Source organism: Chitinophaga sp. 01L420, from assembly GCF_056399985.1.
Genome location: NZ_JBFTSK010000006.1, coordinates 288,358 through 403,700, shown reverse-complemented (window position 1 = coordinate 403,700; position 115,343 = coordinate 288,358). Strand labels below are relative to the sequence as shown.

General features: G+C 44.8%; 93 protein-coding genes (2 of these 93 only partly in view). 49 read left to right on the top strand and 44 right to left on the bottom strand.

All coding sequences use genetic code 11. The features are described 5' to 3' along the window. Positions 1-394, top strand: the final stretch of a protein-coding gene (locus AC1DP6_RS09040) for an ATP-binding protein (RefSeq protein ID WP_477054536.1). The gene continues 1,541 nt to the left of window position 1, outside the view; 394 of the gene's 1,935 nt are visible here — the last part of the coding sequence; its start codon lies off the left edge, out of view; its stop codon occupies positions 392-394. After that, entirely contained in the window at positions 391-2,310 is a 1,920-nt protein-coding gene (locus AC1DP6_RS09035) for a sensor histidine kinase (protein WP_477054535.1), read from the top strand. Before AC1DP6_RS09040 ends, AC1DP6_RS09035 begins: the two co-directional genes overlap by 4 nt. Before the next feature lie 87 nt (positions 2,311-2,397). Here AC1DP6_RS09035 and AC1DP6_RS09030 read toward each other — a convergent pair whose 3' ends face one another. Then, on the bottom strand, positions 2,398-3,411 hold the full coding sequence (locus AC1DP6_RS09030; protein ID WP_441573651.1) for a beta-ketoacyl-ACP synthase III: 1,014 nt from the start codon (positions 3,409-3,411) through the stop codon (positions 2,398-2,400). 191 nt (positions 3,412-3,602) lie between these two features. Here AC1DP6_RS09030 and ruvA point away from each other — a divergent pair, with 191 nt between their 5' ends. The 5 genes from ruvA to AC1DP6_RS09005 all read left to right on the top strand — a co-directional run bounded on the left by ruvA (position 3,603) and on the right by AC1DP6_RS09005 (position 15,554). Beyond that, complete coding sequence (gene ruvA, locus AC1DP6_RS09025; RefSeq protein ID WP_441573652.1) at positions 3,603-4,190, top strand: Holliday junction branch migration protein RuvA; 588 nt, start codon at positions 3,603-3,605, stop codon at positions 4,188-4,190. 36 nt (positions 4,191-4,226) lie between these two features. Then, on the top strand, positions 4,227-11,495 hold the full coding sequence (gene sov, locus AC1DP6_RS09020) for a T9SS outer membrane translocon Sov/SprA (protein ID WP_477054534.1): 7,269 nt from the start codon (positions 4,227-4,229) through the stop codon (positions 11,493-11,495). Between the two features lie 152 nt (positions 11,496-11,647). Further along, positions 11,648-11,989, top strand: coding sequence for a hypothetical protein (locus tag AC1DP6_RS09015; RefSeq protein WP_477054533.1), 342 nt, complete (start codon positions 11,648-11,650; stop codon positions 11,987-11,989). A 63-nt stretch (positions 11,990-12,052) separates the two neighbouring features. Further along, a complete protein-coding gene (locus tag AC1DP6_RS09010) occupies positions 12,053-14,335 on the top strand; it encodes a TonB-dependent receptor domain-containing protein (RefSeq protein ID WP_477054532.1) in 2,283 nt (760 codons plus the stop codon). Between the two features lie 4 nt (positions 14,336-14,339). Continuing rightward, the gene (locus AC1DP6_RS09005) at positions 14,340-15,554 is read left to right on the top strand and encodes a sialidase family protein (RefSeq protein ID WP_477054531.1); all 1,215 of its coding nucleotides are present in this window, start codon (positions 14,340-14,342) and stop codon (positions 15,552-15,554) included. A 104-nt stretch (positions 15,555-15,658) separates the two neighbouring features. On the opposite strand, the gene AC1DP6_RS09000 is transcribed toward AC1DP6_RS09005, so the two are convergent. The 8 genes from AC1DP6_RS09000 to AC1DP6_RS08965 all read right to left on the bottom strand — a co-directional run bounded on the left by AC1DP6_RS09000 (position 15,659) and on the right by AC1DP6_RS08965 (position 26,117). Beyond that, positions 15,659-15,820: a hypothetical protein gene (locus AC1DP6_RS09000; protein WP_477054530.1), complete on the bottom strand. Its 162-nt coding sequence runs from the start codon at positions 15,818-15,820 to the stop codon at positions 15,659-15,661. Positions 15,821-15,968: 148 nt separating this feature from the next. Continuing rightward, complete coding sequence (locus tag AC1DP6_RS08995; RefSeq protein ID WP_441573658.1) at positions 15,969-16,724, bottom strand: SDR family NAD(P)-dependent oxidoreductase; 756 nt, start codon at positions 16,722-16,724, stop codon at positions 15,969-15,971. Between the two features lie 32 nt (positions 16,725-16,756). Next, positions 16,757-18,685 carry a gliding motility-associated C-terminal domain-containing protein gene (locus AC1DP6_RS08990; protein ID WP_477054529.1) on the bottom strand — a complete coding sequence of 643 codons (1,929 nt, stop codon included), beginning with the start codon at positions 18,683-18,685 and terminating at the stop codon, positions 16,757-16,759. A gap of 64 nt (positions 18,686-18,749) precedes the next feature. Next, a complete protein-coding gene (locus AC1DP6_RS08985; protein WP_477054528.1) occupies positions 18,750-21,368 on the bottom strand; it encodes a PKD domain-containing protein in 2,619 nt (872 codons plus the stop codon). 18 nt (positions 21,369-21,386) lie between these two features. Beyond that, entirely contained in the window at positions 21,387-22,178 is a 792-nt protein-coding gene (locus tag AC1DP6_RS08980) for an alpha/beta fold hydrolase (RefSeq protein WP_477054527.1), read from the bottom strand. After that, complete coding sequence (gene lnt / locus AC1DP6_RS08975; RefSeq protein WP_477054526.1) at positions 22,159-23,769, bottom strand: apolipoprotein N-acyltransferase; 1,611 nt, start codon at positions 23,767-23,769, stop codon at positions 22,159-22,161. Before lnt ends, AC1DP6_RS08980 begins: the two co-directional genes overlap by 20 nt. 110 nt (positions 23,770-23,879) lie before the next feature. Then, positions 23,880-25,352, bottom strand: a complete 1,473-nt coding sequence (guaB, locus tag AC1DP6_RS08970; protein WP_477054525.1) for an IMP dehydrogenase — start codon at positions 25,350-25,352, stop codon at positions 23,880-23,882. Positions 25,353-25,475: 123 nt separating this feature from the next. Continuing rightward, a complete protein-coding gene (locus AC1DP6_RS08965) occupies positions 25,476-26,117 on the bottom strand; it encodes a DNA-processing protein DprA (protein ID WP_477054524.1) in 642 nt (213 codons plus the stop codon). Between the two features lie 133 nt (positions 26,118-26,250). Here AC1DP6_RS08965 and AC1DP6_RS08960 point away from each other — a divergent pair, with 133 nt between their 5' ends. Then, positions 26,251-27,057 carry a 5'-nucleotidase, lipoprotein e(P4) family gene (locus AC1DP6_RS08960; RefSeq protein ID WP_477054523.1) on the top strand — a complete coding sequence of 269 codons (807 nt, stop codon included), beginning with the start codon at positions 26,251-26,253 and terminating at the stop codon, positions 27,055-27,057. A gap of 83 nt (positions 27,058-27,140) precedes the next feature. Here the strand turns inward: AC1DP6_RS08960 and AC1DP6_RS08955 are convergent, their stop codons facing one another. The 5 genes from AC1DP6_RS08955 to pckA form a co-directional block, all read right to left on the bottom strand. Beyond that, positions 27,141-27,602, bottom strand: a complete 462-nt coding sequence (locus AC1DP6_RS08955) for a DUF1569 domain-containing protein (protein WP_477054522.1) — start codon at positions 27,600-27,602, stop codon at positions 27,141-27,143. A 21-nt stretch (positions 27,603-27,623) separates the two neighbouring features. Then, positions 27,624-29,516 carry an OmpA family protein gene (locus tag AC1DP6_RS08950; RefSeq protein WP_477054521.1) on the bottom strand — a complete coding sequence of 631 codons (1,893 nt, stop codon included), beginning with the start codon at positions 29,514-29,516 and terminating at the stop codon, positions 27,624-27,626. Positions 29,517-29,661: 145 nt separating this feature from the next. Next, a complete protein-coding gene (locus AC1DP6_RS08945; protein WP_477054520.1) occupies positions 29,662-30,288 on the bottom strand; it encodes a 7-carboxy-7-deazaguanine synthase QueE in 627 nt (208 codons plus the stop codon). 112 nt (positions 30,289-30,400) lie between these two features. After that, on the bottom strand, positions 30,401-31,288 hold the full coding sequence (folD, locus tag AC1DP6_RS08940) for a bifunctional methylenetetrahydrofolate dehydrogenase/methenyltetrahydrofolate cyclohydrolase FolD (protein ID WP_477054519.1): 888 nt from the start codon (positions 31,286-31,288) through the stop codon (positions 30,401-30,403). Between the two features lie 228 nt (positions 31,289-31,516). Next, positions 31,517-33,118, bottom strand: coding sequence for a phosphoenolpyruvate carboxykinase (ATP) (gene pckA / locus AC1DP6_RS08935; protein ID WP_477054518.1), 1,602 nt, complete (start codon positions 33,116-33,118; stop codon positions 31,517-31,519). Between the two features lie 324 nt (positions 33,119-33,442). Between pckA and AC1DP6_RS08930 the strand changes: the two genes are divergently transcribed. The 6 genes from AC1DP6_RS08930 to AC1DP6_RS08905 all read left to right on the top strand — a co-directional run bounded on the left by AC1DP6_RS08930 (position 33,443) and on the right by AC1DP6_RS08905 (position 39,890). Continuing rightward, complete coding sequence (locus AC1DP6_RS08930; RefSeq protein WP_477054517.1) at positions 33,443-34,732, top strand: aminopeptidase P N-terminal domain-containing protein; 1,290 nt, start codon at positions 33,443-33,445, stop codon at positions 34,730-34,732. A gap of 142 nt (positions 34,733-34,874) precedes the next feature. Further along, entirely contained in the window at positions 34,875-35,639 is a 765-nt protein-coding gene (locus AC1DP6_RS08925) for a CDP-alcohol phosphatidyltransferase family protein (RefSeq protein WP_477054516.1), read from the top strand. Positions 35,640-35,753: 114 nt separating this feature from the next. Continuing rightward, positions 35,754-35,999 (top strand): phosphoribosylformylglycinamidine synthase subunit PurS, encoded by a 246-nt coding sequence (gene purS, locus AC1DP6_RS08920; RefSeq protein ID WP_142683702.1) that lies wholly within the window; start codon positions 35,754-35,756, stop codon positions 35,997-35,999. A 102-nt stretch (positions 36,000-36,101) separates the two neighbouring features. Beyond that, positions 36,102-36,770, top strand: coding sequence for a 16S rRNA (cytidine(1402)-2'-O)-methyltransferase (rsmI, locus tag AC1DP6_RS08915; RefSeq protein ID WP_477054515.1), 669 nt, complete (start codon positions 36,102-36,104; stop codon positions 36,768-36,770). A 78-nt stretch (positions 36,771-36,848) separates the two neighbouring features. Beyond that, complete coding sequence (locus AC1DP6_RS08910) at positions 36,849-37,934, top strand: winged helix DNA-binding domain-containing protein (RefSeq protein ID WP_477054514.1); 1,086 nt, start codon at positions 36,849-36,851, stop codon at positions 37,932-37,934. A 66-nt stretch (positions 37,935-38,000) separates the two neighbouring features. Further along, positions 38,001-39,890, top strand: coding sequence for a M1 family metallopeptidase (locus AC1DP6_RS08905; RefSeq protein ID WP_477054513.1), 1,890 nt, complete (start codon positions 38,001-38,003; stop codon positions 39,888-39,890). A 53-nt stretch (positions 39,891-39,943) separates the two neighbouring features. On the opposite strand, the gene AC1DP6_RS08900 is transcribed toward AC1DP6_RS08905, so the two are convergent. The 5 genes from AC1DP6_RS08900 to AC1DP6_RS08880 all read right to left on the bottom strand — a co-directional run bounded on the left by AC1DP6_RS08900 (position 39,944) and on the right by AC1DP6_RS08880 (position 43,002). Further along, complete coding sequence (locus AC1DP6_RS08900) at positions 39,944-40,936, bottom strand: patatin-like phospholipase family protein (protein ID WP_477054512.1); 993 nt, start codon at positions 40,934-40,936, stop codon at positions 39,944-39,946. A gap of 36 nt (positions 40,937-40,972) precedes the next feature. Then, a complete protein-coding gene (locus AC1DP6_RS08895; RefSeq protein ID WP_477054511.1) occupies positions 40,973-41,539 on the bottom strand; it encodes a DinB family protein in 567 nt (188 codons plus the stop codon). 194 nt (positions 41,540-41,733) lie between these two features. Beyond that, positions 41,734-41,943, bottom strand: coding sequence for a hypothetical protein (locus AC1DP6_RS08890; RefSeq protein ID WP_441573678.1), 210 nt, complete (start codon positions 41,941-41,943; stop codon positions 41,734-41,736). A gap of 12 nt (positions 41,944-41,955) precedes the next feature. Continuing rightward, on the bottom strand, positions 41,956-42,396 hold the full coding sequence (locus AC1DP6_RS08885) for a hypothetical protein (protein WP_477054510.1): 441 nt from the start codon (positions 42,394-42,396) through the stop codon (positions 41,956-41,958). An 18-nt stretch (positions 42,397-42,414) separates the two neighbouring features. Then, positions 42,415-43,002 carry an RNA polymerase sigma factor gene (locus AC1DP6_RS08880; protein ID WP_441573680.1) on the bottom strand — a complete coding sequence of 196 codons (588 nt, stop codon included), beginning with the start codon at positions 43,000-43,002 and terminating at the stop codon, positions 42,415-42,417. Between the two features lie 89 nt (positions 43,003-43,091). On the opposite strand from AC1DP6_RS08880, the gene AC1DP6_RS08875 reads away from it, so the two are divergent. After that, entirely contained in the window at positions 43,092-43,973 is an 882-nt protein-coding gene (locus tag AC1DP6_RS08875) for a cation diffusion facilitator family transporter (protein WP_477054509.1), read from the top strand. Here the strand turns inward: AC1DP6_RS08875 and rsmG are convergent. Next, positions 43,970-44,599 carry a 16S rRNA (guanine(527)-N(7))-methyltransferase RsmG gene (gene rsmG, locus AC1DP6_RS08870; protein WP_477054508.1) on the bottom strand — a complete coding sequence of 210 codons (630 nt, stop codon included), beginning with the start codon at positions 44,597-44,599 and terminating at the stop codon, positions 43,970-43,972. The genes AC1DP6_RS08875 and rsmG overlap by 4 nt on opposite strands. A 252-nt stretch (positions 44,600-44,851) precedes the next feature. Between rsmG and AC1DP6_RS08865 the strand changes: the two genes are divergently transcribed. Continuing rightward, entirely contained in the window at positions 44,852-45,031 is a 180-nt protein-coding gene (locus AC1DP6_RS08865; protein WP_477054507.1) for a hypothetical protein, read from the top strand. Between the two features lie 82 nt (positions 45,032-45,113). On the opposite strand, the gene AC1DP6_RS08860 is transcribed toward AC1DP6_RS08865, so the two are convergent. Next, entirely contained in the window at positions 45,114-46,253 is a 1,140-nt protein-coding gene (locus AC1DP6_RS08860; protein ID WP_477054506.1) for a glycosyltransferase, read from the bottom strand. 144 nt (positions 46,254-46,397) lie between these two features. Between AC1DP6_RS08860 and tgt the strand changes: the two genes are divergently transcribed. The 15 genes from tgt (at position 46,398) to AC1DP6_RS08785 (ending at position 67,499) form a co-directional block, all read left to right on the top strand. After that, on the top strand, positions 46,398-47,528 hold the full coding sequence (gene tgt / locus AC1DP6_RS08855) for a tRNA guanosine(34) transglycosylase Tgt (RefSeq protein WP_477054505.1): 1,131 nt from the start codon (positions 46,398-46,400) through the stop codon (positions 47,526-47,528). A 38-nt stretch (positions 47,529-47,566) separates the two neighbouring features. After that, positions 47,567-48,646, top strand: a complete 1,080-nt coding sequence (locus tag AC1DP6_RS08850; protein ID WP_477054504.1) for an LptF/LptG family permease — start codon at positions 47,567-47,569, stop codon at positions 48,644-48,646. 366 nt (positions 48,647-49,012) lie between these two features. Next, the gene (locus AC1DP6_RS08845) at positions 49,013-50,338 is read left to right on the top strand and encodes a citrate (Si)-synthase, eukaryotic (RefSeq protein WP_477054503.1); all 1,326 of its coding nucleotides are present in this window, start codon (positions 49,013-49,015) and stop codon (positions 50,336-50,338) included. A gap of 58 nt (positions 50,339-50,396) precedes the next feature. Continuing rightward, complete coding sequence (gene recG / locus AC1DP6_RS08840) at positions 50,397-52,538, top strand: ATP-dependent DNA helicase RecG (protein ID WP_477054562.1); 2,142 nt, start codon at positions 50,397-50,399, stop codon at positions 52,536-52,538. A 195-nt stretch (positions 52,539-52,733) separates the two neighbouring features. Beyond that, a complete protein-coding gene (locus AC1DP6_RS08835) occupies positions 52,734-56,432 on the top strand; it encodes a DUF7948 domain-containing protein (protein WP_477054502.1) in 3,699 nt (1,232 codons plus the stop codon). Between the two features lie 6 nt (positions 56,433-56,438). Beyond that, positions 56,439-57,461 carry a PorP/SprF family type IX secretion system membrane protein gene (locus AC1DP6_RS08830; RefSeq protein WP_441573688.1) on the top strand — a complete coding sequence of 341 codons (1,023 nt, stop codon included), beginning with the start codon at positions 56,439-56,441 and terminating at the stop codon, positions 57,459-57,461. Between the two features lie 47 nt (positions 57,462-57,508). Continuing rightward, positions 57,509-58,918: an FAD-binding oxidoreductase gene (locus AC1DP6_RS08825; protein ID WP_477023000.1), complete on the top strand. Its 1,410-nt coding sequence runs from the start codon at positions 57,509-57,511 to the stop codon at positions 58,916-58,918. 41 nt (positions 58,919-58,959) lie between these two features. Continuing rightward, positions 58,960-59,553, top strand: coding sequence for a hypothetical protein (locus AC1DP6_RS08820; RefSeq protein WP_477022999.1), 594 nt, complete (start codon positions 58,960-58,962; stop codon positions 59,551-59,553). A gap of 198 nt (positions 59,554-59,751) precedes the next feature. After that, positions 59,752-60,429, top strand: a complete 678-nt coding sequence (locus AC1DP6_RS08815; RefSeq protein ID WP_477022998.1) for a phosphonatase-like hydrolase — start codon at positions 59,752-59,754, stop codon at positions 60,427-60,429. Positions 60,430-60,449: 20 nt separating this feature from the next. Next, positions 60,450-61,577, top strand: coding sequence for a TIGR03364 family FAD-dependent oxidoreductase (locus AC1DP6_RS08810; protein WP_477054501.1), 1,128 nt, complete (start codon positions 60,450-60,452; stop codon positions 61,575-61,577). A gap of 469 nt (positions 61,578-62,046) precedes the next feature. Then, positions 62,047-62,745 carry an LOG family protein gene (locus AC1DP6_RS08805; protein ID WP_441573693.1) on the top strand — a complete coding sequence of 233 codons (699 nt, stop codon included), beginning with the start codon at positions 62,047-62,049 and terminating at the stop codon, positions 62,743-62,745. Between the two features lie 250 nt (positions 62,746-62,995). Further along, positions 62,996-63,637, top strand: a complete 642-nt coding sequence (locus tag AC1DP6_RS08800; protein WP_477054500.1) for an O-methyltransferase — start codon at positions 62,996-62,998, stop codon at positions 63,635-63,637. 24 nt (positions 63,638-63,661) lie between these two features. Further along, on the top strand, positions 63,662-65,110 hold the full coding sequence (locus AC1DP6_RS08795) for a glucosaminidase domain-containing protein (RefSeq protein ID WP_477054499.1): 1,449 nt from the start codon (positions 63,662-63,664) through the stop codon (positions 65,108-65,110). Between the two features lie 52 nt (positions 65,111-65,162). Beyond that, complete coding sequence (hpt, locus tag AC1DP6_RS08790) at positions 65,163-65,708, top strand: hypoxanthine phosphoribosyltransferase (protein ID WP_477054498.1); 546 nt, start codon at positions 65,163-65,165, stop codon at positions 65,706-65,708. A gap of 45 nt (positions 65,709-65,753) precedes the next feature. Beyond that, on the top strand, positions 65,754-67,499 hold the full coding sequence (locus AC1DP6_RS08785; protein ID WP_477054497.1) for a YfbK domain-containing protein: 1,746 nt from the start codon (positions 65,754-65,756) through the stop codon (positions 67,497-67,499). A gap of 4 nt (positions 67,500-67,503) precedes the next feature. On the opposite strand, the gene AC1DP6_RS08780 is transcribed toward AC1DP6_RS08785, so the two are convergent. The 3 genes from AC1DP6_RS08780 to AC1DP6_RS08770 form a co-directional block, all read right to left on the bottom strand. Then, on the bottom strand, positions 67,504-68,445 hold the full coding sequence (locus AC1DP6_RS08780; protein WP_477054496.1) for a class I SAM-dependent methyltransferase: 942 nt from the start codon (positions 68,443-68,445) through the stop codon (positions 67,504-67,506). 70 nt (positions 68,446-68,515) lie between these two features. Next, positions 68,516-69,688 carry a molecular chaperone DnaJ gene (gene dnaJ, locus AC1DP6_RS08775; RefSeq protein ID WP_477054495.1) on the bottom strand — a complete coding sequence of 391 codons (1,173 nt, stop codon included), beginning with the start codon at positions 69,686-69,688 and terminating at the stop codon, positions 68,516-68,518. A 110-nt stretch (positions 69,689-69,798) separates the two neighbouring features. Then, entirely contained in the window at positions 69,799-70,374 is a 576-nt protein-coding gene (locus tag AC1DP6_RS08770) for a nucleotide exchange factor GrpE (protein ID WP_477054494.1), read from the bottom strand. Between the two features lie 128 nt (positions 70,375-70,502). On the opposite strand from AC1DP6_RS08770, the gene AC1DP6_RS08765 reads away from it, so the two are divergent. Then, entirely contained in the window at positions 70,503-71,675 is a 1,173-nt protein-coding gene (locus AC1DP6_RS08765; RefSeq protein WP_441573701.1) for a class I SAM-dependent rRNA methyltransferase, read from the top strand. A gap of 83 nt (positions 71,676-71,758) precedes the next feature. Here AC1DP6_RS08765 and AC1DP6_RS08760 read toward each other — a convergent pair whose 3' ends face one another. The 4 genes from AC1DP6_RS08760 to AC1DP6_RS08745 all read right to left on the bottom strand — a co-directional run bounded on the left by AC1DP6_RS08760 (position 71,759) and on the right by AC1DP6_RS08745 (position 81,248). Further along, positions 71,759-72,013 (bottom strand): T9SS type A sorting domain-containing protein, encoded by a 255-nt coding sequence (locus tag AC1DP6_RS08760; protein ID WP_441573702.1) that lies wholly within the window; start codon positions 72,011-72,013, stop codon positions 71,759-71,761. A 298-nt stretch (positions 72,014-72,311) separates the two neighbouring features. Then, positions 72,312-73,343 carry a PorP/SprF family type IX secretion system membrane protein gene (locus AC1DP6_RS08755; protein ID WP_477054493.1) on the bottom strand — a complete coding sequence of 344 codons (1,032 nt, stop codon included), beginning with the start codon at positions 73,341-73,343 and terminating at the stop codon, positions 72,312-72,314. Positions 73,344-73,361: 18 nt separating this feature from the next. Beyond that, a complete protein-coding gene (locus AC1DP6_RS08750; protein WP_477054492.1) occupies positions 73,362-76,214 on the bottom strand; it encodes a PKD domain-containing protein in 2,853 nt (950 codons plus the stop codon). Between the two features lie 159 nt (positions 76,215-76,373). Continuing rightward, positions 76,374-81,248, bottom strand: a complete 4,875-nt coding sequence (locus tag AC1DP6_RS08745) for a PKD domain-containing protein (RefSeq protein ID WP_477054491.1) — start codon at positions 81,246-81,248, stop codon at positions 76,374-76,376. A 128-nt stretch (positions 81,249-81,376) separates the two neighbouring features. On the opposite strand from AC1DP6_RS08745, the gene AC1DP6_RS08740 reads away from it, so the two are divergent. Beyond that, positions 81,377-81,976, top strand: a complete 600-nt coding sequence (locus tag AC1DP6_RS08740; protein ID WP_477054490.1) for a methyltransferase — start codon at positions 81,377-81,379, stop codon at positions 81,974-81,976. Continuing rightward, on the top strand, positions 81,958-82,650 hold the full coding sequence (locus AC1DP6_RS08735; RefSeq protein ID WP_477054489.1) for a rhodanese-like domain-containing protein: 693 nt from the start codon (positions 81,958-81,960) through the stop codon (positions 82,648-82,650). Before AC1DP6_RS08740 ends, AC1DP6_RS08735 begins: the two co-directional genes overlap by 19 nt. A 75-nt stretch (positions 82,651-82,725) precedes the next feature. Here the strand turns inward: AC1DP6_RS08735 and AC1DP6_RS08730 are convergent, their stop codons facing one another. Further along, positions 82,726-84,237 (bottom strand): carboxypeptidase M32, encoded by a 1,512-nt coding sequence (locus AC1DP6_RS08730; RefSeq protein ID WP_477054488.1) that lies wholly within the window; start codon positions 84,235-84,237, stop codon positions 82,726-82,728. A gap of 60 nt (positions 84,238-84,297) precedes the next feature. Between AC1DP6_RS08730 and AC1DP6_RS08725 the strand changes: the two genes are divergently transcribed. From AC1DP6_RS08725 to AC1DP6_RS08705, 5 genes are all read left to right on the top strand, one after another. Then, the gene (locus AC1DP6_RS08725; protein ID WP_477054487.1) at positions 84,298-85,392 is read left to right on the top strand and encodes a Nif3-like dinuclear metal center hexameric protein; all 1,095 of its coding nucleotides are present in this window, start codon (positions 84,298-84,300) and stop codon (positions 85,390-85,392) included. A 3-nt stretch (positions 85,393-85,395) separates the two neighbouring features. Continuing rightward, positions 85,396-86,148, top strand: a complete 753-nt coding sequence (locus tag AC1DP6_RS08720; RefSeq protein WP_079469314.1) for a zinc ribbon domain-containing protein — start codon at positions 85,396-85,398, stop codon at positions 86,146-86,148. A gap of 282 nt (positions 86,149-86,430) precedes the next feature. Continuing rightward, on the top strand, positions 86,431-87,918 hold the full coding sequence (locus AC1DP6_RS08715) for a tetratricopeptide repeat protein (protein ID WP_477054486.1): 1,488 nt from the start codon (positions 86,431-86,433) through the stop codon (positions 87,916-87,918). A 32-nt stretch (positions 87,919-87,950) separates the two neighbouring features. Beyond that, entirely contained in the window at positions 87,951-89,609 is a 1,659-nt protein-coding gene (recN, locus tag AC1DP6_RS08710) for a DNA repair protein RecN (protein ID WP_477054485.1), read from the top strand. Between the two features lie 222 nt (positions 89,610-89,831). Next, entirely contained in the window at positions 89,832-90,644 is an 813-nt protein-coding gene (locus tag AC1DP6_RS08705; protein WP_133806347.1) for an enoyl-ACP reductase FabI, read from the top strand. A 202-nt stretch (positions 90,645-90,846) separates the two neighbouring features. On the opposite strand, the gene AC1DP6_RS08700 is transcribed toward AC1DP6_RS08705, so the two are convergent. After that, entirely contained in the window at positions 90,847-91,068 is a 222-nt protein-coding gene (locus tag AC1DP6_RS08700) for a DUF2795 domain-containing protein (protein WP_012794455.1), read from the bottom strand. 100 nt (positions 91,069-91,168) lie between these two features. On the opposite strand from AC1DP6_RS08700, the gene AC1DP6_RS08695 reads away from it, so the two are divergent. Beyond that, on the top strand, positions 91,169-91,819 hold the full coding sequence (locus tag AC1DP6_RS08695) for an ABC transporter ATP-binding protein (RefSeq protein ID WP_477022980.1): 651 nt from the start codon (positions 91,169-91,171) through the stop codon (positions 91,817-91,819). 12 nt (positions 91,820-91,831) lie between these two features. On the opposite strand, the gene AC1DP6_RS08690 is transcribed toward AC1DP6_RS08695, so the two are convergent. From AC1DP6_RS08690 to AC1DP6_RS08680, 3 genes are all read right to left on the bottom strand, one after another. Beyond that, the gene (locus AC1DP6_RS08690) at positions 91,832-92,734 is read right to left on the bottom strand and encodes a histone deacetylase family protein (protein WP_477054484.1); all 903 of its coding nucleotides are present in this window, start codon (positions 92,732-92,734) and stop codon (positions 91,832-91,834) included. Between the two features lie 83 nt (positions 92,735-92,817). Next, on the bottom strand, positions 92,818-93,465 hold the full coding sequence (gene pdeM / locus AC1DP6_RS08685) for a ligase-associated DNA damage response endonuclease PdeM (protein ID WP_477054483.1): 648 nt from the start codon (positions 93,463-93,465) through the stop codon (positions 92,818-92,820). Positions 93,466-93,506: 41 nt separating this feature from the next. Beyond that, the gene (locus tag AC1DP6_RS08680; protein WP_477054482.1) at positions 93,507-95,957 is read right to left on the bottom strand and encodes a ligase-associated DNA damage response DEXH box helicase; all 2,451 of its coding nucleotides are present in this window, start codon (positions 95,955-95,957) and stop codon (positions 93,507-93,509) included. Positions 95,958-96,009: 52 nt separating this feature from the next. Here AC1DP6_RS08680 and AC1DP6_RS08675 point away from each other — a divergent pair, with 52 nt between their 5' ends. Continuing rightward, positions 96,010-97,335 carry an NCS2 family permease gene (locus tag AC1DP6_RS08675; RefSeq protein WP_477054481.1) on the top strand — a complete coding sequence of 442 codons (1,326 nt, stop codon included), beginning with the start codon at positions 96,010-96,012 and terminating at the stop codon, positions 97,333-97,335. Here the strand turns inward: AC1DP6_RS08675 and AC1DP6_RS08670 are convergent, their stop codons facing one another. The 4 genes from AC1DP6_RS08670 to AC1DP6_RS08655 all read right to left on the bottom strand — a co-directional run bounded on the left by AC1DP6_RS08670 (position 97,336) and on the right by AC1DP6_RS08655 (position 100,382). Further along, positions 97,336-98,367, bottom strand: coding sequence for a S66 peptidase family protein (locus AC1DP6_RS08670; RefSeq protein WP_477054480.1), 1,032 nt, complete (start codon positions 98,365-98,367; stop codon positions 97,336-97,338). A 28-nt stretch (positions 98,368-98,395) separates the two neighbouring features. After that, complete coding sequence (locus AC1DP6_RS08665; RefSeq protein WP_477054479.1) at positions 98,396-98,794, bottom strand: ester cyclase; 399 nt, start codon at positions 98,792-98,794, stop codon at positions 98,396-98,398. Between the two features lie 62 nt (positions 98,795-98,856). Beyond that, the gene (locus AC1DP6_RS08660; RefSeq protein ID WP_477054478.1) at positions 98,857-99,714 is read right to left on the bottom strand and encodes a helix-turn-helix domain-containing protein; all 858 of its coding nucleotides are present in this window, start codon (positions 99,712-99,714) and stop codon (positions 98,857-98,859) included. A 98-nt stretch (positions 99,715-99,812) separates the two neighbouring features. Continuing rightward, a complete protein-coding gene (locus tag AC1DP6_RS08655) occupies positions 99,813-100,382 on the bottom strand; it encodes a porin family protein (protein WP_477054477.1) in 570 nt (189 codons plus the stop codon). 198 nt (positions 100,383-100,580) lie between these two features. On the opposite strand from AC1DP6_RS08655, the gene AC1DP6_RS08650 reads away from it, so the two are divergent. Then, the gene (locus AC1DP6_RS08650; RefSeq protein ID WP_477054476.1) at positions 100,581-101,165 is read left to right on the top strand and encodes a hypothetical protein; all 585 of its coding nucleotides are present in this window, start codon (positions 100,581-100,583) and stop codon (positions 101,163-101,165) included. A gap of 19 nt (positions 101,166-101,184) precedes the next feature. On the opposite strand, the gene AC1DP6_RS08645 is transcribed toward AC1DP6_RS08650, so the two are convergent. The 3 genes from AC1DP6_RS08645 to AC1DP6_RS08635 all read right to left on the bottom strand — a co-directional run bounded on the left by AC1DP6_RS08645 (position 101,185) and on the right by AC1DP6_RS08635 (position 103,210). Then, positions 101,185-101,913, bottom strand: coding sequence for a hypothetical protein (locus AC1DP6_RS08645; protein WP_477054475.1), 729 nt, complete (start codon positions 101,911-101,913; stop codon positions 101,185-101,187). Positions 101,914-102,076: 163 nt separating this feature from the next. After that, positions 102,077-102,685: a hypothetical protein gene (locus AC1DP6_RS08640; protein WP_477054474.1), complete on the bottom strand. Its 609-nt coding sequence runs from the start codon at positions 102,683-102,685 to the stop codon at positions 102,077-102,079. A gap of 30 nt (positions 102,686-102,715) precedes the next feature. Next, a complete protein-coding gene (locus tag AC1DP6_RS08635; protein ID WP_441573724.1) occupies positions 102,716-103,210 on the bottom strand; it encodes an Lrp/AsnC family transcriptional regulator in 495 nt (164 codons plus the stop codon). A 144-nt stretch (positions 103,211-103,354) separates the two neighbouring features. On the opposite strand from AC1DP6_RS08635, the gene AC1DP6_RS08630 reads away from it, so the two are divergent. After that, positions 103,355-104,707 (top strand): MFS transporter, encoded by a 1,353-nt coding sequence (locus tag AC1DP6_RS08630; RefSeq protein ID WP_477054473.1) that lies wholly within the window; start codon positions 103,355-103,357, stop codon positions 104,705-104,707. Here the strand turns inward: AC1DP6_RS08630 and AC1DP6_RS08625 are convergent. The 4 genes from AC1DP6_RS08625 to guaA all read right to left on the bottom strand — a co-directional run bounded on the left by AC1DP6_RS08625 (position 104,675) and on the right by guaA (position 110,440). Further along, positions 104,675-106,279, bottom strand: coding sequence for an ATP-dependent DNA ligase (locus AC1DP6_RS08625; RefSeq protein ID WP_477054472.1), 1,605 nt, complete (start codon positions 106,277-106,279; stop codon positions 104,675-104,677). The genes AC1DP6_RS08630 and AC1DP6_RS08625 overlap by 33 nt on opposite strands. Before the next feature lie 3 nt (positions 106,280-106,282). Continuing rightward, entirely contained in the window at positions 106,283-107,323 is a 1,041-nt protein-coding gene (locus AC1DP6_RS08620) for a ligase-associated DNA damage response exonuclease (protein WP_477054471.1), read from the bottom strand. A 41-nt stretch (positions 107,324-107,364) separates the two neighbouring features. Next, on the bottom strand, positions 107,365-108,675 hold the full coding sequence (locus AC1DP6_RS08615) for an ABC transporter substrate-binding protein (RefSeq protein ID WP_477054470.1): 1,311 nt from the start codon (positions 108,673-108,675) through the stop codon (positions 107,365-107,367). A 145-nt stretch (positions 108,676-108,820) separates the two neighbouring features. Continuing rightward, positions 108,821-110,440: a glutamine-hydrolyzing GMP synthase gene (gene guaA, locus AC1DP6_RS08610; RefSeq protein ID WP_477054469.1), complete on the bottom strand. Its 1,620-nt coding sequence runs from the start codon at positions 110,438-110,440 to the stop codon at positions 108,821-108,823. Positions 110,441-110,451: 11 nt separating this feature from the next. Between guaA and AC1DP6_RS08605 the strand changes: the two genes are divergently transcribed. From AC1DP6_RS08605 to AC1DP6_RS08580, 6 genes are all read left to right on the top strand, one after another. Next, positions 110,452-111,189: a head GIN domain-containing protein gene (locus AC1DP6_RS08605; RefSeq protein WP_477054468.1), complete on the top strand. Its 738-nt coding sequence runs from the start codon at positions 110,452-110,454 to the stop codon at positions 111,187-111,189. Positions 111,190-111,512: 323 nt separating this feature from the next. Then, positions 111,513-112,433, top strand: a complete 921-nt coding sequence (locus AC1DP6_RS08600; protein WP_477054467.1) for a hypothetical protein — start codon at positions 111,513-111,515, stop codon at positions 112,431-112,433. Between the two features lie 182 nt (positions 112,434-112,615). Beyond that, a complete protein-coding gene (gene darB, locus AC1DP6_RS08595) occupies positions 112,616-113,752 on the top strand; it encodes a dialkylresorcinol biosynthesis protein DarB (RefSeq protein WP_477054466.1) in 1,137 nt (378 codons plus the stop codon). A 23-nt stretch (positions 113,753-113,775) separates the two neighbouring features. Further along, positions 113,776-114,174, top strand: coding sequence for a flexirubin biosynthesis protein DarG (gene DarG, locus AC1DP6_RS08590; RefSeq protein WP_477054465.1), 399 nt, complete (start codon positions 113,776-113,778; stop codon positions 114,172-114,174). 115 nt (positions 114,175-114,289) lie between these two features. After that, complete coding sequence (gene darH, locus AC1DP6_RS08585; RefSeq protein ID WP_477054464.1) at positions 114,290-115,294, top strand: BtrH-related acyltransferase DarH; 1,005 nt, start codon at positions 114,290-114,292, stop codon at positions 115,292-115,294. A gap of 18 nt (positions 115,295-115,312) precedes the next feature. Next, positions 115,313-115,343, top strand: the 5' end (the start) of a protein-coding gene (locus tag AC1DP6_RS08580; protein WP_477054463.1) for an ABC transporter ATP-binding protein. The gene runs 719 nt beyond the window's last position; the window shows 31 of its 750 coding nt (coding positions 1-31); it begins with the start codon at positions 115,313-115,315; the stop codon falls past the right edge of the window.

The following is a 115,343-nucleotide window of genomic DNA, read 5'->3' as shown; positions in this document are numbered from 1 at the left end:
AATAACAAATATCCCAGAAGGAACAACTGTGTTGGCCGATTTTGAAATGCTGCAGTTCATTCACCGGAATTTTTTACACAATGCCATTAAATTTTCGCCTGAAAATGGTGTAATAACGATAAAGGCTATACGGAATAATGGATGGCTGACAGTTTCCTTTACAGATGAGGGTTCGGGCATTGATGCGGTGGTATTGCCATTGTTATTTACCTGGAACAGCAAAGCCTATGAACAGGAGCGATCCGGCAAAGGCGCGGGGCTGGCGTTGATCATCTGTAAAGACTTTATGGATAAAATGGACGGGGACATTAATGCACAAAATAATGAGCAGCAAGGGAGTACTTTTTATTACCGGCTCCCGGAATCGTTGAAAAGCGCACCAAGCGAGAAATGAGAAAAACCTCTACTGAAGCATGTTATAAACATAAATTAGCTGCCTTATGGTTAGCTGTTGTATGGCTGTGCGCAGTATACAACGCAAACGCGCAAAGTCCGCAACTACCTGAATTGTTGCAGGAACTGAAAACGACGAAGGACAGCAGTCACTATGTAAATACGTTGGGCAAGCTGGGGGCGTTGTACATGATGATCAACATCGACAGTAGCTTTTTGTATGCTATCAGAACATATGAAGTATCTGACAGACTGCATGATAAAAAAGGTTTGGCTGATGCCTATGATGTGTTGAGTTTTTGCTTTGCGCTGAGAACAGATTTCAACATTGCCGGCATCTATGCGTACAGGGCATTACAGTTACATAAATCATTGTCTGACAGTGCGCGTATCTGCAAAACCCTCAGTAATCTGTATCTCTATTACAGGAATATGGGCAGACCGGTAGATGCCAACAATTATTTTTATGAAGCCTTTAAGATGGCCAGCCGGCTACCGCCCTCAGCAGATTCGATATACAGCATACTGTTGGTAAATTATGCGATGCGGTTTTATAATGATACTACCCGTAAGGACTCCGTACAATGGGCGTTTCGAACCGCACGGTGTATTTCGGAAAAATACCCCCGTAGCCGCCTGCCACTATATATTGACGCCTATGAGGCAGATACCCTGGTAATACAAGGACGTGGAAAAGAGGCGGAAGTAAGGATGAATCAATTGGCTGCCGAAGCATTGAAACGAGGATTGTTATACGTAGCGATGGATATATATAATCGCATGGAAAACTACCACGGGATGGGATATACGATAGACTCCACCCATTACCGGGAGTTATCTTATGAACTGGCTAAACAAGCAGGCTGTATAGAATTAAATCTTGCTACCATTGCCGGTTTATATGACTACTACCGGTTGGCAAATGATACGGACAAAGTGAATTATTATAGCGGTGAAATCATGCGGATGGCCGCTCAACATCGCTATCAGCCGGACCGGGATGTGGTGAATTATATCGATTATTTTTTAAAAGAACAGGCCTTACGGCAGCTATCCAAAAGCAACCTGCAGCAGCAGCAGGAACTGGAAAAGGGGAGAATAAAAAAACTGAACAGCCAGTTTGTGATAGCCGGGTTATTTATTATTGTGATCCTGTTATTCATATTGCTTTTCAGCCGTTATCAGCAATACAGTGCATCGCAGGAGCAGGAACGGAAACTGTCAGATAGTTATGCCGACATTTCGCTGAAGCGTGTAGCACTGCGGGCCAATGATGAGTTTAAGAATAAGCTGATTACGATTATCGCCAATGATTTCAGGGCGCCGCTGTACTACATTTCAAATGTAGCGGGGCGGTTAAAAGATCATGAAGAAGACCCAGTGACCATGACTGCGCTGATAAAGAAGATAGCAGATGTTTCCGGCAGTACATTGTGTGTTTTTGACAATATCCTGAAGTGGATACGCCTGCAGTTAGCGGGATTTGCGTATCACCCTGTCCCGTGCCGGTTGTATGATGCGATACAGACAGTACTGAAACCTGTATATGCCGCTATTACGGAAAAATCTTTGGTGGTGGTGAACCTGGTGCCGGAGGACTTTACCTTACCCGCAGACGGGGAAATGCTTCGCATGGTGCACCAGCACTTATTGCGGCTATCTGTACATTATGCCCAGCCGGGAAGTTTGCTCATTATTTCTGCCTGGAGAAATGAAGGACTGATATATAGCCGCATCATTGCAGATACCGGGGCAGATGCGGCTGTCATTATAAAAACCTTATCGGACTGGCAACAGGATGTGTACGCACTGAGTTATGCTATTACAAAAGACTTTATTGATAAAATGAATGGTGGCTTACAGGTAACGGAGAGTGAGGGGAAATACCTGGTATTTACGGGGATATTTACGGGATAATATAAATCCCGGATGCCCGTACTGCGTTTCTGGAAAATTTCTTTCTGAAACAAAGTATGGGCATCCGGAAATCAAAAGATGCTATTTTTATTTTTTTCCGTATTGATCGCCATCGTATGCCCAACGGATATAGTTGGCACCCCAGGTAAATCCGCCGCCAAAGGCCGCCATCATGATGTTGTCGCCTTTTTTGAGGAATTTTTCATAGTCCCACAGGCACAAAGGAATAGTACCCGCAGTGGTGTTGCCATAGCGGTGAATATTCATCATTACCTTTTCATCGGGAACGTTGATATACTGGGAAGTGGCTCCAATGATACGTTTGTTGGCCTGATGAGGTACCAGCCATGCGATATCTTCGGAGGTCAGGTTATTACGTTCCATGATATCTTTTGCTGCACCCGCCATGTTAGACACCGCATATTTAAACACCATTTTGCCTTCCTGGTATACGAAGTGTTCACGGCTGTTTACTGTTTCAACAGTTGCGGGTTTAACAGAGCCTCCGGCCTTCATGTGAAGGTATTCACGGCCATGGCCATCACTTTTCAGGATGCTGTCAATTAAGCCATATCCTTCGGTGTTGGCTTCCAGCAGTACGCCGCCGGCGCCATCGCCAAAAATGATGCAGGTAGTCCTGTCGGTATAGTCAATGATGGAACTCATTTTATCAGCACCAATTACCATTACTTTTTTGTAACGGCCACTTTCAATAAAGCGGGCACCGGTATCCAATGCGTATAAAAAGCCTGAGCAAGCAGCACTGATATCAAAGCCGAAAGCATTTTTAGCACCGATTTTATCGGTTACTACGTTGGCTGTAGCTGGGAAGGTCATGTCCGGGGTAACAGTGGCCACAATTAACAGATCAATTTCTTCCGGAGAAATGCCTCTCTTGTTGCAAATTTCAAGAGCTACCGGTACACACAGATCAGATGTCCCTTTCCCTTCTCCCTTCAATATCCTCCTCTCTGAAATGCCCGTCCGGGTTATTATCCAGTCGTTTGTTGTATCTACTAATTTTTCTAATTCCTGGTTGGTTAGCACGTAATCGGGAACATACCCACCCACCGCTGTAATAGCGGCCGTTATTTTATTCATATAAACTAAATATGTGTTTAAAACGAGGCGTAAAAATACGATATAAACGTATATTTCCTAAAAAAGTCGAATATGACGAACTTTAACGATTGACAATCCGTTAAAAGTTAGCATCTTTGCCCCGGTTTACCCGAAATACATTATTAATCAATTTCCGAAAGTTTAATTAAATTACTGAACCTTTACCTTGTATGATTGCTTATCTGAATGGAAAATTGGCGTATAAGTCACCAGCTCTTGTTCATCTGGATGTGAACGGAATCGGTTATGAAGTACAGATTAGCCTCAATACATATTCCAGGATACAGAATATGGAAAGTTGCAAACTGTTAACCTTCCTCCAGATTAAAGAAGATGCGCATACGCTGTACGGTTTTTTTGAAGAGGCAGAAAGGAGTCTTTTTCTCCTGCTGATAAGTGTTTCAGGTGTAGGGGCCAATACCGCCCGAATGATGTTGTCGTCTTTACAACCAGAAGATATACAACGTGCTATCATGATGGAAAATGAGCGGATGCTCGAAAGCGTGAAGGGGATCGGCGCTAAAACAGCCAAAAGAATAATACTCGAACTGAAAGATAAAATAACGAAGCACAAGGATACCGGAACACATTTATCTGCTACTGTAAACAATACAATGCACGAAGATGCGTTAAATGCTCTGATAACTCTAGGCATAGCCCGGAACATGGCAGAATCGGCAATTCAGAGAGTTATGAAAAATGAGCCACTATTGCAAAACTTGGAAGAGCTCATAAAGAAAGCCCTGAAAAGTTTATAATAAATACATAAAATCCTCTATAAAAACCTATTTTTCTTGGCAAGAAAAACATACTATGGTGCTTTTGCCGTGATAGCAATTGTATCCTTTATCATTGTTGACACTGCCGCTAGGGATCGTTCTGGGAATCTGAAATTATCAAGAAGGAGCTGGAAGCCGGATACCACCATTACAGGTCAAACCAAAATCGATACTACCGGAAAAAAAGATACCTTGAAATACCCCCTTCAGGACAGACGCGGCCCCAATATAACGGATCCGGGGTCCAGAAGTGGTATTGATCTGAAGGATCCCGCAAATATCAACAAAACAGTAGAATACGATCCCGTTACGAAGCAATATACGGTTACCGAAAAAATCGGTAGTCAGTATTATCGTAACCCTACCTACATGAGCTTTGACGAGTTCTATAAACTGCAGTCCCACCAGAGTGAACAGGATTACTGGCAAAAAAGAGCCAGCGCCCTCGGTAACCTGAACCAACGCAGCAATGGTCCCGCACTGTATAATGGCAATAACCTCTTTGACCGCATCTTTGGCGGCAGTAAAGTAGATATACGCCCCCAGGGTAGCCTGGACCTCACCTTCGGTTATCAGGGCCAGAATATCAAAAACCCCGTACTGGTAGAACAAGCCAGAAAGAACGGCGGGTTTAATTTTGATATGGGGATCAACATGAACGTAGTAGGTAAAATCGGGGATAAACTGAAACTGATCACCAACTATAATACCCAATCCCAGTTTGATTTTGAAAACCAGGTAAAACTCGAGTATACCGGCTATAATGATGAAATTATCAAGAAAATAGAAGCCGGTAACGTTAGCTTTCCCCTGCGTAGCTCCCTGATATCCGGGATCCAATCACTTTTTGGGGTGAAAACACAGTTACAGTTCGGACGTTTAACTGTTACAAGTGTACTCTCTAATCAGAAATCACAGAAGCAAAATCTCATGCTCAAAGGCGGTACCCAGGTACAGGACTATAACCTGAGAGCAGATGAGTATGAAGACAACCGCCACTTCCTTTTGGCCCAATTCTTCCGTGATACMTTCAATTATGCCATGTCTAACCTGCCAATCATCAGGTCACTGACAAATATTACCCGTATGGAAGTATGGGTAACCAATAAAACCGGGGCTACTACCCAAACGCGTGATATCGTGGGTTTAATGGACCTTGCAGAACAGAATCCTTTTAATAAAACAGCGATACGCGTTAATACCACTTCCAAACTGCCGGACAGAGGAACCAATGACCTGTATTCCAATCTGATCCGAGATCCGATGAGCCGGAATACGGGAACTGTCGTTAGCCGATTGCTCGCCTTAGGCTTGCAACCGGTCTCGGAATTTGAGAAAACATTTGCCCGTAAACTTGATTCTACAGAGTACATCTATAATAAACAACTAGGTTTCATCTCCCTTAACCAACAATTACAGGCCGATGAAGTGCTGGCAGTTGCCTATCAGTATACCTACAACGGAAGGGTATACCAGGTGGGTGAATTTTCGCAGGATGTACCTCCGGACCAAAACAACAGTGCCAATCAGCCTGTCCTGTTCCTCAAATTGCTGAAAGCAACATCTGCCCGTCCTACCTTACCCATATGGGACTTGATGATGAAGAATATTTACGCCACCGGCGCCTTCCAGGTAAATAAGGAAGATTTCCGGATGGATGTATACTATAAAGATCCGGGTGCAGAAGGCCGTCCACCCAGTGATAAACGTTATATCCCCGATGCAAAAGGCGATTTCGCCGGTGCCCCTATCATTACCATTCTTAACCTCGACCGATTGAATAACCAGCTGGATCCGCAACCAGATGGGGTGTTTGATTACGTGGAAGGCTATACGATAAACTCCCTGACTGGTAAAATCATGTTCCCGACACTGGAACCTTTTTCTGCCGGCCTTAAAAAGGCGTTCGGCGGAGATGCGGCACTGGAAAAGCAATACCTCTATAATGTACTGTATGACTCCATTAAAGTGGTGGCCCAGCAGTTCCCACAACTGAACCGATACGTGATACGTGGTTCCTATAAATCGGCCAGCTCCTCAGAAATTAACCTGGGCTCTGGTACCACCATCCCGCCAGGATCCGTTACGGTGACCGCCGGCGGCCAGCAACTGCGGGAAAATGTGGATTACATTATTGATTATAACCTGGGCAGACTGAAAATTATTAACGGCGGGGTGCTGAACGCCGGCGTACCTATTAATGTACAGTTTGAAAATAATGCGCTGTTCGGGCAACAGGTCCGCAACTATTTTGGTACCCGACTGGATTATATCGTCAATGATAAATTAAGCCTGGGCGGTACAATAGTGCGCATGAGTGAAAGACCTTATTACCAGAAGGTGAACTACGGAGAGGATCCGATTAAAAATACGATGGTAGGTTTGGATGCGAACTATGCTTCCGAATGGAAAGGATTAAACCGCTTCCTGGATAAGTTGCCGAACTATACCAGCTCTTCTCCATCTAATATATTGTTTACCGGTGAAGTAGCCCGTTTGTTCCCCGGCCATAGTAAGCTGGTGAATGAACCTGGCAGCAAACAGGGTACGGCTTATATAGATGATTTTGAGGGCGTGAAAAGTGGATACGACCTGAAGTTTCCGGCTACCAGCTGGGCGCTGGCCTCTACACCTAAAGGAGCTACAGATGCCTCCGGCAGGGTGATGTTCCCGGAAGCAGAATTGAATAATGTGCTGGATTACGGAAAAAACAGGGCAAAATTGGCCTGGTACATCATTGAACCTACTCTTCAATTACCGAAATCACCAAGTCTGCCGTCAGGGATTACGATAGATGATCAATCCGACCCCCGCTCGAGGTTAGTATATCAGAAGGAAGTATTCAAAAACAGGTCTACCGACTTCGGACAAAGCCAGTTGAGTACCCTTGATCTGGCCTATTATCCTACAGAAAGAGGCCCTTACAACTTTACCAACAACCCGATCATGATGAGCCGGGATGGTTTGCTGGCAAGGCCACAAACCCGCTGGGGTGGTATCATGAGGGCGATCGACAACAGTGATTTTGAAACTGCGAACATTGAATATATTGAGTTCTGGATACAGGATCCATTTATTAAACAGCCCAACAGTTCCGGTGGTGCGATGTACTTTAACCTCGGTAATGTATCTGAAGACATCCTCAAAGATTCCAAGAAATTCTTTGAAAACGGGATGCCTGATCCGCACCAGGATCCTAATAAGATCGATTCTTCCAAATGGGGCCGGTTACCGAAATTCCAGCAGCAGATCACCCAGGCATTTGATAATGATCCTAATATCCGCAGCTACCAGGATGTGGGTTACGATGGTTTGAAATCACAGGATGAAGGTGCCTTCTATAAAACATATATGGATACACTGCGAATGAACTTCGGAGGTAGCCCTGTATATAACCAGGCAGTGCAGGATCCTGCCAATGATGATTACAAACATTATCGTGATCCGACATATAACGGAATGAACATTCTGCAGCGCTATAAAAGATATAGCAATCCGGAAGGGAACTCTCCGGTATCTGATCCGAAATCAACTTTCTCCTCTGCGGCCACCAATATTCCTGAATCAGAAGATCTGAACAGGGATAATACGATGAATGAAACAGAGGAATACTTCCAGTATAGAGTGGATCTGAAACCGAACATGCAGGTAGGTACCAACTTTATTGTGGATAAGATAGAGGCGGATGTAACCTTACCCAATAATCAGAAAACAACAGAAACCTGGTACCAGTTTAAAGTACCATTGAACCAGTATAACACGAAAGTGGGTAACATACCGGATTTCAAATCCATCCGTTTCATGCGTATGTTCCTGACCGGCTTCACGGATTCCGTGATCGTACGTTTTGCCAAGCTGGAACTGGTACGTAACCAATGGCGCCGGTATATGTATGAGCTGCGTCCGGGGGATCCAATTCCATTGGACAACTCTACTACCTTTAATTCTTCTGCTGTTAATATTGAAGAAAACTCTTCCCGCACACCTATTCCTTATGTGTTGCCTCCGGGAGTAGTAAGACAGAATACAATCAGCACCAACAATACTACACTGCAACTGAATGAGCAGTCTTTATCCGTACAGCTTTGCAATCTGAAAGATGGTGAAATGCGTGCCCTGTACAAAACGCTGAATATGGATCTGCGTCAATATAAAAAACTGCAGATGTACATACACGCGGAAGCAGTAGGTGCTGCTACTGCCCTGAAAGACGGACAGATGCAAGCCGTGATCCGTATTGGTAGCGACTTTGTAAGTAACTATTATGAGTACCGCATTCCGCTGAAAGTAACAGACTGGAATGGTCCTAAAACCGCTTTGGACATCTGGCCGGAACGTAATAACATGGAACTGGTGATGTCTCAGCTCAGTGCATTGAAGCAGAAACGTAACATGTGTGATTCCTGCTCTCCGATACTGCCTTACCCGGCAACACCAGTAGCCGATCAGTATGGAAACTTTATGACGGTAGTGGGTAACCCTAGTTTGGGTGACGCCCGCACCATGATGATAGGTATACAAAACCCGAAAGATGACGGACAGCCACATTGCGCTGAGGTATGGCTGGATGAACTGCGCCTCTCTGATTTTGATGAGAAAGGTGGTTATGCTGCACTCGCCAGGGTGGATGTACAACTTTCCGATTTAGGTACCATCTCTGTTTCCGGTAACATGCATACCGCCGGTTTCGGAAATATTGATCAGCGCGTAAATGAAAGGTTCAGGGATAACTTCCTGCAATATGATGCCGCTGCTAACCTGGATCTTGGTAAACTATTACCAAAGAAAGCAGGTATCTCTATTCCAGTATATGCCGGCTATTCACAGTCCGCCAGCAATCCGGAGTATGATCCTTATGACCTGGATATTAAACTGAAAGATAAAATGGCCCTGGCCAGAAACCGTGCGGAAAGAGATTCTATCCGGAAAAATGCCCAGGACTTCACCTCTATCAAAAGTCTGAACTTTACCAACGTCCGGAAATTGAATCTCGGTGGTGGTGGTAAACGACATCTGTGGGATGTGGAAAACTTTGATCTCAGTTATTCCTTCTCCCAGATATTGCGGCATAACCCGTTGATCCAAAATGATATGCTTACCAAGCACCGTGGAGGATTAGGGTACAACTACGCCGGTCAGCCGCATTACCTGGAGCCGTTTAAGAAACTGATTAAAAGTAAATCGCACTGGCTGGACCTGATCCGCGACTTCAACATTAACTATGTACCAGCTATCCTGAGCTTCCGGGTAGATATATCCCGGCAGTTTGGTGTTACCCGCGTACGTAACGTAGGTGGAGATGTTAAGTACCAGCTCCCCGAAACCTATAATAAATACTTTACGTTCGACAGGTATTATACCGTGAAATGGGATCTTACCCGTAGTATCAACTTTGAGTTCAATGCGGTGAATAACGCACGTATTGATGAGCCAAACGGCCGTTTAGATGATGCAGCGAAGAAAGACACGGTACGCAGGAACTTCTTCAAAGGTGGGCGTAACACCAACTACATGCACAACGCCAACTTCACCTATACGCTGCCTACTTCCAAATTCCCGGCACTCAGCTGGACCAATATCGCATTTGGCTACAGCACGGAATACCGGTGGACAGGCGCTTCACAGCTGGCATTGTACCTGGGTAACGCAATAGAAAACACCCAGCAGAAAACACTTACGGCAGAATTTAAGTTTACAGAACTCTATAACAAATCGAAATTCCTGCGACAGATCAATGCCCGCAAACCGCAGACTAACAACAACAATAACAACAATAATCAGAACAACAAAACTGCGGCTAATCAGCCAAACCAGAATCAACCTGCCTCCGATGAAATATCGCCGTGGGTGAAAGGATTGCTGAAACCGCTGATGATGCTGAAACGGGTCGGATTTAACTATAACGAAAATGCAGGTACCCGGTTACCGGGATATATAGACAGTAGCAAAATTATAGGTATGAACTGGGCCACTATGGCGCCAGGCCTCAATTTCGTATTTGGTTATCAGCCGGATAGAAAGTGGTTGGACAAATTTGCACAAAAAGGACTGATTACGCCGGACACCTTATTTAATATACAGGCCCAGCAACAGTTTACGCAGAGATGGGATTTACAGGCTCAATTGGAACCTTTGAACGATCTGCGTATAGACCTGACCATGACCAAGTCGTTTACCAAAACGCATACAGAACTGTTCAAAAATCTGACAGATCCGAGCAACTTCCAGCACCTGAGTCCATACGATGCGGGCGGTTTTGAAATCACCTATATTGCTATCAAAACCATGTTTGGTAAAATCAATACATCGGATGGTATTTCAAATACCTTCCGGAACTTTGAAGCTTACCGCAACCAGATCTCAAAAAGATTAGGTGCCATCAACCCCTACAATAAAGATCCGGGCGTACCAACAGGAGATCCTAAAGATCCAAACTACGCATACGGTTATACCAGGTATGCACAGGACGTGCTGATACCGGCATTCCTGGCCGCATATACCGGAACCTCGCCCGATAAGATAGCCCTGTTGAAACAAGGAAATGATAACGTGAAAAGCAATCCTTTCAGTAATTATATTCCTAAACCCAACTGGAACATTACATATAATGGGCTGACCAAGCTGGAACCTTTCAAATCATTCCTGACCAACTTTACTGTCAGACATGCTTATACAGGTTCACTCAGTATGAACTCCTATAATACCTCTATGTACTTTGAAGATCCGCGGCTCACCGGCTTCCCGGCGTTCAGGGATACCGTATCCGGAAATTACTTCCCTTATTTCCTGGTGCCTAACCTTACGCTGACAGAGTCCTTCTCTCCATTGCTGGGAGTGGATCTTACATTCGTAAATAGCCTGAATGCCAGGGTAGAGTTCAGAAAAAGCCGTTCCCTGAGCTTGAGTCTCATTGATTACCAGCTAACAGAAGTACGTTCCAGTGAAATTATTATTGGAGCAGGCTATCGTGTAAGAGGGGTTCAATTACCTTTCTCCTTCAGTAAAAATGGTGGTAAGAAGCTGCAAAACGATATGAACTTCAGACTGGACCTGAGTTTCCGGGATGATAAAACTGCCAATAACCGGTTGGATGCAGATTTATCGATTCCTACCAGCGGGCAGAAAGTAATAGGCATATCGCCGTCTATTGACTATGTGGTGAATAACAGGTTGAACCTTCGTTTCTTCTATGACAGAAGACAAACCATACCAGTAATATCTACCTCGTACCCGATTACCAGTACCAGCGGAGGTATTACGTTCAGGTTCGTATTGTCGCAGTAAGAAAGTATTACACATAAACGGATTTATGGATAGATCATAAACGAGCGCATTATGCACGTTTTTCTAACCATAAATCCGTTTTTCTTAATATTGGTTTGGTAATTATTTCCTAGGTTTGCGGCGTGAAAGGGTTCGCTATTATATGCATATTTATGGGGTTGTTGCTGCAGAATTTCAGCAGAAGCCTTATTGTGATGCAGTTTAAGGTGAACCAGTCTTATATCGCCAGTGCCCTTTGTGAAAACAAAGACAAGCCCCAGATGCACTGTAATGGCCGCTGTCATCTTAAGAAAGAGCTGGACCGGGATGCACAACAGGACCAGAATAATAATAACAATAAAGAAAAATATGAAGTGATGTTTGTAGAAGCGATCCAATCGTTTGATGCAGCACCATTACCTGATCAGATTACATTTATCTCTTTTTATAAGGCCCCTCACCCGGATACACTTGTATCATCTGTTTTCCACCCGCCCCAGTCAGTAGTTTCCTGACGTTCCTTTATACTACCTGACTAACTCTGTTTGCTACAGCGAACAGTAAACTATTTTATTTACATGAAACAATGTTGTTTACTCATCATTGCGTGTATAGCTGCGTATAGCAGTAATGCACAGCAATTACATGGGCGTGTGGCTGATGTGCAAACCAAAGAAGCTTTACCTGGTGTGAATGTAAGACTGTTGCATGCCGCAACAGGATGCAATACCAATGCACAGGGCAAATATGAATTATCAGCGCCCACTACCGACTCTATTGAAATATCCTATATCGGCTACATCACCCGGCAGATAGCCGTTGATGCTGCCGCGCATATGCCGGTGATCTATCTCCAGCAAAGAACTACCAATCTGAATGAGATCATCGTTTCCTCTTCCCGGGACAAGCAGGAGCGGACAGCTGTTCCGGTGGCCATCAGTACCATCTCTGCCCAAACATTGAATGATACCAAAGCCACTACCCTGGACCAGGTATTAAATAAGGTAAGCGGAGTTTATATGGTGGATCTGGGTAACGAGCAGCATACCATGGCTATCCGTCAGCCTATTGGCTATAAAAGCCTGTTTTTATATCTGGAAGATGGTATACCTATCAGAACAATAGGAGACTTCAACCATAATGCGCTGATAGAAATAAATATGGCTGCATTGAGGAACATTGAAGTTATTCGTGGGCCCGCCTCTTCTTTATATGGTAGTGAAGCAGTAGGTGGTGCTGTAAATTTCATTACCGCCTCGCCTACGCTGGTACCTACCGCCAAAGTGCAACTGGAAGGCAGTAACTGGGGATACCGAAGAGCGGATTTCAGTGTATCCAATACCGTTAAAAAAGTGGGTTTTGCAGTCAGTGGCTATTATGCCAATCAAAGCAATGGCTACATGGATCATAGCGACTTTCATAAGCTGGCGCTAACGGCGAAAGTAGATTACCAGATCAATGAAAAAACGAAGTGGACCAATGCTGCCACCCTGATCAATTATAAAACGGATCAAACAGGCGGCCTTGATAGTACCCGTTTTTTTGAAAAAAACTACCGCAATTTCCAGACGTTCACCTACCGCGAAGTGAAAGCATTACGTATACGCAGCACGCTGGATCATGAATGGAACAGTAGCAACCATACTACTTTTACGGGCTTCTTCCGCAATAATACCATCGGGCAAAATCCCTTTTATGCGATACAGGATGTGAGAGGTACACAAAAAGCCAATGGGCAGATCAATAAGGATGGATTTAACAGCTATGGCATTATTGTACAGCATAAGAAACAATTTCACTGGAAGGATGCCGCATTGATAGCAGGTGTGAGTGCGGATTACAGCCCTGCTACTTATGTGGCGGATTATATTGCAATCACAAAAGATGCAGCGGGTTATTATGCCAGTTACCGGCAAACAGATTCTTTACTAACTGATTACCGGGTAGGATTGCTTAACAGTGCGGTATATACGCAATTTGAATTTTCACCGATACAGCAAATGAGGGTGGTGGCCGCGTTGCGCTACGACCGGATGGATTACAATTTTGAAAATCATTTAACACCATCTGCATATACCGGCGCGCCCAGTGAGCGTAATAATTTTAATGCGCTTACGCCTAAGCTGGGACTTACTTATAACCTCGGAAGTAACAGGGGTTTGTATGCCAATTACAGTGTGGGTTTTGCACCTCCTAATATCTCGGAATTATATACCGGTGTTAAAGTCCCCGTATTGAAATCTGCTACTTATCAGAACTATGAAGCAGGTGGCTGGTTTGGGTTTGCCAATCATAAAGGATATGCCGATCTGAGTATTTATCGTATGAATGGCAGCAATGAAATTATCAGTGTGAGAAATGCTGATGGCGTTTATGAAAACAGGAATACAGGTGCTACTACGCATAGTGGGATAGAGTGGAATGTAAAATATGCACCTGTTAATAGTCTGCTGATACGCAGCAGTGGTACATATGCGGAACATCTTTTTAAAGCTTATGCAGATGGTAGTAAAGTATATACTGATAACCAGATGAATGGAGCCCCTAAATGGATAGCCAATACAGAAGTTACCTGGAAGCCTGCTGTACTGAAGGGTTTCAGGATCGGTGCAGAGTGGCAGCATATAGGTAAGTACTTTATGGATGCGGCCAATACTTCGGTGTACAATGGGTATGATTTATTTAATGCAAGGGCAGGATATGTATTTAAAGGATTTGAATGCTGGCTCAACTGCATGAACATTGGAGATCAGTTGTATGCCACCACTGCAGAGAAATCTGCATATGGAAAAACATACAGGGTTGGCCCACGGCAGACGTTCAACTTCGGCGTTGCTTATACATTTACCGGGAAAAATTAAAGAGATGAAACCAATTGCAGCCGCGATATTGTTGTTGTTGACGCTATCCTGCCATCGCAGTGGGATACAGCCGGAAGGACCGGTAGTAGTATCACACGCAGGAAAGGATGCTTCCTGTCCTTTTATGACGAAAGATACAGATGGCCACCCGGTGATTAGCTGGGTGGAAAAAGATAGTAGTGCAGACACGGGGCTGATGTACTATGCTGTATCTAACGATAACGGGCATACGTTTTCTGAACCGGTTGTTATTCCGGCTACCACCGGTGTTTTTCCGCATGATGAAAACCTGCCGAAGCTGTTGTTTAAACCGGGCGGCACTGTCATTGCGCTGTTTGGGGTAGAGGCGAATGATCCGCGTAACAAGTATGCAGGTAAAGTTATGTATACACAGTCGTTTGATCATGGCAAAACCTGGCAGACAGCAGTGCCGCTGGTAACGGATACTGCGGGGTATGATCAGCGTTATTTTGATATGGCTTTATTGCCGGCAGGAGAGGCTGCAGCTATCTGGCTGGATAACAGGAAGCAAACTAACGCGGAAGGTTCAACGCTTTATTTTGCAGTGACAAGCGGGCAAAGTGGTTTTCAATCTGCGATGCCGGTAGCGACTACCATTTGCCAGTGTTGCCGTACCAAAATGTATGTAGCTGATAATGGCAATATTCATCTTGCCTACCGGGATATCATCAACGATTCTATTCGTGATATGGTACACCAGGTATCTACCGATGGAGGTAAATCGTTTTCTACGCCGGTACGCATCAGTGCGGATAACTGGGTAGTGAATGGTTGCCCGCATACTGGGCCAACGCTGACCGCCAATAGTACCGGATTGCATTTCGCCTGGTTCACCATGGGCGGTGGACAGGGAGCGTTTTATTGCCGCTCTGCAGATAACGGCCAAACCTATACGCAAAAGGAGTCTCTCAGCAAAGCGCCGATGGCAAAACATCCGCAGATGACGACCATAAATGATCAGCTCCTGGTAGTATGGGATGAACCTGTAAAATGGAAAAATGATTTTAACAGCAGGGTGGGCTTTCAATACAAATCGGCCGATGGTAAAACAATAACGGCAGGTCTCCTTACGGCTGACAGCAGTTATGCAAATTTTCCGGTGATCAGTGCGGTGGGGGAGGATAAAGCACTGCTGGCTTATAAAAAACGCAGTGGAAACAGGAGTGAAGTGGTGGTAACCAGGTTAAATGTTCAGTAGGCTTTATCAGGGGGGATCCTGACTGAAAATAAATTGGGATGTAGATGATTTTCAGCAACGATGAGTTATTGAAAAATATCTACATCCCAAATTCTAAAAAATTCTCAGCTGTAACCCAAAGAAAAGCCTTTTTGTCCGGCCCAATCTTTACGCGATGCCCAACGACCGTAGTTACCTTTACGGGAGCTGCCAAAGTAAAGGCGCCATCCTTCTTTCCACGCGGGATAGTACAGACGTAACAAGTACATAGTGATAAATGTAAGCATAGGGATATGGTTTTCAATGTTTGGATAGTCAGTTAGTTTAGTCGCATTGGCATAAATTTTTTGCTGCTATAGCTATATGTGTGCAAAAAATATATAAATGTTTCCAAATATAATAACTCCTGTCGCAACATCAAATCACATCTATGTGTTATTTTTTATCTATGTAATAAGCATTGGCTTGTTGCAAAGGTGTCATTACCAGATCATTAATACAAACGTGCGGTGGCAGGGAGGTGCAATAGTATACCACGTCTGCTACATCCTGCGGTGTTAATGGAATAAAGCCTTTATACACTTCTTTCGCCTTTTCTTCATCTCCTTTAAACCTTACCAGCGAAAATTCTGTTTCTGCAGCACCGGGGTGAACGGCGGTTACTTTTATACGATAAGGGAGCAAATCAATCCGCATACCCTGGGAAATAGCGTCTACAGCGGCTTTGGTAGCACAGTAAACATTGCCTTTGGCATATACCAGTTTGGCGGCAGTAGAGCCAATATTGATGATATGGCCGGTAGTACGGGAACGCATCCACGGAATAACGGTACGGGACACGTACAACAGCCCTTTAACGTTGGTATCTATCATGGCATCCCAGTCATCGGTACTACCTTCGTCAATGGTGCTTAATCCGGCTGCAAGGCCCGCATTATTTACGAGGATATCAATTTTCCTCCATTCTTCCGGAATATTGCCTAAAACGGCTTTTACTTCCGCCTCATTTCTTACATCAAAATTTAATGCCAGAACATTTACACCAAATTCCTGTGTGAGTTGTGTTTGAAATGCATCCAGTCTTTCTTTCCGCCGTCCGGTTATAATCACATCATAACCTTTACCGGCATACGTAGTTGCACATGCCTGGCCAAAACCGGCAGTCGCTCCGGTGATAAGAACAATACCCATGAGATGTAATTTTTTATGCAATTTACAAAGGATCAGCGGATCAACGTTACTGTTCCTTTTCTCATGATTTCTTTACCCGTAAAATCTGTTCCCTGTAGTATCCAGATATACGTGTCCACAGGAGCCGGAGCGCCCCTGAAAGTACCATCCCATCCGGTACGGAAATCTGTGGATGCATAAATTTCCACTCCCCACCGGTTATATATGCGGAAGAATTTGTAGGTGGTGATACCTACGGGGATAAACCGGAAATGATCATTTTGCCCGTCACCATTAGGGGTAAAGGCGTTTGGCACATACATTTCCGGTCCTGTATAATATTTTACGGTCACTGTTGCATACCCAAAACATCCCTGCTGATTGGATACACGAAGTTTAAAAGCAATGTCGCGGTTATAGTTGAGTACCGGATTCGCGATGTTAGGATTGGTCAATCCGTCTGAAGGTGTCCACGAATAAAAATCACCACCGCTACCCTGCATTACGAGTGGCTGCCCCCTGGCTAGTATGGTATCGTGTCCTGCAAATGGATTGACTTCGTATATCCGTATGTTTTTTGTGACGGTTTTTTCGCACTGTTTATCGGTCTGCAGGGTCAGTGAAATCGTATATACGTCACCTTTAGTAAAGGTATGTTGGAGCGATCGTTGTATGCCGGGCGTAACAACACTATCTGTAGTACCGAAATCCCATACATGGGAAGTAATATTTCCATACTGGTATGAGGACGTATCATTGAACTGAATAAGATCACCTTTGCAGATTCCTGTGGAGGTAAATCCGGCTTTCAGTCCCGGGTAGTTGTTGATGGTACCCACTGCGCTATCTGTGCAGGAGAGTCCGGGGTTCACCACCATTTTTACTTTGTACACACCGGTGTCAGGATACTGGTGATAGAACATCGTTTTATTATCGGTAAGGGTATCGGTGCCATCACCAAATGTCCAGTAGTAGGTAGATGAATAACCCGCTACACTGGAATTGCTGATAGGAACGTGTAATGCAGGGTCATCTGTACAGTTATTCAGCACTGATGGAAAAGTGGCAGTGATCCTGGTCTGGCAGTTAAATACCGTCAACAATATGTCTTTGCTATGTGTGCCCAGGAATTTTTTTGTAAATGGATCGTACTCATTCACGCACACTGTTATTACATACTTTCCCGGTTTATTGGGTCTGCAGGTAATCAGGCCCTGAGCAGAAATGGATATGCCCGGGCTGCCACCCATTGGATTGCTGCCCGAATAAGGTGGTATATACCGTACAGTGGAATTATAGGGAGGTGGTGTGGTAGATGTGTTTTCATTGGTGCTGGAGCCGTCTGTTAATGCACTGCAAAGATTATAGGTCAAACTATCACCATCTTCGTCATACGCAGCGTAGTCCAGTGTAAAAGGCATAGCACTGCAAATAATAATGGATGTATCCTTATTGAAATAAGCGCTGTTGTTATTCGGTCTTGATTCTGTACCAGGAATAGTGGTATAATAAGTAGAACCTTCATGTTCTGAATCATATATGTTGTTCAGGTTTTCACCGCGGCAGCACCGTTGTGACGCTACGTAATAGCCGCCGGGAACAGGCGCCAGTTCTATCACTGCGGTATAGAAGGCTACTTCCAGGTGTTGTGCCTGTGGTGCCAGGCAAGGATTTTTCAGCGTATCAATGAGTGGACGTGTTTCAGAAATGTAGAGATATACAGAAGATAAAACTTTGGAACCATTGGAAGTAAATACGTTAGCTGTTACAGGGTTCTCGAATCTGTCGATACAACCTTGTCGCTCGCCACAGGTAAAATCTGCGTCGCGGTACAACTTGAGGGTGATGAGATAACGGTAGCGTGTATTATCTCCGCTCATTCCTAATGTCTTATAAAAAATTTCGCCACCAATAATATGATATCCAGCTGCGAAAATAGGGAACAAAAAGCAGCTCAATACCAGTAATACTGCTCTCTTCATGATTGGGGATACTGCTCTCTGAATTTAACAAAAAAAGAGCAGATCCGGTTCATTTCGGACAACTTTATCTTACGAGTGTGACGGTGCCTTTACGTTGAACAGTATTATTGTTGATATCCTTTCCTTGTACTACCCAAACATAGGTACCAATGCCGGCAGTCTGACCATTTACTGTTCCGTCCCATCCCTGAAGATAGGCTGTGGTGGAGTATACCAGCTTTCCCCAGCGATCAAATACGCGGAAAAATTCCATGGTTACAATACCTACCGGCAGTGGGCGGAAAATATCATTTAATCCGTCTCCGTTGGGAGAGAATGCATTAGGTATATAAATATCCGGCCCTTTAATAAAGCGGACGAAAATATTGTCGGTACCGGAACAACCTTCCTGCGTATAGGCGGTAACGGTATATGTAATGTCGTGGTTATACGTAGTAACCGGATTATAAATACTACGGTTGTTTAATCCGTCTGGTGGCATCCAGGTATAGCGTACGCCCCCGGTGGCATTTAGCTGAAATGGAGTGTTCAGCATAATAATGGTATCGTTGCCGGCAAAAGCATGCACTTTAGGCACTACTCTTACCAACGTGCTGGCAGTAACCGGCTTGGGACATCCGAGTGTATCCGTTACAGTTACTGTAAATAAAGTGGTGTCTACGGGGTGTGCTATAGTTACCGGTGAAGAAGCGTTATCCACATAAAAGGCTGGCGACCAGCGGTAATAGGCGCCGCCGGTAGCACGCAACGTTAAGGGTACACCAAAACAAACAGTGGTATCTGGAGCAGCGGTAGCTTTAGGAGGGTCTACCACTTTAAGACTAACGGTATCGGCCCCACGACATGTACCCAGCGCCACCTGTACTTCGTAGGTTTGTTTGGGTGGAGTTGGTATCACGTACACGTCAGGATTAAAGGATATAACGCTATTCCTGGTGAGGTCTGTCCAGCGGTAGGTATACAAACCATCGGCGGTAGTTTGTAAATGAATCTCATCATTTGTACACACCGTACTGTCAGCAATTGTTTTTACATGTATGGTAGTTCTTACATCTACCAATATATCTTTATCGTTCACACATCCCTGATTATCCACAAAAGTTACTTTATAGGTGGATGTACGTGGAGGAAACACGATAGGATCAGGCGTGTTGGGATTTAGTATAAAGTAGTTGTCCGGTGTCCAGTTAAACTTGCCTGGTAATGTGCTGTTGGCCCACATATGCAAACTGTCTTTGGCGCATAGTAATGTATCTGACGTGGCATTAAATGGAGGCTTGTCGTAAATAGTAATCGGATTGGTAATGGTTTGTTCGCATCCTTTATCATTGCGCACATACAGCTTTACAGCATAATTTCCGGGTGTTTTATACAGGTAGTTAGGGTTCGCCACATTGGTGGTGTCACCGTTACCGAAATCCCACTTATAATAAGCAATACCTCCGGCATCAGAGCGGGTAGGGGAAGAGTTAAATTTTGTTTCCTTATTCGAACAAAAGCCTGCAGCTGTAAATGCCGCTTTCAATACCGGGTACGCATACACGAGCGCGATAGCACTGTCACCACAGTTACTGTTTTTATCTACCCACATCTTCACTGTATATAAACCTTCTTTGGCGTAAGTATGCGTGAATGCAGCAGTACTGTTGGTAGCCAGTGTGGTGCCGTCTCCAAAGTCCCAGAAGTAGGGTTTTCCAAGTGTGCTGTTATTGGTGAAGGTGACGGTTAAACTGGTGCAGTCGTTGTATTTATCAGGCATGGAAGCGGTCACCTGTTTGACACAGGTAGTCACATTAATATGAAAATCTTTGCGCAGGGTGCCTATCTGTTTACCATTACGAAACTCTTTTACACATACAGTCACTACATATTTACCTGCTGTGGGGGCAATGCCTGAAATGATCCCGGTTTTGGGATCTATGGTAACAGTTGATCCAAGTGGGCTGCCACCACTGAACGGCGATATGTAGGAAACTTCCTCATAAGGTGGATTTTCCGCAGGAGGAGGTATGTTGTTATCGCCCGTAAGTGCTCCGCCTTTGAAGGCGTCACAGAATTCATAGGCGAGGGAATCGTGATCCTGATCTGATGCAGAGAAGTCGTAAGTGAATTTTTTACTGGCACATACCAGGGTGGCTTCTTCCTTATTGAATGTTGGACTGGAGTTTATTATTTGTACGTTGTCGATTTTACCCGGGATGTCAATATAATAAGTTGCACCGGTGCCCACATCCGGGCTGTTGGGGAGAGGCTCAGCTACTATATTGAGCATGAACGGATCGCGGCAGCAACTTGAAAAAGCGATGGTGTAACCATTGTCGTTAGCAGGTATTGTAATGTTGGTTGTAAACGTTCCTATCTGGTAACAGATCACTGGAGGATTCACAATGCAAGGGTCTACCTGCCCCAGGTTTTTCTCCTCAAAACCTGAGCGGGTGATTTGATAATCAGCGAGCTTACTGTAATTTTTTTTGTCGAAGGCAGAGAGGTAAACGGCATCGGGCATTTTGGCTATCCGGGGGCCATTACCGCAGATACGATATAATTTCAGGGTGATCGTATAGGTAATCATGTTGCCATTCCTGCTTACAAACTTATAGTATACCTGTCCGCCTATAATATGACTGGCCTGCGCCACCAGGGCGCACACCATGCATAGCAGGATGGCAAGTAGTTTTTTCAAAACATGCGATTTTTATGATTATAGTTGACAAAACGCTATAAACTGCTCCAATATCACATTACTCTCTGTTGCTATTTCCCACATACCCATGTGGCCCACATTTTCAAAAATATGAATGCTGCTGATCCGCGGCAAAGTTATTTGCGGTAACACGTTATCCAGCGGCACTGCATTATCATCTTTCCCGATCATAAATAATACCGGTACCCGAAGCCCTTTCAGTACTCCTGTTCTGTCCGGACGGGCGGCCATTGCCTCATAATACGCTACCAGCGCCGGGAGCTGACATTCCATACCCATTTTCACATATGCATCTACCTCAGATGGCAGGGTGCTTCTGGTAGCAGGGCTAAACATATTGGGCAATGTTTGCCGTAAAAATGTTTCTGCTCCATATTGTTCCATCAGCTTAACAGACTTTCGTCTGCCTTCTTTTTTCTCTTCACTATCTGCTTTGGCAGTAGAATGAAAAAGTCCCAATCCTTTTACAATGGAAGGATATTTTTCAGCTAATGCCAGTGCAATATAGCCACCCATAGAGTGGCCGATAATAACTGCGTCACTGATATCTTCTGCTAACAGGATCGCATATACGTACTCCGCCATGGATTCAATAGTCAGTGGCGAAGACAGCGGCGATACTGCTGTTCCCGGCAAATCCGGAATAATGACGCGATACTGGGTTTTAAGCTGCGTAGTTTGTATGTTCCAAAGTCCTGAGTTCTCTGCAAAACCATGTATAAGCACTACCGTTGCGCCCTGGCCCTCATCCAACCAGGTGATGTTTCCGTTATTGATTGATTTCCGCATGTTTTAAACCGGGAATAAATCGTGAAATAAAAGCGTGTAACAGGAACAAGATACAAAATATTAATGCCGCTTTCGACACCAGATCGCCATTTTTTACATAGAACGTAATACCCGTCCTCGGTGTTACAGTTGCTTTAAAAACAGCTTGCTGCCAGTAGGCTTGCGGTTGATGAATATTACCTGCCGGATCAATAACTGCTGATATACCGGTATTTGCGCAGCGTGCTATCCAACGACGGGTTTCAATGGCACGAATCCGGGCATATTGTAAATGCTGCCGGTGACCTTCTGTATTGCCCCACCATCCGTCGTTGGTGATAATGACTAATAAATTGGCCCCGGGTTTAATATGCGTGGCCATATAATTACTAAATACTGATTCATAACAGATTACCGGGAAAACGTTGATGCTGTCTGCAGGATTGGTAAACATTTCCACGCCGGGCATACGGCCGTAGCTGCCGGAAATACCGCCGAAATCCAACGCTACGTTTTGCATGAACGATAAGTAACGTACATAGGGCACCAGTTCGGCTCCAGGTACCAGTTCATATTTATGGTATACCTGTATACTTTTGGAAGTATCTATCTGTATGGCACTGTTATACGCATCCCAGCGGGTACCATCATTCAGTGTTCTGGCGGTAACGGGGATCTCCTCTATACTGCTATAATGCTTCAGTGTAGCGGCGCCGCTGATCAGTTTTGCTTTAGGGTATTTGCGCAGCATTTCCCGGATGGCCATTACTTCCGGTTGATAGTTCAGTTCACTTTCCCAGGCGCCCTGCGGAAACAACGCAGTTTCCGGCCAGATAATATAACGGGTATTGCTATCCGCTTTTTGTTCTGTTAGCCGCAAAAATTTTCCCAGTTGATCCATGGCAGATCCTGCACTGAATTTTTCATCATAGGGATCTATGTTGGGTTGTACAATCACTACGGCTGTTTTCCGCGCCGGATCATCGGGTGTGGGTGCAATAAAAGCAGAAATAATCAATGGCAAACCAATCACCACTGCCGGCTTCCAGATTTCACGTAATACCTGCTTCCATGAAAAATCGTATAGGCGGGCACGTTTCCATACGTTATAGATAAGAATATTGGCGCAGAGTACCCAGAAGGTGCCGCCGCTGGTACCGGTATATTCGTACCATTGTATCCATCCCGGACGCAATGCAAATGCATGACCCAATACCAACCAGGGCCAACTGAACTCCCAGGTCTGATGAATATATTCAAACGTTAACCAATATACGATTAGGGCAAAGTAAGCTACGGGCTCAGGTAATTTTCTACGGGTATTTTTAAAGCCCAGCCAGGGAATGCTCATGAGTAATGCATTGAAGCAATTGGCGAATACGCCACTCATGGGCAGGGTAGTATTGCCTACCCACCAGGTAGAAGCTACGTTCCATACCAGGAAGGTGCTGAACACAAGACCGAAATATTTCCAGCGATGCTGCACTTTTTCGCTGATATACAACAATGGGGTAAATGCAATGAAAATAAGCGGCGTAAGCGGCATAGTAGGCCAGGCAAGCCAGAATATTAAACCACTCAGAATGCTTAACAGCAGGTAAGGCTTCTTCATTTTATAATGATGAATTTCTATTTACGGATAGGAACGAAGATAAGTGCGGAATTACTGAAAACAAAAACGCCCGGCACTTTCAGGCCAGGCGTTCTGTTATCTTTTTGTGATTATCTGCTATAGTTAGGTGCTTCCTTGGTGATTACCACATCATGCGGGTGGTTTTCTTTTACAGTAGCCGCTGTAATTTTTACAAACTGTGCACCCTGTAATGCTTTGATATCTTTGGAACCGGTAAGACCCATACCAGCCCGTAAGCCACCTACAAATTGCTGCACTATTTCAGCGAGCATGCCTTTGTATGGAACGCGGCCCACAATACCTTCCGGTACCAGTTTCTTAATATCATCTTCATCCTGGAAGTAACGGTCTTTACTACCTTCCTGCATGGCTTCAATAGAACCCATACCACGATAGGATTTAAATTTACGTCCTTCGTAAATAATAGTTTCTCCGGGGCTTTCTTCCACACCTGCAAAGATAGATCCTGCCATGATGGTAGATGCACCTGCTGCGAGGGCTTTTACCATATCACCGGTATAACGGATACCACCATCTGCAATTACCGGGATACCCAGTTTTTTCAGTGCGTCAGCAGCTTCCATTACAGCAGATAGCTGTGGGAAACCTGCGCCTGTTACAATACGGGTGGTACAGATAGAACCAGGTCCTACCCCTACTTTCACTGCATCTGCACCTGCCTGTGCCAATGCCAGTGCACCTTCTGCAGTAGCTACGTTACCAGCAATCACCTGCAGTTTAGGGAACGCTTTCTTTAATTTTTTGAGGTTGTTTAATACCGCAATAGAATGACCATGGGAGCTATCCAGGCAAACTACATCCACACCTACATTCACGAGTGCCTGTGTACGATCCAGCAGATCTGCAGTGATACCGAGTGCAGCGCCTACGAGTAAACGGCCGAATTCGTCCTTTACAGCGTTAGGATAGCTGGTTAACTGCAGAATATCACGGTAAGTGATCAGCCCTGCCAGTTTACCCTGTTTGTTAACTACCGGTAATTTTTCGATTTTATAATGCTGGAGAATTTTTTCTGCCTTTTTCAGGTCAGTGCCTTCTGGTGCAGTGATCAGGTTTTCACTGGTCATTACCTCTTTTACAAGGCGTTTTTTATTCTTTTCAAACCGTAAGTCCCTGTTGGTGAGGATACCTACCAGCTTGTTGTTATCATCGATAATGGGAATACCACCGATACCGTTTTCCTTCATCAGTCTTAACGCTTCACCGATGGTGGCGTCAACTTTCAGTGTAACGGGATCTATGATCATACCGCTTTCGCTACGCTTAACGCGTCTCACCATTTCGGCTTGTCGTTCGATGCTCATGTTCTTGTGGAGAATACCTATTCCGCCTTCTCTCGCCAATGCAATAGCCAGCGTGGCTTCAGTAACAGTATCCATCGCTGCAGATACCATTGGTATATTCAGACGTATGTTTTTTGTTAATTGCGTAGAGAGATTTACTTCTTTAGGCAGAACTTCAGAGTAGGCCGGTACCAGGAGCACATCATCGAATGTAAGTCCGTCAGCTACAAATTTGGGTTTAGATTTTCCCGCAGGCATGATGCAACTATTAATCAGTTAAAAAATAATTGCACGCAAATGTACACTTAATTACGGAATAAATAAAATAATCGCCTGTAGCCCTCTTGTGTTACTTGTTAATAAATCATTAACAAACAGCCCTCAAATCAGCTCGTAGAGCTGGCCCGGGAGGCTGCGGAGTACACTTTGCATCTCCAGGTTGAACACTGCGGTAGCTACCTGGCTGCCTGATAAACGGGTTTGCAGGTACAATTCTTCCAGGTGCCGCCGTGACTTTTCCCGGAAAAGTGACATAATCAGCTGCTCATCGGCTGTTAACTCCGGAAACAGCCCTGGTTGCACTACGCCGGAAACAGACGGACGCGCGTTTTCCTGCCAGCCCATCAGTTCCAGTACATCGGCAGCATCCGTGAGCAGTGCGGCTTTGTTTTGTTTGATCAGGTAGTTACAGCCCGCTGACTGTGGATCATTCAGCCTGCCCGGAATACACATCACATCCCGGTTATAGCCGTTGGCCAGATCGGCTGTGATGAGTGAACCACCCCTCACCCCGCTTTCTATCACAATAGTGGCATCACTGATGCCGGCCACAATCCGGTTGCGCTTAGGGAAATTTTGTTTATCCGGCAGGGTCTGGCTCATATAGTCGGTCAGCAAACCGCCCTGCTCCAGCATTTCCACGGCCATTTGCTTATGCGCAAGGGGATATATCCGGTCCAGTCCATGTGCCAGCACGCCAATAGTAGGCGTTTGCTCTTTTAAGGCGGTTTTATGGGCGATCAATCCGGGTTAATGCGATCTGATACATTAATTCCTGGGGCATAACAAACAATATTTCCGCATAATTTACAATTTTCTCATGGCACTTTTTGTCGGCCACATGATTTATTTTTGCAGCCACTAACGGATAATTTTTATGAAGATAAAATGGCTATTGACAGTAGTACTGATGATCGGGTTGTTTGCCTGTAAAACCACCCAACCGGTAACAGAAAAAAGTACCGCTACTGCACTGATACCGGGCGGTCCGGCATGGGCTGCTTTGTGGCAGCAACAATCCGGTGAATATAAAGCCCTGTGCCTGCAGGCGTATCAGTTGGCAGCATTAAGACTGGATCAATACCTCTCCACTAAAGGCAGCAAACCGCTGGCTGTAGTAACAGACATAGATGAAACGGTACTGGATAACAGTCCTTACTCTGTACACCAGGCATTGGCCGGTAAAACATACGATGATAAAAGCTGGATGGAATGGACCGCGAAAGTTGCTGCAGACACGGTTCCCGGCGCCCCGGCATTTTTTAAATATGCTGCTTCCAAAGGTGTAAAAGTATTTTACATCACTAACCGCGCAGAAAGTGAGAGAGCCGTTACCCTCCAAAACCTGCAGCGCTATCAGTTTCCAGATGCAGATGACCAGCACCTGCTGCTGAAAACAACCACCTCTGGTAAAGAACCCCGCAGACAACAGGTGTTACAGCAATATGAGATCGTGATGTTGTTTGGGGATAACCTCGGTGATTTTGCTGCGATCTTCGATAAAAAACCGGTAGATGAAAGAAATAATGCGGCACTGCAATCTGCTGCCAGCTTTGGTAGCCGCTTCATTGTGTTACCCAATCCCATGTATGGCGATTGGGAAGGAGCGTTGTATAATTTTCAGTATAAACTCACTACCCAACAGAAGGATTCTATCATGAAAAGCAGGTTGAGAAATTACTAAGTAATAATGGAAATGTTGAAGGCCGCAAAGAGCAGGTAAATGCAGCTTTGCGGCCTTTTACGTTTGTGGCGATAGCCTGGGTACTACAACATCCCGAACTGTCTGAAATGATGCAGAAAATGTTTTCTGTGAAATGCTTTCCATTCTTCATAATCCAGCATACCAAATATATGATGCACCGTTTTTTCCGTTGGATGCTGCTGGAAATATGTATCAAAATCACTGATTTCATCGAGCAGGTATTGCCTGGCCATCATCAGATTATCTGAATGAGGCGGAGGTGGTACATCGCCCTGTAAGGGTGAAGGCAGACTGCGCTGCATTTCCATTTCACTATACAGAAATTGTTTGTATCGTTCTATTTTTTCAGGTGGTGTTAAAATAGCTAACGTTTCATGCTTGTTGCAGGAAAATGCCATAGCCAAACCCAGGTGTTCGAGCATTTGCACCGCATTCATTTTTCCCCATTCAGGTACCGTAGTTTCGTGTAGCCGTGATAGGTAGTTATCAAGTGAGGTGGCGGTTAAGAATTCTGATGCATTCATAACGGATGATGATTTGAATGATTACAAGCTGATGATCCTGAATACCGTACGTCTGTTCTCTGCTCTTCCCTCTTCGGTATCATTTGTGGCAATCGGATCACTTTCGCCATAGCCTTTTGCAGCAAGACGTGCAGCAGCAATACCTTTCTCGGTTAAGTATTTAACGACTGATTTAGCGCGGTTTTCAGACAGCACCTGGTTGTCTTTATCTGTGCCTACGTTGTCGGTATAGCCGTCAATTTCAATTTTAATGGTTGGATTATCCTGAAGTAAGCTGACCAGTTTATTCAGCTCTGTAACGGATGCAGGTTTCAGTGTGTATTGTTTGCTGTCGAAGAAAATATTGTGCAGTACAATACTGGCATTGGCAGCCAGCGGTTGCAGTGGAATATTTTTTTCGAATGGCACACCGGGATTATGATCTTTCAGCGAAAAATTATCGGAGTAAAAGAGATAGCCTTTTCTGTTCACGTGCATGGCGTAATCTTTTCCTACCGGTAAGGGCGCCAGGTAGTCACCGTTGTCATTGGTTTTTACGGTGGCAATGCTATAGCCGCCCTGCAGGTCTATTATATCAATGCTGGTGGCTAAACGGGTGTGCGTGAGGGTATCATACACATAGCCTTTTACATATAACGTTTGCAGCGGGCGGGCTTCCGGATATAGTTCAAACCGGTAGATATCCAGGGCGCCACGGGTGTCGGAACGATCAGATGCGAAATAGGCGGTTTTACCATCGGCTTCTACTACCAGGGATGCATCTTCATCTATGGTATTGATGGGGTAACCGAGGTTGGTAGCTGGTCCCCAGCTGCCGTCCGGTTGCCGCCGGGAATAGAAAATATCGAGTCCGCCATAGCCAGGATGACCATTGGAGGCAAAGTAAAGCGTTTGTCCGTCCGCGTGAATAAAGGGAGTAGTTTCCCTGCCAGCGGTGTTAATATTAGGTCCCAAACGTTGAGGAATGCTCCATTGTCCGTTTGGCTGCCGGCTGGTTACAAATATATCTGCACCATTATCTGATGTTTCACGTGCAAAATAAAGTGTTTGTTTGTCGGTGCTGAGACTGGGTTGTGATTCCCAGTCACGTGTGTTGACGGGCGATCCAAAATTCTTTGGGGCGGTCCATCCCTGAGCCGTTTTTTCCGAGTAATACAGATCGCAGCTGCCTTTGCCTTCTGGAAATTCGCAGCCTGTGAATACCAGCATGGTACCATCTTGTGAAATGTTTTGTGCGCCTTCATTGAAAGAGGAGTTTACAGGTTCACCCATGTTTTGTGCCGTTGACCATTTATTGTTGTCCCGGTACGTAATATAAAAATCTTCATTACGGCCATTTACGCGCCTGGTGAAGATCAATGTTTTACTATCAATGGTAAGGGAGGGAAAGTATTCCGGATCTTTGCTATTCACCGGATCACCCAGATTTTCCGGATGAAAAGGAACGGTCTGACGGCTGTTGTTTACTGCAAATTCATAATTCGCTTTCAGCTTTTCTGCGTTAGGACTTTTAGATTTTATATTGGAAAGATATTGTGTGATTAACTGTAATGCACCTACGAAATTTCCGGTACCTGCCATTGCGCGGGAGTAGGCTACAGATACAGGGCGCAGGCCGCTGCTGTCCAGTTGCTTTAATTTTTCAAAAGCAGTGACGGCGGCCGCATAATCTTTCAGTTCTACATAGCACAATCCCATTTGTCCATATGCATCTGTAAAGTTAGGTGCGGCTTTGATGGCTTCCTGCAGAAAAGTGATGGCTGTTTGTGTCTGATAAATTCTTACGGCGTCTATTGCACGGTCGAAGCTGGCTTTTGCTTTTTTAGGAGCAGTTTCATAGGTAACTGTCTGGGCCTGCATTTGCATCCCGATGCCCAACAGGCAGCCCAGTATTAACAGGAAGGTTTTTTTCATAGAATGTATTCGCTATGTAATTAACGAAATTCTATCGAAAAATAGAATAGCTTTTAGCCATTAGCTTTTAGCTTTTAGTAAAAATGCAGCGGAGGTGTTCGCTGCATTTTTACTAAAAGCTAAAAGCTAATGGCTAAAAGCTGTTCTACGGTACATTAATATATTTATGGATCTGCAGGGACATGGTCCACTGCGGGTTATCTTTGATATACTCCGTAATAAGTGGTGTCATTTCCGCGCTGCGTTCCCATTCAGGTTGCAGGTACAGTTTACAGTGTTTGCCGGCCAAGGCAGCATATTTCTCTGCCCAGGCAAAATCTGTTTTGTTGAAGATGACTACTTTCAGTTCATGGGCTACTTTACAGATTTCCGGTAAAGGCGCTTTGAATTTTTTGGGAGATAAAGTAATCCAGTCCCAACTTCCGCTGAGCGGCGAGGAGCCGGATGTTTCTATATGTGTTTGAAAGCCTTGTTTATGCAGGGATTTGGTGAGGGTGTCCAGGTTGTGCAGGAGTGGTTCCCCACCGGTTACCACAGCTATGCGGCCCGGATAGGCAGCAGCTTCCGTTACGATATCATTTACCTGTACTTGCGGATGCTTGTCAGCATCCCAGCTATCTTTTACATCGCACCATACGCAGCCAACATCACAGCCGCCCAGCCTGATAAAATAGGCTGCCCTGCCCTGGTGGTAGCCTTCCCCCTGAATGGTGTAAAAACGCTCCATCAGCGGGAGGGTACTTATTTTAATATTTGTAGTTATTACTGACATGACTTACTTCACAAAGTTCCGGTTTTTTTACCACCGGTAACACATTTAATAAAAGCTAAAAGCACAATAACCGCTAAGGCCTAAAAGCTAACTGCTAAAAGCTAAAGCTTTCTTAATTCATACTTCCTTTCAAACCGATGGTGGCGTGATAGGTATTCTTGAGTAAAGCGGCTATGGTCATAGGTCCAACGCCACCGGGAACGGGGCTGATGTAGCTACATTTAGGCGCCACTTCATCAAATTTAACGTCTCCTTTCAGGCGGAAGCCACTCTTTTTGCTGGCGTCTTCCACACGATTAATACCTACATCCACAATAACAGCGCCTTCCTTTACCATGTCGGCGGTCACAAAATCTGGTTTACCGATGGCAGCAATAATGATATCTGCCTGCCGGCAGATGTCGGCCAGATTATGTGTATGCGAATGCGTGAGGGTAACCGTGCAGTTACCTGGATGGGTGTTGCGGCTCAGCAAAATGCTCATTGGTGTACCAACAATATGGCTGCGGCCTATCACCACGGCATGCTTGCCTTTGGTAGGAATATTATAATGTTCCAGCAGCAACATAATACCATATGGGGTAGCCGGAATAAAAGCAGGTAAGCCACTTACCATTTTACCAACATTCATGGGATGGAAGCCATCTACATCTTTGCTGGGATCAATGGTGTTGATTACCAGTTCTTCGTTGATATGTTTGGGTAAAGGTAATTGAACGAGAATGCCATCTACATCCGGATTTTCATTCAACAGAATGATCTGGTCCAGCAGATGTTTTTCAGAAATTTGTGCATCAAACCGAAGGAGGGTAGAATTATACCCACATTCAGCGCATGATTTTACTTTGGATGCTACGTATGTTTCACTTGCCGGATTATTACCTACCAATATGGCTGCCAGGTGAGGAACTTTTTTACCAGCGGCCTTTAATTCAGCCACCTGAGCGGCTAATTGGGCTTTGATAGCCTCAGAAATTAGTTTACCGTCTAAAATTTGCATGTGCAAAGGTAAGGAAAACTGTGATTTGATAGTGCTGATTTGGGGAGAAGAGCGTTGGGGAGTCGCCGAAGTCCAGCAAAACAAGCTCCGGTAAAGGAACTTGCTTTGCTCGGGCATTGCGCCTGTCAGGAACTTACGTATTGTTCAGTGGAAATTATAAGGCAAAACATAAATATAAATCTTCTTATTGATATATACAAAAGAAGACCAGATCACAGGTATTTATTCTTAAATTTTTGGTGCAGCATCCAGTATTTCTTTGTCGGCTGCTGCGGCATATTTTTCAAAGTTGCGGATGAATTGTCCGGCAAGATCAGTTAACTGCGCATCGTAAGCACTTTTGTTTTCCCAGGTATTGCGCGGATCCAGGATACTATCTGGTACACCCGGGCAATTATCCGGAATCTGAAATCCGAAAACAGGATGTGCATGGAAGGTCGCCTTATCAAGCTGTCCGTTTAATACGGCAGTGATCATGGCGCGGGTATAACTGAGTTTAATACGATTGCCGGTACCATAAGCGCCGCCTGTCCAGCCAGTATTGATCAGCCAGATATTTACGTTGTGTTTACGCATTCTTTCTCCCAGCATCTGTGCATACTGTGCCGGATGCAATGGTAGGAAAGGTGCGCCAAAACATGCGCTGAAAGTGGATTTGGGCTCGGTAACACCTGCTTCTGTACCTGCTACCTTAGCGGTATAGCCAGAAATAAACTGGTACATCGCCTGTCCGGGCGACAGCCTGGAAATAGGAGGTAACACACCATAAGCATCGCAGGTAAGGAAGAAAATATTCTTTGGAATGCCTCCTACTGAAGGTTCCTGGGCATTGTCGATATAGTGCAGCGGATAGGATACACGGGTATTTTCCGTAATGGTACTATCTGCATAATTCACGGTACGAGTGCCAGGGAAGAAGGTGATATTTTCCAGCATGGCACCTTCGCGCACTGCATGAAATATCTGTGGTTCCTTTTCTTCAGAAAGATCAATACATTTTGCATAACAACCGCCTTCAAAGTTAAACACACCGGTATCCGTCCAGCCATGTTCATCATCTCCTATCAGCTTACGTGCAGGATCTGCGCTCAGGGTAGTTTTGCCGGTGCCGCTCAAACCAAAGAATACAGCAGTATCACCTTTCTCGCCAATGTTGGCAGAGCAATGCATGCTCAGCACATTTTTGTTATGAGGTAATTCGTAATTCAAAATGGTGAAAATACCTTTTTTGATTTCTCCTGTGTAGGCACTGCCACCAATGATGATTATTTTTTTAGTGAAGTTTACTACAGAGAAGTTCCGCTGCCGCGTGCCATCAGTGGCGGGATCAGCTAAACAGCCAGGGGCTTGAATCACCGTCCAGTCGGGATGCATGTAATCCAGTTCTTCTTCTGAAGGACGGAGAAACATGTTGTAAGCAAATAAACTGGACCAGGGCAGTTCACTGATGACTTTAATGTTGACCCTGAAATCATCATCTGCACAGGCATAACAATCACGTACCCACACCTCTTTACCGGTGAAGTAACGGGTAATTTTACTGTATAAACGATCGAAATTTTCTTCAGAGATAGGGAGGTTGAAATCGTTCCAGTTTACGGTGTCCGTTGTGATGTTGTCTTTTACAATGAATTTGTCTTTCGGGGAGCGACCGGTATATTCACCGGTGTTAACAGCCAGGGCCCCAGTGTCAGCATATACCCCTTGTTTACGGGCGATGGTTTGTTCCGCCAGTTTTTCGGGTGAAAGTTGGTAATAAACGTTAGCCACGTTCTCTATGCCAAGTCCCCGTAAGTCAGCAATAGGATTCCTTACGCTACTCATTTGCATAAAAGCAAGATTGTTTTGGTGTAAAAGCAAAACTAGCGATTTTTTGATATTGTCAAATTTTATCGGTGTTATACCATTGAAATTTAGAAATTAGTAACCGTTTTTGGGGTGATTATTGCGATATCTTCAATATGCGGGTATTTCATTGCAGGATTATCAAACTAAAAAGCGGATAATATAGCATTAGCTATTTGCAAGGAAATATTAGTACGATTTTGTCATTTAATACAACAGATATTAACCAATTTGATGATTCAGTGTTGAGCAATATTTCTACCTCCGAAATTTTACCTAGGTTTGAAACCTCATTTGAAATTAAGAGATATGAAGAATTTGCCCTTAGATCCGCAGCTGTTTGTAAAGAACCGCCAGCGTTTTGTGGCTAAAATGAAGCCACAGTCTATCGCTATTATCAACTCCAATGATGAATTGCCCACCAATGGTGACGCCTTGCATAAGTTCAAGCAGAATTCAGATCTGTATTGGCTGACAGGTATTGATCAGGAGGATACGATGGTGGTATTGTTTCCCGATAATCCGGATCCTAAATACCGTGAGGTATTGGTGCTGGTGCGCCCTAACGAGTTAAAGGAAAAGTGGGATGGTCACAGGTTGCGTAAAGATGAAGCATATGCCGTATCCGGTATGTCTACCGTAGTTTGGCTGGATAGCCTGGATGCATTATTACAGCAATGGATCAACGATGCGGCCAACATCTACCTGAACACCAACGAAAATAACCGTAAGTCAAACCTGGTACCGGTAAGAGATTACCGTTATGCACAGGAAACAAAGGAGCGTTATCCGCTGCATAATTATCTGCGTGCCGCTGTTATCTTCAAAGAACTGCGTGCCATAAAAACACCGGAAGAAATCAAGGTGATGCATGAAGCGATGGATATTACTGAAAAGACTTTCCGCCGTTTACTGAAGTTCATCAAGCCAGGTGTATGGGAACATGAAATTCATGCAGAAATTATGCACGAATTCCTGCGTAACCGCTCTGCTGGCGAAGCCTATGGCTCTATCATCGCTTCCGGCGATCGTGCCCGTACCCTGCACTATGTATCCAATAACCAGGAATGTAAAGATGGGGAAGTTATCCTGATGGACTTTGGTGCAGAATACGGTGGCTACAATGCGGATCTTACCCGTAGTGTACCTGTAAACGGCAAGTTTTCGCCACGTCAGCGCCAGGTATATGATGCCTGTCTGCATCTGCACAACTATGCTAAATCTATCCTGCGTCCGGGTATCACCATCGCTAAATACCATGAAATGGTAGGTGTGGAAGCAACAAAAGAATTTATTAAGCTGGGTTTACTCACAGAAGAAGAAGTGAAAAACCAGGATCCTGAAACACCGGCATACCGCAAATACCTGTACCATGGCATCTCTCACCACCTGGGGGTTGATGTACATGATCTGGGACCTTCTTTCCATCAGCCTATTCCGGAAGGAGCAGTGATGACCATTGAACCCGGTATTTATATTGAAGAAGAAAAACTGGGTATCCGCATCGAAAACAATATCTGGCTTACAGCAGAAGGTAATGTGGACCTGATGAAGAATATTCCGATTACGGCCGATGAAATAGAGGCCCTGATGAAATAGAATTTCAAATTACGAATTACGAATTACGAATTACGGGATTTGTGAGTAGATAATAAACGCTGATCTTTGCGTTTACCATTTACGCACAAATCCCGTAATTCGTAATTCGTAATTCGTAATTTGCACTAAATCTTTCTATTAAATGAAGCAACTACCCAATATTCTTACCCTATGTAACCTCTTTTGCGGGGCACTGGCTATTATCTGCATCTTACATGCACCGGAATACCGCGCAGAGATTAACGGGGCCGACTATACGATTCTAACACCGGAGCCGGTATACTGGGCTTCTGCATTGGTAGTACTGGCAGGTATCTTCGATTTTTTTGATGGTATGGTAGCCCGGCTGCTCGGCGTATCAGGCCCTATGGGCAAGGAGCTGGACTCCCTGGCAGATGTGGTGACTTTTGGCGTAGTACCCGGTATGATGTTGTACAGACTGCTCCGCAGTGCGTATTTTCAACAACCGGATGTTTTTGATGTATCTATCTTCAACCTCGCTCCGGCCTTGCTGGTGCCTTGTTTTGCGGCATACCGCCTGGCTAAGTTTAATATAGACACCCGGCAGTCAGAAAACTTCATCGGAGTGCCTACCCCTGCAGTAGCTTTGCTGGTGGCTTCTTTTCCATTAATTCTTTTATTTAATCCCTTTAACCTGGCGCACTGGTTCCAGAACATCTGGGTACTGTATATCACCATTGCATTGCTGTGTTACCTGATGATTGCAGAAATTCCCATGATCAGCCTGAAATTTAAAAGTAAGCGCATCGCGGACAACTGGCCACGGTTTTTGCTGATCGGATTAACCGTACTGAGCATACCTTTCCTGAAATTCGCTACCGTACCATTTATATTTATATGTTACGTAGTATTATCAATAGCAGTACCTCCAAGAATTACGAATTAAGAATTACGAATTACGGATTTGTGGGTAGATTTCGGTCTATATCCTCACAAATCCGTAATTCGTAATTCTTAATTCGTAATTTTTGAGTAGGTTTGCGGCAAAATTTCTAGCACAATGACTTTTACTGCACATATCAATGTGATGCCACTGAAAGAATTATTAGATCCGCAAGGAAAGGCGGTGATGAGTGGTCTCAAGAACCTCGGCCTGGGCCAGGTACAAGATGTACGTATTGGTAAACACATTACTCTGCAAATTGAAGCCGCCAGCCAGGAAGAAGCAAGGCAGATCGCTGAAAATGCCTGCCAGAAGCTGTTGGCAAATCAGGTAATGGAATCTTTTGAAGTACAAATACAATAATTAATTGCGAATTGCGAATGACGGAGTTGTGGGGAGATATCTGAGAAGGTCTCCGGGCTGCATCTCCCCACAGGTTCGTAATTCGTGATTCGTAATTAAATTATGAAATTATATCTCGTTCCATCTCCTATCGGCAACCTTGCCGATATTACCTACAGGGCTGTCAAAGTACTCGAAGAAGCAGATCTGATCCTGGCGGAAGACACCCGTACTTCCAGCGTTTTGCTCCGGCATTACAATATCAGTAAGCCCGTTACGGCTTATCATCAGCACAACGAGCACAAGATAGTACAGCACCTGCTGCAACAAATGCAGGGAGGCAAAACGATGGCCCTGCTCACCGATGCCGGTACTCCCGGTGTATCTGATCCCGGATTTTTACTGGTAAGAGAATGCAGTCGTGCCGGCGTCCCGGTAGAATGTTTGCCCGGCGCCACTGCCTTTGTACCCGCACTGGTGAACAGCGGTATCCCCATGAACCGCTTTGCCTTTGAAGGCTTCCCGCCACTCAAAAAAGGCCGTCATACCCTTTTTACAAAACTCGCTACGGAAGAACGCACCATCGTTTTTTACGAGTCGCCCATGAGGCTGGTAAGAACCCTGGCCGACCTGATTCAATACTTCGGACCGGACCGCCCCTGCAGCGTTAGCCGTGAACTCACCAAAATATTCGAGGAAAATAAACGTGGTACCCTTCAGGAAGTTCATGACTATTACGCAGAGAAAGGTGTGAAAGGAGAAATTGTACTCGTGGTACAGGGCGTTGAATAATTATTTTAGTACGGGGGAAGCTGTTGGCACACCGTTGTCATCCACGTGTTGTTGTTTTGCACTACAAACCATTTACCCATGCTAGTTACCGATATCGCTGCACAACGATTACTCCATCAGCAACTGATCCATACTTCTTTTAAAAAACCAGCTGACATTGTATCCTTCTTTGGCGCTATGCAGGCCCAGGAACATGCACACAGCAAATGGGGCATTGGCGTACGACTCTCCGGTACCACAGATGCCGCAATAGAAAAGGCCCTCAGCAATAAATCCCTGATCCGCACCACGGTTTTTCGCGGTACCCTGCACCTGGTGGCAGCTGCAGATGTGCGTTGGATGCTGCAACTCATCGCTCCCAATATGAAAACACGCATGGGGAGCATGAAAAGACAACTGGGCATGGACGATGCCTTACTCCACAAAACAAATCAGCTGATCATCAAAGCCTTACAGGGAGGCAATCACCTCACCCGCAAAGAACTCACTACCCATTTACAGGAGAAAGGTATTGCCACCGATGATCATCGCATGAATCATATTATTTATCATGCTGCCCTAGAAGGGATCATTTGTAATGGCCCCCTCAGTGGCAAACAATTTACCTATACATTACTGGATGAGTGGTTGCCGGCATCTACCTTGCTCAGCAGACAAGATGCATTGATCACACTTGCCCGCCGTTATTTTATTAGCCACGGCCCAGCCACCCTGCCCGATTTTGCCCAGTGGTCAGGATTATCTGTAACGGATGCCCGCACAGGTCTGAATGGTGCGCAGGAACACCTGCAGGCACAGGAAATAAATGATACTATTTATTGGATGGCGCCCGGCAGGAAGAAAGCTGTTCCGGATACCCACTTATTACTCCCCGCTTTTGATGAGTACTTTATAGGGTATAAAGATCGTAGTACCCTGATAGACATGCAGTTCGCCAAAAAGGTAATGACCATCAACGGCATTTTTAATCCTGTTATGGTGCACAACGGACAGGTCATCGGCACCTGGAAGCGCACTTTCAAAAAAGATAGTGTAACCGTTACCGTTGAATCATTTAAGCCACTCAAAAAAGCAGCACTGAAAGCCTTTGAGCCGGCAGCACAGCAATATGCAGACTTCCTGGGTTTCACCCTCGCTGCATTCACCGGGGCGGATCCGAAATAACCCGCGTCAAAACATCAAAATACCCAAATGATGTTTATTTTAGCTGTTTAATCAAAAAGAAACGGAATGAAGTATCGGGTTACAACAGGGAGCTGTCTGGCCATCGCTATGCTGGCAGGCAGTTGGTTACAACTAAGCGCACAATCTGATCGCTGGCAACAGCGGGTGAAATATACCATGGATGTGAAAGTAGATGCGCCGGCTAATCAATTCAAAGGACAACAACACCTTGAATACTTTAACAACTCCCCCGATACGTTGAAGAAAGTCTTCTATCACCTTTACTGGAACGCCTTTCAGCCTAACAGCATGATGGACGTGCGTRGCCGTGAGCTGGGTAAAATAGTGATCGGAAGAGATAAAAAAGGTAACGAGCGCCGCGACTGGGACGGCCGGGTACGTGACCGCATCTCTGAACTGAAGCCCGATGAAATTGGTTATCAGAAAATTATTTCCCTGAAGCGTGATGGTAAACCGCAGGATTTCAAGGTAGTGGAAACGATCCTGGAAGTGCCGCTGGATAAGCCGATCCTGCCACATTCAAAGGCCGTATTTGATATGGAATTTGCTTCGCAGGTGCCGGTACAGATCCGTCGCAGTGGTCGCAATAACGCAGAAGGAGTGGACTTTTCCATGTCACAATGGTATCCTAAGATGTGTGAATACGATTACGAAGGATGGCATGCCACCCCTTATATTGCCCGCGAATTTTACGGGGTTTGGGGCGACTATGATGTAAAAATCACCATCGATAAAAAGTATGTAATAGGTGGTACCGGTTACCTGCAGAATCCTAACCAGATTGGCCATGGATATGAAACACCCGGTGTGAAAGTAAATCAACCTGCCGGAAATACGCTTACCTGGCATTTCATTGCGCCAAATGTACACGACTTCATGTGGGCCGCAGATCCGGATTACAAGCACATTACCCAGAAAGTAGATGGCTTTACGGCGCATTTCTTCTATCTCGATAATGAGCATACACACGATACCTGGCCTCAGTTGGCAAAGATGATTCCTACTGCTTATGCTTACATCAAAGCACATTATGGTGCTTATCCGTACGAACAATATTCATTCATTCAAGGTGGTGATGGTGGTATGGAATATCCTATGGGCACCCTGATCATGGGTAATGGAAAGATGGATGGTTTATATGGTGTAGCCATGCATGAATGGATGCACAGTTGGTACCAGGGAATGCTGGCTACCAATGAAAGCCTGTATCCATGGATGGACGAAGGGTTCACCACTTTTGCAGAAAATAATGTGATCCATAATACGATCGATTCTCTGAAAGGAAGCAACGCGCTGGATGATTCTTATGCAGGTTATTTTGCATTGGCCAGAAGTCCTTTCGAGGAACCAGCTACCACCCATTCTGATCATTATAACACTAACTACGGCTACAGTCTTACAGCTTACTCCAAAGGAGCGGTATTCCTGGAGCAGCTGGGTTATGTGATTGGTGCTGCCAACCGCGATGCCGGTCTGTTAAGCTACTACAAAGAATGGCGCTTCAAACATCCGAATGCAAATGACTTTATACGTGTGATGGAAAAGCAAAGCGGCATAGAACTGGACTGGTACAAACAATACTTTATCAATTCTGTAAAACACATTGACTATGGTATTGATAGTGTATTTGAGAGAAACAATAAAACTGTTGTGCGCCTGCGCAGAGTAGGATATATGCCTATGCCCATAGATTTTATGGTGACAGATAAGAAGGGTAATAAAGAACTGCACTACATTCCATTGTCTATTATGTATGGAGAAAAACCAAATGAAAATCCGGCTATAAAACGTATAGTCGATCCCGTTTGGTACTGGACAAATCCTGTTTACGAAGTGGAGTTGAATATTCCGCTGACCGACGTCAAAGAACTGGAAATAGATCCCAGCCAGCGTATGGCAGATGTAGACCGGAGTAATAATAAAGCGGTATCCTAAGATATATGAGACGGGGCTGATACCAATCAGCCCCGTTTTTTTTAATAAGATTTTTATTTTCCCCGCATAATTTCAGCGGCTCTTTTTTCTCCTGCTTCCAACATCTCTTTCATGGCAGCCGGAATAAACTCCAATCCTCCCATATGTACATCCAGCGCGTGTTGTGGCCGGATGATATGTAAGTTTACCACTTTCTTTTCATGGAAAGGATTTACGGGCACATCGAAATAATCATCTACGGCGGTTATCCCGGCCGCTTTCATTTTATTTTTTACCGCTTCGATATAAGTGAGCGAATCATTGATAAAGCCGGATAGTTGCAGCCCTGCCATTTCGTTGGTGGTATGATCTACCYGTCTTTCCAGTATATCCAACAGATTTTTGAAGAGAAGGTCTTCTTCTCCTGGTATTTCCGGTGTAAGCAGGATAGCATAAATAGTGGTAGCACCTTTATCTATAGCCAGTTGGATGGGATTGTAGTGTGCGCCACCTCCGTTGGTGAATTGCTGTACATCGTCCGGCAGTGAAGCTACTTCCACTGGTGGCATAAATACGGGCATACTACAGGATGCCAGTACTGCTTCGCGGAAGGTATAGTTATCATGAAGTGATACAATGTCGTAGTCTTTTTTTACGGCGTCATTACTACCGGGCGAGAAGTAAGTAGTACGGTTTGTTTGCAGGCATTTGCCGGCTACAAATACTTCTTCCTGTAATTGCTGGAGTGCACGAAACCTGGCGTCTGTAAAGATATTGTTGATCTTATGTGTTAATGCGGTGGCATTATACAGCGAATTATTTTGTGGAAATCGCTGCATCATGGTGCCGGTGTTCACGATATCTGCGGTGCTGTTGCTGGTAAATAATTTTTCGAGCAAATTAATTTCGCCGAGGGCAGCGAGTGGTGCAATGAGGGCGCTGGTACCGGTTCCGCAAAAAAGATCAAATGCAACAGGAGGATGTTGTGTATATAAATATTTGAGGGCGCCAACAGCAAAAGCGCCCCGGGAGCCGCCGCCGCTGATGACTAACGCTGTGGTAGCCATGATGATTTTTTAGGTAGGGACAATTTAATTAAAAAATCAAAATATAAGTTGCTGCAATTGGTTTTGCCAGGTGTGGCCCTGCAGTTCCTGATCTTTTAATTTAGAGAGATGGTGCTGATTGTGATGTGCGATGTAATACAACATTTCCCTGATGGTAATTTTTCCTAACAGGGGATGTGGCAGACGATATTTATCCAGGTCAGTTTCTGACCAGGTGAGGAGTTTATCTGATAGTTTTATTTTCTGAAGAAGAAAACTCTGTAGCAGTGCCGGACGCTGGGCCTGATAAATCACGCCTGGCTGGTAGGCCCTGCCTGCCTTGAAGCCATTGTTCAATGCATGTTGATAGTCGGCTACCAGTTTATCGTAGGGGCGTGAGGGTGACTGGCTGATGCCAAAATAGCGCAGGGTAACTTTGGGAAATCCCAATGCACTGCTAATGGGTCTGATAGATTTGGTAAGATGATCCAGTTGTTGACCAGCCGACCATTTACCGTAGGGAGAAGYGGTAAAACGTATATCCGGCAGCGTATTGACAAAATCTACGAAATTGTCGAAGCTCTTATTGAGGAGAGATTGGATCTCGTGCTGGTTCAGGTACATAGGAGCAAAATTTAGAGGGTTCAAAAACACATTTCCAGACATTTTATTCAATATACCCGGGCCACTGCATTCTCTTTGAAGTTACGTCAGATTTGCGAGGCGGCCAATAGCTTTTTACATATAAAAAAGTTAAATGTATAGTAAATCGGCTGTTTGGCCCGGGAATATTGATGTACTGTTAATAAAAACTTAAATTATTCCAGTACCTGGCATTCAAAGCCCTTTTTTTGAACGAATTCTATAATAATATCCTCTTCCACCTGTAAGTCGGCAATGCGTAATACTTTATCGCAATCGTCCAGGTCTACATGACAGGACCCAACCGGGAAGCTGGATGCTATGGCCTGGATCATCTGCTGACGGTCTTCCAGGCTGTCTATATTGGTTTTGAATATACCTATCATCGCACAAAAATTTTAGTGTGATTCTTTTTCTTCGTTTTTGGGATCTTCGGATTCTTTCCTGGGATCATCTGACCAGTACCTTTCCCATTCCTCGCGTCTGGTTCTGCCAAATCCGGGTCTGCAGCGGTTGCGGAGTGCTTCCCGCATTCTATCCTGTTCTTCGGGCGTCATGTGGGACATTTTTTCGCGGAGCTTCGCTTTCCATTCACGGCCGCCCTGGTGCCATTTGTCGTTCCAGGAGTTATGGTGATTATGCCAGCCAAAAAGGAGTTTACCTAATAAGAGGAGGCCTAATGCCTGCCAGTAGGTGATCACCGGACCATGAAACAGCTCAGGGATCAGACAGTTCCACAATTGCATGGTGGCAAATCCCACCGCTACCATAAACACTATTCCGAAGACAATGAACTTGGCGATGCGTCCTCCATTTCTTCTGCCGTATTCGTTTCTCATATCTTTAATAATTTAAAATCAGTCGTTTAAAAATTCGTTGTACAGTTCTGTGAGGCGTTCCCGCAGGAACAGTACAGCATAGCGTTTGCGTGACAGCAGGGTATTTACCCCAATGCCGGTTTCCTCACTCATTTCTTTAAAGGATTTACCTTCCAGTTCATGCTGTAGAAATACCTGTCTTTGATCCGCCGGCAGCTCACCAATGGCTTGCATAATGGCTTCAGACATGATTTTCTTCATCATGGGCGTATCTGCCTCCTGGTTTTTGTCGGAAAGTAATTCGGGGAGAAATAATACTTCTTCGCCTTCTATCTCGCGAGTGTAGTCAGAAAAAGGAGTTTCTTTCTTTTTACGGAACCAATCGGTGATCTTATTGCGGGTTACGGCAAACAGCCACCCGGTAATTGAGTCTACCTGGCTTCCCAGTCTAAGGTATTCGGTGAATTGATAGAAAACATCCTGTAAAATATCCTCCGCATCGGACGCATTATTTACCCGTTGCCGGATAAAATGCAGCAATCGCTTGCGTTCCTGCTTCACGGCTGCCTGTATGCGTTCGTTTTGCTCTATGGCCATGATGTTATTTGTAAGGACCAGCTGTTTCATCTTAATAAGGATGACGAAGCAACGGCGAGGATATTTTATAATTACAGAAAAAAATCTGTTTAAATTACAGGACAGGAAATCAGTCCTTTATGCATGATCACGCTCACGGTTCCGGTTCTGGTCTGGATGGTACCAAGGTTAACCGGGCTTTCATATGGGGAATTACCCTTAACCTGATTTTTGTGGCGGCAGAATTTATAGCCGGTTTTATCACCCATTCCCTGGCGCTCATGGCCGATGCCGGCCATAATCTCAGCGATGTGGCCAGCCTGGCCCTGTCACTCCTGGCTTTCCGCCTGGCAAAAATAACGTCCAACCCCGGGTATACATACGGATACCGCAAAAGTACAATACTTATTTCCCTCTTTAACGCCATGCTCTTACTGATTGTAGTCGGTATTATAGGATATGAGGCGATCCGTCGCTTCAGTGAGCCTTATGAAGTGCAGGGAACGCCCATCGCCATTGTTGCAGCCATTGGCATTGGTATCAACGCATTTACGGCCTGGTTGTTTTTTAAGGACAAAGAAAAAGATCTCAATATTAAAGGAGCTTATCTGCATCTGGCGGCGGATGCTTTGGTGTCTTTAGCGACTGTTGTAGCCGGCATTGTTATCATCTATACAAAATGGTATTGGCTGGATCCCCTGTTGAGTATCATTGTAATGGTAGTCATTGTATTGGGTACCTGGGGACTACTAAAAGATAGTTTACGTTTATCTATGGATGGGGTGCCAAAGAATATTGACCTGCAGGAAGTAAGGAAAACAGCCCTGGCAGTGAAAGGGGTACAGGATATTTACCATATACATGTGTGGGCGCTCAGTACAACAGAAAATGCACTCACCGCCCAGGTGAAAGTTGATCCGCAACTGGATGCTACCGGAACAGAAGCGTTAAAAAAGGAACTTCGTCATGAACTTGAACACCTGGGCATTCGCCATTCTACACTGGAAATCGGGTATTTTTAGCTTTTAGCCAATACCACAAATTTCTCCTGGAAGCTTTCTTCCGGGAAGATATCATATACTTTCAGCAACTTTGGTTTTAAGCCACTTTCCGATATTTCCTGGGCCAGGTCGCCGCCTTTCAGGCAAATTAAACCCTTCTCGAATTGCTTGCCGGGTATTACCGACTTTTTCAGTACTGGTTTACACCAGCGCCAAAGGTCGCCCAATGGGGCCACCGCACGGGAAACAACAATATCAAATTTACGGTTCTTGATATCTTCAACCCGGCTATGCGCAGCGGTCACGTTTTTCAGTTGCAGTGCTTCCGCTACGCCCTGTACTACTTTGATCTTTTTGCCAATAGAATCTACCAGGTGAAACTGTACTTCCGGAAAGAAGATCGCCAGCGGAATACCCGGAAATCCACCACCTGTGCCGAGATCCAGGATTTGTGTGCCTGGCTGAAAATCCGCGATAGCGGCTATGCTGAGAGAATGTAATACGTGTTTTTCATATAGGGCCTCAATATCTTTACGGGATATCACATTGATCTTTTCATTCCACTCTTCATATAATCCCTTCAGGGCCTCAAACTGCGACAACTGCTCTGGTGTAAAGTCGCTGAAATATTTTAAAATAATTTCCATTGCGCAAAAGTAGGGAGGATTAGCCTGTTTTTTGAGGATTAACGCGATTTTTTGTCTTTTTCCAGGATTATACTGATTTAGAGATCAAGTTGAAAACCTGGGGATAGTGTAAATTTTAAGCATAAATTTTAGTCCCGCTATGTACCTATAGAAGCACTGCCGCAGAGGTGGACTTGATACGGGGATGAGGTGGACTTGATATGAGGATGAGGTGGACTTAATGTGGGGATGACTTCCTGATGTATTATAAGGATGAAATTGAATCAGAAGGTAGATGGAGGTCAGAACTGCCCATGGCACGCCGCTTCAGTTGATGCGTCCGCCATTACACCGGATATCCAGGTTGTCGTGGAACGTATTATGGATAAAATTGCCTTTCCTGCCAGCTATGCCAAAGCACCTGGATGCGGGGCGGGTAGCAGTCGAAAGTAACATAACCCGAAGAAGGTGTTTCCGGGTTATGTTGAATATCATCTAAATCAGTATAATCCTGGAAAAAGACAAAAAATCGCGCTTACCACTTATTGGCCTTCGCCTTGAATAACAGGGCTGGTGTAAAGATGATATAATACAGCACCATAAAAATATCCATCAGCCAGCTGAACTTAAACAAATCACTTTCATCCAGTCTGCGCATGGCGGCAAAGGTGATAATGGATTGTATCAGTACTTTCAGACCAAAGATGCCCAGCACGTACCAAAGTACTGGTGGAGGGAAAAACAGTCCGATGATAAAGGCGGGGTAGAAAAGGAAATGTGTCAGTGAAAATAATCCCAGTACAAACTTGTGGCCAAAGCGGTAATGTTTGCCGGTAGACATGTGCCGGGTTTTTTGTCTGAACCAGCTTTTCCAGTTCTGTTTAGGCTCTGAATAGGTAAACGCTTGCTTGTCAATCACTACACCTACATTTTTTCTGTTGGCGGCAGTGTTTACAAACAGGTCATCGTCGCCACTGGCAATGTGTTGGTGGCTGGTAAAGCCTTTATGTTTAAAAAACAGTTCTCTTTTATAAGCCAGGTTGCGGCCCACACCCATATAGGGCATGCCGCTCATGGCAAAGGACAGGTGTTGCAGGGCGCTGAAAAAAGTTTCATACCGGATGATCTTATTCAGGAAGCCAGGCTTTTTATAGTAAGCACCATATCCGAGTACAATTTCTTTCTCTCCGGTGAATCCCTGGCTCATGAAAGAAAGCCAGTAAGTGCTGCCGGGTTTGCAGTCGRCATCCGTTAGCAATACCGTTTCATACTGGGCGCCTTTCAGGCCAATAGATAAAGGGTATTTTTTGCCGGGAATGAACTTGGCCGCCTGTTTAATTTCTATGTGGCGATAATGTGGATAACCCGGCTCAATAGAACGCAGGTAATATTTGGTATCGTCTTCGGAGTTATCGTTGACCACAATTACCTCATATTCAGGTTTCATGTGATGGTGATACCGTTGTTGCAGTACCCCCGGAAGATTTTTCTGTAAGTTTAACTCTTCATCCTTTGCGCAGATGATGACTGAAAAGGGCCCGTCCGGTGCGTGGTCCAGGTCAAATTTACGGTTATAAAAAGCAACCCGGGAAAAGACAAAAAGGAAATAAATGATCTGTATCCCCGCAACGGTAGCAAAAAAGTATAAGGCAATTTCACTTAGATGTTCCAGCATAATGCTGGCAAAAATATAATATTTTTATTATCTGTAAAAGAATTAATTATTAACGACGGCAAAGCCAGTGGGGAAAGGAGAAGGGCTAAAAGCTGCCGAACTTCGCTTCATTTCAATATCTTTGCGGCCTGAAATAATTGATGAGTGAATTTTGAACTGATAACTACAGATAGTGGCAGTAATGCCAGGGCCGGGAAAATCACCACTGCCCACGGGGAAATAGAAACGCCCATTTTTATGCCGGTTGGTACTGTTGGCAGCGTAAAGGCTGTTACACAGGAGCAATTGAAAGAAGCCGTGCAGGCGCAGATTATCCTTGGCAATACCTATCATTTATATTTAAGGCCGGGTCTGGAGGTATTATCTCTGGCAGGTGGATTACATAAATTTAATGGCTGGGATCGTCCCATTCTGACTGATAGTGGCGGGTACCAGGTATTTTCCCTGGCGGCTAACCGTAAGATCAAGGAAGAAGGGGTGGTTTTCCAATCACATATAGATGGCTCCCGTCACCTTTTTACACCTGAAAATGTGATGGACATTCAGCGCACCATCGGGGCCGATATTATTATGGCTTTTGATGAATGCCCGCCATATCCATCTGATTACCGCTATGCGCGTAAGTCAATGGACCTCACTCACCGTTGGCTCGACCGTTGTATTCAGCGCCTCAGTGATACACAGCCTGCCTACGGTCATGAACAAACGTTGTTCCCGATCGTACAGGGCAGTACCTATAAAGATCTCCGCAAGGCTTCTGCTGAATTCATTGCCTCCCGCAACTGCGCTGGTAATGCTATTGGTGGCCTCAGTGTAGGAGAACCGGAAAATGAAATGTACGAAATGTGCGGCCTGGTGTGCGAAGTGTTGCCAGTCGACAAGCCCCGCTACCTGATGGGTGTGGGTACTCCCTGGAATATCCTCGAAAACATCGCCCTGGGTGTAGATATGTTCGATTGCGTAATGCCTACCCGTAATGGCCGTAACGGTATGTTGTTTACCTGGAATGGTGTTATTAACATCCGCAATAAAAAATGGGCGACTGACTTTAACCCTATAGATGAGAATAGTCCCTGCTTTGCTACCAGCACGTATTCCAGGGCTTATCTGCGTCATTTGTTTGTGGCAGGGGAAATTTTGGGCATGACATTGGCCAGTATCCATAACCTCGCGTTTTACCTGGAATTGGTACAGGAAGCCCGTAAACAAATATTGGCCGGTACTTTTGCCACCTGGAAAACCAGTATGGTGAATCAGCTGAAAACACGCCTGTAAAAGTTCGGACTATAAAATAAACTAATATCTTTGGGGTCATGACTAAAATTGACTGGTACATTTTACGCAAGCTCATAGGTACTTTCATTTATTCCCTGATGATATTCCTATTGATTTCTGTAGTGATAGACACGACAGAAAAGGTAGATGACTTTATGAAACATCATCTGTCGCTGCATGAAATTATAGTAGATTATTACTTTGGTTTTATTCCGCATATCCTGGCATTACTGTTTCCACTTTTTATATTCTTATCTGTTATATTTTTTACCTCCAAGATGGCGTATCGCTCCGAGATCATCGCCATCCTGGCGGCAGGCGTGAGTTTTCGCCGTTTTCTGCGTCCTTACTGGATGGGAGCTTTCCTGTTTGGTGGCATCCTGTGGCTGGCCAACTATTGGGTGGTACCCAATGCAAACCGCATCCGTACCGGCTTTGAAAACAAGTACCTCCATAATCATGATGACGAGAAATCGCAATACAACCGTACCACCCGTATCGACAGCTTTACTTATGTGACCTTTGGTACCTACGATCCCAATTATAAGAGTGGAAGTAACTTTACCCTGGCGATCGTAGATAAACAAAACATGTCCTTCAAAATGAAGGCGGATCGTATTAGCTGGGATTCTACCACTAAGAAATGGCGACTGGATTATGTGACGATGCGCAGCATGAATGGGTTGAAGGAGCAATGGAGCAGTAAACAGGATACCATGTTAAAACTGGCCCTGCTGCCTAAAGACCTGGTAGATGAAAAGAACCTGCAGGAAGCGATGACCACACCCGACCTCAGAAAGTTCATACAAAGAGAAAGCATCCGTGGATCTGAGGGCCTGAATACCTATTGGGTAGAGTATTACAGGAGAACAGCGGCTGCATTTGCGGTGGTTATTCTTACCCTGATAGGAGGCATCATTGCTGCCAAAAAGGTAAGAGGGGGAAGTGGTTTGCACCTGGCAGTTGGTATTGTGATCAGCGCCAGCTACATTATTTTCCTGCAATTTGCCACGGTATTTTCGGTGAAGGCAGATCTGAACCCTTTGCTGGCCGTATGGATCCCCAATATATTATTTGGCGGACTCGCCCTCTATTTATATCGCCGCGCACCTAAATGATGCGTTGTGAATAGATTTTTTGAAGGCGGTATCACGATGGTGATGCCGCCTTTTTATTTTTGATATTCTCGCTTTCTTTTGTGTGCAGCATTATTTTTTCGAAGATTTTTCTTTCAATATTTTCAATTCATTCTGAAAATTTTACATTTCTTTAACGTCTGTATAAATATGTATTATTATTACTATTTAATATATTTTAAATGAGATAATTACAGTGCCTTACTGCGACCATATTTCCTTATACTTCCCCCGGCAGATCGTTGTTAATTTGGCATTAAATACGACGAAATGGTGGTAACTTCGTTAACAAATCATTACTTTTGACTATTGATCGATTTTGTTTTCATTAATAACAATAGCAGTAAAATGGGGTACATAAAAGAGAAATTCAAGGTTAAAGCAGATGAACTTAACATTGAAGTAAAAGACCTGGTAAAGAATCACGGCACTAAAAAGATTGAAGATGTAACGCTGGCACAGGTTTACCAGGGTATGCGCGGTATCACCGGCCTGGTAACTGAAACATCCTTGCTGGATGCCAATGAAGGAATTCGTTTTCGCGGATATTCTATTCCGGAATTAAGGGATCATTTGCCTAAAGCGCCAGGTGGTGCAGAGCCGCTGCCGGAAGGTTTATTTTACCTGATGCTGATTGGAGAATTACCTACTGAAGCAGACGTACAATATCTGTCCAGCATGTGGGGTCGCCGTTCTCATGTACCCAACCACGTATTTGATGCTATTGAAGCCTTGCCTATTACTGCTCACCCGATGACCATGTTTAACGTGGGTATCATGGCGTTGCAGACAGAATCTTCTTTTGCACATGCTTATGCAGAAGGGATGAATAAAAAAGATTACTGGAGTTATACTTATGAGGATACCATGAACCTCATTGCCCGCCTGCCACGTATTGCTGCTTATGTATATCGCCGCAAATATAAAGGTGGACAGCATATACAGCCTAATGGCATGCTGGACTGGGCAGGTAACTTTGCACATATGCTGGGTTACTCAGACGAAGGATTCAAAGAACTGATGCGTCTTTATATGGTGATTCATGCTGACCACGAAGGTGGTAACGTGAGCGCACACACTACTCACCTGGTAGGTTCCGCACTGAGCGATGCTTACCTCTCTTTCGCTGCAGGCATGAATGGCCTGGCAGGTCCTTTACACGGACTGGCTAACCAGGAAGTGATCAAGTGGATCCTGCAAATGCGGGAAGAACTGGGTGGTGGTGTACCAACCAAAGAACAAATCGAAGCCTATGTACGCAAAACTTTGTCTGATGGTAAAGTAGTGCCAGGTTACGGTCACGCTGTTTTGCGTAAAACGGATCCCCGCTTCACAGCGCAGATGGAGTTTGCGAAAAAACATCTTCCTAATGATGAACTGGTGAAAATTGTGTGGATGGTATACGAAACTGTTCCTCCAATTCTGCAGGACCTGGGTAAAGTGAAAAACCCATGGCCTAACGTAGACGCACATTCCGGCGCATTGCTGGTACATTATGGTCTGGTAGAATATGAATTCTACACCGTATTGTTTGGTGTTTCCCGTGCATTGGGTGTACTGGCATCTCTTTGCTGGGACAGAGCATTAGGCCTTTCTCTGGAAAGACCAAAATCTGTTACCACAGAGTGGATGAAACAGTTTGTTGAAGGTAAAGTAGATGCAATAGCCGAATAATTATAATTGTTTTTTACTAAAAGAGGCAAGTGGTGAATTTTTACCATTTGCCTTTTTTATTTTTGTTCCTCATAAAATCGAAATTGCCATTTCTACTTTTACTGCCATATTATCCAATCCGATAGAATACCTGAAAGGCGTAGGTCCCCAGAAAGGAGAGCTGCTGCGCAAAGAAATCAAGGTATATACGTTTGGCGACCTGCTGCAATATTTCCCTTTCCGTTATGTAGATCGTACCAGGATAGATAAAATCGCGTCCCTGAGCGGTTACGAAGATTTTGTGCAGATACGGGGTAAGATCATCAATATGGTGGTCATGGGCGAAAACAGGGCCAAGAGACTGGTCGCCACTTTCAAGGACGAAACAGGCACTATTGACCTGGTTTGGTTTCAGGGTTGGCAGTGGATGCAAAAATCATTGCGTGAAAACGTAGCCTACCTGGTATTTGGCCGTATCTCTGTATTCAATGGAGTAACACAACTGGCGCATCCTGAACTGGATTTACTCACTGAAGAAATTGCTACCGGGAAACAATTCCTGGAACCGGTATATTATACCACCGAAAAGCTGAAAGCCCGCGGACTAACGGCAAAGGCTATAGGAAAATTAACTAAGAACTTACTCGAGCAATTATCTCCCCTGGAGATCAGGGAAAATATTCCGCTGGAAGTATTACAGCAGTATCGTCTCATGCCCAGGTCCATGGCCTATTTCAGGATACATCAGCCGGCTAATGAAGATGATGCACGACTGGCGCAGCGGCGGTTGAAATTTGAAGAACTGTTTATCGCGCAGATACGTATATGCCGTTTAAAGCTGAAAAGACATAAGCAGTCACATGGTTATGTGTTTGGTGCAGTGGGTGAATCATTTAATGAATTCTATAATCAGCATCTCCCTTTTTCTTTAACAGGTGCACAAAAAAGGGTGCTGAAAGAAATCAGAACAGATACTGTACACGGGCGTCAGATGAATCGTTTGCTGCAGGGAGATGTAGGTAGCGGCAAAACCATGGTGGCATTGTTGTCGATGCTACTGGCAAAAGATAATGGTTTTCAGGCTTGCCTGATGGCACCTACAGAAATCCTGTCGCAACAACACTATAAAGGTATTGCGGAATTGCTGGAAAAAATGGATGTAAAGGTGGCATTGCTCACCGGCAGCATCAAAGGCAAAGCAAGGCGAAAGATACTGGAGGAGGCGCTGGATGGCAGTATTGACATACTGGTAGGTACGCATGCATTGTTGGAAAAAGAAGTACAGTTTAAAAACCTGGGGATGGCCATTGTGGATGAGCAACACCGTTTCGGTGTGGCACAACGGGCACGGCTATGGGAAAAAAATAATATACCCCCACATATACTGGTAATGACGGCAACGCCTATACCAAGAACGCTGGCGATGACGATCTACGGAGATCTGGATGTATCTGTTATAGACGAAATGCCGCCGGGACGTAAACCTATTACCACCGTGCACCGCACTGAATATCAGCGCCCGCAGGTAATGGATTTTATTAAGGAAGAAGTGAAAAAAGGCCGGCAGGCTTATATTGTTTACCCGCTGATTGAAGATTCTGAGAAGCTGGACTATGAAAATCTGATGAAAGGATATGAAGAGGTGAAAGCTTTTTTCCCGGAACCGCGATACTATATCAGTATGGTACACGGGCGTCAGCCGGCAGAACAGCGGCAAACCAATATGCAGCGTTTTGTATCCGGAGATACACATATCATGGTAGCCACTACGGTGATTGAAGTAGGAGTAAACGTGCCCAATGCTTCTGTGATGGTCATAGAAAGCACGGAACGCTTTGGCCTGTCGCAGCTCCATCAGTTGCGCGGCAGGGTAGGGCGTGGGGCAGAACAGTCCTTTTGCATACTCATGACCGGTAATAAGGTGAGTAATGACTCCAAAGAACGGATTAATGTGATGGTACAAACCAATGACGGCTTTATTATTTCAGAGAAAGATATGGAACTCAGAGGCCCCGGCGATATTGAAGGAACCCGGCAAAGCGGGGTACTGGACTTTAAACTGGCAGACATCATCGCAGATAAGCCCATTCTGGATGCTGCCCGCGCCAGTGCCGAAAAGATACTGGAAGAAGACACCGATTTATTGTTGCCTGAAAATCAGGCATTAAAGGAATTTTTGGCCGCCCAGCGAAGTAAATCTATCTGGAGTAAAATTTCCTGAGGATTTTAACGTTTATTAATTGATGACGTGATAAAGTAAAACAGCTTCTGAGGCCAGAGATTTCACCTTGTTTCCCATTTAGCCTATTATTCTTCGCATCAGAAGTTTTGTGTTTTCCCGACCGTAACAATTTGACAGGCTTCTGCGTTTATAGTATTATATTAGTTATTAAGAATAAAAATAAATCTAATCCCGTTGAAATTTACCTTCCCGACTGGTCTTATTGGATGGATGATTTGCTTTTTGTTGCCAGGACGAATCGCCCAGGCACAGCAGCAATCTGCGAATTACACCCCGCTGAATTTTATAGAGAACAAAGGGCAGTGGAACAAGGACGTTATTTATAAAACAGAGCTGGATGGTGCTTCTATCTTCCTGCGGAAAACAAGCTTTACTTTTCTCCTGTATAACAAAGCAGATATGTATGCGCTGGATGAAGCCGTACATGGACACCCTGGTGCTCATGACAGCGTTGCGCTTGTTCCCCGCAATGCTACTGCCGCAAGCGCCATTCCCCCGCATCCTTATCCGGGCGATGGCGGTACGCCTTCGCCACCAAGACCAGCAGGCTCGCTCCCCAACGTAAGAGGGCATGCATACAATGTCAATTTTCTAAACACCTCTCCTGGTTTACAAATCGCTCCTGAAAAAGAACAGGAAGCCATGAGTAACTATATCCTGGGTAATGACCCCAGCAAATGGGCTTCCAATGTGAAAACGTTTCAGGGAGTTACCTATAACGGCATTTACGCAGGCATAGATGCACACATTTACTCCGAAGCATCTCAGCTGAAGTACGACCTGATTGTGCATCCTGGTGCTAATCCGAATGAAATTCAACTGGAATATGAAGGAGCTACCAGCATGGAACTGAAGAAAGGACAACTCTATGTACATACTTCTGTAGGTGATGCCATTGAACAGTTACCCTATGCTTACCAGTACATTAATAATCAACGTATATCCGTAAAGGTGGCCTATAAGCTGAGTGGCAATAAAGTAGGCTTTAAAGTATCAGGAGAGTATGATCCGGCGTATACGCTTGTGATAGATCCGATTTATGTTTTCTCTACCGTATCCGGCTCCCGTTCAGATAACTGGGGCTTTACCGCTACTTATGATGATGCGGGTAATTTTTACGGCGGGGGTATTGTATTTGGAAGTGGTTACCCGGTAACGCCCGGGGCCGTACAAAGTGTTTTCCAGGGACCCGGTGGTGGTAATTCCGCTTTCGATATCGGCATTTCCAAGTTTAATTCGAACGGCACCAGACTCCTTTATGCTACTTACTTAGGTGGAAATGGCCTGGATCAGCCACATAGTTTGTTTGTAGATCCCCAGGGTAACCTGGTAATTTCCGGCAGAACTACTTCAGCTGATTATCCCAGTACAAAAATTATTGGCGCGGATCACAGGGGAGGATGGGACATTGCCATTACCAAATTAAACGCAACAGGTACTGCGTTGATTGGTTCCCTGATCATAGCCGGTAGTGCAGATGATGGGGTAAATATCAGGGCAGATCGTTTTCAGGGTCCTTCTGTGTTGTTGCGTAACTATGGTGATGATGCACGTAGCGAAGTCGTGATAGATAATGCAGGGTACATTTATGTAGCCAGCTGTACACGCTCGGGTGACTTTCCGGTAACGCCCGGTGTTTTCCAGGACAAAATCAGTGGTTCTCAGGACGGAGTGATTATGAAAATAAACCCCATGTGTGGAGACCTGGTATGGGCCAGTTACCTGGGAGGTACCAAAGAGGATGCTGCTTATGTGATAGCCTTAAATGGTCTCAATACCTTGTATGTGGCTGGTGGAACCGCCAGCAGCGATTTTCCCATAAAGGGAACTCCGTTGTATAAAGATTATCGTGGTGGTGTATGTGACGGGTTTATAGCGCATATCTCCAATGACGGAAAAACTATTTTGCAAAGTACTTTTCTGGGGTCAGACAATGCATCTGCTGATCAGATATATGGTATTCAGCTGGATAAAAACGGTTTTGTGTATGTAACAGGTACAACAGAAGGCAACTGGCCAATTAAGATACCTGCCGGTTATTACAATGATAACAGCCTTCAGTTTATATCCAAGCTAAAACCAGACCTGAGTGAATTTGTATATTCTACCACCTTTGGTCGTAGCAAATCCATGATCAGCGCGCCTAATATTTCACCTACTGCTTTCCTGGTAGATCGTTGTGAAAATGTATACGTATCCGGCTGGGGCGGTGGTATTAATATCAACCTGAGATATCCTAACTCCGGTACCATAGGTCTTCGTACTACGCCTGATGCATTGCAACGTACTACTGATGGTATGGACTTTTATTTCTTTGTATTAAAACGTGATGCCACCCAACAACTCTATGGAAGCTTCTTTGGCGGTAATGGTCTGTTTGAACACGTAGATGGAGGTACCAGCCGGTTTGATAAAAACGGGATCATTTACCAGGGTATCTGTGCCTGGTGTAATGTACAGGGCAGTTTCAAACCCAGGTATCCAACCACACCGGGTGCTTACTCCAGTACACCGCCTCCGGGTTGTAACTTCGGTGCGCTGAAAATTGCATTTAACCTGGATGGTATAAAAGCGGGGATCAAAACACTGGATCGCCGCGTGAATTATTGCGTACCGGAAACAATTACGTTTGTGGATACTACCCGTCGGCCCGGTAAAACATTTGAATGGTTTTTTGATGATGGTTCCCCGCTCCTGACAGGAGGACAGGAACTGGATACGGTGAAACATACGTTTACCAAAGTGGGCAGCTATCGTATAAGACTGGTGAAGATTGACCCCGAAAGCTGTAATGTATCAGATACTGCTTACATCACCGTGAAACTGGGTAATAATAAGGCAGACTTCAACTTTGACGCAAAAAGACAGGATCCTTGCGACAGTCTGAAATACATGTTCACCAATCTGTCTGTTACACCGGCCAACCAGTTCAGAGATAGTTCTTTTATCATGGATTATGGTGACGGTACACCTCCTTTCTACACAGGACTGGATACTTTCCCGCTCTTCCATTATTACAAGGCAGCCGGTATTTATAATGCCACTTTAACACTGATAGATACCAACTTCTGTAATGCCCCGCAAACGCAAACAAAGGCATTGCGTGTAGCCATTAACGTGGTAGCAGCATTTACGCTTCCCGATACGGTATGTGTAGGCACAGAATTACAGATGGATAATACTACACTCGGTGGTGAATCTTTTACCTGGACCTTTGAAGATGACGGCAGTACTTCATCAGATCCTTATCCACTGCATACTTTCAGGAAAGCGGGCCGTTGGAAAATTTCCTTGCTGGTGCTGGATCCCAATACCTGCAATAAAAGAGACAGTATCTCCAAATTTATACTGGTGGCAAATCCGCCGGTAGCTGATTTTGAATATTCGCCTACTAAACCAATAGAAAATACACCTGTTCAATTTGTGAATACTTCCACAGCGGATGCATCTCATTTCCTCTGGAATTTTGGAGATGGAGATACTACTTCAGTGGCAAACCCTTCACATCAATACCTGAGATCAGGGACCTATAATGTTTGTTTGACTGCCTTTAACAGAGAAGGATGTACTGCTACCACCTGTAAAGAGGTGAGTGCAATAGTAGTACCGTTGTTCGATGTGCCGAATGCTTTTGCACCCAGTGGCAAGAACAATATATTTTATGTGAAAGCTTTTGGTGCGACCAAATTCAATCTTAAAATATTTAATCGTTGGGGACAATTGGTTTTTGAAAGTTCGGATCCCCGGATCGGCTGGGATGGCCGGTTTAAAGGAAATATTCAGCCCATGGATGCTTACGCCTATATTGTAAACCTTGAGTTTACAGATGGCACGAAAGGCAGCAGATCAGGAAGTGTAACCTTGTTAAGATGATGAGCCATGAATCAGATTGTTAAATTATCAACATGCCTGGCAATATTGTTAATTGTTGCTGTGGGAGGTTATGCACAAGACCTTCACTTTTCACAATTTTTCAATTCGCCATTGACAACTAATCCAGCGAATACTGGTTTTATTCCGGATGGAAACTACCGTATTGGTATTAATTACCGTGATCAGTGGGCCACTATTCCAGTGCCTTATAAAACCATGTCTGTGTATGGCGACTTCCAGTTGTTCCGCGACAGACTTGAATATGGTTGGGTAGGTATTGGCGGGGTACTGCTTCGTGATGTGGCAGGTGCCGGCAATCTTACTTCTACCAAAGGATATGCGTCTATAGCTTACCATCAGTTACTTGGGCAAAGCAGTTTATTGTCATTAGGATTTAACGCCGGTTCAGCCGGTAAACGGGTGGATATCACCAAGCTGACATTTGGTGATCAGTGGAATGGAAAATTCTTTGATTCGCAGATTCCTACCGGCGAGCCTATTACGCAAAGCAGTGTGAATTATTTTGATTTACAGGCAGGTATGAACTACGCGTATTTTCCTACAGAGAATATTTATGTAAATGCCGGCTTTTCGGTACAACATATTAACACGCCCCGGGAAACTTTTTATGACGGCAACAATGTTATACCACGCCGTTATATTGGTTTCCTGAATGCCAGTATCAAGATGAGTGACAAAGTGATCCTTAATCCGGCAGCGTATTATGCTACACAGGCAGGGGCAAAGGAATTGATGCTGGGTGCAAATGCTGCCTATAACCTTTCCGGAGATGGGGTACAGCAATTATTCGGTGGACTTTACTACAGGGCCAATGATGCGGCAATTTTCCTGGTAGGGTACCAGCTGAATGCTATAAAGTTTATGTTTAACTACGATATTACCACGTCTGGATTGTCTGCAGCTAACAATCGCCGTGGTGCTTATGAATTGGGAATTGTATATACAGGTTTGTACACCAACCGCTCTTTCAGTAATGCAAGAAGGTCTACCATCTGTCCCTCTTTTTAATCTGCCGGATATTACCACCAAACCGGCATTATGATTATTTTTGTTTCATGACAACGTTTAATAAAGTAACTGCCGCTCATATAGCGGCATTACGGGAAATAGCCGGAGTGCAATATGTATTGGCCGACGAAGAAAGTATGAGCCGTTACGCGCAGGATGAAACTGAAGACCTGCACTACCTACCCGAAGTGGTGGTGAAGCCCGATACCACAGAACAAGTAAGCCGTATTATGCGTTTATGTAACCAGGAGTTGTTGCCTGTAACGCCTCGTGGTGGGGGTACTGGCCTCAGCGGTGGTGCATTGGCGCAGTTTGGCGGCGTCCTGATTTCTATGGAGCGGTTTAACCGCATTACCCTGATCGATGAAAGGAATCTGCAGGTCATCACGGAGCCAGGGGTCATCACCGAAGAGCTGCAGAATGCAGTGAAGGAAAAGGGATTGTTTTATCCACCGGATCCCAGCAGCCGGGGCACTTGTTTTATAGGCGGAAATATTGCCGAAAATTCCGGTGGGCCCAAAGCGGTAAAATATGGCGTGGTAAAGGATTATGTACTGAACCTGGAGCTGGTATTGCCGAACGGGGAAATTATCTGGACCGGCGCCAATGTCCTGAAAAACGCAACCGGGTATAATCTTACCCAGCTGATAGTGGGCAGCGAAGGCACCCTGGGTATTGTCACTAAAATAGTATTAAGACTGATTCCATTGCCCAAAAACGACCTGTTGATGCTTGTCCCTTTCCGTTCTGCCGAAAGTGCCTGCGCAGCAGTAAGTGCTATTTTCCGCGCAGGATATACACCTTCTGCCATGGAGTTTATGGAAAGAGATGCCCTGGAATGGGTGACCCAATATGTACAAAGTAATGCTGTTAAAATTGAAGACGATATACAAGCCCATCTCCTGATAGAAGTAGACGGTAACTATCCCGAAGTACTGATGCAGGAAATGGAAGGAATAGCAGGTGTGGTAGAAAGTTTCGATATCGGTGAAATCCTGTTTGCAGAAGATGCACAGCAGAAAGATGAACTCTGGAAACTGCGCCGCCGGGTAGCAGAAGCAGTGAAAGCAAATTCCGTGTATAAAGAAGAAGATACAGTAGTGCCCCGCGCCGAGTTGCCGGTTTTACTGAAAGGTGTAAAGGAAATCGGTAGTAAGTATGGATTTCTTTCTGTATGCTATGGGCATGCCGGTGATGGTAATCTCCATGTAAATATTATCAGGGGTACCCTTACGGAAGAACAGTGGAATGGTACCCTCACGGAAGGAATACGGGAAATATTTGAACTGGTGAAACAACTGGGTGGTACCATCTCCGGAGAGCATGGTATTGGGTTGGTGCAGAAGAGCTATATGGATATAATTTTTGATCAGACGTCTATGCAGCTCATGAAGCAAATAAAGCAGATCTTTGATCCGAAAAATATATTAAACCGGGGTAAAATTTTTGATTGTTAAACTTTTCTTCCGGGAAATAGTTAAACCTAATAAATCTGAACATGAAACGTTTATTGATATGTTTTTTCTTACTGGCTGCTGTGCAGCTGGCGCATGCCCAATATTATAAAACAGATACGCTCACGCATAAAGGATTTGATCGTTCTAAGCTGATACTGGGAGGCTCTCTGGGAGTAGTGTTTGGAGATTATACCAATGTAGATATTTCTCCGCTGGTGGGTTATCGTTTCTCAGAGTACATCGCGGCCGGTATTAATGTGAATGCACAATACGGACAATACAAGTCCATTGATTATGTTACTGACAGGACCATACAACGTGACAAGTATACCATTTTTGGTGGGGGAGTATGGGGACGTGTATATCCGCTGCCTATGCTGTTTATACATATTCAGCCGGAATACAACTTTGTAACGCAGTCCTCCACTGTTTATGACACACCGGGAAGAGATGATAAAAGAACCTTTAAAACCAACTATGGTGTGCCGAGTTTGCTGATAGGTGCAGGTTATACACAGAGCGTTGGTGGAAGAGTTGGTATTGGTATTTCAATTTTATATGATGTATTGCAGGATAACCGGTCTCCCTATAACAATAACCTGATATACAGGGTGGGTGCGGGTTTAGGGTTTTAAATAGTATTCTTTTTACTGATTTTTTCAGGCAGACATATAACTGGAAAGCCGGATCATCTGTTCAACAGATGATCCGGCTTTGTTTTTGGCAGCAGGTATCCTGGCTACAATATTAACCGCATGTTAAATGTTTATAAATGCTAAACTTTATTTTACCGACTACATATCTTTGCGGAATATTTTAATAATCAGGAAAAGATGGGAATAGCATTAGTTGTTTTTGATATTGCGGGTACTACCCTGCATGATGAGTCCAATGTGGCGAAAGTATTACAGCAAACCGTTCAGCTGGCGGGAGTTTCCGTAACGGTAGAAGAAGTAAATGAAGTAATGGGATATGCGAAGCCGTATGCCATCCGTTACCTGTTGCAGCATAAACAGGATAGCCGTTATAGTGACGAAGCATTTATCAGCCAGTTGCATGATCGTTTTGTGGCCGATATGAAATCATATTATGCTACCAATCCGGCGGTACGTGAAAAGGAAGGTGTATCAGCCGTATTTGCCGCATTAAAAGCAAAGGGTATTAAAGTGGCCCTGGATACAGGTTTTGATCGTGCTATTACCGATGTAATTCTTGAAAGAGTAGGTTGGCAGAAAAACGGATTGATAGATGCCGTAGCTACCAGTGATGAAGTACCTTTTGGTCGTCCTTATCCGTACATGATATACCGTATTATGGAAGAATTGGAAATCCGCAGTATACAGTCGGTAGCTAAAACCGGCGATACCATTTCTGATCTGGAAGAAGGTACCAATGCAGGATGCCGTTATGTGATAGGTGTTACCACCGGCGCATATACCCGTGAAGAACTGGAGAAGGGTCCGCATACACATTTAGTGGCTACACTGGATGAACTGCTCTCCATTTTTTAATACTATTCATTTCTTATAACATGCAACAACAACAGGCAGATGTAGCAGTAATAGGCGCTGGTATTGTAGGTTTAGCAATGGCTTACCATCTGGCGGCCAAAGGGAAAAAAGTTGTTTTATTTGAACGGAACAGTAAAGCGATCAGTGCTTCCATCCGCAACTTCGGCCTGGTATGGCCGGTAGGGCAAACGGCTGGAAAAATGCATGACCGTGCCATGCGTAGCCGGGCTACCTGGAAGGAGCTGGCAGCCGCCACTGGCCTGCAGTGTCAGGAAACGGGATCCCTGCACCTGGCATATGAAAAAGATGAGCTGGCCGTGCTGGAAGAATTTGCGCAGGCTGCTCCCGGCAACGGATATAACGTTGAGTTACTGACGCCATCACAGGTAGGGAAATATACGCAGGCCATTAAAACCGGCGGATTAAAAGGTGGCATGTGGAGTCCTACTGAAATGACCGTAAATCCGCGTCAGGCCAGTGCTGCCATCGCAAAGCACCTCGAAGAAAAAATGAATGTCACCGTTCGTTTTGGTATCGCTGTAAATGGCATCAACATGCCTTACATTGAAACCAGGGCAGAAAAGTGGAAAGTGGACGAAGTGTTTGTATGTAGCGGAGCCGACTTTGAAACGCTTTACCCTGTTGAGTTTGCGGCTGCACCACTGAAAAAGTGCAAACTGCAGATGATGCGTACGATTCCGCAACCAGGCAACTGGCAGCTGGGCCCAGCGCTGTGTGCAGGTTTAACACTGTCACATTATTCAGCGTTTGAAAGCTGTGATGCCCTGGTACCTTTGAAACAACGCTTTGCGGCGGAGATGCCGGAGTATGTGAAATGGGGCATTCATCTGCTTATTTCTCAAAATGGTGCCGGTGAACTCACTATCGGAGACTCACATGAATATGGTCTGGACTTCGAACCATTTGATAAGGCATTTATCAATGACCTGATCCTGAAATATATGCATACCTTCCTGCAGGCACCAGACTATACAATACAGGAACAATGGCATGGCATTTATCCAAAGCTCACCAATGGTGAAACGGACCTGGTGTTTTCACCTGAAAAAAATGTAACGATTGTAAATGGAATGGGCGGTGCCGGAATGACATTGTCGTTTGGCCTGGCACAGGAGATAACAGCGTAAAGCATAAAGCAAAAAGCTATTATAGCGAATGATAGGAGCAATAGGGGGAGCCAATACCCGCTTAACTCATTCGCTATAATAGCTTTTTGCTTTACGCTTTATGCCTTCAGTGTTACAAAGGATACTTTGCGTAATCTCGATAAATTTAAATTAGGTTATTGCTCAAATAATTGATAAATTAAATTCAGATTAAGCGTTATGAAAACACCTGTTGAATAAAACGATAGTTAACTTTCGAATCATTTTCAACAATATTTATTTTTAATTGCCAGCATTAGCAACGTTTCTGCAGCGATGTTTTTTAAACATCGCTGCACGTTCATAACGTGTTAAATGTAAAGCAGGTTTCTCTATAGTTACCTGCTTTTTTGTTTTTAATGCAGTGTCTGTAAGCTAATTATTATATAAATTACAGTATTCCACGTGGATGCAGGTGGAAGGTGTTTTATGTATAATAAAAAGTAATCGCATGAACAGCAGTATAAAGAATCTTAAGGAAAGAGACTGGACGGAGACAAGAGCGCATTCCAGCTGGCAGATATTCAAAATTATGGCGGAGTTTGTTGAAGGCTTTGAGAAGCTGGCAAAAATCGGCCCCTGTATATCTATATTTGGTTCGGCACGTACAAAACCGGGCAACCATTATTATGATCTGGCCCAGGAAATAGCCACCAAACTGGCGGAGGAGGGATTCGGTATTATTACCGGTGGTGGCCCCGGTGTAATGGAAGCTGCCAACAAAGGTGCACAGGCTGCACATGGTAAATCAGTAGGCGCCAATATTTCCCTCCCACATGAGCAACATCCCAATGTATTTATTGATCCGGAGAATAGCCTGAATTTCGACTATTTCTTTGTCCGCAAAGTGATGTTCACCAAATACTCCCAGGGATTTGTGATGATGCCGGGCGGTTTTGGTACCATGGATGAATTTTTCGAAGTCGCCACCCTGATTCAAACCAAGAAAATGGAGGAAACCCCCATGGTATTGGTAGGCCGTGAGTACTGGAGTGGCCTGCTGGATTGGATCCGTAACGTGATGATGGAAAAAGAAAGCAACATTAATCCACAGGACCTCGATCTGCTGCAGTTGTTTGATACGGCAGAAGAAGTAGTGGAATATTTCCGTGTTTTCTACACCACCAATAAATTAAGACCTAACTTCTGATAGGAGCGCTTAAAGCGAAAAGCAGAAAGCAAAAAGCTATTGCAGGGGATAATTAACGTTTATGGTTATCCGCTGCAATAGCTTTTTGATTTCTGCTTTCAGCTTTCGCCAGAATAAAATGCCCATAAATAACGTTTACGTATATATCAGGTGGGCATCCCGATAGTCATCCGCTATAATAGCTTTTACCTTTTTGYTTTCTGCCTTCTGCTTTTTCCTTAGCTTTGCAGAAATTCTAATATTTTAATATATGGAGCTCATACCGGCAGCAGTAGAGGCCTATTCAGAAAAATACACCAGCGCAGAAAGTGAACTGATGCATCAGTTGAACCGGGAAACACATCTGAAAGTAGAGCTGCCGCATATGTTAAGCGGTCAGGTACAGGGAAAATTTTTAAGCATGGTGAGTCATATGATTCATCCACGCCGTATCCTGGAACTGGGCACTTATACAGGATATTCTGCTATTTGCCTGGCTGCAGGTCTTACCACAGACGGCATTTTGCATACCGTAGATATCAATGAAGAACTGGAAACCCTTTGTCATCGCTATTTTGAGGCAAGCGGACAAGCAGATAAAGTTAAAATGCACATAGGCAAAGCTGCCGACATCATTGAACAACTGGACGAAGTATTTGACCTGGTATTCATTGATGCAGACAAATCAGGCTATGAGCAATATTACGACCAGGTATGGGATAAATTACGTCCTGGTGGATTTATCCTGGCAGATAATGTACTGTATCACGGACAGGTGCTGGCACCTGAAAATGAGCAGGGCCGCCAGGCGAAGGCAATGATCAGTTTTTGTGAGAAAGTGTTGGCGGACGATCGTGCCGAACAGGTATTACTCACCATCCGTGATGGTGTCCTGATGATCAGGAAGAAATAACACGCCCATTAAATCCGAAAATACATGCAAGTAAGAAAATTCTTATTGGTTGTCAGTTTTCTTATTGGCTTCGTTTCCGTGCTGCAGGCTCAGTCTATGACCACCCCGCAGTATATTGCTACCTATAAAAACTTAGCCATTGAGGAAATGCGCCGTTCCGGCGTGCCTGCCGCCATCAAACTGGCGCAGGGTATTATCGAAACACAATCCGGCAACGGTACTTTGTGTTTGCAGTCGAATAACCACTTTGGTATTAAATGTAAGAATACCTGGACCGGCAAAACCATTAAATACGATGATGATGCTGCCCAGGAGTGCTTCCGGGTGTATGAAACGGCGCGTGATTCCTATCGGGATCATTCCGATTTTTTGCATAATAATCCTCGTTATGCATTTCTTTTCCAATTTGACGGAGATGATTATAAATCCTGGGCATTTGGATTAAAACAGGCCGGATACGCCACTAACAAAACCTACCCACAGCAGTTGATCAAGGTAATAGAAGACTATAACCTGCAACAATATACGATGATTGCCATGGGAAAGGCCGCGCCAGGCAGTGCTATTGAGGTCGATAATACATTGTATGCTGAGGTAACGCCCAAGCAGGAAGGGAAAGCATCTTCCGGAAAAAATAATCATAACTACAATAAACCGGTAGCCGGTAATTATCCGAAAGGCATATTTGAAATCAATGGCCGTAAAGCCGTTTACGTAAAAGCCGGTACATCCCTGATCCAGGTAGCCGATCAGCGCAACATGCGTCTACGTAAACTGGTACGTTTCAACGACCTGGAAAATGATAATCCTCCTGCAAAAGACATGATCATCTTCTTACAAAAGAAAAGTAAGCGGGGTAATAAAGAATTTCATCCGGTAGCTAATGGCGAAACCATGCATGACGTGGCCCAGGCAGAAGGGGTACAGCTTAGATGGCTGCGCCGCCGTAATAAAATGAATGAAGGTGAGGAGCCTGCAGCCGGACAGCGCTTAACACTGGACGGTTTTGCCAACAGCGCTCCCCGATTAGCTAAAAATACCCGGGTGCTGAAGGAAGAAGACCAGGAACCACCAGAGGACTTTTCTCCACGTAAAGCCCTGGAAGGCATGAAGGAAGAAGTGGCAAAAAATGCTTCCGGGCCCACCGCAGTGCCGGAAACCAAACCTGCCCAGCAGCCCAAAGGTGGTATACCCGTTGCCATGATTGAAGATCTGAAGAAAGCAGGAGAGGTGACCACTTCCGGTAGCATCACTACACCAAAGGCTTCTATGCCGCAGCCTGCACCAGTTCCTGCAACGCCTAAACCAGCGCCGGTGCAGAAAGCAGGATCACAGTACCACGATGTGCAACCCAAGGAAACACTGTATGGTATTGCTAAAATGTACAACAAGTCTGTTACGCAGATACAAGAATGGAATAATTTGCAGGGCTTCGATATAAAAATCGGTCAGCGCCTGCTGGTGAATAAATAAGCTGCGATCTTTTTGCGCTTATAATTGTTAAATAAGGAAATGTAGAAGTATTATGTCGGTAATCAAAGTGCATGACAAGCAATTCCAGCCCTACATCAGTGCTATAGAATTGCAGCAGCGAATTAAGGAAATGGCGGAACAAATTAATAAAGATCTGGAGGGAGAGCGCCCTTTGTTCATTGCCATTCTGAATGGCTCATTTATGTTTGCCGCAGATATGTTTAAGTACCTCACTATAGAGGCGGAGATTTCCTTCATTAAACTAGCCTCTTATAAAGGGACCAAATCAACAGGTAATGTAGTACAGGCCATAGGTTTGGACGAAGACCTTTTTGGCCGTACCGTGGTAATCCTGGAAGATATTGTGGATACCGGTAAAACCATGAGCCAGTTTCTCCCTCAGCTGGAACATCAGCAGCCGAAAAAACTGATCGTTGCCTCCCTGCTTACCAAGCCGGATGCAATGGTACATCCCATTAAAATTGACTACCTCGGCTTCTCCGTACCGGATAAGTTCCTGTTAGGATATGGACTCGACTATGATGGCCTGGGCCGGAATTTACCGGCTATTTACCAGCTGGTAGCATCTGCAGAATAATTATTTTTTCCGGGCAAGTGCCCGGAAAAAATCTTATCTTAATACATGCAGAAATTCCTTTTACTCTTGTTGTTTTGGGGTGGAGGGCTGCAAGCGCAAACAATCTGGGTATCGGGAGCGGTCGAAGACAGTATATCACATCGCCCCGTTTCCGGCGTACAGGTGAAGGTGATGGATGACACAGCTAATGTGGTCACAAACGCTTTCGGTCTTTTTAGAATTGTAATCCCCAGGGCTACCTCCAAACTATTGCTCACACAAAACGGTTATCTACCCAAAGAGATAACGGTAAGTAAATCCGACAGACTACTAGTAACGTTATCGCCTGTACGAAAAGATACGGACCCCATTGCCATGGCCAAAGCCAGGTCTAAAATGTTGCATAGCAGCAACCCTAATTATGGCAATACCGGTATGGGTATTCACTCCTTTTATAATGAAACTTACGGCGCTATCTACGAAAATAAATTTGTGCGCACAGACAGCTATCCTTTGTCTTCCTTCGCCATCGACGTAGACAGAGCAGCCTACAGCAATATCCGCCGCTTCCTGCGTCTCAAAGAGCCTGTACCGGTAGATGCTGTAAGGATTGAGGAGATGATCAATTATTTTCATTACGATTACCCGTTGCCGTTAGCAGGTCAAAGTATGGCCCTGTATAGTAACTATATCACCTGTCCCTGGGAAACCAGCCACCGCCTCCTGCAAATTGCTATCAGGGCCCGCGCACTGGAGACAGACAGCTTTCCCGCCAGTAACCTCGTTTTTCTCATAGATGTTTCCGGTTCTATGGGTACACCCAATAAATTGCCTTTACTACAGGCCGCATTTCGTATCCTGGTAAATAACCTCCGTCCAACAGATAAAGTAGCCATCGTAGCTTATGCCGGTGAACCCGGGGTGATCCTGCCAGCTACTCCTGGTGATCAGAAAGCTAAAATTCTAAATGCCATCGACAATCTGAATGCCGGAGGATCTACCGCCGGCGAAGCCGCCATAAAAATGGCTTACCGCATTGCAGCAGAGCAATATATTCCGGATGGCAATAACCGCGTAATACTGGCTACTGATGGTGATTTCAACGTGGGCCTCAGCAGTGATGAGGAAATGGAACAACTGATTCTACAACAGAAAGAAAGTGGTGTACTGTTGACCTGCTTAGGATTTGGGATGAAGAATTATAAGGACTCCAAGCTGCAATCCTTGTCCAGTAAAGGAAATGGCAACTTTGCATATATAGATGATCTGGAAGAAGCCAATAAAATATTTGCCCGTGAATTTGGCAGCACCCTGTTTACTATTGCCCGCGATGTGCAGTCGGAAGTATGGTTTAACCCTGCCCTGGTAAAATCGTACAGGCTTATTGGTTATGAAAATAAAATATTGCCGGCAGATACTACGATGAACAGTGAATACAACGGAGGAGTGATAGGCAGCGGGCATTGCTCTGTGGCGTTATATGAAATAATACCTGCAACAGCAACGCCAGTGGAGGATACGTTGCTTGCCCATATAAGAATAACTTATCGCGATCCGCAGGACACAACAGTAAAGTACTTACCCGGCATTATTTCTGCGGAGCTGAAAAATTTTGACAAAGCATCAGATGATTGCCGTTTTGCAACGGCGGTAGCGTTGTTTGGTATGGTATTGCGTAAATCGTCTTATTGTGGTACTGGCAATACAGACATGGTGATACAGATAGCGCGTAATGCTCTGGGCGATGACAATGGTCATTACCGGCAGGAGTTTCTAAAGATGGTAAAAATGGTGCGTAAAGGAAAGCATTAAGCACTTATTTTGTCAGGCGATAGCACTTCCTGATTAACTTCTGCTGAAAATCAAAAGGGAGGGTTTGATTGGTAATATCCTTTATACTGGCAGCGTTGATTTTTTCTGTTTCCATTACAAACCTGCGATAGTTATTACTGAAATACACCACGCCGTCTTTTTTCGTGGCCAGTAACACTTTGTTGAGCATATCTGCGTGATCCCGCTGTACATCCAGGAAATCCTTCATCCGTTTACTGTTGGAAAATGTTGGAGGATCTATGATAACGAGGTCGTAGGTATTCAGTTTCAAAGTATCGAGGTACTGGAGTACGTCGGCATGTACAAAAGTATGTTTGGGACTATCAAAGCCATTGAGCCGCATATTTTCTTCTGCCCACGAGAGGTAGGTTTTAGAAAGATCTACAGAAGTTACTTCTGCTGCGCCACCTGCAGCGGCATATACAGAGAATGATCCGGTATAGCAGAAAAGGTTGAGTACCTTTTTATCTTTTACTTCTTCCCTTACCATGCCGCGTGTAATGCGATGGTCGAGGAATAAGCCGGTATCAAGGTAATCGGAGAGGTTTACTTTAAATTGAAGTCCGGCTTCATAGGCAGTCATGATATGACTTTCCAGGCTGAGTTTTTCATACTGGCTTTTCCTGTTTTCTTTACGTTGCCGTTGTTTCACCCAAATTTTGTTGGGGGCTACTTCTAATACTTTACTGATCAGTTCCAGGCAGGTATCGAGCCATTCTTCGTGGGCATCTTCTTCCATGCCGTGTTTACGGTTATATTCTGCGATGTACACATGATCTTCATACATTTCAATGCTGAAGGGAAACTCAGGGATATCGTCATCATATACCCGGTAACAGGTAATATTTTGCCGCCTGGCCAGTTTGGAAATATGCCGGAATACTTTCGTGAGCCGGTTTTCGAACATCTGCAGTTTAGAATCCATGTGTACTTTTTATTAACGCAGAAGGGAAGGCTTTTCGGCCTTCCCCTCCGTTTCAAACTATCTTTTATCCTCAGCTAAAAATATCTCTTACTTTCTCAAAAAATCCTTTTTCAGATTTTTCAGGATTAGGTTTAAAGTTATCGGAGGACTGTAATTTATCGAGCATTTCTTTTTCTTCTGCGGTTACCGTTTGTGGTGTCCATACATTCACATGAATCAGCTGATCGCCTTTTTCGTAGGAATTAACAGAAGGGAATCCTTTGCCTTTCAGGCGGAATATTTTACCGCTTTGAGTACCAGCAGGGATTTTTATTTTCGCTTTACCGTCAATGGTAGGCACTTCCAGGGAGGTACCGTACACTGCATCCGGGAAAGAGATGTGCAGATCGTAAGCTACATTGAGTCCATCGCGTTGCAGTTCTGCATGTGGTTCTTCCTCGATGAGGATCAGCAGATCGCCGGGGGCGCCGCCTCTTTCACCTGCATTACCTTTGCCGCTCATGCTCAGTTGCATGCCTTCCTGTACGCCTGCCGGGATGTCGATGCTAACCATTTCTTCACCATACATACGACCTTCACCTTTACAGTGGCCACATTTGCTGGTGATGATCTGGCCTTCACCATGACAGGTAGGGCAAGTGGTAACCGTTTGCATTTGTCCGAGGAAAGTTTGTGTTACTTTCCTTACCTGGCCGGAACCGCCGCAGGTATTACATGACTGGAATGCATTTTTATCTTTAGCACCCAGGCCTCCACAATGTTGGCAGGGTACATATTTTTTTACTTTTATTTTTTTGTTAGCGCCTTTAGCGATTTCTTCATAGGTGAGACGGATTTTTACCCGGAGGTTCGAACCACGTGTACCGCGTCCACGGCGGTTTCCACCACCACGGGCGCCACCACCGCCAAAAAAGCTTCCGAAAATATCATCGCTACCAAAGATGTCACCGAAGTTGGAGAAGATGTCATCCATGTTCATTCCACCGCCACCATATCCACCGCCACCACGGTTGCCATTCATGCCGGCATGGCCAAAGCGGTCGTATTGCGCCCTTTTATCAGGATCGCTTAATACTTCATAAGCTTCAGCTGCTTCTTTGAATTTATCTTCCGCCTCTTTGTTGTTCGGGTTGCGGTCAGGGTGAAACTGCATGGCCACCTTACGGTAAGCCTTTTTAATCTCATCCTGGGAGGCAGATTTGGTAACAACCAGTATTTCGTAATAATCTCTCTTGGTAGACATTATAAAAATCACTTAATGCTGGTGCAGGCACCAGCTTTTGTTTCAGTAAAAAAATTGTTTTACGTCAGCTTTGCATAGGCAATCATTGGAGATTATGCCACATCGTCATTTTATTTGCCCACAATTACCTTAGCATGACGTATTAATTTGTCACTCAGGTAATAACCAGGTTGCAATACGTCCACTACCTTTCCAACCAGGTCTGGTGTGGGAGCAGGTATTTCTGTAATGGCTTCCTGTAAATCGGGATCAAACGAGGTGTGGATACTCTCCATTGGCTTCAGTCCTTTTGCTTGCAGGGTAGCTTTCAATTTATTAAACACCAGCAGAATACCGTCTTTAACGGCTTCAAAGTCAGTAGCGTTTTCTAATTGTTTGGAAGCCCTGTCGCTATCGTCCAGTACATCCAGCAAAGATATGATAACTTCTTTACTGGCGGTTTGCATAAGTTCTATACGTTCCCTGGCAGTACGTTTACGATAGTTGTCAAATTCTGCCTGCAGTCTGAGATATTTATCGCGTATTTCGTTTACTTCCTGTTCTTTCTTCTCCAGCTCTGTCACTTCATCTGACTCATTATTCGTATTTGAACTATCGCTTATATTTTCTTCTGGCATGCTTTTCTCGTTTTCGCTACCAGTGTTAGCCTGTCCGTTTGTCTGCATGTCTTTTTCGTTTTCTGTCATAATAAGTAATAATTGTCTGCGGGGTAACCAGTCAATTTCTTTGCCAACAGCGGTTTAGGCGACAAAAAGGCAGAATTGCAGCTATGCTAACCGCTAAATAGCTACCTTTGCACCTCGAAATACAATAAATGACTAAAGTTTTTTTAAAGAAGCAGATACAAAACAGGGTATTACAAGGGCATCCCTGGATTTTTGGCAACGAAGTAGCCGAAATAAAAGGAGATGTAAATGCCGGTGATATTGTAGATGTATATACGCATAAAGGTTTTTTCCTGGGTCGTGGTTATATAAATCCTCAATCCCAGATACTGGTTCGCTTGTTGACCCGTGATAAGAACGAAGAAATAAATCCGGAGTTCTTTTACCGCCGCCTGTTGAAATGCTGGGAATACCGGCAGAAGTTGGGTTATGTGGAAAACTGCCGCCTGGTATATGGTGAAGCAGATGACATGCCTGCATTGGTAATAGATAAGTTCAATGATTACTTTGTTATTCAGACACTGGCTCTGGGTATGGAAAAATGGAAAGATGCCATCGTAGATGCTATCAACCGCATATTTTCACCGAAAGGTATTTACGAAAGGAATGATGTACCGGTAAGGGAACTGGAAGGGATGACCCAGCAAAAGGGCTTCCTCAGCGCACCTTTCGATACCAATCTTATTATTAATGAAAACGGGCTCCGGTTTCATGTGGATATCGTAAATGGCCAGAAGACCGGCTATTTCCTGGATCAACAGGATAACCGTCGTGAGATTAAGCATATCGTTAAAGGTGCAGATGTAATGGAAGCATTCTGTTATACTGGTACCTTCTCCTGTCATGCAGGATTTTATGGCGCTAAAAGCGTACTGGGACTGGATATTTCGGAAACAGCCGTAGCTACCGCACGAAAAAATGCGGAACTCAATAACCTGCAGGATATTTGTCAGTTCCAGGCGGTCAACGCATTTGATCAGCTGAAACAATGGACCAGGGAAGAAAAGAAATTTGATGTTGTGATCCTGGATCCGCCGGCTTTCACCAAAAGCCGTGAGAATATTCAGAAAGCGGTAACTGGTTATAAAGAAATTAATCTGCGTGGAATGAAGCTGCTGAAGCCAGGTGGATTCCTGGTAACAGCTTCCTGCACCAACCTGGTATCACCAGATCTGTTCCTGCAAACTATTGATGCCGCTGCCAAAGATGCGAAGAAGAGATTGCGCCAGGTAACTTTCCAGACACAGGCACAGGATCATCCTATTTTAAGAAACATTGAGAACACTACTTACCTGAAGTTCCTGATCGTGGAAGTATCCTGATCAACTTACAGCTTATTATAAAAAAGGAAAAGTCACGATGTAAATCGTGACTTTTCCTTTTTTATTTTGATGCCAGATGTAAACTATTTGACGACATTGAATTTTCCGGATTCAATCAGATTGCCCCGTTGATCACGTAACTGGAATATGTAAATACCATTATAGTAATTATCTAAATTCATAGTAGTGCGTGCACCAACGCCTTTCAACTGATCTATTTTCTTTCCCAGAAAATTATATACAATAAGATCATACACCTGATCGTTATTGTGTTGTTGAATGACGAAGTTAATATTGGTAGTAGCAGGATTAGGGTACAACTTCACTATTTTGCTCACGTTTTTAACACCCCCGTCCTGACCTGGTTGGGATTTATCGCTTTGAGCCTTGCCAACTACTGAGAGCAAGCTGAAAACCGTTATGAGAATTAGGGTAGAGGTTTTCCACATAGTATTATAAAAATAAAGTTTTTTTCAAATATTTCCTAATTTTTGTTTGATAAATTCAGCTCATCTAAGTGCCATTGTTTCCACATAAAAATAACAAACCACCTGCCATTTTGTTAGCATTTCCCCTTTTTTTATGTAAACTTTAACGCTTGATAACATTTTTTATAAACAATTGATTATCATTCATTTAAAACCGAGGGCAGTTCACACTTTCCAGGGTTGAGTTCCGGCTGTTCAGGAATCCCTTGAAAACCAACGATATTTCGAAGCCACCGAATGTCTGACTGGCGGTTCTCAGTTTCGAAATATTGGTGTCGTAACTCATTCCTATCTCATATTTATCCATATCTATCTTAATAGTGGGGATAATGGCATCATTCCACCTAAGGAAGAGACCGCCATAGATAGCCCGGGTTGACTCCAATCCCTGATTCATGAGACCGTATCCAATCAAAGCACCTCCAATGTACTCGGAATAGGTACCCTGATGCAACTGATTGTAGTGTGCAATCACTTTTACTCTTTCATCTACCGGTATGGTAATACCCGCATTAAATGTCAGTTTCGGCTGCAATTCAATATTCTGGTCCCGGTAGAATGAAATTTTGGCCCGGTTAAAATGGAAATAGCCGGCCCCGATAAAGTAATTCACATCTTCCCCTATCACACTGTTATAACTTATACCCACACCAGCATCCAGATAGCTGTAGCCTTTGAATGCCAGCTTACCTTCTTCGCCGGTAGGTGCCGCCGGATCAAATCGTCCGCTGGTATATTGGTTATTGAAGGTCATGTTGGTAGGATCAAACTGACGCTGCACAAAACCACCCATGAATCCTAAAGACAGGAAACTGCTTTTATCTTCATTGAGTGATTTATGATAGTTGATCGCCGGAAAGATTTGTGTAGACTGTAATTTGGAGGTGCCCGCCCGGTCGTAGGTGAGTTGCAAACCCGTAGTGAGATAGTCGTTACTACGACCTACAGGGAATTTTATTTCACCACTCACGGTGCCTGTCTGATAAGGAACCGTAACGCTGTTCCATTGATTACGGTAAACAGCCTGCACACGCACATCTCCATTGAAAATACCTATCAGCGCAGGATTGCGGAGTATAGGTGTTTCATAGAACTGTGAGAGGTGTATATCCTGTGCATACAATTGCGTTGCACCTGTTATGCAAACTATCGCCAGTAATATGCGGTATACGATTTTCATGGTAGCCAGGTTAAATAATTATCTTAGTAATGTTACATTGCCTTTCAGCTGGAAAAATTCGTTGGTATCGCAATATGCTTCGATGAAATAAATATATACATCGGAGGCCTGTGGTTTACCATTGAAGGAACCGTTCCATCCTGCGCTGATATCGTCTATATTGATTCGTTCCCGATGGAATACTTCCTGTCCCCAACGATTGAAAATGCGGAAGGATTTAATAAAGTTGATACCTTTTCCACGCGGATAGAAAATATCATTCTGCCCATCGCCATTAGGACTGAAGGTATTGGGTATAAACACCACATCTGTATTGCAGATCAAGTCCACATTCATCACATCTGTTTTCCTGCAACCATACTGGTTAGTGCCGGTAATGCTGTAAGATATGGGCTTGCGTATGGCAGCGGTTACGTAAGGAGAAGTGGTATTATCCAGGTAATCTTCCGGACTCCATTTCCAGCTTATTACATCTGCACTTCCGCTGGCCATCAGCTTTACCACATCGCCTACCATTACCGTCTGATCTTTGCCTGCACTGACCTCAGGTACCGGTTTCACCGCTATTTTAACAGAAAGCGGTGCGCTCATCGGACACAGCGCATCGTTTGTTCCGGTTACCTGGTAGGTAATGTCCGTAGACGGCGTTGCAAAAGGATCAGCAATGGTATTATTGGTTAAGCCGGTCACCGGTGTCCAGTTATAGATGGTAGCCCCTGTAGCTTTTATTTGTATGGAAGAACCATAACAAACGAGGGTATCCCTGCTCACGGTGAGATTGACTTTTGGAACAACTGCCACATCGGTGGAATCAAATACCGTACATCCGTACACGTTAGATGCCTGTACGAGGTAGCGGGTATTGATTACCGGAGTAGCCACGGGATCGGTACAGAAAACGCAGCTCAGTGTATTGGCGGAAAGCCATTGTACGGTGCCATCAGACAATGCGTTGAGGTCAACACTATTACCTTCACATATTTTAGGTTGTTTGGCAGATGCTTTCACAAAAGGAGTAGGATGAATAGTGATGGTTTTACTCACCGAGTCCATACAGTTGCGGGCATCTGTTACGACCAGTTTAATCGCCTGTCCGCCGGAAGCAGTATATTTTGTGCCGGGAGGTGTTTGCGAAGTAGATTTCTGTCCATTCCCCAGGTCCCAGGTCCAGTTGGTGATGGGGATATTAGGAGAGGTAATGGTGTTGTTAATAAAAGATACCGGTTGACCTGCGCAGGTAGCGGGACCTGTTGTAAAATCTGCTAGTGGCGCCAGTATATTAATATCGTTTGGCTTTGTGACAATGTCATCGCAATACGCGGCATCCTTATAATGAATCGTTAGCTGATTACTATAGGCACCTTTTGTTGCCCACGTTTTTACGTACGTTTGGTTGGTGGTGGTATATACTTCTCCATCTCCAAACTGCCAGGTATAGCTGGATACCAATCCCAGTGGTACATTTAGCACTTCATAGGTGGCTTTGCTGCCACGACAGATAGAACTGACACCGGCGGTGAAATCGGCCCTGAAATAATAGATGCTCCGGAAGCTGCTATGGCGGCAGTTATTGCCGTTCTCTCCGATAGTAAGACGAACGGTATAATTGCCTGGAGTAGTATAATTATGTATTGCATCTTTGGTATTCAGCAAAGGAGTATTATCTCCGAAGTCCCACTCATAAGTAGTGTTAGCATTAATGCCGATAGAGTTATTGGTAAAGATGAATTTGCTTTTGTCGGTGCAGTCGCGTACCACATTGAATTGTGATACCGGGCCGGTTACCACTACCTGGGCAGGAGCTGCGGCGGTGAAACAGCCATTGCTGCCAGCTTTCATTTTAACGGTCAGTGTGCCGTTGGCATTGAATGAATGCCTGATGTCATTATTGCTGCCTTCATCTGTGGTACCATCACCAAAATCCCAGCTATAGGTATCTGCGTAGTTAGCGTTGGCCAGCAGTCTTACCGGGTCTCCCACGCAGGTACTGGTGGGCGACACGCTGAAGCTTACATTGGTGGGCGGATTGCCGGTATGTACGTATTTATCGAATGATTTGGTGATCACACATTGATTTTGCGTAGTGACGGTAACGCCTATATTATAAGTGCCGGTTTGTGTAAAAATGTGATTTATGTTGCCGTTAGTAGTTGTTTGTGTATTTCCGTCTCCGAAGTTCCACGTCCATGAAGTAACCGGATCATTGACACTATTGGCGGAGGTGGCGGCAAAGGCAGCCGTATAAGGCACACAGCCCGACAGTGGTGTAGAAAGTGTGATATCAGGCAGGGAGATATCGATATAGGCTGGCTTTTTTAATGTGGCCGTACAGCCGTTGCTGTTAGTAACGGAAAGTGTGACATCAAATTTACCGGCGCGGGTATAATTATGTGATATATAGGCATTGCTGGTGGTAATAACTGTGCCATCACCAAAATCCCAGGTGCGGCTGGTAGCATCCAGCGTGGCGTCAGTAAAATTAGCACTGAATACTTTACAGCTTTTGGTAACATCCGCAGAAAAAGATACCTGAGGAGTACTGCCAATTACCATTGTCCGGAAATAAGTGCTGGTAGTTACGCCTCCGATTACCTGGTATTTCGCTTCCAGGGTAATTTTTATGGGCCCGCCTGTGGTGTAAGTCACCTGTGGATCAACATCATGTGATGTTCTGCCATCGCCAAAATCCCAGTTATAGGCAAGGGGAGTGCCGGTGCTGGTATTTTTTATAGTAATAGTAACGGGTGTACACCCGTTGCCCGGTGCAGCTGTATAGGTAAAGTCCGCTTTCTGCGCCAATAAGTTGTTTGCCTGCAATAGAGATATCAGGAGCAGCAATGTACATAAACACTTTGCCTGTAGGTATTTCATAGGGTACACAGGTTTTCCATTAACTGAATAGCTCCACAAATTAACAAAAATTACATATATAAATTTTTTGATTTTCAATTTTTTTGATATTAGAGGTGTTTTATGCTGTTTCAGAGGCATAAAACACCTTTCAGGTACCGGAAAACGTGAAATCTGTTGTTATCTGATAAGGGTAACATTGCCTTTCAACAAATTCACTGCGCCCTTATCGCAGACTATTTCTACGTAATAAACAAATACATCAGGATTCAGTATGACTCCTTTATACCGGCCATCCCAACCTTTGGTAGGGTCATTTGAATTAACACCGGTACGCTCAAACACCACTTGTCCCCAACGATTAAATATCCTGAAAACGCGGATGGTCTGCATTCCCTGTCCACGCACATAAAAAACATCATTCTGGCCATCTCCGTTAGGGGAGAAGCTATTGGGAATGAAGATGCTACCTTCATCACATACCAGTTTCAATGCAATATCATCTGTGCTCACACAACCAAACTGATTCGTCACCTTTACATGATAGGTAATATCATCTGTAGGGGTAGCAGTAGGCGCCAGGCAATCGTAGCAACTGAGTCCCTTTATCGGCGTCCATTCTATTTTAATAATGTCTTCGCTCCCTTTTACCGGCAACGGTATCACGGAACCGGTAGCGGTTACGATATCAGGGCCTGCATTTATTACCGGGGCGTCACGTACATATATTCTGGCGAGTGCGGTATCCGTGAAACAAGTGCTGTTATTATATCCTACTACCTGGTAAGTAATATTGCCGTCCGGTGTAGCTACCGGATCCGGGATATCTGACCGGTTCAGTCCCCGCGCTGGAATCCACTGGTAGCGCAGTGCTCCACCGGCATTCATTTTCACGCTTTCGCCCGCGCATATTTCCTGGTCCTGGGCATAAATACGAAAAGGTTGCGTCACCTTCACTGGTATTTCTCCCTGATTCGTACAACCATATTCGTTAGTAGCTGTAATGTGATACACGGTATCTATATCTGGTTTTACCTGTGGAGAAACATTGGTGGCATCCGAAATATTATAGTTCGTCCATTTTACCTGAACGTTGGCAGTGGTATTAGCCTGTAGTTGAAGTACCGCTCCACGGCAGATCTCTGCACTGCCTGGTGAAGGATTCAGGATCGGTGAAGGGTTTACTACCATACTGGCGTTGGTGGTGGCTGGACAGGAACCATCGCTGTTGGTGATTGTTAACACCACCGGCACCGTACCCGTACTGTTCAACGTGATTTCAGGAGGCACCTGCTGATTAAATGTTTTGTCGGTACCTACCTGCCATAGCCATTTTGTACCCGGTATGTTTTTAGTATCACTGCCGGACAATTGTATTTTACCAGATACGCATAATGGTAAAATAGGTGCTATCACTGCTACCGGCTGCGGAGGAATAACTACCGGCAGTGTTTTTTCATCTGTACATCCGTAGGCGCTTGTTACTACCAGTTTAACATTCGTTGTTCCCGGTTGTGGATAGGTGAATTTTCCGTCTGTAGTGCTGGCGGTATTATCAGGATTGCCAGGTACCCCGAAATTCCATGCATTAGCGAAATCAAGTGCCAGCGAGTCTTTCGTGAGTGTTTTACTTTTATTGGTAAATGTCACCAGTCCGCCGCCGCAGGCCTGGAAGTCATTTGTTGTAAAATCAGCCGTTGCTTTATCTACAATGATTTTATCATTTCCTTCTGCTTTCACCACGCATCCCTGGTTATCCAGCAGTGACACGCGCGGATAATAAATACCAGGTTTTACATAAGTATGTGGTGGAGATACTGCGGTGGTAGAAGTCAATACTGTACCATCATCAAAGTCCCACATATAACTGTCTGTTTTAACAGAGGTGGCACTGATGCTGATACCTAACGGCACGCAACCTTGTGTGGGAGTGGCTTTCATGGTACCATCAGGTCCTTTGATGGTGATAGGAAGCGTAGCAGTACTGGAGCAACCGCCTTCTGAATACACGGTCAGCGTTACGTTGTATGTTCTGGCGCGTGCGTAAATATGTACGTCGGGATTGTTTTTGGTAGAAGTACCATTATCCCCAAAGCCCCAGGCGGCATTTTTATAATCTGTGGAGGTATTGGTAAATAATACTTTTACCGGTGGACATAAATCCAGGTCATCAGGAATGGTGAATGATGCTTTGGGATCAGGTACCGTGATCACATTTGTTTTAGTGATTTCATCTGTACAGCCGGCTGTAGTGGTTACTTTTAATACCACGTTGTACTTACCTGGTGCGCTGTATATTTTTACCGGTTTGTTTCCGGTACCAGTAGTGTTATCTCCAAAATCCCAGGCATACGTTTGTACGTTGCCCTGTGACTGATCTACGAAAGTAAATGATTTGTCCAGGCAGGCGATGTTGGATGGTACCATGAAATCGGCTTTTACCCGGTCAAACTGGATTACTTTCTGCACTTTTGATATGCAGCTGAATTTATCTGTTACCGTTAATGAAACCGTATAATCGTTGGCGTTAGTATAGGTATGTTTAATACCCACCGGTTGTGTGGGATAGCTTTCTTTATTGCTGCCATCACCAAAATCCCATTCCCAGTTGAGTATCTGGTTGCCGGTGTTGGTAGTTGATTTATCGGTGAATGTAAAAATTTCGTCCTTGCATCTTTTGCCGGTGTAGTCAAAATCAGGATCACTGCCATTTACATCTATGGATGCAACAGGCGCATCTTTTGTGCAACCATTCTTATCTGTAATGGTTAGTTTAATGGTGAAGGTGCCGGTTTTATTGTACTGATGAGAAATACCTTTGGTCGGATCAAAATTAAATGCCGGAACGGCTTGTATCGGACTGCCATCTCCCCAATCCCATTTATATTCATTGATGTTATCGTTATTCAGTGGCCCAAGGCTGATATTTATTTTTTCAGTTTTACAGATTCTTTGTTTGTCAGGTGTAATGACAGGTTTCTCATCTATAATATTAACAGATAAGGAATAGGTACTGGTACAGATGCCATTATCGATGGTGAGTTTTACCTGTTTGATACCTGTGGTCTGGTATCGGAAGTCAGGGTTTTGATCCGTGGAAGTAGCACCGTTTTCGCCAAATTCCCACAGCCATGTTTTCACCGGTGTAGGAATAGGGCCAAAGGTGGAGTTATCCGTAAACTTACGATGATAGGGGTCAATACAATCCGGTGTGGTAGCAAAACGGGCTATTGGTGGAATGATCTGGATATAATTTCTTTTAATTAATTGCACCCGGCAGCCGTTATTGTTTACTTCCAGGATAACATCATGACTACCAATTTCATTGAACTGATGATTTGGATTTTCCTGTGTACTGGTACTGTTATCCTGTACAAATGTCCAGATCCAGGAAGTACCGCGGGGGACAGACAGATTAGTAAACTGCACAGGATCTTTCGCACAGGATTTCAATGGTGTGGCGCTGAAATCAACTACTGGCTTGGCCCCTGCTGTTATGATTGTTTGACCGGTTGCGATACAGCCGCCTGCAGTTGTTACCTTTAAGTTGACGAAGAAGATACCTTCTTTAGTAAAAATATGTGTAGGTTTTGCCGCGGTAGAAGTACTACCATCGCCGAAATCCCATTCATAACTGACAATAGGATCTGGTATATTTACTTCTGCATAAAAATCTACAGACAAAGGAATACAGCCTTCTGCTACACTGCGATAAATGGAAAGATCTGGTTTTATGATTTTAATATAATTCGGTTTGTTGACTGTTTTACTGCACCCCCATGTGTTAGTAGCGGTCAGACTGATGGAATAAATTCCTTCTTTGGTATAGGTGTGTGAAGGGTTCTCTGTGTTAGCGGTAGTACCATCACCGAAGGTCCAGCTCCACGCGGTGGCATTGGAAGACTGTGCATTGAATTGTGTGGTAAAGGGGGTATTACAGGCACTTACCGGTGTGGCAACCGGGTCTATATCCGGTGCAGGATTTACGTGAATGGTTTGTTGTACTTCTTCCATACAGCTTCCCAATGTGGCCTGCATCTTTACAATGTAATCACCTGGTGTTGTAAATTGTTTTACCGCATCAGCGGTTGTTTGGGTGGTACCATCCGGAAATGCCCAGGTTACCTGATCTGGTGTTGGCTGGGTGGTATTTTTAAAAGTAATATTCTGCCCTGCGCAAAGCGCTGAAAAAGTGAACGCTGGTTTTACTTTAGCGATAACGATATAGTCTGTTTTGGTGAGTGGAGCAGCACAGTTGCCGCTGGTGGTAGCAGTTAGTTTTACTGTATACTTTCCTTCTTTCGTATAGGTGTGTTGGTTACTTGTTCCAGTGGTACCGTCACCATAATCCCAGGTGTAGGTGACCGGATCCGGAGAGTTATTAACGGTGTTATTAAAAAAGTTTACGGTAAAAGGAGTGGTACAGCTTTGTGTTCTGTCGGCTGTAAATACCGGAGCAGGAGCGCTTTGTACCTTTACAGATACGGGCCCGCCGGTGCTGGAACATCCCATGCTGTTGGTAACAGCACTGATGACATTATAGGTTCCGGCTTGTGTATAGGTATGAGGAACATTTACTCCTACAGCGCCGCCGCCATCGCCGAAATCCCATGTAATGTCTGCAATGGTGCCATCGCCGGGAGTTGACTGATCCTGAAAGGTAGCCATGTATGGTGCGCATCCGTTAATACTGCTGGTCGTAAATTTGGCGGTCGGCTTGTTATACACCTGTATATCAAGCTGTTTGACGATTATATTTGCAGGTCCATAAGTAGCTGTCATTTTTACGTGGTAAATACCGGGGTTCTGGAATGTTTTTGAAGGGGTAAGATCGTTGGTAACATTCGCACCTAATCCAAAATCCCATTCAATGCTCTGATAGCCGGCATCCAGCGTGGCGGTGAAGTTAACCAGGAACGGTGGGCATGCTGCCAGTTTATCCGCTTTAATGGATACTGATTGCGCATGGGCAGAAAAAGCCACGGCCATTACAGGCAGCAGACTACAAAAAAAATGTCTTACGACAATCCGTAAATAATAGAGTAGGCTTTTCATGGCATAGGTTGGCGTTAAGGCCGGTCATAGGTATATTCAAAGTATAAAAATAACAATAATGTTTGTAAAAGCGATGGTTTTATGTATGTGGCTGAATGGCCGTAACTTAGCATAAAAGAATTCAGGATATGGATAGTCAGTACTGGAATAACAGGTATATTAACGGAGATACCAGTTGGGATATGGGAGCTGTATCGCCTCCGTTGAAAGCGTATATTGACCAGGTGCATAACCGGGATGTTCGTATACTCATTCCCGGTGGAGGGAACAGTTATGAAGCCGCCTACCTGGTGGGGCAGGCTTTCAGTGATGTTACCATACTGGATATTGCGCCGGTACTGGTAGAACAACTGCAAAAATCGTTTGCCCGTACCCGTGTGAAGATATTGGAAGAAGATTTTTTTGAACATACCGGTAGTTATGATCTCATTTTGGAGCAGACATTTTTCTGCGCCATACTGCCTTCACGCAGAGCAGATTATGTGAAACATATGCATTCGCTGTTAAAACCTGGTGGTCATCTTGCAGGCGTATTATTTAACAGAAGCTTTACACAGGAAGGCCCGCCTTTTGGTGGTTCTGAAGCAGAATACCGGGAATTGTTTGCACCGTATTTTGATTTCAAAACCTTATATCCCTGCTACAATTCACATCCGGCCAGACAGGGCTGTGAGTTGTTTATTAACTTTATACCGAAACTGAAAAAATTATGCGCAGATTCTTATTAGTAGCCATGGTATTGCTGGCAGGAAGTTCACTGAGAGCACAGCAGCAACAATCTGAAAATGCAGCTGCATTTGATAAGGATATTCAACAACCTGGTATCCAGGTATTTGATGTACGTACTGCCGGTGAATTTAACACCGGGCATTTACCAAATGCCTTACAGGCAGATTATACAAAGAAAGCGGAATTCAAAGACAGGGTGCAATACCTTGACAAGAAAAAACCGGTATACATTTATTGTTTGAGTGGTGGCCGTAGTAGTGCTGCTGCCAAATGGATGCGAGAAAACGGATTTGACCAGGTAGTAGAACTGGAAGGTGGTATTAATGCCTGGAAGCAGGCGGGCAAACCTTTAGAAGGTGTGGCAGATAAACAGCCGCAGCTCACAATTGCAGACTATAATAAATCGGTACTTGCAAAAGGATGGGTGCTGACAGATGTAGGTGCCGCGTGGTGCCCACCCTGTAAGCAGATGGAGCCGGTKCTGGAAAAATTCTTCCAGAAACATAAGCAGGTAAAAAAAGTATTTGTAGATGGTGGTAAAGACCAGGATGTTATGAAAGCGATTAACGCCAGTAGCTTACCGACTTTTATTTTCTATAAAGATGGAAAAGAAGTGGGGAGAAAGGAAGGGGTAATAACATTGGAAGAACTTGAGAGAGCTTTTAGCAGTTAGCTTTTAGCTTTTAGTAAATGCAGCGGAGGATATCGCTGCATTTACTAAAAGCTAAAAGCTAACTGCTAAAAGCTATTAAAAGCTATATATCCCGCCGTATTTCTTCTTTGCATATTCCAGGAAATCCCCGAATACCAATTGTTTCCCCGTTACTTTTTCGCACAATTCATTAGAGGTGTAAAATCTGCCGAAAGGATGGATGTTATGACGGAGCCATTCCAGCAATGGTTGGTAATCACCGGTGGCGATGCTGTTACCTAATCCGGGTACCTGTTTTTGTGCCGCAGTAAAGAACTGTGCAGCATAGAAACTACCGAGAGAGTAGGTGGGGAAGTAGCCGAAGCTGCCGTGCGACCAGTGAATATCCTGTAATACACCTTGTACATCATCCGGTACATCTACGTGCAGGTATTGACGATAGTATTCATTCCAGGTATGTTTCAGGTCTTTTACATCAATGCTGCCGTCTATCAATCCCTTTTCAATTTCGTAGCGGATCATGATATGGAAATGATAAGTCAGTTCATCTGCTTCCGTGCGGATAAGGGAGGGCTGTACTTTATTGATGGCTTTATAGAAATCATCCAGTGATACCTGGCCCAGGTTTTCCGGGAAAAGTTGTTGCAGGCGGGGATAATGATGTTGCCAGAAAATCAGGCTGCGGCCCACATTATTTTCCCAGAGGCGTGACTGTGATTCGTGAATGCCTAAGCTGGTGGCTTCGCCACAAGGTAGTCCATATTGTTCTGTTGGAAGTCCCTGTTCGTAGAGTGCATGTCCGCCTTCATGGATGCAGCTCCAGGTCATGTTCCCGAAATCATTTTCATCGATACGGGTGGTTACCCTTACGTCCTGTGGATTAAAGCTGGTAGTAAACGGGTGTTCAGAAATATCCTGACGTCCGGCCTGCATATCATAGCCCATGTTTTCCAGGAGGGAGATCCCGAATTTCCATTGTGCGTCACGGTTAAAATGGAGATGAAGGAAATCTTTGTTAACAGTGGGTTGTTGTTCTATTTGCGTGAGCAGCGGAGAAAGGGCTGTCTTCACTTCATTGAAGATAGTATCCAGCATTTGGGTGTTGGCGCCTTTCTCATATTCATTCAGCAGGGCATTGTAGGGGTGGCCTTCATAACCCAGGATATCGGCTTCCTGTTTTTTCAGGGCGATCATCCTGGAGAGGGCCGGGGCAAAGATGCTGTAGTCGTTGGCTTTGCGAGCTTTTATCCAGGCATGATAACTTTCATTGGTGACGGTAGACATTTCCGCAACGAAAGCGGCTGGGTATTTTTTATTTTTTTCAAAATCTTCTGTAGAGAGCAGTATATTTTTCTGTGCTACCGCATCGGTAGTAGTGTTGCCTTTGAGGGCCTGCAATACCGCATCCAGTTCCGGGGCAGTGAATAATTCGTGGGCAATGGAGCTGAGGGTTGTGATTTGCTGACCTCGGAATCCGGCTCCTTTTTCAGGGAGATAAGTTTCCTGATCCCAGCCCAATACTGCCAGGGCATTTCTTACGTCTGCAATTTTTTGCATTTTTATTTTGTAATCCGCATATAGTTCTGCTGTAGATTTGCTTCCGGGCATAAAACTTATTTTTTTGCAAATTTAGTTGATGCCGGGAATGAACCATTAATTTTTGCAGATATGAAAATAAAAGAGATCATACAGGTGATTGAGCAGTTTGCTCCTTTGCAGTACCAGGAGAGTTATGATAATGCGGGGCTAATTTTTGGGCAAGCCGACCGGGAGGTAACGAATGTGCTGTTGACCCTGGATGCAACGGAGGCGGTGATAGACGAAGCGATAGCGCGTGGTTGTAACCTGGTGATTGCCCACCATCCGATTGTTTTTGGGGGGCTGAAGAAGATTAATGGGAATAATTATGTGGAACGGGTGGCTATTAAGGCCATTAAAAATGATATAGCGGTGTATGCAGCGCATACCAACCTGGATAATGTGCGGAATGGGGTATGTGCGCAGATGGCGGCTATGTTGGGACTGGAGGAGTGCCGGGTGTTGCAGCCCAAGCGGGGATTACTGAAAAAGTTATACACATTTGTGCCTGAGGCAGATGTTGAGAAGGTAAGGGGGGCCCTGTTTGCCGCAGGTGCCGGGAATATTGGCAACTATAGTGAGTGTAGCTTTAACGGGGCTGGTCAGGGAACCTTCAAAGGAATGGAATGGACGAATCCATATGTGGGGACGCCCGGAAAAAGACATTTTGAGGCAGAAATAAAGTTGGAAGTAATTTTTCCGGTATATTTGGAAGGTAAAATTTTGCAGGCGTTGCAGAGCAGCCATCCTTATGAAGAGGTGGCATATGACATTGTGAGTCTGGATAATGCTTATCAGCAGGTGGGTTCGGGATTGGCAGGTATTTTACCGGAAGCCATGGAAGAAATGCAATTTTTACAATATGTGAAGCAGCAGTTCCAGACAGGTTGTGTGAAGTATACCCCTTTGCGGGGTCGGTCCGTTAAAAAGGTGGCGTTGTGTGGAGGGGCAGGGAGTTTCCTGTTAAAGCAGGCGATAGCGGCCGGAGCGGATGCTTACATATCATCAGATTTTAAATACCATGAATTTTTTGATGCTGATAATCAATTAATTATAGCAGATATTGGACATTTTGAGAGCGAGCAGTTTACAGTAGAATTATTTTATCATATATTGACTGAAAAATTCCGTAATTTTGCGCCTCTTAAATCTACGATTAAAACAAACCCGGTAAATTATTTATAATACATGGCAACCGTAAAAGAATACTCCGTTGAAGAAAAATTAGCGTCTGTACTCAGATTACAGAAGATTGATTCCAAGCTGGATGGAATCCAGGTGCTGAAAGGGGAGTTGCCGATGGAGGTAAAAGACCTGGAAGACGAGATCGAAGGATTGAACACCCGCCAGTCTCATATTGAGAATGAGATGAAAGGTATACAGGACTTCGTTGCCAGCAAGAAAAACGCTATCAAAGAGGCTGAAGCGCTGATCAAGAAGTACGAGAAGCAGCAGGATAATGTGAAGAATAACCGTGAGTTTGAAGCCATCACCAAAGAAATGGAGATGCAGGCGCTGGAAATCAAGCTGGCTGAAAAGCATATCAAGGATGCCAATGAAGAGATTAAAGAGAAGAGCCGTGTCCTGGAAGTAGCTAAGAAAGCAGTAGCTGATAAAGAAGCGAACCTGAAGCATAAGAAAGGTGAACTGGAGAAGATCATTGGCGAAACAGATAAAGAAGAGAAAGCTTTCCGTAAAGAAAGTGAAGATGCTAAAACCAAGGTAGATCCACGTTTACTGCAGGCTTACGAGAAAATCCGTAAGAACTACCGTAATGGTCTGGCTGTGGTAACAGTAGAGCGTGATTCCTGTGGTGGTTGCTTCAATGCAATTCCTCCTCAGCGTCAGGCAGAAATCCGTCAGCACAAAAAGATTATCGTTTGTGAGCATTGCGGCCGTATCCTGGTAGACAACGACCTGGAAGCAACTGTAACTATCTAATCAGGCGAAAGTCAGTATAAGAAATTAAAAGGGCATCTTAGGATGCCCTTTTTTCGTGTAGGCATAGGCGTAAAAAAATATACTAATTTATTTAGTTTTGTTTTACTAATTATATTAGCTTTGTGTCCGGTGCCGTTACGCAGGTACCTTGCGTAGTAGTTCTTTTATTTTATGGCAGGGAATTGGATGGGGCAATGCAACTTAAAAAAATGTGAATTGTTATTTGGGATTTGGAAGATGATATGTGAGATTTGGCCTTTAATTTCTGGAAYTTTTCCCCGTATGCGTATTATTTTTTCGTTGTTGCTTTTGTTGAGTGTAGGGTTGAACGTTAGTGCCAGGCAGAAAGTATTTGATTTTAATACCCGTTGTGAGCAGGCATATGATGCGATTATGCAATTGCGCCTTACTACGGGAAAGGCTTTACTGGAAGCAGAGAAAAGAGAGCATCCGGATAACCTGGCGCCTTATTTTCTGGATAACTATGCAGATTTTTTCCCGCTCTTCTTTAATGAAGATCCGGCAGAATATTCGAGGAAAAGGAGTCTGCGTTCCTTCCGGCTGAATAAGATGACAGAAGGATCCGAAGACTCTCCTTATTATCTGTATACGCAGGCGGCTATCAAATTCCAGTGGGCGCTGATCAAGATAAAGTTTGATGAAAAGTGGGATGCCACCTGGGAAATCCGGAAAGCATATATGATGCTGAAAGACAATCAGCAGCGTTTTCCCGACTTTGTACCCAACAACCTTTTACTGGGGGCTATGCAAACAGTATTTGGCACCATCCCCGAAGGTTATAAGTGGATTACCAATATTCTCGGTCTTAAAGGGAGTATGAAGGACGGGATGGCCAATGTGAATAAGTTCATTGAGAGCAATGCACCGGAAGCAAAAATGTTCAGGGAAGAATCCTATTACTATTATTGCTACCTGATGTTGTTTATTGTGAATAAACCGGAAGAAACGTGGGAATTCCTGCAACGTAAGCAGCTGGACACCAAAAATAATTACCTGTTTGCGCTGATGGTGGCTAACTTATCGCTCAATAATCAGAAAGCAGCAGTAGGTTTAAAGGTGCTGGAAGATCGGAATGACACCGCAGAGTATGCGGATATTCAATATTATAATTATGTAATGGGGTTACTAAAACTAACAAAGCTCGACCCCGATGCGCATATTTACCTGGAACGGTTTGTTAATAACTTCAAAGGCAAGTTTTATGTGAAGGAATGTTTGCAGCGACTGAGCTGGTACTATTACCTGGAAGGGAATCAGGCTGCGGCTGATAAGTACCGGGCCATGATTATGACGAAAGGTGGACTGGAAACGGATGCAGACAAACAGGCGCTAAAGGAAGCGAAAACGGGTAAGTGGCCCAATCCTTTTTTACTGCGGGTGCGGTTGCTGAGTGACGGCGGGTATTTCCCTAAGGCGCTGAGCATGCTGCAAACAAAAAAAGCGGCCGATTTCCCTGCAATGGAAGATAAACTGGAATATGCTTACCGTTTGGGACGTATTTTCGATGAAAGCGGACAGGACGACCAGGCAATTGCCATGTACGATGTAACGGTGAGAGTGGGCAGCAACAGGCCGGAATATTATGCCGCCAGGGCTTCCCTCCAAATGGGTTACATTTACGAAAAGAGAAACGAAAAAGCCAAAGCTCTGGAATGTTATCAGCGTTGTCTGGGCATGAAAGGGCATGATTATAAGAATTCCCTTGACCAGCGTGCCAAAGCAGGCATTCAGCGGGTAAATGGAACCTAAGCTTTCAACATCATAAAGGAATTTCCTTACTTATGTTACAGCGATTAACCATCAAGAATTACGCAATTATCGATCACCTGGAAGTTGACTTTTCAGGGAACCTGAATGTGATTACCGGAGAAACCGGTGCAGGTAAATCCATATTATTAGGCGCTATTTCCCTGATCCTGGGAGAAAGGGCCGACCCAGGGGTATTGTTCGATAAAACAGGTAAGTGCATTATTGAGGGATTTTTTAAAGTAAAGAAATCCCAGGTAGCTGCCTTTTTTCAGCAGCATGAACTCGACCTGGAAGACCAACTGATCATCCGGAGAGAAGTAAGTGCTACCGGTAAATCAAGGGCTTTTGTAAATGATACGCCTGTAAACAACTCCCAGCTAACAGAATTAAGCGGCTACCTGGTAGACCTGCACCAGCAGTTCGATACCCTGGCACTGGGCAACGCAGATTTTCAGCGGGAGGTAATTGATGCATTGGTGAATAAGCCCACCGCATTACAGCAGTACCACCAGGTATATGTTCAGTATGTGCAGGTGCAGAAAAAATACAAACTGCTATTTGATAACCGCGACAGTGCCAACAAGGAACTGGACTATAACCGCTTCCTGCTGGACGAGTTATCTGATGCGGGTTTCAGCCCAAATGAAATAGAAGACCTGGAAATTGAACTGCAAACCCTGAGCCATGCGGAAGAAATAAAGAACACGCTGAACCGTGTTTACTTCCAGCTGAAAGAAGATGAGCAGCCTATTTTACAGCAATTAAAACAATTACAGTCCTCCCTGCAGGGACTGGCAGCTTTTCATAAGGCGATGCCGGCTGTATCTGAGCGTTTATTATCTACCTACCTCGAACTGCAGGATATTGCAGGAGAAGTAGAGAGCATTAATGACCAGGTGCAATATGATGCACAGCGGATAGAAGTAGTAAATGAGCGGATGGCACTGGGTTATCGCCTGTTCAAAAAGCATGGGGTACATACTACCGATGAACTGTTGGCCATCAAAGATGCRCTGGCGGTGAAAGTAGAGGATGTACTGAACCTGGATGAACAACTGGCGGCCCTGGAGCTGGAACAAACACGTCTGAAAGAAGGCCTGCAGCAAAGTGCTGCTGTGATTACTGCACAAAGACAGGAACAGTCAACCCCTTTCGAAAAGCATGTGAATACTTTGCTGGCACAGGTAGGCATGCCGAATGCCCGGTTGAAAGTAGATATTCTTACCGGAGAACTGAATCCTTACGGACAGGATACCATTGAATTTTTATTTGACGCCAATAAGAGCAATCAGTTTGCTCCGGTAGGTAAAGTAGCTTCCGGAGGTGAACTGAGTCGTTTGATGCTTTGTATCAAATCCCTGGTAGCACAATCTGTTGCGCTACCTACCCTGATCTTTGATGAAATAGATACGGGTATTTCGGGTGAAGCAGCCCGTCAGGTGGGTGTGATCCTGAAAGACCTGGCCAAATCCCATCAGATCATCTGTATTACACATCAGCCGCAAATAGCTGGTAAAGCAGATGCTCATTACTTCGTATATAAAGACGCCAAAGCTGATAAAGTAACGACCAGCGTACGTTTGCTGTCGGAAGATGAACGGGTGAATAAGATTGCGCAGATGCTGAGTGGGGAGAAGCCAACGGCGGCTGCCATGGAGAATGCCCGGGAAATGCTGGAGGGAGCTGTTTGAGAAGCTTTTAGCTATTAGCATTTAGCTGTAAGCTTGTATAGTATAGGATTCCCTTGTAAATCGAAATTTTATCAGCGAGGAGATGCGTACAGATATTCAGCTGTTAGCCTTCAGTGATAAGCCATTCGTCTGTGATAAACAGGCTAAAAGCTCATCGCTGACAGCTAACAGCTTTTTTTTTCAACTATAACGACTATTTTTGCCGAAATTAATTTTGACCAAATGGCTCATAACTTATTAAAAGGGAAGAAAGGTATCATCTTCGGCGCACTGGACGAAAAGTCTATTGCATGGAGAACTGCACTGCGTTGTGTGGAAGAAGGCGCTGAAATTGTGCTTACCAACGCCCCTATTGCCCTGCGTATGGGTGAGATCAACAAACTGGCGGAAACCTGTAAAGCACCTGTAATTCCGGCAGATGTAACCAATATGGATGATCTGGCCAACCTGTTCAACAAATCCATGGAGCACTTTGGTGGTAAGATCGACTTCGTTCTTCACTCTGTGGCAATGGGTATGAATATTCGTAAAGGCAGAAGCTATACTGATCTGGATTACGATTTTAATCACAAAACATTTGATATCTCTGCGATGTCACTGCACCGCGTACTGCAAACAGCTTACAAACTGGATGCGTTGAACGAATGGGCATCTGTAATTGCATTGTCTTATATCGCGTCACAGCGGGTATTCCCTGACTACGGCGAAATGGCGGATGCTAAAGCCCTGTTGGAATCAATTGCGCGCAGCTTTGGTTACCACTATGGTACCGCCAAAAAAGTACGTGTTAATACTATCTCCCAGTCTCCTGTTAAAACAACTGCAGGTGGTGGTGTAAAAGGTTTCGATGGCTTCATGACTTATGCAGACGCTATGAGTCCGCTGGGTAATGCCACTTCAGACGAATGTGCTAACTACGCAGTAGCCATGTTCTCTGACCTTACCAAGATGGTGACCATGCAGAACCTGTTCCATGATGGTGGTTTCTCCTTCACAGGGGTATCCAAACCAGTTATTGACCAGATGGAGAAATAAGCTCAAAGCTAAAGGCATAAAGCAAAAAGCTATTGAAGCAAGTGATCTGAGCGGACATTACACGCTTTAATTATTTGCTTCAATAGCTTTTTGCTTTATGCTTTTAGCCTTTCGCGCTATAAAAAAAGCCGCGTCCTTCTCAGGAGCGGCTTAAATGTTATTGGTCGTAGCAGGAACGGGAGCGTGCGGTCAGCGACGCTGGCTAATATTCATCTTCATTAAAGAAGAAGTCGTCTTGCGACGGATAATCAGACCAGATATCTTCAATCCCCTCATAAATTTCTCCCTCATCCTCCAGCTCCTGAAGGTTCTCGATTACTTCGATCGGTGCACCGGAACGAATGGCGTAGTCGATAAGTTCGTCTTTAGTAGCTGGCCATGGAGCGTCCTCCAGGTATGAAGCTAATTCTAATGTCCAGTACATCTTATTAAAATTTTTACTTTTTAATTTTTCGCAAAAGTATTATTTAATTTGAAATAAACAACTTTTACTATTTTATCGGTTAATTACTTTTCTTTGGGTTATGCTAACCGCCCGCAATGTTACCAAAAATTATTCCAATTTACCCATATTGAAAGGGGTAGACATTACTGTCAGTAAGGGAGAGATTGTGACCATCGTAGGATCCTCTGGTGCCGGCAAGAGTACCTTGCTGCATATCCTGGGGACACTGGATACGCCCACTGCTGGCGAAGTATGGCTTAATAATGTCAATCTGACGGGTTTAAAGGGGAATGCCCTGGCCGATTTCAGAAACCGTCATATTGGCTTTATTTTTCAATTTCATCATCTGTTGCCTGAATTCACTGCACTCGAAAATGTTTGCATACCCGGTTATATTGCCGGCACCCGGAAGGCAGCTGTCAGAGAGAAAGCACTCTTTCTGCTGGAAACCCTGGGGCTGAAAGACCGGCTCGAACATAAACCCAATGCCCTCTCCGGCGGAGAGCAACAGCGGGTGGCCGTGGCACGTGCCCTTATCAACGATCCGGATGTGGTCATGGCAGACGAACCAACGGGTAACCTCGATTCCCGTAATGCCCGTGAACTGCATAACCTGTTCCTCGAACTCCGGGACAAACTACAGCAAACCTTTATTATCGTTACCCACAACGAAGAACTGGCGCCTATGAGCGACCGGCAGCTGGTGATGCGGGATGGGAAGATTATATAAGTCAGGCGGGACTCAATAACCGTAAATACTGATCCCTGCCTTAAACGTATTACAATGTGCATTCACGATATCGCGGATGTGCGTGGAGTAACCGCCTCCCATTGCCACTGCACAGGGGATATGGTGCTTTTTGAGCTCACGGAAAACCATTTCGTCCCGCTCCTGGCAGCCTTGTTGGGTTACTTTCAGTTTCCCGAATTTATCGGTGGACAGGATATCTACTCCTGACAGGTAAAAAACAATATCAGGTTTCACCCGGTTAATCAGCACCGGCAAGGCATCTTCCAGCAATTGGAGGTAAGTAGCTGTATCCATGCCATCAGCCAGGGGAATGTCCCAGTCTGATACTTCTTTATGGAAAGGATAGTTATGTGCCCCGTGCATGCTGAACGTGTATACATGGGCGTTATTGGCAAACAGGGCGGCAGTACCGTTGCCCTGGTGTACATCCAGGTCTATAATGAGCGCCTGTTTGATACGCTGATGATGCAGCAGGTAGTTGGCTGCTACTGCAAAGTCGTTCAACAGGCAAAATCCTTCTCCATGATCCGCAAAGGCATGATGTGTGCCGCCGGCCACATTGAAGCCGATGCCATGCTCCAGTGCATGCAGCGCGGCATCTATGGTACCCTGTGCAATCACCATCTCCCTTAGCGTGAGCGCCGGGGATTGTGGAAAACCAATTTTTCGCTGTTCCCGGGGAGAAAGGGTCTGATCTGTGAGTTGCTGCCAGTATGCTGTGGTATGTGTTAAGAGAATGGTGTCCGGAGTGGCCGGCGCCGGCATAAACAACTGCCCGGGAGTGATAACGCCTTCCCGCAATAGCTGGGCTGGTATCAGTTCGTATTTGAGCATGGGGAAGCGGTGATCTTCCGGCAAAGGATGCGTGTATATGTTGTGATAAGCAATCTTCATAAACTATTCGGTGCAGGCTGTTGTGAAAAATCCGTCTCTGGCATATTCCTGAAAATATCTGCTGATATCATCTCCCTGAATAATCACTGTGCCCGGATAATCGATTTTCCGGCGATTACAAACACCGGATCCTTTCCGCCGGGGTCAAGGCTGGCCGAGCCGGTAAAGTGCCCAAAAGCGGGTAAAATGCCGCAATGCTGCCCAAAATAGAAGCAGGGTAAACGCAACCGCTGCCTGCCGGCACCATACATGACAAAGGCAGGGTGTAAATGCCCGGAAAAGGTGTATTGATAGCCATTGTTATCTTCACAAGGCTCATGGATAAAGTGAATGTTGCGGAGCGTGAGGGTTTCATGTACCTGGATCTGCAACTGGTCATATACCGTGTCCGGCATAATGTCGTGATTGCCTTTTACCAGATCGACGGTGATATGGGAAAATTGCTGTCTCCATATCCTGAAGTATTGTACTTCATTATTTTCACTGCTGTGGAACATATCTCCCACAATAATGATCCGCACGGGCAGATACTGGGTGATCAGCTGCTGCAAACGGAAAAGATCTTCCTGTACAATGCCCGCAGGGACTGCAATACCGGCTTTACGAAAATGAGTCACCTTCCCCAGATGCAGATCTGAAAGGATCAGCGCTTTTTCTTCTTCCCAAAAAATTGCCCGCTGGGGCAATAAGTGCCAATGCTGTTGCTGAAAGTGAAATATTTCCCCGACCACTGAATCAACTGTTTTTTAATGCCCTGCAAATTATTGAATTCTTAACCGTTCGTGATCAATTTTTTGATGCGGTCTTCCAGTTTTTCACTGGTCATGGTATCACGCAGACTGTCCACCTTAATGGGAAAGCAGAAGGGAGTTAACCGCTGTGGGAAAGTGATGATGATTTTGCTGACGGCGATACGCTCCAGTGTTTCGCGCAGGCGGGCTTCTTCCATCTGGTAAAAGAAGGCTTCGTTGAAAGCCTGTTTCAGCAGCAGGTTTTGTGGGTCATAATCTCCAAACACATTGAACAGCAGAGAGGCAGATGATTGCAGGTGCCGGTTGGCTTTGTGTTTACCGGGGTAGCCCTGAAATATGAGACCTGCGATGACCGCAATGTCGCGGAACTTACGCCTGGCCATTTCCGTGGCGTTAACGCTGGTTTGTAATTCTGTGAGCAGGTTATCGGTGGAGAAAAGCTGCTTTGCATTGGCATGGGTAAGTGGGATGGGCTGGTCCGACAGCAGCTCAAAACCATAGTCGTTCATGGCAATGGAAAAAGTGATCGGTTGTATACGGCTGATCCGGTAGGCCAGCAGTGCCGCCATTACTTCATGCACCAGCCGCCCTTCAAAAGGATATACGAAGAGATGATAGCCATCTTTGGTTTGTATCTGTTCGATCAGGAGTTCGTTGGCTTTGGGAATATGTGATAGTTCTTCCTGCAGGTTAAACAGCGGTTGTAAGGCAATCAGCTCCGGATCTTTGGTATTTCGTGACAGTGCTTCATTGAATTTTTCCCTCAGCATGCGGCCCAGGTTGGAAGAAAGCGGAATCCGTCCGCCCTGGTAGCTGGGTACAATAGATTTTTTTGAATTTGATTTACGTACCAGCACCGTCATATCCTTTATCAGCACGTATTCCAGGTTGCGACCAGCCAGCGTAAAGGAGTCGCCCACCTGCAGRCGGGAAATGAATCCTTCTTCAATGACGCCGATGTAGCCGCCGGTCATGAACTTTACTTTCAGCATGGCATCGCTGACAATAGTGCCGATGTGTAAACGGTGGCGCATCGCCATCATGCGGCTGCGGCAGATATAGAAATCGCCTTCGCGTTCTATTTTTTTGAATTCATCGTAACTGGCTAAGGCATCGCCGCCGGTAGTGAGGAAGGAGAGCAGCCATTGCCAGTCTTCTTCTGTAATATGCTGATAACAGAAAGTATGTCGTACCTCCTCCCATATCTCGGATGCATAAAAGCCATCAGATACTGCCAGCGTCATGAGATACTGGAGTAGTACATCGTAGGCTAGTATAACGGGCATTTTACTTTCAATCAGATCCTGTTCCATAGCAGCTTTCAGCGCAGCTGCTTCTACCAGTTCCAGCGCATGTGTGGGCAGGAAAAATATTTTGCTCACGGCGCCGGGCTGATGTCCGCTACGGCCGGCCCTTTGCAGGAACCGCGCTACTCCTTTGGGACTGCCTACCTGGATGACACTGTCTACCGGCCGGAAATCCACTCCCAGGTCCAGGCTGGCGGTACATACCACTGCTTTCAGGATACCGTTGTGCAGGGCTTCTTCCACCCATATACGTAATTCCATGTCTATAGAGCCATGGTGTAATGCCAGCGCGCCGGCCAGCATGGGATCTTCTACTAACAACGACTGGTACCACCGCTCCGATTGGGAGCGGGTGTTGGTAAATATGAGGGTTGTCTGGCTTTCATGAATGATGGGCAATGCCTGCGGCAGCATTTTGAGTCCGAGGTGACCTGCCCAGGGATAGTTTTCTATTTCGTGGGGGATCACACTTTTGAGGGCAATTTTCTTTTTTAGTTTAGCCCTGATAATGATGCCATTGCTGTGACTGCCGCCCAGCAATACTTCCAGCGCTTCATCCAGGTTGCCGATGGTAGCAGAGATGCCCCATACTTTCAGATGGTCGCCGCGCAAGCCTTTGAGCCGGCTGAGTGCCAGTTCCACCATGACGCCGCGTTTGCTGCCGATCAGTTCATGCCACTCGTCTACCACCACGGTATGCATATAGCTGAATACTTTGGGATATTCTTTCTGGCCCAGCAAGAGGTGTAAACTTTCCGGTGTAATAATGAGCACTTCCGGCATCTGTTTTTTTTGTGCAGCACGTAGTGCTACGGAGGTATCACCGCTGCGGATGCCCACCTGCCAGGGTATATTCAGTTCCTGCAAGGCGCTTTCCATGGCTCTGCCCAGGTCTTTGGCCAGTGCACGCAAAGGTGTTATCCACAGTAACTGTAAACCATTTTTTGTTTTATGGGTATAGTCTTTCGGATGGGCATCTATCCAGGCGATAACAGCTCCCAGGAACAGGGAAAAGGTTTTTCCGAAGCCGGTAGGGGCGTTTACAATGCCGGACTTGCCCTGCAGATAAGCCTTCCAGGCATCTTCCTGGAATTTAAAGGGCTTCAGTTCTTTGTCGCCCAACCATTTGTTGATCACTTTCCATCCACCCGAACGTTGTTGCATGGGAATGAAATTAGCATAAAATGATAAATCATGAAACGCTTATTTTTGCAGCATGCTCGCAAAATTTTTCCGGCTCTCCGAACATAACACAACTGTTAAGAAAGAAGTACTGGCAGGGTTAACTACCTTTTCCACGATGGCGTACATACTGGCGGTGAATCCCAGTATCCTTTCCCGTACCGGGATGGACTTTAATGCCCTGATAACGGCTACGGCGCTGGCAGCTGCTATCGGTACACTGGTGATGGCGCTGTATGCCAAACTACCTATTGGCGTGGCGCCGGGGATGGGGTTAAATGCTTTTTTTGCCTATACCATTGTGTCTTCCATGGGATACACCTGGCAGTTTGCGCTGACCGCTGTTTTCCTGGAAGGGATCATTTTTATTTTCCTTTCTATGTTCCGGATACGGGAAGCTATTATCAACAGTATCCCGGAAAATCTGAAGCATGCTATTTCCGTGGGGATAGGATTGCTGATAGCATTGATAGGGATGGCTAATGCCGGCATTATAGAGACAGGTATGCATCATGTGGGAGAAGGTAAGCTGGACGGGGTGATCCTGAAGATGGGCGATGTGACCAGTATAGGACCACTCATTGCGCTGATCGGGTTGATTGTAAGCGCAGTGCTGATGTATAAAAATATAAATGCTGCTTTGCTGATAGGTATCCTGGCCGCTACGGTCATTGGAATCCCTTTGGGTATTACCCATTTCCCGGCAAACGGGCACCTGGTGAGTTTGCCTCCATCACTGGCACCGGTAGCTTTTAAGTTGCAATTCGATAAAATATTTACACTGGATATGGTGATGATCCTGTTTACGCTGCTGATGGTGAATCTTTTTGACACCGTAGGCACGTTGATAGGATTGTGTAATAAAGCAGGACTGCTGGATGAAAATGGTCGTTTGCCACGCGCCAAGCAGGCACTGATGGCCGATGCAGTAGGAACCACTGCAGCAGGTTTGTTGGGTACCAGTGTAGTTACTGCTTATGTAGAAAGCGCCAGCGGTATTGCTGCCGGTGGTAAAACCGGTTTGACTTCCTTTACCGTTGCCATCATGTTTTTGCTGTCGCTGTTTTTTGCACCTGTTTTTGCCATGATTCCGCAAGCGGCTACAGCACCTGCTTTGATCATTGTAGGTATGTTGATGATGGGTGCTGTTACAAAAATTGATTTCAATGATGTAACAGAAGCTATCCCGGCTTTCCTGGCTATCGTCATGATGCCTTATACCTACAGTATTGCAGAGGGAATTGTATTTGGTATGTTGTCATACGTGTTACTGAAAGTATTAACGGGACAGTACAAAAGCATCAGTCCTGTGATGTATGTACTGGCGGTATTATTTATCGTCACTTTCCTGGTGAAATAATTATTCCTTCAGGGTAACGGTATCGTCACCTACGCTCAGGGTGTGCATCATGCCACATTTGAGGGCGTAGTTGTTTTTCTGGTGTCCTACGGGGAAGTTAAAGCACACCGGGTATTTGAAATCTTTTACTTTTTCGAGTACCATATCATAAATTGTTCTGCCGAATTCTTCGCCGGGATCATCCGGTTTGATCCGGTTAAATCCGCCGATGATAAGGCCGGCGAGGTTGTCCAGTTTATGGGAGCGCTGTAGCGTGCCCAACATACGGTCAAGGCTATACGGATATTCACCGACTTCTTCCAGGAATAATATTTTGCCGTTGGTATCTATTTCTGAATCGGTGGCAGACATGCTTTGAATGATGGAAAGATTCCCGCCAGTGAGTATGCCCCTGGCTTTTCCCTTACGGTTATTGCTATCGGGTGTGGTGCTGTATTGCATTTTTTTACCGGTGAGTGCCTGGTAAATAGACATGATAGTGTCCTGTACAATGGGCTCTGCTTTCCTGAAGTCATCAGGGAAGCTATTACACATTTTGGAATGGAGAGAAGCTATCCCGAAGTGGCGGCCGATATGACAATGTAATACCGTGGCGTCACTGAAGCCGATGACCCATTTGGGCTTCCGTTGGAAGCGGGAAAAGTCGAGCTGGTCAACGATGCGTGCGGTACCATAACCGCCGCGGCCGCACATGATCGCTTTAATATCTTCATCATTGAGCATCGCCTGCAGGTCTGCCAGTCTTTCTGCATCGGTGCCGCCAAAGCTAAAGTCGCGGGCACCTACGGTTTTGCCTATACGAATATTGAATCCCCAGCTTTCCATAATGCGGATAGCGGGTTGTATCTCATCTCTTTTGATGTATCCGGCGGGACAGGTGATGCCAATGATGTCACCGGGTTTCAGATAAGAGGGGACTAATGGTTCCTTCTTATCTGAAACGGCAGGTAATCCAATGCCGGCAAGTGTTTGCAGTGCAGGCAATCCGGCACCGGCAGTAACGAGAGCAGACAGAAAATGTTTGCGGTTCATACGCTTAAAATAAGCATAATTTGGCAAATCATCCTACAGTTGTTATTTCACGTATAGACCAGTGGGCTACATATTTTTCGTCTTTCAGCTGTACAATATCTATAATGCGGAGGGTGGCTTTTTTTCCGGTAGGCTGTTGTCCCAGGAAGGGTGCGCTGAAGGTGCCCGTAAAAGCTTTGTGGGTAACTACTTTGTCATCTTCCGCTATCATATCAAAAATTTCCAGTTGAATATCGGGGAATGCCGGCCGCAGTAATTTGATGATAAAATCGCGGGTGGCAGTGGCGTCATTATTGCCGGCGGGGCCGGTGTGGTTAATGAAATCAGGTGCTACTATTTCTTCAAATGCCTGCAGATCTCCTTTAATGATAAATGCTTCGTTGAAACGTTTCACCACTGCTTTGTTCTTTTCCTGTATTGTTTGCATGATATTGTTTTTATAGATGCAAAATTACAGGGAGAATAGTAGTTGCCGGTAACGCGAATAGCTCAGATAATAGCCTTTTTGGCTCTTTCACTATTAGGGGTGGTGCCGTAGGTTTGTTTAAAGATGCGGATAAAATGGGACGTACTTTCAAATCCGCATTCCATGGCTATTTCAGCCACTTGTTTGGAGGTGGTTTGCAGCAGCGTTTGTGCGTAGGATAATCTTTGTTCATTGATCCAGCGTTTAGGAGCGGCGTGGTATTGTTGCTGAAAATCGCGTTTGAAGGAAGCCAGGCTGCGCCCGGATAATTTGGCCAGTTCAGGTAATGTGAGGGGTTGGAATAAATGTTGTTTTACAACAAATGCAATGTCGGATGGTTGCGCATATACAATTTGCTGCATGAATGCCAGTATGGATGACTGCTGCGGAGTGGCCAGCAGTAACAGGAATATCTCATATAACTTTACAGATAATAAAGCGGCCAGTGTGTCGGGAGTTTGTGTAAAATAAGAAAGATACTGTTGCCGGAATGCTTCCAGGAGCGGGTTTAAAGGGAGGGTGAGATGATCTCCTCCGGATGTTTTTACGGGTGTGGTATAATTGAATTTATGTAGAAATCTGCGTAGTTGTTCATCTGAAAAATAAATCAGCAGGCTTTCGAAATTAAGTCCATCTTCCACAAAATCAGACATGACGTAAAAGCCACGTTTCATCAGCAGGAGGGAACCTGCTTCTACTTTGACGGTGTTACGATCAAAGTGTAGTAATTTGTACCCGGACAATACAAATATCATCACGTTTTCATTCAGGAAAATAGTGCGTTTATCCGCCATACTGCGTTTTTTCAGCATCGCGAAGTGAGTGTTGCCGGCTTTCAGTATTTGTTGTCCGTCCTGATCTTTTGGAAATTTGAGTAACATGTTACCAAAATTAAAGTATTCCACTTTATTCCGGAGTATAAAAAAAGCTCCTCCGGCGCTTGACCAGAGGAGCTTTACAATCAATGGATGGGGCCAGCTTATTTTTTTCTATGGAAGGTGTAGTTAATACCAACCTGCAAGTTGCTGGTATAGTAACTTCCTGATTGTGATTTGTTACTTACACCAAACATATACCTGGCGGATACGCCCAGACCCAAAGGTAGTTTATAACCGATACCTGCGCCAGCAGAGAGGTTCGTGCGTCTGTAATACTGCGTAAGATCCGTTTCATCGCGGTCGGTCTCCTCTTTTGCCTGGAGGAGTATGTTCAACTCCGGACCTACTTCCACGTATAGGTTAGGTATGATGTAATATTTCAGCATAACTGGAATATTGAGGTAGTTATGTTTTTTTTTACTGAAAGAACCCTTGTGATCTGTATAATATTCCCCGGATTGAGCGTACAGTAATTCGGACTGCACCCCCCAATGTTTGCTAAGTTTAAGTTCTGCAAAACCGCCCGCGTAAAATGAGGGAAAGTAGCGTTCAAATCTGGTGATGTCATTGGATAGATTAAGGCCTCCTTTTATACCATAGTTCAGTTTTTGAGCATGGGTAGTCAGGGCCGCTGCCGTAAAGGGCAACAGAAGCAATAACGCTTTTTTCATTTGTTAGAGTTGTTGGATAATTAAAGTTACAGTTATTAATAGGTACTACGGTAAGGCCTTACGAACGTAAAATTATAGGTGTAAGTGTTAAGGAAATCCTTACATGATTTTTTTCGCATCCTTTTAACTTTTATATATAATAAAATTATCTTGTGATAGTGGCAGTATTTTTGTCAAGGTTATTCAAATGGCTATTTTATGCGTTACATGATTATAGGGTTGTTTATGTTGTTGTTATCATCTGTAGGTTATGCTCAAAAGGCGCCCTGGCTGATTGTTCCGGGCAAATCTATCGGGCAGATAACATTGGAAACACCGTCTCAGAGCCTTGCTGTATTAGGTAAGCCGGATGGAGGTGATGCTGCGATGATGAAAGCATGGCGTATCTGGTATAGTCGTAAAAAAGATAAGGGCATTGATTCTTCACATATGGTAGCGGTATTTACTGCTATGCGTACGCAGGATACCCAGTATGTAAAACAGATCCGTGTAAATTCACCCCGGTTTAAAACGGCGAAGGGAGTAGGTGCCGGCAGTAGTATGGCGGCAATTAAGAAGGCTTATCCCGGTGTTCAACTAGTACAAACCTACGAATCTGCCAATAAAGCAAGACGCATCGCTGTATATGAAGATACTAAGATGGGRATTGCATTTGAGACTTCAAATGTCCGCAGTAAAAAGCCGGTTTGTTCCATGGTAGTAGTATTTGATCCGRGAGAATCTGCCGCAGGTTACCTGGACTTTCATGCGGGCTTTGATGTGATGAATCCAGTGGAGAAATGATTTTTTCGGGAGATAATACTCACAACGTTTTTTTTCTTTTCGTTTCGTAAAACAGGTCCCGCTTTTTTTTCTTTTCTTCTCTTTTCTGGCGGGCGATCTCCCGGTAATATTCACGGTCTTTATAGCGAAGCCCATCCGGTTTGTGAATGTGATAACCAAACGTATACTGCAGGGAGATACTGTTGATAGCGTTTATATCCGGGTTCATTTTGGCGAAATTAAACATATACGAAGCATGTAAACTCCAGGAGGAATTGCCCACCGGGAAGTTAATTTTAGCGTCGCATATCAGTCCATTTGCGTGTATTGTAGTGGTATCAACGCCGGGTCCTGCATCTATCCGTCGGCTGGCAGTATGCCAGGCATACCCTACTCCTACGGAATAGCCCATGTATTTATAGGCACGTGGTGTTGCGCCATTACCGAATGTGTAATTAAGGGTAACGGGCATATTGACCATATAGCCAATTTCAGGAAGATTAATTAATTTTCGTTTCTTGTTTTTTGTACGGAAATCATTGGGGCCTGTAGGTCCTACACCAAGGCTGGAGCCAACAGACAGACTTGATTTATCTGAAAATTCATACAGGTTGACCCGGGGCTCCAAGTTAAACATCACAGCGCTGTGGTGTTCTCCGCGAATACTGCCACCACCTAATGCCATCTGAAAAGAGTTTTTTTTCTGGGCAGATGTTGTAATGAACAGGGTATTTAAAAATACGATCAGGGGAAGGGATAAGTATTTCATGTGTATAGGACGGATAAAAGGGATGTTAAGTTACCCGAAAAACCATCCGATATACGTGTTATTTTAAGATGCTTATCTTGATAGACTCCATCCTGCTGTGGTTGGACGGATCGTTGGGGTACGGGGGACATCAGGTTACAAAAGGGAGCCGTATTTAGCTTGATTATTTGGGTCTTTTAATCTTCACCCCAATATTATAATCGATACCTATGGTGGTAATACCGGAAATATCCGGGTTGTATTGGTTATTATTGAACATATAGGCAACGCGTAATCCGAAGGAATGGTTTTTAACCGGTAACCTTAGTCCCGCGCTGAGTACAATGCCTGATACATGTATCTGGTTAGTGCTCACTTCTTCGTCATCAATGAATTCCACTCCCCTTGTAGCATTCTGAAAGCCATAACCAGCGCCGGCAAAAAAGCCCCATTTCGTATAGGCATAGTTGGTAGCTGCATTTCCAAAGTTCCAGGTGAGGAGTACTGGTATGTTGGCCATAAATATGCTGGTAGAATTACCACCGGTATTACTGTTGTAATTATCGTTGACGGTTGTACCCAGACCTATATGGGTACCCAGGGACAGAACGGATTGGTCAGAGAAGCGCAGGAAATTCAACCGGGGGGAATAAACGATACCCGCACCGAGATAACTATTGCCTGCAAACAATCCTCCGCCTATAGCATGCGAAAACAGCCGGGATTGGGCGTTGGCATTTATCTGGGATAATAGAAAACATCCTGCACACAATAATGTGTATAGTCTGAACATAGGTATTGGGAATGTTTAAAGATCATAACGCTAAAAAACCACCTGGTGGGTCGCCTTAATAACGGAAATTACAAATATACTTTGTGTATGGCTTAGATTATCTAACTCCCCCAGTTTGTTTACATAAAATTCACGGTATTCATCCATGTCCTTTACCTGTACTTTTATCATGAAGTCAAATTCCCCTGAAATGTTCAGGCATTCGGTGACCTCTGTAAAGTTTAATATCTCCTGAATAAATTTCTTACCGTACTTTTTATTATGTTCTTTAAGGGTGATATAACATAATACGGTAAGGCTTTTATTTATTTTCCGCGGATCTACAATCGCGGCATATTGTTTAATAACCCCTGCCTGCTCCATTTTGCGGATGCGTTCATATACAGGTGTAGTACTAAGGTTCAGTTGACCAGCAATATCCCGGATCGTCATTTTAGCATCCACCTGTAATAATCTCAGGATGCCCATATCTTTTTCATCCAGGTGAAGTGGTGTATCCGTATGATGTTCTTTTTTGTTGATCATGATACTATGTGTTTGGAACAAATATCTATTTATTTGTCTTGAAACAGTGATTTGTTCCAAAAATTTTAAGATTAAATTACTATTGAAATGTTTTTTTAGGTTTGCATGGTGAGAAAGCAACGAATCATTTTGACGGTAGCCTGCATGGCTATATTTTTTGAAGCATTGGATGTATCCGTGTTGAACATGGCCATACCACAGATGGAATTATTTTTTCATTTTGGTGCAGACGCTATTCAATGGGTGCAGACAGTATATGTATTATTTTATGCCGGCCTGGTGCTGTTGGGTGGGCGTTTAGCGGATACCCAGGGCAGGAAGAAGATATTTATTACGGGCGCTGTTTCATTTGTGCTGGCTTCGCTGGCAGCCGGATTTTCGCATTCTTTTGCCTGGTTGCTGGTATGCAGGGCACTACAGGGAGCCGGGGTTGCATTAGCTATTCCTGCTGCTATGGCTGTCATCACTAATACATTTACGGAGCCCGCTGCCAGGAATCGTGCCCTGGGTATTTTTGGAGCGATGGCAGGAATAGGTTTTGCTACAGGTTTGGCCATTGGAGGATTGATCAGTAATTATCTGGGCTGGCAATGGGTATTTTTTATAAATGTACCGGTAATTGGTGTAGCGATCATGCTGGCAGCAGTATACATTCCTGCAGATGAAAAGCCTACAGTGAAGCCGGTGCATAATGCGTTAAGTGCTATCCTGATCACGTTATTGATGATGCTGGCCGCCTGGCTGATACATGATTTGGGTAATATCGCTGACCACTATACAAAGTATTTATCGCTGTTGTTTTTGTTCATTGTAGCGGGGCTGTTTTTTGTGCGTCGTGAACGCGTTCATACGTCGCCGTTAGTAGATTTCCGCTTGTTCCGTTTGCGGGGTGTGATCACCGGGAATGTAGGCGCAATACTGCTGGGAAGCGTTTTTCTGAGTTATATATTTATGTTGACGCTTTATCTGCAGAAAGATCTTCACTTTTCTTCTTCACAGGCCGGGTTGTTGTTATTCCCCTTCAGCATATTATCTGGTATTATTTCAAAGTTTGTATTACCTCATTTGTTTGAGCGATTGGGTGTGGTGAAAACGGGGATTATTGGTAATGTATGTATGCTGTGTGGTATCCTGTTTTTCATTGGTAGTTATTTTACGGACCATGCGCTTTTATTTATTTTTTGTGCCGTAGGTTGTATTAATTCCTTTGGGATGGCGATTAGCTTTCCCTGCGTAACGATATTGGCGGTGCAGTCGGTACCTGAGCGGCAGCAGGGGCTGGCTTCAGGTATTAATGGTACTGCTAATGCGCTTGGTGGGGGCCTTGGCTTATCGTTGGTAGGGCTGGTGATGCAGGTGGCGGATACAAAGGGCTGGAGTGCATATGGGGCAGGATTAGGCGTATTGGTGCTGTTGGGGTTGGCCGCTATTGGGCAGCTGTTGTTGTTTTATCGTCGTAATAAATCAGGCGTCAGGGTGGTGTCCATTCAGTCGTAGTAATTCCTTCAGGTCTTCCAATGTATTTATTTCTGTTACAGGCTTGTCTTTTCTCCAACGGTTAATACGTGGAAAGCGTAGTGCCACACCGGATTTGTGACGGTTGGAAGCAGCAATGCCTTCAAAGGCAATTTCAAATACGAGTTCCGGTTGTACGGTTCTCACGGGGCCGAATTTTTCCAGTGAGTGTCGTTTGATCCAGTTGTCTACTTCAGCAATTTCTTTATCTGTGAGGCCGGAATAGGCCTTGGTAAAGGGCACCAACTGGTCTCCATCTTTTACGGCAAAGGTATAATCGGTATATAAATTAGAGCGTCGGCCATGGCCTTTCTGGGCGTAAATCATTACGGCGTCAATGGTTAATGGATCGATTTTCCATTTCCACCAATCACCGCGTTTGCGGCCTACCTGATAGGCGGCGATTCGTTTTTTTAGCATTAGTCCCTCACTGCCTTTATCGCGTGATTGCCCGCGTAGCGCGGTGAGTTGTTCCCAGGTATCAAAAATAATTTCCGGTGATAATTGTAATACCGGTAAGCTGGTTTGCTGTACCAGTTGTTCCAGTAAGGCGCGGCGCTCTGCCAATGGTTTCTCCCGCATATCACTCCCTTCCCATTCCAGCAAATCATAAGAGAGAAAAATAACGGGTGCTTCCTGCAATTGTTTGCGGGTAACATTTTTTCTGCCAATTCTTGTTTGCAACGTTTGAAAGGGCAACGGCATGCCGTTGGTGAAGGTGAGTATTTCTCCATCCAGTACAGTGCCATCGGGTAGGGCCGTTAGCAATTGGGTGAATTCCGGGAATTTTTCAGTGATCAGTTCCTCTCCCCGTGACCATACAAATAACTGATTTTCCCGTTTGATAATTTGTCCGCGGATACCGTCCCATTTCCATTCTGCCTGCCAGTCTTTTTCTGTGCCCAGTGTGGCTGGGGCTCCTTCCAGTGCATAGGCCAGGTAAAACGGATAAGGGCGGGAAGCATCTGCGCCGGTAGTATGCTGGTGTAGTAATTCTTCAATGGTTACATTACGGGGATCCCAGTTGCCGCTGATCATATGTGAGAGGGTAGCTGCTTCAATATGATAAGTTTTTGCCAGTGCATTTACCATCATTTTCTGAGACACGCCTATACGAAATCCTCCGGTGATCAGTTTATTAAACACGAATCTTTCCCCACTATCCAGTGCATTCCAGGCTTCCAGGATGAAGGATTGCTTCATGCTCTCTTCTGCTTTTTCCAGTTGTTGGAGCTGTTCCAGCCAATAGTGCAGGGGTGCTGCCATGGGAGCGGTGCCTGGCGGTAGTAATAATGCAATGGTTTCTGCCAGGTCGCCTACGGTGTGATAACATTCGTCAAATAGCCAGTCGGAGATGGAAGTAGCCTGCATGCACCATGTTTTTAACTGTGTGCTGTTGACAGTTCGTTTGGGGCGACGCCCGGAGAACAGTGCCAGCACCCAGCTTTTATCTTTGTCGGGTGCGGTAGCAAAGTATTGGCTCAGCGCCTCCAGTTTTTCGTTGGTTTTGGTGCTATTGCTTAATAATTGTACCAGTTGAGCAAATTGTTGCAAGGCTTAAGTTTCAGGGTTAGTAATCAGTTCTTCATCTCCGTAGGAAGTGGTTACTTCCTTTGCATTGATCCCTTTTTCATTCAGGTAACGGGCAAAAACGCTGCTGAAGCCATGGGTAACAAACACCTGTTCTGCTCCGGTGGCGGTAACAGCTTCCAGTAATCCCGTCCAGTCAGCATGATCAGACAGGGCGAAGCCTGCGTCTGCATTGCGCCGGCGCATATTACCGCGCACCTGCATCCAGCCACTGCAAATACCCAGTGCGTAGGGCTGAAACCTGCGCATCCAGGCGTTATCTTCTGCCGAAGGCGGTGCTATAATCACTGCATTTTTAAAGGCAGATTTAGGCGTTTCCGGCGTAATCCTTTCTACGGGCGGCAGCCGCCATCCTTCTTTTAGCAGCACCTCGTGTGGAATAGCAATGGCCCCGTGTGCCAGAAAGTGATCGACTTTATCTTTCAGGTGGTAAAGCAACCGCTGGGCTTTGCCCAGGCTGTAAGCCAATAACACACTGGCTTTGCCTGCCTGCTGATTGGCATATATCCATTGCGTTATGTTATTGAAAATTTGTTGCTGAGGCTCCCAGCGATAAATGGGCAGCCCAAAAGTAGATTCGGTAATGAAGGTATGACAACGCAATGGTTCGAACGGGACCGACAAACCATCGTTTTCCAGTTTGTAATCTCCGCTGGCCACCCATACTTCGCCGTCCTGTTCCACCCGCACCTGTGCAGCGCCTATCATATGTCCGGCGGGATGCAGCGAAACTTTTACCCCATTAAAAAACAGCGACTCACCGTAAGCAACACCCTGCACCTGGATGTCGTTGCCTAACCTGAGCCGTAGCAGAGGGACGGAAGTATTTTCACATAAGTAGTATTGATTTCCCCAACGTGCGTGATCGGAGTGTGCATGTGTGATGACCGCGCGCTTAACGGGTTTCCAGGGATCTATGTAGAAATCGCCTGCCGGACAATAGATGCCGTTGTCGGTAAATTGCAGCACATTCATATAAGGGAATATACGCAAAAAAAATCGTGCCATGACCCGGGTCATGGCACGACAGAAGATCAGTTGCCGGGCAACTATTTATTCATCTTAATATCTGCACTATCTCCTTTCTGGATGATGTAGATATTTTTATTTTCAAAGTAGGAAGGTGTTGCTTCTCCTTCTTTCAGATACACTGGCAGGAAATTGTAACTGGTAATTACTTTCGGCGATTCGCTGACCATGCCATTGAAATAAACGCCGTTGGTATGCAGCAGTTTTACAAAGTAATAGGTCAGGTCAAAGCCTTTGTAGGCCATGTCGGAGGGGCGTGCCTTATATGTTCTGCGGAAGTAGTCGCTTATATACCTGCTGTAGGCATCTGTTTTGTCGTTATAGTAGGGAGATGAATAATACACCTGTAAGCCTTTAAACTCCGGTTCTTTCAGCTTAATCACATCCCAGGTAGGCATCCCGAAAATCTGCAGGGGATAAGTGTTGGCAGAAACGCTGAGCTTGCGCAGCAGGTTTTTGGCGCCGGTTTCGTCCAGTGCAGTCACGATGATGATGTTGGTACGATCTGTCAGCAGGTATTTAGAGATTTCCTCAGTAGAGGTGGCATCATTCCAGATGACTTCTTTGATTTTTATTTTTTTAGTATTGTCCATTTTATCGTAGGATGCCTTGAAGTCTGCTGCCAGTCTTGTTTCGAAGGCGGTGTTCCTACGGAACAGCACAATGTTTTTATTGGAGAAAGCGTCCTGTACATAATTCTGCAGGGCTTCGCAATGGGTTTTCAGGGTACTGTTGGAGATATATAAAAAAGGATTATCGCTGATGCCGGCATCATTAGGGAAGGTGCCGGAAACGAAGTTAATTTCTTTTTCTTTTGCGAAATCACTGAGTTCTTTCAGTTCCGGATTGCTTACGGAGCCGATGATAAGATCTGTATTATCCAGTGCTTTGCTGCGGATGATAGCAGGTATGCTTTGTTTGGATTTGCTGTCGTAAACGGTCACTTTCAGGTTATAGCCCTGTTGTTGGAGGGTGTCCAGTGCCAGTTGGGCTCCTTCATAGAATTCCAGTCCGGGTAACACGTATTTAGGCATGGTGCGGCCGGGAATATCAGTGGAGGTGGCAAACACGGAATCCAGGTATAAGGGAGCAAAGAAGGCGATGTTATAGGTCTCTTTCTTTACTTCTTTACCAAATGCCGGCACATTGAAAGGTGCTTTTGCTGCGGTTGTTTTCTTTTCTTCCGGTTTTTTAGCCGGCGCAGGCTTACTCAAAGAAGGCGGAGGTCCGTCTACCCGTTTGGTGCTTTTCCTGGAAGAAGAGCAGGAGCTGATCAATACCAATAATACCAGTCCGGATATCAGGTGTTTTATAGAAACTAAATGGTTCATAATTGGCGCTAATTTACAAAAATCATTCCGGGGGCGAAAAGAATTACAAATTACGAATTACGAATTACGGATTTGCAGGTAGATTTTCGCGTTTACAATCTATCCACAAATCCGTAATTCGTAATTTATAATTCGTAATTTTTCTTTATTCCCACTCAATAGTAGCAGGAGGCTTGGAACTGATATCGTATACTACGCGGTTAATGCCTTTTACCTTGTTAATGATGTCGTTAGACATTTTAGCCAGGAATTCGTAAGGCAGATGCGCCCAGTCAGCAGTCATACCATCCACGGAGGTTACTGCACGTAACGCAACGGTGAATTCGTAGGTGCGTTCATCGCCCATTACGCCAACGCTTTGTACCGGCAGCAGGATGGTACCCGCCTGCCATACTTTGTCGTATAAACCAGCTTCTTTCAGTCCTTCTACATATACATTATCCGCTTCCTGCAGCATGTGCACCTTTTCAGGGGTGATAGCGCCGAGGATACGGATAGCCAGACCAGGACCCGGGAACGGGTGACGGCCCAGGAATATCTCGCTGATACCAATTTCGCGGCCTACGCGGCGTACTTCATCTTTAAAGAGGAAACGCAATGGTTCTACCAGTTGCATATTCATCTTTTCAGGTAATCCGCCTACGTTATGATGGGATTTGATGGTAACGGAAGGACCGTTTACAGAAACGGATTCAATTACATCCGGGTAAATGGTACCCTGTCCCAGGAAAGAGATGTCGGTGAGGAGGGTGGCTTCCTGCTGGAAAACATCGATGAACAGGCCGCCTATGATTTTGCGTTTTTGTTCCGGATCGGAAACGCCCGCCAGTTTTCCGTAGAAAAGATCTTTTGCATTGATTCCTTTTACATTCAATCCCATATGTTTATAGGATTCCAGTACGGTATCAAATTCATCTTTTCTCAGCAGACCGTTATCTACAAATATGCAGAACAGGTTTTTGCCGATGGCTTTGTGGATCAGTTCAGCAGCTACGGTAGAATCTACGCCACCGCTCAATGCCATTACCACGCGCTTGTCGCCTACCTGTGCTTTTATTTTTTCTACTGTTTCGTGTACAAAAGCAGCTGGTGTCCAGTCCTGGCTGCAGTTACAGATATGTAACAGGAAGTTGCGGAGGATCAGTTTACCTTCCAGGGAGTGTGTTACTTCCGGGTGAAACTGCAAACCGAACATAGGGTTGGCAGCCAGGGTAGTATTTTTGAAAGCCGCTACTGGTATGTTTTCGGTAGTGGCAATGATTTCAAATGCTTCAGGAATACGTTTAATGCTATCTGCATGGCTCATCCAAACCTGGCTTTTTGCGGAGATATCATATAATAACTTTTCCTCTTTGTCATTGTGCTCCATAAAGGCGCGGCCATATTCGCGGAGGTTGCTTTTAGCTACTTCACCGCCAAACACTTTGGCCATCATCTGTGCGCCATAGCAAATGCCAAGTACGGGTACTTTTGCAGCAATGGCCGCAATGTCAATGATAGGCGCATTTTCGTCATTCACCGAAAATGGACTACCGGATAATATAACACCTTTGATCGTTTCGTCCCAGGCGATGGGCTGAAGACAAGGCTTAATTTCGCAATAAACATTCAGTTCACGGATGCTGCGTGCAATCAGCTGTGTATACTGCGAACCGAAATCGAGGATAAGTATCTTTTCTGTCATGGTGGTGCAAAGATAAAGTCCTTCCGGCAATTTCGGATTTTGAAATTCGAATTTCAGAAATCTGGTGTACCTTTCTGTCATAATCCAAACCCATGATATCAACAAAATCGCTCCTATGTCAGGCCATGGTGGCCTTTTCAGCAATTTTAATGCTTAACTCCTGTGATGTGATCGGTCAGAATCGCGTAAAAGGAAACGGCCATGTTGCCAAGGAAGACAGGCAGGTATCTTCTTTCCACCGGGTAAAGCTGGAGGGCAGTATGAATGTGTTTGTGGCGCAAGGCCCCGCCAAAGCCGCTGTTATTGAGGCGGAAGATAATATTATCCCACTGGTGGAACTGACAGAAGAAGATGGCCGGCTGATTGTCCGACTGAAAAGAGGCTATTCCATCAGCACACATAATGATGTGAATGTGTATTTAACTACACCGGAATTAAATGAGGTGAGCTTGTCAGGTTCCGGGGATGTGAAGCTGACGGATAAATTTACTTCGACTGCCGATATGAAAATCGCGTTGTCCGGCTCTGGTAATGTCAGGGGAGAAGTGAATGCACCAGCGGTGAAGGCATCTATTTCCGGTTCGGGAAATATGTTTCTGAAGGGAGAAACCAAAGAGGTGAACTTATCTATTGCCGGTAGTGGTAATTTCAAAGGCAGTGACCTGCTCTCGGAAAATGTGGAYATCTCCATTGCCGGTAGCGGCGATGCAGATGTATATGCCAGTGTAAAGCTGAATGCAAAAATTGCAGGCTCCGGAGATGTAAAATATAAAGGTGCTCCCCAGATATCTTCTTCTGTAGCCGGTTCCGGATCTATACAGAAAAATTAGATATTAACATTGGCAAATCTTTAACATTTCTGAAATCATATTTCGTACAGTTTATCTGTTTATAGGAATGTTTTAATAGAACATAACAAGTCCTTGAGTCCAGGTACAGCATTCGCTAAATTACACCGGTTGATGCTGTACCTGGCTGGGGCACAATATATTACCCCTTTTTTTTATACCCCATCCCATCAAGACTTCGCGTCAAATTATCATTAAATCACATGAATGATTGCTGTTTTTTTGTATGTTTACAGCTTGAATTGTGGATTTTGCCATTTGAATTGTTGATTTACGTCTTGAATTGTTGAACTCCTATTCCTTTTATGAACGAAAGACCGAAGATCCTGGTGGTATATTATACCCAGACAGGGCAATTGAAAAGGATTATTGATCATGTGCTGGCGCCGTTGGAGGGCAAAGCAGATATTACGTTCGAGCAACTGGTGCCTGTAACGCCGTTCCCATTCCCCTGGGGAAAACAGCAGTTTTATGATACCATGCCGGAAACCGTTCAGTCTACTCCGCGGGCAATACAGCCGTTGAAAGTGGATGTGAATGCAGCTTTCGATCTGGTAATACTGGCTTATCAGCCCTGGTTTTTATCTCCTTCACAGCCTACGGCTGCTTTTCTGCAAAGTGAGGCTGCTAAGCAACTGTTGAAGGGTAAAAAGGTGATTACCTTGCTGGGTAGCAGAAATATGTGGCTGAATGCGCAGGAAAAAGTAAAAAATTACCTGCAGCAGGCGGGCGCTAATCTGGTTGGCAATATAGTGCTGGTAGATAAATCTCCCAATCTTATATCTGTTATTACCATTCTGYGTTGGGCGTTTAAAGGTAAAAAGGAGGCCACGCGGTTTTTACCTCAGGCGGGTGTGCAGGAGAATGAGATTGTTACTTCCGGTCGTTTTGCCGGGCCCATAGAAAATGCATTACTGCGTAACCAATGGGAGGAGTTGCATCCGCAACTGCTTTCCCTGGATGCAGTTGCGTTAGTACCCAACCTGGTAGTCCTGGAAGGTAAAGGAATAAAGGCTTTCCGCTTCTGGGCCAGATTCATTAGTGCCAAAGGCGGACCCGGTGCTGCTTCCCGGCAGGGACGGGTATCTATGTACAGAGGGTTGCTGCTGGCAGGGATTTTTGTTTTAACGCCTATCTCGCTGATCACTTCTCTTATACAAATAAATCTAAAGAAGAACCAACTGCGTCGTGAGGTGGATTACTATAAGGGTATTTCCTTGCGTTAACATGCATTATAGCTAGCTTTACGCCATGGCGTGATAGTTGTAATTCCAATTAGAATTCTATATTTACGTCTATATACAACGTATATTAAATTTAAATATGTTTATCACTGTGAGCTGGCTGGCAAGGCAAGACAGTTCTGATCAGGTTTTACATGTAGCCTTAAAAGACGAATAATATTCAAATGAAGGAAGTTTATATTACCAGGCTGTCTAAATTTTTACCTAACAAGCCTGTTGAAAATGATGAAATGGAGAGCATTCTCGGCATGGTAGATGGAAAGGCTTCCCGTGCCCGTTTAAAGATTCTGGGTAACAACAAAATAAAAACGCGTTACTATTCTTTGGACAAGGAAGGGAATTCTACTCATTCCAATGCGGAGATGACGGCAACAGCAGTAGAACAATTGTTTGATGAGAAATTTCCGATCAGCAAATTAGAATTACTGGCCTGCGGCACCACTTCTCCTGATCAGTTGCTACCCAATCATGCAGCAATGGTACATGGCATCCTGAAATGCCAGCCGGTAGAGCTGATTGCAGCTACGGGTGCTTGTGCAGCTGGTATGCAGGCTTTCAAATATGCATGGATGTCTATTCGTTGCGGCAATACAACCAATGCCGTAAGTACCGGTTCTGAAAAATTTTCTGCCTGGATGCTGGCTCAGAAATTTCAACCGGAAGCAGAGAATCTGAAAAGCCTGGATGAAAATCCGATCATCGCTTTTGAAAAGGATTTTCTCCGTTGGATGTTATCTGATGGCGCCAGTGCTGCTTTGTTCCAGGATAAACCAAATGAAGAGGGTTTATCGCTGCGGGTAGACTGGGTAGAAATATTATCATATGCCAATGAACTGGAAACCTGTATGTATGCAGGTGCTATTAAGCAGCCAGATGGCAGCACCACCGGCTGGATAGATATGACGCCGGAAGAGTGGGCACAACACAGTGTATTTTCATTTAAACAAGACACCCGCTTACTGGGTAAAAATATAGTTCCTTCCGGAGCAAAAATGTGGAAAGAGCTGGTAGAACGTCATAACATCAACCTGGAAGAACTGGACTTCTTCCTGCCGCATCTTTCTTCTGAATTTTTCAGGGTAAAAATAGATGAGGAAATTACCCGTTTAGGCGTGCCGGTGAAACTGGAAAAATGGTTCACCAATCTGGCCAATGTGGGTAACGTAGGTACCGCATCTCCTTACCTGATGCTGGAAGAACTGATGAATACCGGTCGCTTTAAGAAAGGACAGAAAGTGGTATTAATGGTTCCGGAAAGTGCACGTTTTTCTTATGCTTATGCACACATTACCGTAGTATAAGCGTCACATCTAAAACTGGCATCATGAAAAAAGAGGAAGTACCGCAGGATAGTGATAACCTGCATGAAGGTACATTCAAGCAGATTATGTATGCAGTGGATAATTCCGGCAATTATGTGCAGGTGCAGAGTGCAGGATGGGAACCGGAAAACATTGCACTGGACCAGGCCTGGGAAGAAGTAAATGAGCGGGTGAAAGCTGCCCGCGCCCGCGTGGAAGCAGGAGAGATCAGTCCCGTTGCCTATTATATGGAAAAGAACCTGATGGATCTGCCTTTGCTGGCAAGTTATGTCGGGAAGTTTCAATGGCAGGTAAAAAGGCATATGAAGCCGGGTGTTTTTAAACGGCTTCCCCCAAAAATGCTGCAGCGTTATGCGGATGCCTTCAAAGTGAGTTTAACAGATCTGCTGCAGGTCAAATAGATAATTACGAATTACAAATTACGAATGACGGATTTGTGGGTAGATGATATCCGAAGATCTACTCACAAATCCGTCATTCGTAATTCTTACTTCGTAATTCTTTTCAAAAAATATTATGAGTAATTCTTTCTTCCAACACACGCAGACGGCACATTGCGAAAGTGGAGTAATATCAAATCTGCTGGGACATTACGGTTTACAGATCAGTGAGCCGATGGCATTTGGTATTGGCGCAGGTATATTTTTCGGACATCTTCCTTTTGTAAAGGTGAATGGTGTGCCTGGTACTACCTACCGGATATGGCCGGGGGCCATTTTTCAACGGGTATGTAAGCGCCTGGGTGTGAGAATGGAATCTGAAAAATTCTCTACGCCGGAAAAAGGCATGGCCGCACTGGACAAAGTTATTGAAGCAGGTATACCTGTTGGATTACAATCCAGTGTTTACTATCTGCCTTACTTTCCTGCTTCCTATCGTTTCCATTTTAATGCACATAACCTCGTAGTATATGGCAAAGAGGACGGACAATACCTGGTAAGTGATCCTGTAATGGATACCGTTACCACCATTGATCCGGAAAGCCTGGTGCAGGCACGCTTTGCCAAAGGATTTCCGGCCCCTAAAGGGAAGATGTATTATCCGGTACATGTACCTGCAACCGCCTCTTTTGAAAAGCCGATCAGGGCGGGCATTGAACAGGCCTGTCATTTTATGCTGAAGGTGCCGATCCCCATGTTTGGAGTAAAAGGTATCCGTTTCCTCTCTAAAAGGGTACGTAATTATGCAGAAAATCCGGGTGATCGTAAAGCCACCCTGTATCTGGGAAATATTATCCGTATGCAGGAAGAGATRGGTACCGGCGGTGCAGGCTTCCGTTTCCTGTATGCTGCATTTTTACAGGAAGCAGCAGTGATGTTGAAAAAAGATGAACTAAGTAAACTGGCAGGTGAGCTTACCAAAACCGGTGACCTCTGGCGTAATTTTGCATTTGCGGCTGGCCGTGTATGCAAAAGCAGATCGGCGGATAATGTTTCTTATAAAGAACTCAGTGAAATGCTATTGGAATGCGCTGCTTCTGAAGATGTTTTCTTTAAGAAACTGTCACAGGTGAAGTGGTAATTAAAAATATCGAATGAAATGATGTCCGGCATATCAGTTAATGAATTAT

Coding starts and splice junctions, on each gene's coding strand:
- AC1DP6_RS09035 (WP_477054535.1), top strand. CDS start 391: ATGAGAAAAACCTCTACTGAAGCATGTTATAAACATAAATTAGCTGCC.
- AC1DP6_RS09030 (WP_441573651.1), bottom strand. CDS start 3,411: ATGAATAAAATAACGGCCGCTATTACAGCGGTGGGTGGGTATGTTCCC.
- ruvA (WP_441573652.1), top strand. CDS start 3,603: ATGATTGCTTATCTGAATGGAAAATTGGCGTATAAGTCACCAGCTCTT.
- AC1DP6_RS09015 (WP_477054533.1), top strand. CDS start 11,648: ATGGGGTTGTTGCTGCAGAATTTCAGCAGAAGCCTTATTGTGATGCAG.
- AC1DP6_RS09010 (WP_477054532.1), top strand. CDS start 12,053: ATGAAACAATGTTGTTTACTCATCATTGCGTGTATAGCTGCGTATAGC.
- AC1DP6_RS09005 (WP_477054531.1), top strand. CDS start 14,340: ATGAAACCAATTGCAGCCGCGATATTGTTGTTGTTGACGCTATCCTGC.
- AC1DP6_RS09000 (WP_477054530.1), bottom strand. CDS start 15,820: ATGCTTACATTTATCACTATGTACTTGTTACGTCTGTACTATCCCGCG.
- AC1DP6_RS08995 (WP_441573658.1), bottom strand. CDS start 16,724: ATGGGTATTGTTCTTATCACCGGAGCGACTGCCGGTTTTGGCCAGGCA.
- AC1DP6_RS08990 (WP_477054529.1), bottom strand. CDS start 18,685: ATGAAGAGAGCAGTATTACTGGTATTGAGCTGCTTTTTGTTCCCTATT.
- AC1DP6_RS08980 (WP_477054527.1), bottom strand. CDS start 22,178: ATGCGGAAATCAATCAATAACGGAAACATCACCTGGTTGGATGAGGGC.
- lnt (WP_477054526.1), bottom strand. CDS start 23,769: ATGAAGAAGCCTTACCTGCTGTTAAGCATTCTGAGTGGTTTAATATTC.
- guaB (WP_477054525.1), bottom strand. CDS start 25,352: ATGCCTGCGGGAAAATCTAAACCCAAATTTGTAGCTGACGGACTTACA.
- AC1DP6_RS08960 (WP_477054523.1), top strand. CDS start 26,251: ATGAAGATAAAATGGCTATTGACAGTAGTACTGATGATCGGGTTGTTT.
- AC1DP6_RS08955 (WP_477054522.1), bottom strand. CDS start 27,602: ATGAATGCATCAGAATTCTTAACCGCCACCTCACTTGATAACTACCTA.
- AC1DP6_RS08950 (WP_477054521.1), bottom strand. CDS start 29,516: ATGAAAAAAACCTTCCTGTTAATACTGGGCTGCCTGTTGGGCATCGGG.
- AC1DP6_RS08945 (WP_477054520.1), bottom strand. CDS start 30,288: ATGTCAGTAATAACTACAAATATTAAAATAAGTACCCTCCCGCTGATG.
- folD (WP_477054519.1), bottom strand. CDS start 31,288: ATGCAAATTTTAGACGGTAAACTAATTTCTGAGGCTATCAAAGCCCAA.
- pckA (WP_477054518.1), bottom strand. CDS start 33,118: ATGCAAATGAGTAGCGTAAGGAATCCTATTGCTGACTTACGGGGACTT.
- AC1DP6_RS08930 (WP_477054517.1), top strand. CDS start 33,443: ATGAAGAATTTGCCCTTAGATCCGCAGCTGTTTGTAAAGAACCGCCAG.
- AC1DP6_RS08925 (WP_477054516.1), top strand. CDS start 34,875: ATGAAGCAACTACCCAATATTCTTACCCTATGTAACCTCTTTTGCGGG.
- purS (WP_142683702.1), top strand. CDS start 35,754: ATGACTTTTACTGCACATATCAATGTGATGCCACTGAAAGAATTATTA.
- rsmI (WP_477054515.1), top strand. CDS start 36,102: ATGAAATTATATCTCGTTCCATCTCCTATCGGCAACCTTGCCGATATT.
- AC1DP6_RS08910 (WP_477054514.1), top strand. CDS start 36,849: ATGCTAGTTACCGATATCGCTGCACAACGATTACTCCATCAGCAACTG.
- AC1DP6_RS08890 (WP_441573678.1), bottom strand. CDS start 41,943: ATGATAGGTATATTCAAAACCAATATAGACAGCCTGGAAGACCGTCAG.
- AC1DP6_RS08885 (WP_477054510.1), bottom strand. CDS start 42,396: ATGAGAAACGAATACGGCAGAAGAAATGGAGGACGCATCGCCAAGTTC.
- AC1DP6_RS08880 (WP_441573680.1), bottom strand. CDS start 43,002: ATGAAACAGCTGGTCCTTACAAATAACATCATGGCCATAGAGCAAAAC.
- AC1DP6_RS08875 (WP_477054509.1), top strand. CDS start 43,092: ATGCATGATCACGCTCACGGTTCCGGTTCTGGTCTGGATGGTACCAAG.
- rsmG (WP_477054508.1), bottom strand. CDS start 44,599: ATGGAAATTATTTTAAAATATTTCAGCGACTTTACACCAGAGCAGTTG.
- AC1DP6_RS08865 (WP_477054507.1), top strand. CDS start 44,852: ATGAAATTGAATCAGAAGGTAGATGGAGGTCAGAACTGCCCATGGCAC.
- AC1DP6_RS08850 (WP_477054504.1), top strand. CDS start 47,567: ATGACTAAAATTGACTGGTACATTTTACGCAAGCTCATAGGTACTTTC.
- AC1DP6_RS08845 (WP_477054503.1), top strand. CDS start 49,013: ATGGGGTACATAAAAGAGAAATTCAAGGTTAAAGCAGATGAACTTAAC.
- AC1DP6_RS08830 (WP_441573688.1), top strand. CDS start 56,439: ATGAATCAGATTGTTAAATTATCAACATGCCTGGCAATATTGTTAATT.
- AC1DP6_RS08825 (WP_477023000.1), top strand. CDS start 57,509: ATGACAACGTTTAATAAAGTAACTGCCGCTCATATAGCGGCATTACGG.
- AC1DP6_RS08820 (WP_477022999.1), top strand. CDS start 58,960: ATGAAACGTTTATTGATATGTTTTTTCTTACTGGCTGCTGTGCAGCTG.
- AC1DP6_RS08815 (WP_477022998.1), top strand. CDS start 59,752: ATGGGAATAGCATTAGTTGTTTTTGATATTGCGGGTACTACCCTGCAT.
- AC1DP6_RS08810 (WP_477054501.1), top strand. CDS start 60,450: ATGCAACAACAACAGGCAGATGTAGCAGTAATAGGCGCTGGTATTGTA.
- AC1DP6_RS08805 (WP_441573693.1), top strand. CDS start 62,047: ATGAACAGCAGTATAAAGAATCTTAAGGAAAGAGACTGGACGGAGACA.
- AC1DP6_RS08800 (WP_477054500.1), top strand. CDS start 62,996: ATGGAGCTCATACCGGCAGCAGTAGAGGCCTATTCAGAAAAATACACC.
- AC1DP6_RS08795 (WP_477054499.1), top strand. CDS start 63,662: ATGCAAGTAAGAAAATTCTTATTGGTTGTCAGTTTTCTTATTGGCTTC.
- hpt (WP_477054498.1), top strand. CDS start 65,163: ATGTCGGTAATCAAAGTGCATGACAAGCAATTCCAGCCCTACATCAGT.
- AC1DP6_RS08785 (WP_477054497.1), top strand. CDS start 65,754: ATGCAGAAATTCCTTTTACTCTTGTTGTTTTGGGGTGGAGGGCTGCAA.
- AC1DP6_RS08780 (WP_477054496.1), bottom strand. CDS start 68,445: ATGGATTCTAAACTGCAGATGTTCGAAAACCGGCTCACGAAAGTATTC.
- dnaJ (WP_477054495.1), bottom strand. CDS start 69,688: ATGTCTACCAAGAGAGATTATTACGAAATACTGGTTGTTACCAAATCT.
- AC1DP6_RS08770 (WP_477054494.1), bottom strand. CDS start 70,374: ATGACAGAAAACGAAAAAGACATGCAGACAAACGGACAGGCTAACACT.
- AC1DP6_RS08765 (WP_441573701.1), top strand. CDS start 70,503: ATGACTAAAGTTTTTTTAAAGAAGCAGATACAAAACAGGGTATTACAA.
- AC1DP6_RS08755 (WP_477054493.1), bottom strand. CDS start 73,343: ATGAAAATCGTATACCGCATATTACTGGCGATAGTTTGCATAACAGGT.
- AC1DP6_RS08750 (WP_477054492.1), bottom strand. CDS start 76,214: ATGAAATACCTACAGGCAAAGTGTTTATGTACATTGCTGCTCCTGATA.
- AC1DP6_RS08745 (WP_477054491.1), bottom strand. CDS start 81,248: ATGAAAAGCCTACTCTATTATTTACGGATTGTCGTAAGACATTTTTTT.
- AC1DP6_RS08740 (WP_477054490.1), top strand. CDS start 81,377: ATGGATAGTCAGTACTGGAATAACAGGTATATTAACGGAGATACCAGT.
- AC1DP6_RS08730 (WP_477054488.1), bottom strand. CDS start 84,237: ATGCCCGGAAGCAAATCTACAGCAGAACTATATGCGGATTACAAAATA.
- AC1DP6_RS08725 (WP_477054487.1), top strand. CDS start 84,298: ATGAAAATAAAAGAGATCATACAGGTGATTGAGCAGTTTGCTCCTTTG.
- AC1DP6_RS08720 (WP_079469314.1), top strand. CDS start 85,396: ATGGCAACCGTAAAAGAATACTCCGTTGAAGAAAAATTAGCGTCTGTA.
- AC1DP6_RS08715 (WP_477054486.1), top strand. CDS start 86,431: ATGCGTATTATTTTTTCGTTGTTGCTTTTGTTGAGTGTAGGGTTGAAC.
- AC1DP6_RS08705 (WP_133806347.1), top strand. CDS start 89,832: ATGGCTCATAACTTATTAAAAGGGAAGAAAGGTATCATCTTCGGCGCA.
- AC1DP6_RS08700 (WP_012794455.1), bottom strand. CDS start 91,068: ATGTACTGGACATTAGAATTAGCTTCATACCTGGAGGACGCTCCATGG.
- AC1DP6_RS08695 (WP_477022980.1), top strand. CDS start 91,169: ATGCTAACCGCCCGCAATGTTACCAAAAATTATTCCAATTTACCCATA.
- AC1DP6_RS08690 (WP_477054484.1), bottom strand. CDS start 92,734: ATGAAGATTGCTTATCACAACATATACACGCATCCTTTGCCGGAAGAT.
- AC1DP6_RS08675 (WP_477054481.1), top strand. CDS start 96,010: ATGCTCGCAAAATTTTTCCGGCTCTCCGAACATAACACAACTGTTAAG.
- AC1DP6_RS08670 (WP_477054480.1), bottom strand. CDS start 98,367: ATGAACCGCAAACATTTTCTGTCTGCTCTCGTTACTGCCGGTGCCGGA.
- AC1DP6_RS08665 (WP_477054479.1), bottom strand. CDS start 98,794: ATGCAAACAATACAGGAAAAGAACAAAGCAGTGGTGAAACGTTTCAAC.
- AC1DP6_RS08660 (WP_477054478.1), bottom strand. CDS start 99,714: ATGTTACTCAAATTTCCAAAAGATCAGGACGGACAACAAATACTGAAA.
- AC1DP6_RS08655 (WP_477054477.1), bottom strand. CDS start 100,382: ATGAAAAAAGCGTTATTGCTTCTGTTGCCCTTTACGGCAGCGGCCCTG.
- AC1DP6_RS08645 (WP_477054475.1), bottom strand. CDS start 101,913: ATGAAATACTTATCCCTTCCCCTGATCGTATTTTTAAATACCCTGTTC.
- AC1DP6_RS08640 (WP_477054474.1), bottom strand. CDS start 102,685: ATGTTCAGACTATACACATTATTGTGTGCAGGATGTTTTCTATTATCC.
- AC1DP6_RS08635 (WP_441573724.1), bottom strand. CDS start 103,210: ATGATCAACAAAAAAGAACATCATACGGATACACCACTTCACCTGGAT.
- AC1DP6_RS08630 (WP_477054473.1), top strand. CDS start 103,355: ATGGCTATATTTTTTGAAGCATTGGATGTATCCGTGTTGAACATGGCC.
- AC1DP6_RS08620 (WP_477054471.1), bottom strand. CDS start 107,323: ATGGCACGATTTTTTTTGCGTATATTCCCTTATATGAATGTGCTGCAA.
- AC1DP6_RS08615 (WP_477054470.1), bottom strand. CDS start 108,675: ATGAACCATTTAGTTTCTATAAAACACCTGATATCCGGACTGGTATTA.
- guaA (WP_477054469.1), bottom strand. CDS start 110,440: ATGACAGAAAGGTACACCAGATTTCTGAAATTCGAATTTCAAAATCCG.
- darB (WP_477054466.1), top strand. CDS start 112,616: ATGAAGGAAGTTTATATTACCAGGCTGTCTAAATTTTTACCTAACAAG.
- DarG (WP_477054465.1), top strand. CDS start 113,776: ATGAAAAAAGAGGAAGTACCGCAGGATAGTGATAACCTGCATGAAGGT.